Genomic DNA, 81,242 nt, shown 5'->3' with positions numbered 1-81,242 from the left:
ATCGTAGCCGATATTTTGCTCACCAATAATCGAAATAGCCGATTCACCCAGGCTGATATTGTGGCGTTCAAGTCCCTCTGACTCTTGCTCTAGCCGATGAATCACTCGGATTGCCCAGAGTCATAGCTCGCGAAGCGTGCTGGGAATAATCGCCGGGTCAATTCCCAACTGAACAGCACTTGCTCAAATTGAGCCGGATTCAGCCTTTTCAGGCGCTGTAGTAGTTCGCCTCGACTATCCATTCAACCCTATCCACCTGATACCAACTTGCCTTCTATCCTGTCATTCTGAGTGTTCTATCCTGTCATTCTGAGTGTTCTATCATGTTATTCTGAGTGTTCTATCCTGTCATTCTGAGCGTTCTAAGCTGTCATGCTGAGTGTTCTATCTTGTCATTCCGAGAGAAGCGTGAAGCGAAGCTAGAGCGAGGAACGAGATACGACAATCTGGACAAATGCTGCGCTAGAGTTCCTTACGCGAAACATGACAGATGCTGCCATAGACAGCACTAGCAAACTGTAAGTAGGGCTTGCTGCCCAACCTAGAAATCCTGAGCCATCAATACTTTGAGGCTTATGGGCAGTGGATAAAGTGCAAGGAAATGGGGGAGCAAGGGTACATTTTCCCTGAGCAAGGTGAGGCCATACTTATGAAGGATGCTACCGCATGTCCTAGCACTTTATCCACTGCCCATAAGCCTCAAAGTATTGATGGCTCAGGATTTCTAGGTTGTGCAGCAAGCCCTACTTACAGTTTGGTAGTGCTGTCTATGGCAGAATCTGTCATGATTCGCGTAAGGAACTCTAGCGCAGCATTTGTCCAGATTCTCGTATCTCGTTCCTCGCTATAGCTTCGCTTCACGCTTCGCTCAGAATGACAAGATAGAACACTCAGCATGACAGCTTAGAACGCTCAGAATGACAGGATAGAACACTCAGAATAACATGATAGAACACTCAGAATGACAGGATAGAAGGCAAGTTGGTATCAGGTGGATAGGGTTGAATGGATAGTCGAGGCGAACTACTACAGCGCCTGAAAAGGCTGAATCCGGCTCAATTTGAGCAAGTGCTGTTCCGGTTGGGAATTGACCCGGCGATTATTCCCAGCCCCTTTGCCGAGCAATCACTGCGGGCAATCCGAGTGATTCAACGGCTAGAGCAAGAGTCAGAGGGAGTTGAACGCCTCAATAACATCCTGGCTGAATCGGCTATTTCGATTATTGGTGAGCAATATATCGGCTACGAGATAGAAGCTCAAGTTAAGGGAATAGTTAATGAGTATATCCAGCAGCCCTTTGAAGGGCGGGAGGATGAGCAGTGTCAGCTTGATGAGTTTGTGCAGCACAGTTCTAGGGGAGTGCTGTTGGTAACGGGGGCGGCGGGTTTTGGCAAATCGGCTCTGTTGTCGCATTGGCAAGAAAGCCAGCAGGAAGATTGTTTCATCGCCTATCACTGCTTTAGTTATCGTTACCAGAAAACGCGCTTAGTCTCGGAAGCCTATCGCCATCTGCTCAAACAACTGTATCTGTATCACAACATTAGGAATGGGCAGTTTCCTACTGATCCAAATCAGATGCGGGATATCCTGGTAGGGATGCTGGAGAAACCTGTCTCGCCAGAGGGTAAGCGTCTGGTGATTGTGTTGGATGGGTTGGATGAGGCTTCAGAAACGTTGGAGCCGTTTTTTACCAGGCTCGCGGATGGGGTGTTTGTGATTGCTTCAGCACGGGCTGAGGTAGGGGATGAGCCGGAATACCTGCGGAATTGGACGGATAATGCTCAGAGATTGTATCTGAAGCGGCTACGCCGTGAGGCAATTCCTAAGTGGCTGGCGCAAATCAGCGAGTTAGTCACCTATAGCCAGAATCAGGATTTTGTTCAACGGCTGGATGAGATAACTGGGGGATTCCCGCTTTACCTGCGTTATCTGATTGATGACTTGAGACAGGCGGCAATAAAGTGTCAGGATGTGCAGGGGGTACTCCGGAATAGTCCCGGTGGGTTCAAAGCTTATGTCAAAGAACAGTTTCGCCAACTTGCCAAAGTTGAGGAGATTAAGCGACAAGGGGAAGTGCGGGAGTTGTTTGCCTTGCTGTCAGTGGCGTTGGGAGCGTTATCTGAGGATGATATTGAAGCGTTGACTGCGTTGAATGCCTGGGATTTAGCCGATTTACCCTGGCAGGCGACACGGTGGTTTAGTATTCAAACGGGTTGTTATAGTTCTGACTTTTCACGCCATCCAGAAAAATCGATATCAAACCTAACCCCCCAGCCCCCTTCCCACCCCTCTCGTTCTCCCCTACAAGGGGAGATGGCAAAGGATGCTTCGCTTTTTTTTGCACGGAAGGGGGAGAATTCAAAGCAAGGGAAGGGGGAGAATTCAAAGCCTCTCTCCTTGCAGGAGAGAGGTTTGGAGAGAGGTTTTCCAGATTCCGTCAAAAGTAAGAATTATAGTTTTGCTCACCCCTTACTCGCCCAGGAGTTTAAAGGAGCGCTGGGGCGTCAGGCGTCTTTGGCGGAAGATAAGTTAATTGACTATTGTGCCAAATGGCAGGACAACCATAGTTCTTATGGGTTGCGGCATTATGCCGAACACTTGGGAAAGGCGAAGCGGTGGGAGGAGTTGTATGCGATCGCACGCGACAAAAATTTTTCATCTGCCCAACAGCAACAGTTATCTGATGAACCTGATTTACCTCTGAAGACAGTGCAGGCTGCCTTGCTCGGTGCTGCTGAGGAAGACAAGGCAGAGAGAATGGCTGAGTTTGTGCTGGTACACGCACACAGATTGGGGCAGACAAATGCTCAAGAGTCACCACTAGATGCATTGCGATCAGGCAGTCTCAAAAGGGCATGGATACTGGCGGATCAGTATGAGATTGAGTGCTGTATTCTTTGGTATTTGCTACTGGCGTGGGAATTGAAAGACGAGGAAAAGCTGGATGAAGCACGCGAGACTTTAGATAAGTTGGAGAAGAAAGAATTACCTCATTTTCTAGTAAATTGGGATGCCCGTTGGCAAGGTGATTATGCTGCTTATTTCCTCGCATATATTTTTATCCAGAATAAGGATATCTGTAGCATTAAGGATATCTGTACTGTTATAGTTCAGCAGATTTTGGAGGAATATCACCGTATTACTCTATATAGAATTTTTAGCAACTATGGCAACTTGGATGCCATCAGAGAGATAGCAGTATCGCAAGCTGAAGCCAGTGAGTTTATTAAACATACGAATGCTCGTAAGACTACCGAAGAAATTGAGAATCGAGGAAGACAGTACAGTAATCTTTTAACACAAGCAGAAGAATACGCCAAGGCAGAGAATTTTACTGATCTGCGACAGATTGTTGAGGAGGTTGAAAAGATATACGGTTGGACACAACTAGAAGCCCTAGGTTTGATTGCAAAGAAACTAGCAGAAGACGGGCAACCTAGAGAAGCCAGATCTACCTTTGCCGCTGCTCTTAAATTGGCACAAGAAGCTGAAGCTGAGTTTTTAAAAGCTTTAGCACTAGCAGACGTAGCAGAGGTACAGGTAAAAATCGAGCAGCAGGAAGAAGGGATAGTTACCGCCAGCATTGCTCATCAGATTGCCCAAAGTATTAAAAACCATAGAAAAAAAGAAAGAGTAATTATCACAGCACAAATAGCAGAGGTACTGACAAAGGCGGGAAAGAGAGAAAATGCGAAAGCTATTTTTGATAGTGCTATCGAGATTGCCCAGTCAATTGAAACTCAAGATGGACGTGTAAATAGCTTCACAATAGTAGCTAAGGCACGAGTGAGGGCAAAGGAGTATCCTGATGCTCGTAAGACGGCACAGAGGATTGAATTCCTTTGGAGCAAAGCTGAAGTGTTTGGAATTATAGCCAAGGCAGAGGCAGAAGATGGAAAAGATGAGGCAAAGACAACCCTCTTGATGGCCTCTGAAATTGCCGAAGGACATTCCCTGGATTGGGTGAATGCTCTATGTACAATAGCATTAGCACAAGCAGTTATAGACGAAGAAGCTGCACTAGCTACTTTCAAGGAACTCCTTGTATCTGCCAAAAAACTTCTAAGGGAGCGAGACATTTACTTGTCGAAAATAGCAGCAGCACAGGCACAGGCAGGAGAAATTTCCCATGCTCTGGAAACTACAGACGAGATTGAGGATGAATCGGAACTGGTGAAAGCCCTTTCGTGGATTGCCTTGACTCAGTTTAAGAAAGGGAAAAAACAAGAACTCTTGAAAACTCTCACTGCTGCCCTTCAAGCTAAAGACAAGATAGAGGATAAACAAAAACTTATAAAAGCGCTCAAAGCGATTGCAGGGATACAGGTAATGGCAGGTAAGGGAGAGGAAGCAGTGAAGACAGCGGAGAAAATACTTACAGAGCGTAAATTGTATCTACCCGGAATTGCATCATGGCTGGTCGAAACAGGCGATCGGGAGAACTTCAAACGGTTGTTAATTCCTTGCGCTTACTACCTGCACACTGCTTATCAAATGTGTGGATGTCTAGCGAAACTGTATCCCGTTCAAGCAACAGATATCGCCAAGGTTGTCAAAGAGTTTACCGTCAGTCCAACTTAGAAACGAATGAATTCATCAAAGAAATAAACCAATGCCCAAACAAGACCCCGCCAAATTAAAAAAAGTCTCTGTCAGCCTCCCATTTGGCATCGGCGGTGCGGAATGGGAAGCCGATGAAACCGAACGCAAAGCCGCTTGGTCACTCTACGTTGAACTGGTCACTCGCATCACGGTACAATCCCTAGAAGCCGACCAAGGACTGCTGCGAGAAGCGCTCAATTCTCTCTATAGTATGTTTGCGATTACCCGGCAAATCCTCAGAGACGCGGGTCCCGATGTGGGCATCTCTTCTAAATCTGTTGGCGGAATTGCGATCGCGGTTCTCAATAAAGGATTGCGCCCCTTTCTATCAAAATGGCATCCGTTATTACAAACCTGGGAAGCCCAGAAACCTGACACAACGAGTCCCAAACAGCATGAGAAAAATTGGTCGTTAGAACCTCAGATGTATGAGGAGTTGCTAATACTGGGAAAGGAGTTACAGCAATATGCTGAGGCGTTGGCGGTGATTGTGGGAGTGGAGGAATGAGGGAGATAGGGGAGATGGGGGAGATAGGGATATCCTGACCCAGATCCTTGGAAAGGCGTAGCAATTTTAACCCAAAAAAATTATCTGGACTAACAATTATTGTATTCCTGTCAGTAGGGGTACAGCATTGCCCATTGGTGTCAACTTAAGTCTAAAACCCTTACTTAATATTAATAATAGATCCCCCCTAGCCCCCCTTAAAAAGGGGGGAACCAGAAATTACAGCGCTTTTCACGTTTATGGAATACAAAATTATATCGGCTTGCTTTTGGGCGCAGTCATTGTCTTTAGTCTACTAGCGTGAAGTACCCTAACTTCAGCGAAGCAAGTTAGGGCTTCTAACTTAGCTAAACAATGACGGTCTTATTCGTCTTCAGGGTTTCCCGTTTCATCCGCCAACGCCTCTAAAGGTTGCCCTCCATTGGTCTTACAAGGGCGTCAACAGGCAGCCGTCCGCCTTCCGCAGACAGTGATATTTTGTTAGTCCGCTTGATTTTCGCGGTTTGTGGTTGTAGAGACGCGCAAGTGCAAGCGTCTGTACTAACCGAGTAATGCCATTGGGCATCTTGCGCTATTCTTTTGGAGGACGCTAAAAAGCGAACGGTGGTCGAGTTCCGAGCCGCGCAAGGACTACATCTCTATCACACCTAGCCCAGCCATCTGTCTTCCCATGCATTAGAAGGTAGACCTAGGAGGGTTGCTGCCATTATAGCGCTAAAAGTATTTGGAAATCTTCATACTTCCGATTTCCCGCTGTCCATCCTCACCCTACTGACGTTGAGGGTGAGGACTTCCGCGCCTACGTTAAAAACTGCTGTAATCAAAGTCCCCCTTTTGAAGGGGGATTTAGGGGGATCTAAACTTTGAGCGCTAGTAATACAAAGTCTTAAGTTGACGCAGATGCACGTCTATGCGCCCCTACGTTAACGCCTGACTAGCTTCTTCGTCACCTTCCGCAACCGCACCGACTGCGGCGTGATTTCCACCAATTCTTCCGGTCCGATATATTCCAACGCCCGTTCCAAACTCATCTCGGCTGGCGCTTGCAACTGCACCAATTCATCCCCGGTGGCGGAACGATGGTTGGTTAACTGCTTAGTCTTACAAACATTCAAATCCAAATCTTGAGGACGGTTGTGTTCGCCAACAATCATCCCCTTATACACCCGCGTCCCCGGTGTAATAAAGAATACCCCTCGGTCTTCGCCATTTTTCAACGAATAGAAAGTCGCCACCCCTTCCTCAAAGGCAATAATCACCCCATTGCGGCGGGTTTCCACATCACCGGAAAGCGGACGATAATCCAAGAAACTGTGATTCATAATCCCATCCCCCCGCGTCAGGCGCATGAATTCACCCCGGAAGCCAATTAAACCCCGTGCGGGAACCACAAATTCCAATTGCGTGCGACCATTACCACTGACTAGCATATTCTGCATTTCGCCCTTGCGCTGACCCAAGCGTTCAATACAGCCACCCACAGCTTCTTCGGGAATGTCTAGCGCCAAGACTTCGTAAGGTTCGCAGGGTTGACCCTTGACTTCCCGATAAATCACTTGCGGCTGAGACACCTGAAACTCATACCCTTCCCGGCGCATGGTTTCAATCAGGATACCCAGGTGTAATTCCCCCCGCCCAGAGACTAAGAATTTATCCGGAGAATCAGTTTCATCGACACGCAGAGCCACATTCGTCTCTAATTCTCGCATCAAGCGATCGCGCAATTGCCGAGAGGTGACGTAATCCCCTTCCTGACCTGCAAATGGCGAATCGTTCACCGAGAACGTCATCTGCAATGTCGGTTCATCCACCTTAATTAACGGTAAGGCTTGGGGTTCATTAGGACAGGTAATCGTCTCACCGATATTGGCATTAGCAAACCCCGCCACCGCGACAATATTTCCGGCGAAGGCTTCCTCTAAATCAACCCGCTGGAGTCCTTCAAACCCCATAAGTTTGCTAATTTTAGTCTTGACAATTTCCCCGCTTTCTGTAACTAAAGCCGCTTGCTGACCCGCTTTAATTACGCCATTATGGATTTTGCCAATCACAATTCGACCCAGATAATCCGAATAATCCAGCGTCGTGACTTGCAATTGTAGAGGCTTGCTCACATCACCCACAGGCGGCGGAACATGGCGCAGGATGGATTCAAACAAGGGTTGCACATCCACCCCTTCGTCCTTTAAATCCGCTTTAGCGTACCCTTGTAACCCAGACGCAAACAGATAGGGAAACTCACACTGATCATCATCCGCCCCCAATTCAATAAACAAATCCAGGACTTTATCCACAGCACCGTAGGGATCAGCTTGAGGACGGTCAATTTTATTCACCACCACAATCGGGCGCAGTCCTTTTTCCAAGGCTTTCTTGAGGACGAACCGGGTTTGCGGCATCGGTCCTTCATTGGCATCCACAATCAGGATACAACCATCCACCATCCCCAATACCCGTTCCACTTCCCCACCAAAATCGGCGTGACCGGGAGTATCGACAATATTGATTAAGATATCTTTATAGTGAACTGCTGTATTTTTAGACAGAATCGTAATTCCCCGCTCTCGCTCCAAATCATTGGAGTCCATAACGCAATCAGGAACCTCTTCCCCTTCACGGAAGATACCGGATTGTTTGAGTAGGGCGTCAACCAAGGTGGTTTTGCCGTGATCGACGTGGGCAATAATGGCAACGTTGCGAATCGGAAGAGTCATAAAGGCGTTAGGGAGTGAGATGAGAGAGGTCGATCTTACTATAGATTTCTTAATAATTGTAGCTTACTCAAAGGGGGAGCGGGGGAGCAGAGGTACAGGGTGGTAGGGGCGGGTTTTACCAATACCGTTTTGCAGAAACCCCTAACTGAACTAAACCCGCCCTTTTTGGGGTGCGGAGGTGGGGAATTGTAGTTTTATTCACATCTTGCACCAGCCTCACCAATCGCCTTGGGTTTAAACCCAAGGCTGAAAGCTCAAGTCAGCTAAAGCTGACTGGATAAGAGTTTTATTCAGAAGTTGAATGATTCTCTCTCCTTTTTATATATGCTTCGCAGCCATTCTAGAGTTGCGCCCGACAGTCCAAATTGAATCCGGTTCACCAACTCCCCCCATTGATACAGTTCTGATAGAGACAGGGATTGCTGAAACTTGCGTTGATAAAATGTCGCCCAAAAGTCCGGCGCTTTGTACTTATGCTTGCGCCAGCGCCTGCGCCAACAGAGGGTATCTTTCAGCGTAGGCGAGTCTACACCTAAAATTGGCGGGATATCGGCATAACTGACAAACGTGCTGACTCCCTTGCCAACAACGTGAATCACATATCGCCAGCAGTCAATGCGATAAATCTCGTCAGGATGGAGATTGAGCAAAAGCGCAATGGCTTCTCGGGTGACAAATCGCTGTAACGGATGAGTGGCTCTTGATTTTACCTGAAGTGTTGATAACATAGGAGATGCACCCCAAACAATGGGGTTGTGTTTTGATATGATATGGCGATCGCAATCTGGCTACATACCTAATGGTGCGATCGCTTTTAATTTGCTTAGTGTAGACGAAATTTAAACTTTATGTCAAGAGGCGAACGAGTTCGGTTGCGGATTAGGGAACTAGCGGCTAGAGAAAACTGGACGTTGCTGGATGTCGCTGAACGGTCTGGGGTTCCCTATAGTACCATCAAAACCTACGCGCGATCGCCAGGAATGACGATGGTGGATATTGGGGCGCTGCTGAAGTTAGCACGGACATTTGATGTATTGATAGAGGATTTGTTTGAGATTGTGAAGGAGTAAGTCATTTGTCATTCGTCATTTGTCATTTGTTATACTCGCTTCCGAAAAGAAGCAAGCTACGTCTTATGTAATGTAAGGGTTTGAGGAATATTGATTTATGGATTAGTCCCACGCCCGGAAACCGTAGGGGCGCACCGACGTGCGCCCTTTCCACCGACGTGCTAGCGCGAGTTTGGCTGATTCTCTGGGGGTAAGCCCGGATTAAACATCACCACAAATTGGGCATTCGGCATCAGACGGCGGAGTATGCACAGATGACCATCCGCATCGGAACGGCTACGATACTGTGCTACAGTGACTCCTTGCATTTTGGGTAGCAGGCGAACCAGCACCCAAGGATAAAGGCGTTGTTTGTAAGGCATAATAAATGTGTCTCCATCTGAAATTGGAGCCAGAGCCAGTGCTAAGAGGTTGGTCGCCGGGATGCACTGGCTTTCTGACCATCTGAAGTTCTGCCTTTATATTACGGGCAAATTCTGGTTAAGTCAATTTAACCATGAGGATTCTGGAATAAAACAGTAATGACGAGTGTGGGGGAAAAGCTTAAACGCCAACGTGAATCACTGCATCTGACGCAGCAGCAAGTCGCTGATCAATTGGGTGTGACGGTAACTACTGTGAAAAATTGGGAAGCTGGCAGACATATACCAAAGCTTTACCCCATCCAGACGAAAGCATTGTGTGATTTGCTCGATTTAACCTTAGACGAGTTGGCAGAGTATAGTTAAGGCAATCAGGAGGCAATGAGTTCAGGTCGTAAGCTGATGCAGCTAAGGAAACGATTGGGGCTAACTCAGAAACAGGTAGCGGATGCGGTAGGCGTCACGGATCAAACTGTCAGCAACTGGGAAGCTGGCAGGCACATTCCTAAGCTATATCCTGCACAAATGAAAATGTTGTGTGATTTGCTAAACCTCACCTTGGAAGAGTTAGCCGAGTGGCATATTTAGTTGAGTTGTGGGTTATGAAAATTAACTAAGATTTAACCTTAGAAGTTACGCTCCGCTAACACACCACCACTAGCTTGGCACTGGACATTGCAGCCCCCTAGTCTTCAGTATCTCTATAATTGATAATAAACGCCATTTTGGAGTCTATCGCTAATGCCACTTGCGCCAGCCGAAAAAACAATGTGGGAAACTCCCCCAGAGAAAGATCCCAAGAAAATGTCTGATGATGAGATTAATGCCAAGTATGAGAAACGAGAAAAAAGAATACTCACAGAAATGAATCGTGAGAAGCTGCCCAGTTTTGCCGATGCGCTCAAAAAACCTGGCTATATGGAGATTAGACCATTTTTCCAACGTAGACCTCGTTGGAATAAAAAAATGCAATCGCGCCTAATTGAGTCATTTCTGATCAACATTCCTGTTCCGCCCATTATTCTGTATGAAAAGGAATATAACTCTTATGAAGTCATGGATGGTCAACAGAGAATCACTACCATTCAAGATTTTTACGACAACAAACTAGAATTGACAGATTTAGAACTTTGGCCCGAACTGGAAGGACGCACTTATAATCAACTTCCCAAAAAAATTAAGGCAGGGATTGATCGTCGCTCTATTTCTTCTATAGTGCTGATCACAGAGTCAGCACCTAATCAGGAAGAAGCACTTTATTTAAAACAGCTTGCCTTTGAACGCCTGAATACCGGAGGAGTAGATCTAAGTCGCCAAGAGGTGCGAAACTGCTTATATTACGGAGATTTTAACAAACTATTACTTGAACTAGCTCAAAATCCCATATTTGCAAAAGCTTGGGGAATCCCTATTAACGACCATGACGCAAAGTCGAAAAATAGTTTATATAAAAAAATGGAAGATGTGGAACTTGTTCTTCGTTTTTTTGCCCTGATACACGCTCATAAATTCCATGGAAAACTAGAAGAGTTTCTGGACAAATATATGATTAAAAGTTTGAGTTTTTCTGGAAAAGATATTGCTGTATTAAGTAAAATATTCTTGAAAACAATCAATATTGTCTATCGAATATATGGAGAAGATTTATTTAATCCTAAACCCTTTGAACCAAGAAACATTAATTTTAAAGATCAGGCATATAAAACTTATTACGAAGCAGTCATGGTAGGGTTTAGCAATCATTTAGATAGTGAGAATATTTTAATTGCTCGGAAACAAAAAGTAATTGAAGCAACCAAAAAACTCTTTGAAGAAGACAAAAATAGACTTTTAACAGGTGGAGGAAAAACGAAAGCGGATATTCAGAAACGACTCGGACTATTCGATGATATGCTTGCTCAAGTCATCAACGAGTAAGTCATGATTTTTCAGGAGCTTCTGAAGACAATACAGAGAAATATTTCTACTGTCCGTTCTATTATTAAAGTTAACGAAAAACTTATAAGAGCTGCTTTTGGAGATAAGAGTATAATCACACAAGAATGGGGAACGCAAGCAGACTCTATCATTGACCAACTAACACAGGATGCTCCCGAACCAAAGGATTGGCGAATTTACGATCACTGTGCTGTAGTAACACGGTTATACGCTATTTATGAACGTTTTGTTGAAGACTTAATTCGAGAATGGATACAACTTCTGCCAGATTTATTTCCAGTTTATGCAGATTTGGGAGATAGAATTTGTAATACACATCGAATAGGTGTAGCTCGGTTACTGTTGGATATAACAAAGAATAGATTTGGACATCTTTCTGTTGAAGAGGTTATTAGAGGATTATTTTATGGAGCTAGTGGTACTGGAGAAAAGTATGAACTCCTGCCGGATGCATTTCTACTGCATGAGCAGAACTTACGCAAAGACACCTTAGAAAAATTATTCGCTGATGCTGGTATTCTAAATGCTTGGGCTTGGGTTGAAAAACATAGAAAAATTAAATATTTTGTTGAAGAAGTTCGAGGAAGTGAAAATACAGCAGAGGGAGAACTCAATGAACTGATTGACTATAGAAATGATGCCGCATACGGTGCTTTTATAAATACTATATTAAGTGCAAATGAACTTTTAGAATTATGTGATTTTGTTGAAGCGTTGTGTCAAGCGCTAGCTGAGTTGGTGACTTATCAAATCATTAAGCAGCAAACATCAACAGGTCAGGCTCAAGAAATTGGTCAAATTACGGAGTGGTTTAAGAAATCAAAAGCGGCAGTCGCTAAGGTAGAGGAAACAACTTTATCAGTTGGAACAAGTGTTTTTCTGATGGGCGAAGCCTACTGTCAATTGGCAACGATTAAAAGTATTCAGGTTGATGATACTGATCAGGAGTCAGTACAGACAAGCAGTGACATGGAATTGGGATTAAAATTTGATGTCGAAGCCCGAAAAAAAATTGCGTTTATATGTGGTTAAATAAGCGAGGGTGAGTCGGTCAAACTAGGACGATTGGGACAAGAGCGATCGCGCTGCCAATCTCAAAACAAAATAGGGGGATTATTCTCCGAGTAATAAATTAATGAGTCATATTGCCGCCCGTCGATCCCCTCAGTTATTGTAAAATTTAGCGGATAGCACATTCTCTTCAGACTATGCCAAAATCAATGATATGTTTCACCAATTTTGAGCAATGACTTGGTCTTCTGGACAGAAGTTGCACGGCAACAACTATATTCTGGAAAAAGAATTAAAACGCGGACAATTTAGTGTCACCTATCTGGCGAGCGATCGCAAGAAAAATCAATGGGTGGTCAAAACCCTGAGTGATCAGCTAATCCACGACTTCAACCAACCGGAAGTCGATCAAATTCAGGAAACCTTTTTGTGCGAAGCGGTAAAGCTAGTAAAATGCCGACATCCTCATCTGGTGCAAGTTATAGAACCATTGGTGGAAGGACATCAGGTTGGCATTGTCATGGAGTATCTGGATGGTGTCGATTTAGCCAGCCACGCCCAAAAGGGTTTACCCGAGTCAGAAGCGCTGCTTTATATTCAACAAATTGGCGAAGCGCTGAAAGTGATTCACGAGGCGGGGTTAATCCATCGAGATGTCAAACCCAGTAATATTCGATTACGAACCGATAAACAAGAAGCCGTGTTAATTGATTTTGGGTTAGCGCGAGGATGTGAGGATGCGTCAACAACAGTTGATACCCTTACAGCCGATGGGTTTGATGCCCTAGAGCTTTATGATGTAGAGACTCCCCTAGGAGCTTATACGGATGTTTATTCATTAGCGGCAACGCTATACTTTTTAGTCACAGGAGAAATTCCGCCCAAGGCAATGGATCGCTGTATGTCGAAAGCGCGATTAATTCCACCAAAACAGATTAACGAACAAATTAGCGATCGCACTAATGAAGTGATTCTGATTGGGATGGCATTACAGGTTGATGAACGCCCTCAAACCATACAGGAATGGCTGGATTTACTGGGATTACAGCGCCAAATCACTGGATCAGGACGCCAGAAGTCACCCATGATTTTAATCGGTGCAATCATCGCCATCGTTGGTGTGTTAGGTTTAATTGCGGCTTGGTTCTTGTTCAAACCTACAGCCATCCCTCAAGAACCCACACCCGTGCAAACGCCAGTCTCGTTAATTTATACGCCTGTCAGTAGCGTTTCCCCAATTACCTTTTGGTCAAAGGTTTAACGGATATCCTCCGTCTTCGTCAGGGAGGATACCAAGTCCGCTTTTGTTACCCTCTTTATCCCTTGGGTACTTTTTCTGTGGAACCTTCTGCCCTCTGCCTTATTATATTTTTTTAACCAGGGTTTATTTTTTTTAAGAAATCTGGACATTGGCACCATAACTGTCAAACTGAATAATATCTCTATGTTGTAGGAGATTTGGCAGTGGACTATGAAATTCGCTACAAGCCAGCCTTTGCCGCTATTTTCCTGACACTCAATCCCGGTGACAGAATCACGGCAGAAGCAGGTGCGATGACCAGTATGGATGGTAAACTCACCGTGAAGACGGAGTTTTCGGGTGGCTTTATCCCAGGCTTACTCAAAAAGTTCTTTGGCGGAGAATCATTATTTGTTAATACATTTCATAATAAAACGCAACAACCCTTAACTCTGGTTCTTACCCAGTCCACCATTGGCGACATTGTTGGTGTGGACTTGCGCGAAAATTCCCTCTGTTTTCAACCCGGTGCTTATATTTGCCATACCCCTGGCGTCAAACTGGGGGTGCGGTGGGCGGGTGTGAAGAGTTGGTTTTCTGGAGAAGGATTGTTCAAACTCCAAGTTAGGGGTCAGGGTAAGGTATTTTTTGGTGCTTATGGTGGATTGACGAAAAAGCGGGTTAATGGTGACTTTGTTGTCGATACGGGTCATTTAGTCGCCTATGAACCGACGATTCAGATGAATGTTGGTTTAGCCGGGGGTTTATTGGGTTCAATGACTTCTGGTGAAGGATTCATTAATCGACTCACGGGTACAGGAGAAATTTACCTCCAGTCTCGCAGTATTAGTGGTTTAGTCAGCTATTTACAACCAAAATTGCGTTAATATAACACTCCAAATTTTTTCATAATGAATATTGAACTGTTGCATCAACCCGATAGTGCGATCGCGCGTGTTGTTCTGGACGCTAATGAAGAGTTAGTGGCGCAAGCTGGCTGTATGATTGCCATGAATGGTTCCATTAATGCCAGTACCACATTGCGCCAGGGGAAGGGTGGCGGTATTTTGGGCGGACTCAAACGGATGGTGGCGGGGGAATCGCTATTTTTAAGTGTGTTCCGTTCACCGATATCAGGGGGTGAAGTGTTTCTCGCGCCTAAACTTATGGGTGATCTCCTAACCTATGAAATGAAGGGTCAAGAGTTAGTAGTTCAGGCGACATCCTATCTAGCGAGTGAGTCAGGAGTTGATATTGATCTCGGCTTTCAAGGGTTTAAATCTCTGTTTTCGGGTGAATCCATTTTTTGGTTGAGTCTTAGCGGTTATGGGGTTGTCTTGTTAACCTCATTTGGCGGAATTTATAAAATACCTGTCAATGGGGAATATATTGTGGACACGGGTCATATTGTCGCCTTTGAAAAAAGTCTGAATTTTGATATTACCAAAGCCGGATCGAGTTGGCTAAGTGCCTTTTTGGGCGGAGAAGGGCTGGTTTGTCGATTTAAAGGACAAGGAAATGTCTATTGCCAAACTCACAATCCTGGTGCGTTTGGTTCTCAGGTTGGTTCTAAACTACCGCCGCAATGAGCGGCTTTAGGTTGAGTTTCGTCCCTTCCTAGGAAGTGGACTTAAATGGTGGGAAAAATAAATAAAGGATAAATCATCATGAGTCAGCGAATTTCTTATAAAATAGAGCATTCACCGTCTTATGCGTCTTTGGTGATTCACTTGAAAACTAATGAAACGGTTTTAGTTGAATCCGGTGCCATGGCGGCTATGGATACCTGTATTAAGATGAAGTCTAGGGCTAAGGGTGGCTTGATGAAAGGACTGGGGCGAATGGTAAGTGGTGAGTCCTTTTTCATCAGTGAGTTTACCGCTGAAGGCAAATCAGGAGAGTTGTATGTTTCGCCTGGAGTACCGGGAGATATTTGTCATTATTACTTGCAAGGGAATGCCTTAATGATTCAATCCTCTGGATTTGTCGCCGCTAGTCCTACGGTAGAAATAGATACTAAGTTTCAAGGGTTTAAAGGCTTCTTTAGTGGCGAGTCCTTGTTTTTAATTCGGGCAACTGGGATAGGGGATATTTGGTTTAGTTCTTATGGCGCAATTGTGGAAATTCCCGTGGCTGGGGATTATGTGGTGGATACCAGTTACATTGTGGCATTTGAAGATACGTTGAATTATAACGTAGAAATGCTGGGCGGTTTATCGTTTCGTGGATTAAGAACGGGAATTTTGGGAGGTGAAGGATTGGTTTGTCGGTTTAATGGAGAAGGGCGGTTATGGGTTCAGTCGAGAGAACTGTATAGTTTAATTAATTTCTTAAATCCCTTCCGCCCGACGAAGAGCAATTAGTATGTAGTAAGCGCTTTAGCGCTTTGAGGCACTAAAGTGCCAACTACGTACAAATAGCTTGTAGTAAGCGCTTTAGCGCTTTGAGGCACTAAAGTGCCAACTACGTACAAATAGCTTGTAGTAAGCGCTTTAGCGCTTTGAGGCACTAAAGTACCAACTACGTACAAATAGCTTGTAGTAAGCGCTTTAGCGCTTTGAGGCACTAAAGTACCAACTACGTACAAATAGCTTGTAGTAAGCGCTTTAGCGCTTTGAGGCACTAAAGTGCCGACTACGTACAAATAGCTTGTAGTGAGCGCTTTAGCGCTTCTAGGCACTAAAGTGCCAACTACGTACAAATAGCTTGTAGTGAGCGCTTTAGCGCTTCTAGGCACTAAAGTGCCAACTACGTACAAATAGCTTGTAGTGAGCGCTTTAGCGCTTCTAGGCACTAAAGTGCCGACTACGTACAAATAGCTTGTAGTGAGCGCTTTAGCGCTTCTAGGCACTAAAGTGCCAACTACGTACATACGAGTCTGACTATTATGTATGAATATCGCCGACTAAGTCCTGCACAACGAGCTGAATTGGTTCAGCAACGTTTGTCTCGTGGTTATCCATCTCACGCGCCTCCCCATGTTGTGACTGACAAGGAAGTTTATCTGTTAACAGCAGCTTGTTATGAACACAAGTGCCACGTTAAGGATGAATATCGCCGCCAACAGTTACTCAATTTGCTATTTGATGCGTTTGTAACTGCTGGGATGGAAATCCGCGCCTGGGTTGTTCTGCCAAATCACTATCATCTCCTGGTACATCTGACTAATTTTAATGAGTTGAGTCGCTTATTTCGCTTAGTACATGGTCGTACATCTTATCAATGGAATCGGGACGATAATATCACCAGTCGTAAGGTGTGGTATCGTTATAGCGATCGCGCTATTCGCTCAGAACGACATTATTTTGCTACTTTAAACTATATCCATTACAATCCAGTGAAACATGGCTGGAGCCAATCTCCTTATGATTGGTGTGAAAGTAGCGTTCATTGGTATCTGGCAAATTTCGGACGCCATTGGTTGAGAGATTCATGGATTGAATATCCCGTGCTTGACTACGGTAAGAATTGGGACGATTTCAAGAAAATTGATCATTGTTAGAGCGCTTTAGCGCTTACTACAGAACGGCGCTAAAGCGCTCACTACGAACGAATTTTCTATGTCCAATGCTCCAACAAATCGCAATCCGCCGCCGAGTAATCGCCAACTCCTAATTTTATTGGGGCTATTTATCGGCTTTATTGTGGCGGTTATCTGGCTGTTGAATCTGTTGGTGAATGGTTTAATTGGGATGATTCCGCCGAGTGTGGAGCAAAAATTGGGGGCGGTAATTGTGCCAGTTTATGAGAAACAAGCTAAACCTTCCCCAACTCAAGATACCCTGAACCAATTATTAGATCGTTTGGAAGAGGAACTTCCTCCTGAACAACAAAAAGCGCGGGATTATCAGGTGCTGTATTTGCCAGAGTCTACGGTGAATGCGATCGCGTTACCGGGAGATGCTATTGTTATTTATCAGGGTTTACTGCAACAAGCGGAGTCTGAGAATGAATTGATGATGGTTTTAGCCCATGAGTTGGGTCATTTTGCTCACCGAGATCACTTGCGGGGTTTGGGACGAGTGTTGGTGGTACGGGTAGCTTTAGCCTATTTTCTCGGAGATGCGGGAGCCTTACAATCAGCGGCTTCGGGGGCGGTGGAAGCCATTGCGCGATCGCAGTATTCTCAGTCTCAGGAAAAGGAAGCCGATGCCTTTGGCTTAATGTTATTATATGACACTTACGGTCATGTCGCCGGAGCTACAGACTTTTTTGAGCGAATGAGTGAGAAATCAGGAGCCAATTTTGCCTTCCTGTCAACCCATCCCGCACCTAAAAAACGGGTGGAAGAGTTGGAGCGTTTGATTGAAAAGCAAGGGTATGAAACCGGGACGCGATCGCCTTTACCAAAAACGTTGAAATAAAGAATAGATAAAGTATTACAAGCCGTGTTTGGCTTGGATCACGGAGGGACACCCCTACTATCTGATAGTATCGAATTAAATTAGAAACTACAAAAGTGACAACAGAAAAATATCCCCAACCTAATATTAAACGTCCAACCACAGCAGAAGTTGTTTGTTTTGGTTCGCTCATGGCGATGGAGTTACTCGTAATTGATGAGTGGCCCGAACGAAATTTTGGTGGTCTGTTTAAGGAACAACGAGACAGTGTGGGACAAGATGCCGCCATGATTGCCACTATGTTGCGCGGGTGGGATATTCGCAGTGGTTTGATTGGTTCAGCCTTGGGGGAAGACTATCGAGGACGATGGCTGGCAGAACACCTGAAGTCTAGTGGGGTTTTGGGTGAAGTGCGCTTCGATTCGCAACTGCCAACCACACTGGTGGTCTTAATTTCAGATGCTATGGGGGGTCGTACTTACTTTTGGCAACCAGATAAAAGAGTATTAGCGACGTTAGATACGGCTGATTTATCTCTGTTAAATGGAAGCCGTCTCCTGTATGTCGATTGGTATGACGAAGATCATATTCTCTGTCCTATGGATGAAGCCATTAAACTCAATATTCCTGTCTTTTTAAACCTGGAACATTTGCACGAAGATCCCGATATTTTAGCCCGATATGCGGGACGGGCGACGATGTGTCAAGCCATTACAGATTCTGCACAACGGGGTGATCAATCGCCTTTAGCGGCAGCCCAAACCTTGTTGGATGCGGGCGTAAAAACAGCGCTGATCACTTTAGCCGGAGAAGGATGCTTGGTTGTACAGGAGCAACAGGCGATTCGGGTTCATGCTCCCTCAATTCAGGCAATTGATTCATTTGGTGCAGGTGCTACGTTCTCAGCCGGTTTTATCTATGGCTATCTTAAGGGGTGGAATCTGGAGAGGATGGCACGGTTTGCGACAGCTACAGCCTCAATCAAATGTAGTCGTGTGGGACTTGAACCGCCTGATTTGATGGAAAGCCAAACCTTAGCTGAACAACTTCAAGTGGACTATCTTTAGTAAGAAGGGAATAGGCAATTCTTCTATTGCCCATTCCCTATTTTCTAATTAAAACTTATGGACTTTTTTAGTCATCAATTTTCCTTTGCTGGAAAATATCTCCACCGTCAATCCATCTAAATCAACGGTGACTCGTGTGAACAGATCAACGGAAACCACTGGACCAGCTTCGGCTAACTCGTAGCGGTTAGTTGAAAGCGTGACCAATTTACCCTCCATCTGGAAGTGCTTCGCCTTCCTGTGAATTAGGGGCCAAGCCAGACCTGAAGAAATAACCGAAATTATTTTAAAATCAGGCTTTTCCTGACACCGTAGTTCAGCACTCATGCCACAGGCGACATCTCCGGCTAAAAAGACGACCCGTTTGATATCATGGTCGAAAATTAAATCGAGCAGTTCTGTACGTTGCTTCAGGAAGCCACCCCATTTGTCTGAATCGAGTCCCTCTCCAGACAACTTATCTGGAAAAAAGGGAACGGACGTCATCACACATTTAACCCGACCTGAACCATCACATAACCAGGCTTTTAAAGCCTCCAGTTGTGTCTCGCCTAGCATGGCACGGGTTTCTTTCGTATCACCTAACTGCCGTTCTGTGCGACAGTCCAGGGCGAAAAAGTCACAGCAGCCATCCTGAAAGGTGTACCACAGGCGGCAATTCCCCCAGTAGCCACTATACCGTTCTCGTTCATCCTCCTCGAGTGCAGGGAATAAAGGACCATGGCTCATTTGGTAGGTTTCATAGGCTTGAAGCGCGGCTGGATAAACCAGTTGCCATTCTTTGTCCCCAGCATTACCGGGCCAATTGTCTAGGATATCATGGTCATCCAGGGTCATGTAGGTGGGGACTTGTGCCATCAGTTGGCGGACGTTGGGTTGTGAAAAGGTGGTTCGATAGCGGTCAAAATATCGCTCAACGGTTAAGTCAGCATCAGCAACTTCCTCGAAGTTATCGTCAGAATAAATTTGGTCCCCCACTAAAAGAAATGCATCCGTGGCAATTCCTTGCTCAATTTGTTGATTAATTGCCGCAAAGGTTTGCTCTCCGTCCTCAAGATATCGCCACACTCCGGGCGCTAGTCGCTGCATATAACGGCAGGCTCCATAGACAAAGGAACGAGGACGCTGGGAATCATTACTGCCGGATTTAAAGCGTTGTTGATTGGCTTTTGACCAGTCTATTTTTAGTTTGGAATCGGGTTCATCTTCACAGACAAACCAACCCATTTGATACTCATAGTCAGTTTCTGGTTTGAGTCCGGTAAACGTGATCACCCCAGACATATCAAAATTTGGATTCATTTTAAAGAATTGGGGCGGCTGAAACTCCGACTCTCCCACGGCACGGATACGAGCGACACCAAAACAGGGTTGAAACAGTTGATGGGTTTGTACACCCCACTCTGGGGGTAATGCATGAGGTGATGGCAGATATTCAGCCCGTCCAAATATACGGGCGCTTTGGTCCGTCACATGTCCGAGAATGGGTCCAACGGTTAGCGGTTTTAATTGAATCATGGTGTGTATTTGTAATGATGGTTGTTGATTCTGTTTTCAGATGGTAGCTAAAGTGTCAAGATATTTGATCGTAATGTTGATATTTTTATCGTAAATGGTTCGCGAGTTTTACTTCAATAAAATTTGTGCTAGGTTGTGGGATTAATACATTAGCATAATGGCAGATTAATTGCCAAGCCTGCTTAACATGATTGCGATCGGTTTGGGCTTGCCCAATTGACAAACGTAAGGTTAATTTATGATTGAGTCGGGTTGGGCTTAAGTAGAGTTTTCCGGACGCATCCAGATGTTGGATGAGTGCATTATTCACGGAGTCGCCACCCTTGAGTCGAAAGCAAACTAAATTCAGGGGAGGTTCGACGACTAACTCAAAGCGTGGATCAGAGTTAACCCATTGGGCAAATTCTTGAGCTAAAGCAACATGTTTGCGAATATAATGTTGTAAGCCTTCAATCCCATAATGGCGAATCACAAACCACAGCTTAAGGCTTTTGAAACGGCGAGCGAGGGGAATCTGCCAGTCTCGATAGTCAATCACCTGTCCAGATTCTGTGGCTTCATTTTTCAGGTAGTCTGGCATGATTGAGAGGGCATGAACTAATTTTTCTCGATGTTTGACATAGAAGCAATTACAGTCAAAGTTTGTCATCATCCATTTATGGGGATTGAAGCAATAGCTATCAGCTTGTTCTAATCCTTGGTGAATCCAGCGAAACTCTGGACATAAAGCAGCGGTACCACTCATGGCTGCATCTACATGGAACCAGAGGCGATACTCCTGGGCGATCGCTCCTAACTGTGCGATCGGGTCAATTCCGTTGGAGGAGGTGGTTCCCACGGTTGCGGCTAAGTAACAGGGAATCAAACCAGCTTGGATATCGGCTTCAATACACTGTTGGAGTGCTTCTGGACACATCGCATAATACTCATCCACCTCAATTAAACGCACGTTTTCTGGGCGCAATCCAACAATTTTTGCGGCTCTTTCAATGGAACAGTGCGCCTCTTTTGACGTGTATGCTACCAACCGATTAATATCAGCTTGAGCTTGTTCTCTGGCGGCGATCAGAGAAACCACAGCCGCACTACAGGCTGAGTCTTGCAGTACACCTCCTCCAGTTTCTGAGGATTTAAAGTGGGAGGGTAATCCCAACATATCAACCAGCCAGTCGAGTACATGGGTTTCTAGCTCCGTACAAGCGGGAGAGGTTGCCCACAAAAATCCTAACACCCCCATACCCGCACTCATTAATTCTCCTAAAATTGAGGGAGCAGAAGCACCTGCTGGAAAAAAGGCAAAAAAGTTAGGTGATTGCCAGTGCGTTAATCCCGGCACAATAATCCGATTAATATCGTTTAAAATCGCATCATAGGATTCACCGGTTTGGGGAGCCGCATCGGGCAAATTGCCTCTAATCTCTCCGGGTTTAACTTGAGACAGAACGGGTAAATCCTCTACAGTCTCCATGTAGTTAGCGATCCAATCAATTGTTTGATATCCCCGACGACGAAATTCTTCCGGGGACATGTGATAGTTAATTTCTTTCGTCATTTAAATCTCTTCTAAACGTGAATAGTGATAAATTTTTTAGATGACAATTACACGGGCGCTAATTCCATCCTGAGTTGTTTTTGATTCAACCGACTCTTGTACCTAGATTTAACTCCAAACCCTCATCCGGTTTTAGCGTTGACGGTACGTAGAGAGCCAATGTAATCGCTCTGATTACCATAAACACTAATAACCCCAACCACAATAGATGAACATTCTGGAACTGCCACGCTGCAATCACTAAAGGAACAAATCCGATAAAGAACGCGGCGAGGATTCCATTTCGCAGGACAAACATTTGAGTTAATCCCAAAAAATATCCCTCTAACATATACACGAATCCCACCATAACTAACACAGGCAATAGCCATAAAACATAGTCATTAATTTGGTCAATCACTTCTAAATGATCCGTTAATAAGCCGAACATTTTTTCGGGAAATGAAATAAACACCAATGCCAGAGCTAATCCTAAGCTTAGGCTCGTTCCTCCAGACAAGCGCAGTAGGGGAAGCAACTTCTCATGACACCCCTCACCGTGGAAATTTCCGGCTAAGGTTTCCGTCGCAAATGCTGAACCCTCAATTAAAAATACGGCGAGATTGACCACTTCCACCATTAAACTGTTGCCCGCTAAAACGACGGTTCCTAGGAAACCACTCAAGCTTGCAAAGATAGCAAAGGTTGTAATCGTTCCCAGGGAACGGATCAACACATCAAAATTCATCTGAAATGTGGCTTTTAGCGCCACGGGGTCAAGAATTTGTCCGGCTACGGCTGGTAGTTTTGGCAAATAACCGTCTCCAGCTATCATTATTAGCGCTAAAACCAACATCACATATTGACTAATTGCAGTTGCCGCACCCGCACCCGCACTATTCCATCCCCACTGGACAATAAATAAGTAATCTAAGACAATATTAGTGCCATTGCTAATGATGGATAGAGCTAACACTTTATTACTCTGAGATTGCCCTAAAAACCAACCCAATAGCACGAGATTAGATAACGCGGCGGGTGCTGCCCAAATTCGGGTATTGTAATAGTCTCTCGCAGCGGCTTTTACTTCTGGTGCAGCACTGAGTAGGGTAAAGCCGAGTTCTCTAATGGGGTAATGTAAGAGTAGAATAATTGCCGCAACTATGAGTGCGACTAAACCGTTTCGCAACAAGATTAATAACACAGCCTCGTTGTCTGAACGTCCCACAGCCTGAGCTGTTGAACCCGTCGTTGCCATGCGTAAAAACTTACAAGTGCGGTAAAGGTAATCGAAGAGAATGACCGCAATAGCGACTCCCGCTAGATAGCGAATATCGGTTAAATGCCCTAAGAACGCTAAATCAACTAACCCGACTAAAGGAACAATAATATTGGAGATAATATTAACAACTGTAAGTTTAGTAAAACGAGAGCCAATCTGAAAATCTGCTTCATTCATAGGATAATCATAATGGATATTACGGTTGTTGTCCTACTGTTAAAACATAAATTAAATCGAATTAAATAGTTAGAGTGCAATCAGCGAAAGAATACCTGATTATAAAAAAAATACTCCTATACCTACCTGAAAACAGGTAATTTATCAGACGTTTTTTCTTAGGCAATAGTAAAAAAAACGGCAAAAAATGTATATTTTACTTACCGTTAATAGATAGAATTACTGATTAAGCTACTCCTTAAGAAATCACGTTATATTAGTAATTTTTGTTCAAAAAGCTGATAGTAACTTATTTTTGTTACCAATCCTTAACCTTTGGTTAAGCTTAGCATTGCCAATTCACAACGTCTAGCATTTATATATTTTTTTCTCTTATATTAAAACTAATCTTATTAAGATATTTATATATAAAATAACGCAATTGATAGTGGAATACGTGATATAGTTATATGTTTATTCATCTGACTAATTTTGGTCGGTTAGAGCGTTTGGCACAACAGAGTGTAGAGAATGATTGCGGTCAGCAAAGCGTAGCAGGATGTTTGTATCTACAAGATATATCACAACTAGGGATGATCCTCATAAATACCTGCACGACTCACAGCATAATCAGATAGCATTGGTGTATCAGATCCGACACAAGCGGCAAATTCCTCCGCTTTTTCTAGATTAGGTGTTCCTAGCATATAAGCCAATAGTTGAGCCATTCCCGCTTCTAAACTAATTCCTGCCCGTTTCGTTTCAATTACCATTAACCAAAACTGCTCTTTTAAAACTAAAACATCAATGCGTCCTTCGATAATTAAGCCATCTTCATCGTTTAAAGCAATGGTGATTGATTTTTCCGGTTTGACGGTAAACGGTGATAGATAAAATCCAGCGATGAATAGCAAGGGATGAAGAACCGCCATCCTGATCGCATTTTCGGCGAATGGAGGTTTCTTGAGTAAATTCAGATACCCGGCTTTCAATCTATCTAATGATTCTTTTTTCCATGCGCCAATCTCTGGTAAGTTATCTTGCCATTCTCGAAAAAATTGATCATCGACGATTTCTTGTAAACCAAAACTCGATTCTAATTCATCGATTTGGATAGTGGAAGCCTGAACAGTTTGAGTCATTGGTGCCGCTCTTTACTTGTCCTAGCGGTTGCCTAAGATATAAGTAGAATAACTTAATTTGATGATTTTAGAGCAACGTATCGGGAAAAATTAGGCAAGATAAAAAGAGTAGCCGCTATCAGCAAGACTCTATGAAACCACTAACCGGTCCGCGCACACCACGATTTCTGAGAATTTTCCGGATCATCAAGCTGATTTTTCGCCCCTTGGACTACCTAGAGAATTATGCTCAACGGTATGGAGATATGATCAAAATTGGCGGGGATAACGCTCCTCCCTTTGTTTATGTGAGTAATCCCCAGGCGATTAAAGAGATTTTTACGGCTGATCCAGAGTTATTTGAATCGGGTCGAGGAAATGGGGTTTTGCGCTATTTACTAGGGGATAACTCACTGCTGATGTTAGATGGTGAACCCCATCAGCGCCAACGCCGCCTGCTGATGCCTCCCTTTCATGGCGATCGCTTGCGAGAGTATGGTCAGCTTATTTGTGATATTACGGAAACGGTAACAGCCGAATGGACAGTGGGTCAACCGTTGATCATCCGTACCTATACGCAAGAGATTACCCTGCGGGTGATTTTACAAGCCGTGTTTGGCTTGGATCACGGAGAACGTTACATCAAACTGAGACATCTGCTGAGTACCCTTCTGGCATCCTTTGACTCTCCCCTGAGTTCCACTCTGCTGTTTTTCCCTTGGTTGCGACAGGATTGGGGTGCGTGGAGTCCCTGGGGGCGTTTTTTGCAGTTAAAGCAGCAGATCAAACAGTTGATTTTTGATGAAATTCGCGAACGTCGGGAGCAAGGGGATGAGTCACGAACCGACATTTTAACCTTACTCCTATCGGCGCGAGATGAAGCAGGTGAGCCGATGACGGATGAGGAATTACATGATCAGTTAATGACACTTCTGATTGCCGGTCATGAAACTACGGCGTCTGCACTGGTTTGGGCGTTGTATTGGATTCATTATCTACCAGATGTGCGTCAAAAGCTGCTTGAGGAATTAGAAACCTTGGATGCAGAGGGCGATCCGATGGCAATTTCCCGGCTTCCTTACCTGACAGCCGTCTGTCAAGAAACCCTGCGAATTTATCCCATTGCTCCGAGTACCTTTATTCGGATTCCAAAATCACCCATAGAAATCATAGGGTATCAATTTGAAGCGGGTACAGCGTTGATGCCTTCTATTTATTTAGTTCATCATCGGGACGATCTCTATCCAGAACCAAAGCAGTTTAAACCGGAACGTTTTCTAGAACGGCAATATTCCCCTTACGAATATTTACCCTTTGGTGGCGGGAACCGTCGCTGTATTGGTTCAGCATTGGCACTGTTGGAAATGAAGCTGGTGCTGGCGACTATTTTGTCACAGTTTGAACTGGCATTAACTGATAATCGTCCGGTGAAGCCGATGCGTCGCGGTTTAACGATCGCGCCTCCTGGCAACCTGCGAATGGTTCCTAAGCAGCGTCGGCAACAGAAAGCCCCAGCGATGGTTTAGACCTGGCGGCAATATTCTCAGAATGTAGAGGGTAACTCTATTAAGTTTTGTCGCTAAATTGACAAAATTCGCCAAATCATGATGATAGGCGTTTGGGTCTTGCGCGATCGCACACGCTAGCTTTACCGTTGCACCACTATCTGTGACGCTACAGCCCTCACCCCCAGCCCCTCTCCCAAGCCAGCCCTCACCCCCAGCCCCTCTCCCAAGCCAGCCCTCACCCCCAGCCCCTCTCCCAAGCTTGGGAGAGGGGAGCAAGAGGGAAGCAAGAGAATCCGGGTCGCCCTCTCCTCAAACCTTTAGGTGATTAATTTTTTAGGAATTAAAGGTGCGTCTACAGATTAAAATCTGTAAATGAATAGGATCGAATAATCTCATGAAAATCGATAGACGTTTCTTCCTCGGTTGGGCAATATCGATGGTGTATGGATTTTGGGCTAAAGGACAAGCGCAAACGATAAACCCAGATAACCCAAGTAAACTTTTGATTAATCAAGTCGGATATTCACCAACCCGTCCTAAGTTAGCCTTTTTACTCAATTATAATTCTTCTACCACCAATCCCGTCCAATTAATTAACGTCCGAAATAACCGCCCGGTTTTCGAGACTGAGTTGTCAGCACCGATACAAGATACAGCCAGTCAAGATAGTATCCAATGGATTGATTTCACCCCATTCAACCGCCCCGGACGCTATTTTCTGAAAATTGGAGAAATTCAGTCCTATCCCTTTGAGATTGGTCAGGCTATTTATCAAGATGCTTTCAACAAAATGCTACGTTCCTACTATTTACAACGCTGCGGGGTAGCAATACGAGATTCTATTAATGGGATTGGTCATTCTCCTTGCCATTTAAATGATGGCACCTTTGCCCATACCGATGACATGCATCGGGCGGGTGAAATGAAACGTGCCCAAGGGGGTTGGCATGATGCGGGCGATTTTGGTAAATATGTGGGACCCACGGCGGTAACTGTGGGTCGTTTATTAAGTTTATATGAGCAATATCCGTCATTATTTTCTGACCGCCAATTGATGATTCCTGAAAGTGGAAATGGCAGACCCGATTTGCTGGATGAAATGAAGGTGGGATTGGATTGGATGCTGACGATGCAACGGCGCGATGGTGCGGTTTATCGTAAGCTTTCGGGGAAAGAATGGCCCCCCATGATTCTACCGAATGAGGATATCCAACCGCGTTATATTTATGGAATTTCCACACCAGAAACAGCGAAGTTTGCCGCAGCGTTAGCTATGGCGGCGCGAGTATATTCAGACTATGATGTGTTGTTGGCGAAGAATTATTTAAAAGCGGCGCGAAAAGCCTGGGAATTTTTGCAAAATGAACCCTCAATGCGTGTGGATTGGGTTGAGGGGGATGATAGTGGCTCGGGGAAATATCTGGCTGGGGAGTGGGATACGGAAGCGTCGTTAACAACGGATAAGGATGACCGTTTTTGGGCGGCGGCGGAATTGTTGATTACGACTGGGGATGCAAGTTTTGCGGAGTATTTAGAACAAGAGCTTCCTGACTTGTCTTATACTCTATTTGAATGGAAAGATCCCTCGGCTTTAGGGATGGCAGATTATCTGTTGCAACCGCGTCAGCAAGGTTCAGAAAATCTGAAGGCGCAAATGAAGCAGAAGTTATTAGAACGGGCAGATCGTTTACTGGATACGGTGAATCGCAGTGGCTATCGCTTGGCACTGGATAAGTTTATTTGGGCGTCGAATAAGATGGTAGCGGAGGAAGGAATTACCTTGTTTTATGCCTATAAACTAACCGGGGATAAAGCGTATTATCAGGCGGCGGTGGATCAGTTAGATTATTTGTTAGGACGCAATCATTTTAATCTATCCTTTGTTACGGCTGTGGGGTCAAATTCAGTCCGCAATGTGCATCACCGAGTCGCTGTCGCGAAAAAAACGGTAATTCCCGGGTTAATGGTAGGGGGGGCGAATACAGAAGCCCAGGATGGAATTGCCCCGAAAGGATTGGGTCCGCTAAGTTATGTGGATGATCAGCGATCTTATGCCACGAACGAATATGCGATTGATTATAATGCTCCTGCGATCGCACTGATAGGGATGGTGATGGCGGAAGGTTCGTAGTTGCGCTGTTTTCGTCGGCTAGATCGCACTGATACGAATGATCATGGCATAATTCATTATGTAGGGGCGCACGTCGGTGCGCCCTGACTTATATTTTTGAATCTGATAGACTTACAGATAACTTTAAAAGCCTATAGTGGGAGGACTATAATTGGCTACATCAGAACAATACGAAAGTATAATAGCATCGCTGCAATGGGATGGATTACGAGCGCTATGGGACAACATCGAGAAACGTAACACACCAGGATGGGAGCAGGGCAAAGCCTTTGAGTATCTGGTTATACGAGCCATTTGCAAACTATTAACACTGAAATATCGTGTTTGTGTAGAAAATGGATTTCCAGATTACGACATTAGAGAGAGAGACATCCCATGATTGGTTATATTTTGACTGAAGGATCGTTAGATAAACAATTACTGAAAACTGTGCTGCCAGAAAAATGTCTTAATAATGTGGAAGTTGTTGAGGCTGGTGGGCTATATGCTGTTAAGTCACTTGCTCGTTCTCTGCTCGTCCGTAGGCAAGTACCAGTCATTATTGTCGTTGATGCAAATTCAGTAGACCCTGAGTTTATTCAAGAGCGCATTGAAAATATTGAGCAAATAGTTAAACGTATAGCGGTAAATACACCTGTCAAAGTGATTACTGCTGTTCCGGAAATTGAAACTTTTTTTTTCAAGATGTTACTTTGCTTTCACGTTTACTCGGATACACTCCTCCTCAAGATGTACTGAATTTGGCAAGTTTTCAACCTAAAAGAGCTTTAGAGCAATTGCTTTCTCAGTCAAAAAAAGTTCAAAATCAGTTACAGATTATTGCACAATTGAAAGATGAAGGTGCTGAGATTTTACGCCAAGCGCCGTTTATTCAAGAGATCATTCATTTTATTGAGTCTGTACGTGAAACAGCAAAAGTAAGTTAGCGAAGGTTCGTAGTTGCGCTGTCTTCGCGATCGCATTCCGTTGATGAGGATTGTGATAATAAAAAATTCCCCACAACAATTTAGCTGGGCGGTTAGAAACCTCAGCTACACGAACAAAACCGTTCGTAGTAAGTGAGGATTTATTACCAGTGCTGCAAGATAGGAGTTTTATCCATATCATTGAATCAGAAAGGTTGTAGGTTGGGTTGATGAAAGCGAAACCTAACACCCTCTTCCCAAGCAGCAAATAGAAATATCATGACTCAAGGCGATCGCAAGCAGAATAAAAACTGGTTGCAGGATGCGCGTCTTGGTTTACAGGATTATCATCTTGAGGGCGATGATCTGAAATGGAGAGATCCTTAAGTGGTACTGAAACTGATTATTGATCAAAGGAAAGAGAGAAAAACTAGGGTGCGTAAACCCGCGCAGGCGGGTTTCGTTTGTGTAGCTGTGGTTTCAACCGCCCAGTTAACTTCATTCATTTAGATTCATCATGTCTCAAACCCCAATCATCACCCTATTAAGCGACTTTGGAATTAACGATGTCTACGTGGGAGTCATGAAAGGCGTCATCGCCCAAATTAACCCCGCCCTCACCATCATCGATCTTACCCACGAGATTCCTCGGCAAAACATCGCCGCCGCCCGATTTAACCTGATGAACGCCTATCCCTATTTTCCCGATCGCACCATCCATATCGCTGTGGTTGATCCCGGTGTCGGTAGTCAGCGCCGTGCGATCGCGCTACAAGCGGATGACGGTTTCTTGGTTGGACCCGATAATGGATTGTTTAGCGGTATTTTAACCCAAAGTACGATTGTTTTTGCCGTTGAACTCACTAACCCAGAATTCTGGCGCACCCCCACCCCTAGTCAAACATTCCATGGTCGAGATATATTTGCCCCCGTCGGCGCACATCTTGCCAGTGGTGTTCCCTTAGCAGAGTTGGGATCGGTGATCGAACCCAGCACTCTGGTACAATTGCCGATTCCAGAATTGACCAAAACCGCGACGGGGATCACGGGTTCTATCCAGTATATTGACCATTTCGGTAACCTAATCACCAACATTCCCGCCTCTGACGTGACGGGAAAAACTTGGTCAGTCACGATAAATCAGCGCCAGATCCCCACGAATCAAACCTATAGCGATCGCCCTTTAGGAGAACTCATCGCCTTAATTGGGAGTCACGGTTGGGTTGAAATTGCGGTGAATTGCGGTAGCGCTCAATCTGAGTTGCAGTTAGAGTTAGGAAATAGGGTAGACGTGGCTGTCACCACTGAAATGAAAGGCTAAATTATATAAAGACAGAGGGCATTGGCTGGGAGACTGTAGAGACGTTGCATGCAACGTCTCTACAGTCAGGGCTTTCCCAGTTACCTCGTGGTATTGAGAGGAGATGAGATAAACATGGTATTACAGCAACAATGGGACTCTGAGGTGTACCAGGGTCAATTTGGCGAATTTACGATTACCGACAGCGATCGCGTCGGGGTTATTGTATACCGCAGTAGCCTGATAATTGCGGCATTGAGTTTTGCGATCGCTAGTGGGTTGGTCTTGTGGCAACCGGATAATCCCACCATTTTAACCGCCCTCACGCCCCTATATGGCTTGTTCTGTATAGCGTTAGGCGTGAGTTTGGCAACGATTCATATCTATTTAGCCCCCCTACACCGTCTCCTACAACTGTTTTGGGGAATTGGCACGATTGCGGCTGGTGTGTTCGCCATCCAGACTAGCGAACCCCTCGCCCTTTTCGTGTATAACCAACCCGTTACCCTGTTCGGGATTGGCTTTGTGTTTGTGGCGTTAACCGGGATTTACTTTAAAGAAGCCTTTTGTTTTAACCGCTTTGAAACTAAACTTCTGACTCCCCTAGTACCCGTCTTATTACTGGGACATTTAGTTAATATGTTACCCGCAACGGGGGAACAGGTGCTTTTAGGACTTTGGACAGTTCTATTTTTAGTCTTTGCTGTGCGTAAGGCAATGCAGCCGATTCCCCCTGACATTGGCGATAAGTCAGTGTTTGCCTATCTTAAACAACAACGGGCGGCTCAATCCTAACGATTAGGGGATAATAACCGATGAGCTGGCACAGGAAAGTCGCCATTGTTACCGGAGGCGGACAAGGGATTGGCTTTCGCGATCGCGAAAGCCTTCCTAGAACAGGGAATGAACGTCGCGATCGCAGAAATTGATCCAGAAGCCGGAACAGCTACAGCCGCCGAGTTTCAACCCCTTGGTTCAATTCAATTTATTCAAAAACTCATGCCCTTGCCATTAGCCTCAGTCCAGATATTTGTGACGGGTGCGAATTTTATCATTGATGGCGGGATGACCAGAAAAATGATTTACTCGTAAAAAACGAGCGACAGTTTTCTAACCGAATTATTTAAGGCGTAATGTTTTGATAGTCCTAAAAATTGCGTCATTTTTGAGTATAAATCTAATCCTATTAAAACGTTTTAATTACCCTAAATTAGGTAGCATAAACAGATTATCTCCGGTGCTATACATACCTCTATAAATCTTAAGAAAATAGTCATGGGAATAGTCATCATTACAAATTTTCTGATAGCCGAGATTTTTTCCATCGTGCTATCCGCTCAATTTTTCTCACCACTGACGCGGTTACAACTGAGTTTACTACTTGCCTCAAAACCCTCTACATTCCCCTTAGAATCCATCAACGTCTTTCCACCTCCTCTAGGGGACATGATTGAAAATCGATGTCGAGAAGTCCCGACAGGCGTTGGCATTCCCGCCTTTCAGCCAGGAATTACCAAAGAAGATGTGATGCGTTTATTAGGCGCTCCCACCGGAACCGCACGCGGTTATTGGCCCAATACTCGTGCTGTATTCTATGAATTAATACCGGATCAGATTAGCTTAGGTTTTCTGTTTGACCGAAATTCTCTACGAATTCGACAAACCGAAGCCTCCTTTACGGCTGAAGTTGATTCCCAGACAGCACTGTTGACATTGAATGGAATGTTAGGGTGCAAGCTGAACCAGCAAATCCAACAGGGATTAGAACAAGTGTGGCAACGTCAATCTCGGCAGTTTTCCTTTCAGCTAGACTATCTCGAAGGCGTGATTGAACGCCAACAAGAGGGACGAATCTATATCGGGATTTGGGAGGAAGATTTACATTGAAACCAGGAATAGGCGTGTAGGGGCGGGTTTTACAGATAACATTTTGCCACAAACCAATAACTTAACTAAACCCGCCCTCATCTTCCCCATCTCCTATATAGCAATTTCCGGTTTGATGCGATACATCGTTAAGGGCGCAAGCTTTGCGCCCCTACATTGCCCCCTACATTTAGGTGTACCTCACAGGCTGGGAAAGCGCTATATCCCTCATCCAAGCGTGTAGGGGCGGGTTTTACAGATAACATTTTGCCACAAACCAATAACTTGACTAAACCCGCCCTCATCTTCCCCATCTCCTATATCCCTGAGCCGTGCTAGCTGAGAAATTGTCCACTCCCCAAGGCGAACCGTTCCCCAATCTTGGTTAAGTGAAACCCTTATCCCCTAGTCAATTCAGCAACTTGCCCTTTGTATTTTCTCCGGATAGAGTCAGCCGTCTATTGTTGAAGGTATCAGCAATGAAGGCATACTACCATGGAAAAAAATGATATTAGCGTCATTCTCCTCGGACTCGCGATGATTACCGCGACTATCGTCTATTTCGACAGAGCCTCAAATTTAGAGGTGAGAATTGGCAGCCACTCTTATCTAGGAATTCATACCAAATTAATTGTTGATCGTTAATCACTGATAAGAACAGAGATCCCCGACTTCGTAGGAGTTGTCGGGGATCTGGCTTGGATATACCTTAGCCGAGAACCTGATGAATTTGTTCTAACAATTGACTCATGGAATAGGAACGACCGGACAAAACTTTAGTAGCAACGCTTTGCAATTGCGACTCTAATTCCGTCGTTATTTTATCAGACTCAGAGAGTCTAACATTGAGGGAGGAATCGGGCAATCGATGATCCAGCAAAAGAATCGGGGGTCGATTCGGGAGCTGATTCAACTCTTTTAATCCTTGAACCATGCCCAAATCATTTTCAATATCCTTGATCCGAATCAGCAGTACATCAACCATTTGTGCTTGAAGTTGATGGTAGACATCTGACCAACACTGGGAGAATAGACTTCTAAATCCAGCCGCTTGTAGATATTGAATCAATGCCCGTAGCCAAGGGGTGTAAGGTGTAACGGGATTTGTGTTGAAAGCGTGATCTTTGGGACTAACTCCTTGAGTGTCGCCCAGATCAAAGATCAGAATACTCGACTTGCGACTCACGCCAGCCGCAATTTGAATCACTTGCAGCAGTGTGGTAATTTTCTGGGGGTTATCTGGGGCTAAACAGGGATAGACAGAAAGACCGATCGCTTGATTAGCGGCTTGTGTGGTTTGATGATCTAGGGTAATCAGGGGTAGCTCCGCTAATGCGGGATATAACGAATAGGTTTTAAAGTAACTTGGGGGATCGTTGATCCCAGCCCCGTCGAGCAAAACAATATCCGGATGCCAAACCCGCGCCAATAATTCTGCCTGTTCTATATCATCGGCTTCCAGTACCCGGTATTTTAGATCTGAATGTTGGCAACTGAGTATATCAGTTAACTGATAAATTAGTCTTGACGATTCCGGGGGAACCTCGACTAACCCCGCACTCAGATAAAGCAGGGTTAGAACCTGATTGGCGGGAGGCTGATGTTTACCCAAGCGAGTCAGGTTTTTGGCTAATGCTTCCTCTTGAACCGGTAAACTTAAGAAGCCATCGGCATTATTTTGATCAGCCTGTTCTTTTTCAGCTTGAGTCGCTGTAACTAAGATGGAAATGTGACGGGTTTGCAGATCAGACTTAAGTAATGTCAGTACATCCCAACCCGAAACTTGTGGGAGAAGAGGATTGAGTAAAATGATGCTCGGTTGTAAGCTACGAGCTTTGGAGAGTGCTTCTGAACCAGAACGAGCATTGATCACCCAGTAGCCTAACTGTTTTAGCTGCACCGTCAGGCTTTCTAGATACCGGGGTACAGTTTCGACAATTAACACCAAGCGGTTACGATTGGGGGATGGGACGTTGGTGTTTGCCTGTCCCCAGTCCTGAGTCTCTGCCAAATCCCTGCCAGAAGGTGGACAGGGGGGAAGGAGCAGGGTAAACTCGCTACCGTTGCCGTTTTTAGAGATAAACGAGATATCTCCTCCATGCAAGCGAGCCAAGCGTTGGGTTAAGACTAATCCTAACCCTGTCCCCTCAAACTGACGAGTGAGCGGTTCTTCCAACTGCTGGAATTTCTGGAAAATCAAGTGCTGCTTGTCTTCGGGAATGCCAATCCCTGTGTCCCAGATGGTAAAGGCTATCCAGCCATCTTTATTGTTAACCTTTAAACCAATGGTGTTCTCAGTCTCGGTAAATTTGAGTGCATTGGATAGCAGATGTGCCAGCATTTGCCGCAGCCGTAGTTCGTCGGCAATCATGGTGTCTAGACCGGGTTCGATGTCTAAGACAAAGGAGATGTCGGGGGTTGCGCCTTCGTGGTTAGGATTGTTGTCTGAGTAGACTTGCAGGGCTTGTTGATAAGCGCGATCGCACAGGCTTTGAATCTGCACTGGTTCTAACGTCAGTTCAAGCTGACCCGTTTCCATGCGCGTTAGATCCAGAATATCATTGACCACTGCCATCAGTTGACGCCCATTTTGGTAAATCAACCGAGCATAACGCGCTTGACGCTCATTGAGTTCGCCTAATAACTGGTCTTTGAGCAGGGTTGATAATCCTAAAACGGCGGTGAGTGGCGTCTTCAGTTCGTGGCTAATACAGGCTAAAAACTCGTCTTTCAGGCGGTTGAGTTGGACTAAATCCGCATTTTTGGCAGTCAGTTCTTGAGCGACTTGCTGTTGAGCCGTCGTGTCTTGCGCCATGACTAACCAAAGCTGTGAATTAGGGGGATTGAGTGTATTTTTGTGCCATGGTGCGTCTTTCCATGGTATGTCTTTCCAATCCTCAGTTGTCAATTCGGGGAACAACCAGGGAGGTAGAGGCATTTTGGTCAACACAAACTGGCGATCCTGGATTTTTTTCGTCATTTCTAGGGTTTCCCCATCCCTGCGTAAGTCTTGAGGATACTGAGATGTCGCTGTAGACTCAAGTTCTGGATGTTGAGCATCTGTTGCCATGAGGTGGGTGCGATCGCCTGCACAGTCATAACCCATCGCTCTAGGGGACGTGAATGTTGGCTGAGTTTGATCACCAACCCCCCAAGTTACTGGCTTCTCCCTACTGTTGAGCGGCTTATGGGTGGGGTTCGGTTCAGCTACCGCTAATGGTTCTGCTACCTGAGAATTTGTCTGCCCATTTGCACAGTAGCGGGTTGAGTCGGGCTGAGTGTTATGGCTGAGGATACCTACATTGGATGGTGATTCAACCGAGGTTGACTCTATCCCAGTTGGATGCTCCCAGGATAACCCTATCTGCTGACGCCAAGCCCGATTTTCGGACAAGACTTGCCCGGTTGCGGTTTGTAAACTCAGGGGTAGGGGTAGTTGTTCGAGGAGTTGGATTAAGGGTGATTGGGGATTGGGGAACCCTTCGCGACTCTCGAGGGAATGGTTTGTCGGGGCGGGTAATGAAACTTGCTTTTGGCTATTGAGGGTAACGTTTGGACAAAACCCGCCCTGACGTAGAGACGTTCCATGTGACGTCTCTACATCCTCAGTCTGGGGTAATGGTGCTAAGAATTTCAATAATTGCCAGCTATTGAGCAATCCCAAAAATTTACCATTGGGTTCGACTAATGCCCATTGTCTGGAACCTTCCGGGTAGGGAATGTTGGATGTATCGAAGGGTGTGTCTGGTTTTCCCCTACCTAAGTCGGTTAAGATAGTCCAGAACTGGCTGATTGTCAACGATGCTGGTAGAATCTCTAGGGGTTCAATTACAGAGGGTTCCAATTCCGAGAGCCGTTGAGAGAAATCTCTAGTTGCGGTTGTTCCTAGAGTTGCTGCTGACGTCGCCCCGGTCAGGAGATGGGGCATAACCTGTCGCAGATTCACGACTCCCAGAGGATAGTGCTGCTCACTAACCACAACAATCGAGTCACTCCCTGATCCGTGAAAAATCTCCAGTAGGGTAGTTAGATCAGTGGTTTGGGAACAAATCGGAACAGGAGCAGCACATTCTCTTAAACTGGGAGTTGACATGGATATGACCAATTAGCTCAAATCAGGGGAAGCGGCTAGGTCGCAGGCTATAAAGTATTAAGTTGCCCATAAGCCGAATAGCGCCAGGGACTTGCTCTGCTGACCAGCACAACCACCGCTCTAGATCAATTATTGCTCTCGATTGGGGGGGTAAAGGGCAAAATGCTTACAATTACTTACAATTCTTAGAGTACTTAACGTAATGTTAATTAACTTTAGAAAAATTTTGTTAAAATACGTTACAGTCGAGAACTTCAACTCGGCAATTGGTAAGGTTGTTTTTCAACATTAAAGTTCTATCGTTTTGCATCCTCAACTGTCAATTGGTATTTTTGTTCATTCCCCAGCCCTGGCGCAGTCACTGAGCCAGGTTTTAAGTGGCGATCGCTATCTGTTATCGATCGCGAACTCAGCCTCTGAGTTTCTGGAGTTTGTGGAACAAAAACAGCAGCATATCGATTGTTTAGTGCTGCAAGATGACGACTCCTTACCACCCGTTATTAATCAGTTGTATGAACAAGGAACCCTGCTTCCTCTACTTGTTTTTCCCAAAGAATCAAAAAACAATGATTCTGTTGTTGTCACAAATACTCAGTCAAACCAAATTCAGACAACCGTTCGTTGTACACCAGGGGAGGTGCATTACTTGTGTCACGCCGCTGAAGTTCGACTCGATAGTAGCCAAGTCTCTGACATAGAACATTCCCTAGAACAGGCAATTACCCAGTTCCTTTCCCTTTCTCCGAACTGCAACTTGCCCACTCTTCTGGCTAATGCGGATAAGAAAACCGAGGAAATTCATCGGGGTTCTTTAATGAAGCAGCAGTATCGGTTATCTGAAAAACTCAAAGAGCGACTGGGATATCTCGGTGTTTACTATAAACGAAATCCTCAGTTTTTCTTTCGCTATTTACCTCAAAATGAAAAAAGTAAACTGATCGAACAGCTTAAGAGTGATTATCGTGACATTGTTTTAATGTACTTCAGTCAAGAAACCGCGATTAACCAGTTAATTGATAATTTAGTAAATGAAGCATTTTTTGCCGATATATCCGTTTCTAAGATTGTAGAAATTCACATGGATTTGATGGATGATTTTGCACAACAACTCAAGCTAGAGGGTCGCAATGAAGATATTCTCACAGACTATCGCCTAACACTGATCGATGTAATTGCTCATTTAGGTGAAATGTATCGTCGCTCGATTCCCAGAGAGTTATAATTATAATTGTGGTATTAGCAATTCGCTCCCGACCCATCAACGTCAACGGTGAACGAATTTCTTCCGGGTTACTTTTAAATTGGCAACTATCCTTCGCTTATTAGTAATGGCTAACCCTATGAGTCCCCTAAAAAAAACTTATGTCCTCAAGCTTTATGTGGCTGGGAATACTCCCCACTCAGTTACAGCATTGAAAACCCTCAAAAATATCCTGGAACAGGAATTTCAAGGGGTTTACGCCCTGAAAGTGATTGATGTTCTCAAAAGTCCTCAACTTGCCGAGGAAGATAAAATTTTGGCAACGCCAACTCTAGCGAAAGTTTTACCGCCTCCAGTGCGAAAAATTATTGGGGATCTGTCTGATCGCGAAAAAGTCTTAATCGGATTGGATCTGCTGTATGAAGAACTTCGGGATGGAGAGATAGATTTTTAGAGCATGTTCAAATTTTATGAGATAATAGCAGATTCGAGATCTATTCTCAGATGACGGCGATTTCAGTTATATCTTTAAATTTGACGAAGAAATATGAGTCCATTTAATCTAGATGAGCAAAAACCCAATGAATTTACCACCCCAGGAGTCCATAAAATTCGGACGATGATTGAAGGGTTCGATGAGATCAGCCATGGGGGGTTACCTGTGGCTCGAACCACATTGGTGAGTGGCACCTCTGGTACGGGGAAAACATTGTTTACGGTTCAGTTTCTTTATAATGGGATCACTCAATTTGATGATCCGGGTGTCTTCGTTACCTTTGAAGAATCTCCCAACGATATTATTAAAAATTCCCATAGCTTAGGCTGGGATCTGCAAAAGTTAATTGATGACGGCAAACTTTTTATTCTGGATGCTTCTCCTGATCCCGAAGGACAAGAAGTTGTCGGCAACTTTGATCTGTCTGCTTTAATTGAGCGGATTCAATACGCTATTCGGAAGTACAAAGCCAAACGGGTTTCGGTTGATTCCATCACCGCCATATTTCAACAATACGATGCGGCTTCAGTGGTGCGGCGAGAAATTTTTCGCTTAGTCGCTCGTCTCAAGCAAATTGGCGTGACTACTGTGATGACAACGGAGCGCGTTGAAGAGTATGGACCCGTAGCCCGGTTTGGTGTGGAAGAGTTTGTCTCCGATAATGTGGTAATTATTCGCAATGTTTTGGAAGGAGAACGGCGACGCCGCACCATTGAAATTCTCAAGCTACGGGGTACAACCCACATGAAAGGGGAATACCCGTTTACCCTAAGCAATCAAGGTTTTAATATCTTCCCCTTAGGTGCCATGCAATTAACTCAGCGTTCGTCTAATGTTCGGGTATCCTCTGGAATTCCAACCCTGGATGAAATGTGTGGCGGTGGCTTCTTTAAAGATTCCATTATTCTAGCAACGGGAGCTACGGGAACCGGAAAAACCTTATTAGTCAGTAAGTTTATTCATGATGCTTGTTTAAATGAAGAACGGGCGATTCTCTTTGCTTACGAAGAATCTAGAGCGCAGCTCACGCGAAACGGTTTATCCTGGGGAATCAATTTCGAGGAAATGGAGGAAAAAGGATTATTGAAAATTCTTTGTTCTTACCCAGAATCAGCAGGAGTAGAAGACCACTTACAAATTATTCAAACCCAAATTCAGGAGTTCAAACCCTCTCGGATTGCCATTGATTCTCTTTCGGCGTTAGCGCGGGGAGTGAGCAATAATGCATTCCGTCAGTTCGTGATTGGTGTGACGGGTTACGCGAAGCAAGAAGAAATTACCGGGTTTTTTACCAATACAACGGATCAATTTATGGGATCGAATTCAATTACAGATTCCCATATTTCTACGATTACTGATACAATTTTAATGTTGCAATACGTAGAAATTCGCGGGCAAATGTCCCGGGCACTTAATGTATTTAAAATGCGGGGGTCTTGGCACGATACCGGAATTCGAGAGTATCTAATTAGCAAAGATGGGGCAGAAATTAAAGATTCATTCCGCAATTACGAGCGGATTATCAGTGGTTCTCCCAGTCGGATTACGGTTGACGAAAAGAGTGAACTCTCGCGGATTGTGCAAGGTGTGCGGCAAAAGTCAACGGAATAGTTATTTGTCTTATGTCTTATGTCTTATGTCTTATGTCTTATGTCAGGATTTGGTGTTAGAGCGGGTTTTGTTGAGATGTTATCACTGAGATTCTAATTAAATAAGGGCGGGTTTTGTTGTTCCGTTATTGGTGAGGAGGGCGGGTTTTGTTGTTCCGTTATTGGTGAGGAGGGCGGGTTTTGTTGTTCCGTTATTGGTAAGGAGGGCGGGTTTTGTTGTTCCGTTATTGGTGGATATTTGAATTGAGTCCCTAAACCCGCCCCTACACCGCCCCTACATCCGCCCCTACACCGCCCCTACAGCCGCCTCTACAATTGATTCGCGATCGCGTCTACTAATCGATCGATTTCCTCATAGTCTGTAAAGTAATGAACGCAGGCGCGAATGCAGTCGGGATCGCGAAGAGTGCGAAGCTGAAACCCCTTCTCTTCCAAGGCTTTAACCAGTTGGGAGGAGGGGGTATTATTAGTTAAAACAAAGGAGACTAAACCTGCTTGGGGGGGAGAGGTTAATAAGCAACGCACCGAGTTTAACTCAGATAGGCGTTGCCAAAGATACTGACTGCGCTGACAAATTTCTGTGTAGCGACTTTGATCCGTTCCCCATTGCTGATGAGTCGCGATCGCCTCTCGCAATCCAACATAGAGAGGATAGGCGGATGTCGCGACTTCAAAGCGTTCTCCATCGGGTTTCCAGCCAATGGGTTTACCTCTGTTGTCCATCGTAATACCACGCCAACCAATAAATGTAGGATGCAGGTGTTCTAATACCTCAGGTTTCACGTATAAACCGCCAACCCCAGCCGGTCCACACCACCATTTATGACCTGTAAAGGCATAAAAGTCTACCCCAAGTTCGCTTAAATTTAAGGGTAAAGAACCAACAGATTGAGCCGCATCGACTAAAATTCGGATCGGGGTACTTTCTGTCGCCGTATTACGACAGGTTTCCACAATTTCTTTTAAGGGCAAAACTTGACCCGTATTCCAGAGGATATGACTGAGAACGACTAACCGGGTACGCGGTGTCAGGTGTTGTTTGATTACGGCGGTAGGATCACCCTGGTTCAGCGTCGCCATAATTGGACAGGTGGACACCTCTACACCAAATCGCCGTCCAATCTCTTCTGCTGTCGCCACAATACCCGGATGTTCACAATCCGTCAGCAGGATGCGATCGCCCACTTGCCAGTCTATTCCCCAGAAGGCAATATTACAGCCAACGGTCACGTTTTCAGTGAGAGTAATGGTTTCTGGCGGCGTTCTCAATTCAGAGGCGATCGCGTATCGGGTGTGCTGGGTTTGTTCCATCACCCATCCATAGACCTTACTGGAGAAGGGTCCATGCTCCTGAGTATACTCATAAGCCTGTTGAATCGCCATTAACGACCTTGAGGGGAGAGTCCCTTGACCACCAAAGTTGAAATAGGCTTTGTTGGCTAAAGCCGGAAACTGCTGTCGATGGTGTTGCAGATGAGTTGATGCACCAGAGATGTCTGTCATGGAAAAGTCAGTGATGGGCTATGGTCTTGCTATTATCCTCCCTTCTGGGAACTCCCTTGGCAAGTTTATTGAACCCCCATTTTATCCTGATTTTTCACGGTATATGGCGCAACGTGAGTTCCAGACGTTGCATTCAACATCTGGAACAACTATCTCAGGTTTCTAGACTTCCCATAAAAAGTCAACAATTTTGTCAACCCGATAAGCATATCTACCGATGTCGTTTCCGGGAAATCAGCCATTCTGCGTAGGATGATTCAGTAAATTAACGGAGTTTTTATTAGCAGAAGTAAAAGTATCCTAGAAATTGGCATAGATCTAATAAAGATTCCTATTTTTATTGATTTACCGCCCCTTTAGTGTTTCCGCCAAATATCCCCATGAGTAAGATCTTATTGATTGAAGATAGTATCAGCCAGTTAGCATTGATGAATCTTTACCTGCGCGATAGCGGTCATCGGATCATCAATCTAACCAATCCGAAAGAAGCGCTGAACAAGGCTATACTGTATCAACCCCATGTCATTGTCACTGACTTAATGATGCCAGAAATGAATGGGTTTGAGGTGTGTCGTCTGCTCAAAAAACATCCAGAGACTCAGAACATTCCCATTGTTATATGTTCGGCTAAAAATCATAAAATCGACCAAATTTGGGGTATGAAACAGGGGGCTATTGCCCACTTAAGCAAACCGTTTTCTCGCGACCAACTGGTTCAAATCATTAATAAAGCTCGTCTCAGTTCGCCGAAAAATTATCAACAGTATAGACTGCGCGAATTAGTTGAACTCTATCCCCTGGAATGGGGAACCCTGGCAAATGTTGGTTAATCGGATTTACTGGACTTTGGACAAACAAAGTGCGATCGCTGTTGGGAATTTGGTGTTTTTTGATCGGGTTTCCGGTTAATATTAAAATATGATATCGGGACATAAAACCCAATGTAGGGGCGGGTTTAGGGACAAAATTAATGGAGCCACCAATCACCTTTCTACAAAACCCGCCCTGCTCCAATCTTTACTTAAGCTCGCAGCCTGAATTGGGCAATAATAATACCGATGACGGCTAAAATGGCGGTGGGATAGAAAGCATAAGTATAGCTACCAAATAGATCCCGGATTTGTCCGATGGCTAGAGTTCCTAAAAAGGCTCCTGCTCCATAGGCGGTGAAGACAATCCCATAGTTCTTAGCATAGTCCTCTGGAGGAAACAGAATCAGGGTTGCTGTCGGTGCGATCGCTAACCATCCTCCTAAGCAAAGCCAGAACAAAGAAAAGCCAACCAGATAGGTCAAGGCTTGCCCCTCTCCGGCGTTGAGCATCAAAATCGAAGCTATCAGAATTAACACATAGGAAATAATAGCCGCTCCCTTTGGTTGTAGGCGATCAGTCAACCAACCAAATAAAGGACGCCCGATGCCATTAAAGATAGCAAAGATAGAAACTGTAATCGCGGCGGTAGTCGCATCGAGTTGAATAATTTCCTGTGCCACTGGGCTAGAAATACCGATCGCCGAGAGTCCGACAAATGTGCCGATGGTATAGCAAAACCAGAGCGCATAAAAAGATGGCGATTGCAAGAGTTGTCGCCGCTGATTTTTGGTAGTATCGATCGGTTTTGGCGTCCAGGTTTGGGGTTTCCATCCGACTGGGGGTAATCTTAAGGTGATGGAGATAACCAGAATAATTGCCGTCAAGCTAATCCCCAGAATTGCAAAGCTAGGAAGAACCCCAAACGCTGCAATTAAGCCCTTGGCTAGCGGTGCTGTCACCAAAGGAGAAAGTCCAAACCCGATCGCGGTCAATCCTACTGCCAAGCCTTTGCGATCGGGAAACCATTTAGCGGAAACGGCTAGGGGAACACCATAGGCAATGCCAACTCCCGCACCAGCGATTACACCATAGGTAATCGTTAAGACGATGATATTCGTGGCGAAACTGGAAAGGATATAACCAATTCCAGTCACCACGCCACCAATAGCTGTAATTTTGCTCACACCAATCTTATCAATGTAAAATCCCGTAATCGGCATCAACAGGGCATAGAGGACTAATAAAACTGTGAACGGTAATAAACTTTGGGTGGCGCTGATGCCGAATAAGTCCTCTAGCGGTTTACGGAAGATACTCCAAGAATAGACTGTGCCTAGGCACAGTAGGACAAGCGAGCCTAACGGGATTAAAAACCATCTGCCTTTCTCTGCTGGCAAGCCAAAAACGCGAACAGATTGCCAGTTATCCATAGCATCTCCTGCACATAGCTGATCATCCAAGAGGATACCACCTGAATAGAATCTGATCAGCTAACTGGATCAAGCTAATTTTCGGCTCTATGATCCCCTTTGTCGATTGGGTTGAGGTACGTAGGTAGAGCCTTCTCGAAGAATAAGCCAACTTAGCAGGTAGCTTAAAGATTGTCGGCTTTCTCTGACATTCTCCCCTCATTTTCAATGGGGCTAGCAAGATTTTCTAAGTTGGCTTGTTGCGGGTTGGAATCCGATATTAATAGTAACGTCTGTGCGAAACCCGCCCCAACCGAGTTTTGAATTAACGCCCTCATCTCCCTAATTCCTCATCGGTAACTAGGTATAAACGATTTGGATTTGTTGCTGGTTATGTCTTCAATGTCCTCACGGGTATCGCCATTTTTCCCGGTGCGAGTCGCCTACTCAATCACATTATCGCGGGAATTCTCGGCGCTATTGCTGGAGCGCTGGGCGCTCTTTTGGTTGGCGGTGGCGTAGGTATCGCCATTGGTGGGGGTGATGCTTTGACGTATCGCAATCGCCTGAATGCGGGTAAATATTTGATTGCGGTAAAAGCATCGGAGGATTTAATCCGCCAAGCCACTGGTGTGTTGCGCCAATTTGAACCCGAAGCAATTCAGGGGTATCAAGAGCCGACTTCCGCCTAAGTCGAAATAGTTCGGAAGTTAGAAATCATAGTTCTCTCCTGCGACAGAAGCACCTTTTCGGCTCTTTGTTTAAAGTTAAGTTCAGTAATAAAGATTTGGGTTACTCAATTAACGTCGAGAGCCAACGACTTATCGTTGGTGCATCGGTGAGTATCCCTGAATTGATAATGAGAAGGATGAACACGTATGACAGCCACACAAACAAAAAATCAACTTTATGATATTGATAAGATCCGTCAGCAGGCGCGTCAATCTATTGAAGAGGGAGCCGTTACTGAAGATTATCCCCTAGATCGCGAACAAGCTTGTCAGTACCTCAACGAAGCGCTAGCCACGGAAATTCTATGTGTAATGCGCTACCGTCACCATCAGGTTATTGCTAAGGGAATTAATTATCCTCAAGTTGCGGCGGAGTTTGCGGAACACGCCGAGCAAGAACAAGAACATACGATGATGCTCGCCGAGCGGATTGATCAGCTTGGGGGTGATCCTGATTTTAATCCGGCAACAATTATGGAGCGCTCGTCTACGGAGTATGGTAGCACAGGTGCGAATGTTGAGTTGACTCAATTGATCAAAGAAGATTTAGTCGCCGAGCGGATTGCTATTGAAGTTTACCGCAAGTTAGTTGGCTTTTTTGGTCATGCTGATCCCACAACTCGTCATATCGTCGAAAGCATTCTCGAAGATGAAGAAGATCATGCTAGTGAACTTGCTGATCTGTTAGCGGCTATCGATCCCAGAAATAAACCCAGCTAATTGATTGGTTCTATTAGGCGTGCGATCGCGCAATTGCAGGTAAAAGGTATCCCGTGCTACCAGCATCACTGACTGGGGGCGGGATTTTTACTTGATAAATATGGATGTTCATCGTTATCAAAATAACAATAAACATCTCGTCCCTCTTTTCTTTACCGGACATATTGGCTGTGGCAAATCCACAGAATTACTGCGCCTGAAAACTGAACTCGAACAGCAAGGCTTTCATGTCGTTTACTTTGAGTCCTCCCAGGACTTGGATATGGCAGATGTAGATATTAGCGATATTCTACTCGCGATCGCATCGAGTTGTTCTAATTCTAATAGACGTTCAATCTGTGTCAATCTGTGTCATGAATCCTACCATCAGGCATTGTCGCCCCCTGCAAATTTGCCCCCATTAAATTCGTGGTACTCAATTCTGCCCGTGTCAGATTAGCATTGCTCAAATTCGCCCCCATCAGGTTTGTTCGTGCCAAATATGCCTCAATTAAATCCGACTCACTCAAATTCGCTTCCCGTAAATTTGTCCGACTCAAATCTGCCCGATTCAATCGCGCAAAACTCAGATTTCCCCGACTTACTTGGGCTTTACTTAACCTGACATCTGGCATTACAGCCCCCTGTAAATTCACGCCCGTTAAATCTGCCTCACTTAAAATTGCCCGTTCCAATTTGACATTCTTCAGAATAGCGCCACGCAAATTCGCCCCCATCAAATTCACTTCGGTCAAAAATGCCGAACTCAAATTGGCGTCACTCAAATTTGCCCCCCGTAAATCCGCTTCCCGCAAATTCGTTTCCCTTAAATTAGCACCCCTTAAGTTCACTTTCAATAAATCAGCCCCCCGCAAATCTGCCCCTTGTAAATCTACCTTCTGCAAGATAGCACCCCGCAGCTTGGCAGTATACATCCGCTTTTCTTCTCGCAAATTCGCCCCGCGCAAACACGCCCCAGTTAAATCAGCCCCACTTAAATTTGCCCCCCGCAAATCAGCATCCATTAAGTTAGCATCGAGCAAACTAGCTAATGTCAAATTGGCGCTTCTTAAGTCAGCACTTTGCAAACTTGCCCCATGTAAATCGGCATTACTTAAATTAACCCCACTCAGCCACGCCTGATTTAAATTCGCGCCACTTAACCGTGTCCCCACTAAATTCGCTTTCCGGAAGTTAGCGCGACTCAGGTAGGCAAAAATTAGCGTAGCGCCATGCAAATCAGCACCACTGAAAACAATACCAATTAAGTCCGCCCCAAACAAATTGACACCGCTGAGACTGATGCCAGTAAACTTGGTTTCTCCCGCTTCATAGCGCTGTAGGAGTTCCTTAACGTTCATAAAGTCGTTTCATTGATTGTGCGATCGCGCCAGCGGCTTGAGTGTTTTCATCGGCGTCTTCTAGGGCTTGTGCTGTCTGGTAAAGCTTGGCTTCGAGTTCCTCAAGCGTGGCACAAGTTGAGAACAGTTCAAATAACAAATCGTCTAGGGGCTTGGCTTTCATCAATAACCAATCATGTTGCGTTTTTTTAATTGGATGGTCGAGTACAGAAAAAATTAATAATTTTGCCCGCAATGGAGTTGTATATTTCATTACATTTAAACGCAACTCAAACGGGTCATACGGGCATGAGTTTGACGTTGAATCCTGAGTTGCACTTTGTCGAATTTCCTGACCTTGAACAAGTGGTGATTGATGATTGGGGAATTTTTCCTGGTTGTCTTTATCTGCCTGTTTTCGCGTATTCCTATTTCCTGTATTTGCCTGTGGGGGGAACCTTGTCGGTGGTGGTGCTGGCGGCTGCGATCGCGCGGCTTTTACGGCTTTGACACTGGTAATTTCTGAATCATCAGTATAGAGTTTTTGCAACGCCTTGAGAATCGTTTTTGCCACAACAATATAGTCTGCCTGTCGGTTAAGGGTTTGCACTTGTTGCTTGAGTGCTGCACTGAGTTTCTTGATGCTAGGGTAAGATTCTCTTAAATCTTGAATTAAATCCGCCAAATTTAATTGTTCGAGAATCTGCGAGTCGGTTTCCCAGTGATTTTTACTGACATAAAGCATCAGTTTTTTGATTCGCAGAATATTACTATCTGCTTCCAGTTCACTGGCGGTTTCTAAGACAATCCATGGGGGTTGAGTTGAAGCTTTAGGCGGGGATTTAACCGCGACGACTTGAGTGGATTCTTCGGGTTCGCTATAGAGGGGTTCTAATTGATGAATAATCGTATCCGCCACGACTAAATATTCAGCTTGGCGGTTCAAGGTTTCCGCAAAGCTATAAAGCCTTGAACGAAGCTGCTCCAGACTGAAATGGGAGGCGCGAAGTTGTTGGATTAAATCAGAGAACTTATACTGATTTAGAATTGACAACTCGTTTTCCCACTGACTCTGGCAGGTATAAACCATTAACTTTTTTATCCGCGTTGAATTGTCGTGGGTTTCTAAATTTTTAACAATTCTATCTAAACTCAATAACCCTGGCATTAATCTAAATGATGAATTGTGAAATTATCGCTTTTATAAGGAAATAATCCGCCGCATTTTGTTTTTGAGCAGGATGCCTTGAACTGATGTACCTGCTTAGAGGCATTAGCACACATTGTTTATTTTGTCAATGTTTTAGATTAAACCGATTTCCAACTCTATGATATCAAGACTGCCGGATGTCGAGACGTAGCATGCTACGTCTCTACATGGGTTCCAGAGGTAGCATGCTAGATCTGGAACAGGTTCCCCCAGCTTATCCAGAAATTATCCTGATCGGTTGGCACAGGCTAAGAAAATCATAAATACTGACCCTATTTTAGTGGCAGTTGAATCCCTTATCGGTAGTCGATTACGACTCCTTCTAAATCACTATGTTACTTACTCGTCAACAACTCAAAGCCAAAAAACGCAATGCCAAACGGCTCAGTCAATTACTCCAAGATGCTAGAAGAGAACTTGAACACAACATTATCATGTTGGAGGATACGGTTCTCGATCAAGGCATTTGGCAAATGTCTGATATTTTGCCCTCCCAAAATACCCATTCCGTAATTGGCGAAATTCTGGCGATCGCGGATGCCTGGGAACAACTCAACCATTTTGAAATTGAGGAAAAGTTAGATAATATCGAGGGTAAATTCTATCAAAACTAAACCATTCTGTTTTAATGAACTACACAGACTTACTTCATTGAAGTCTGTGTTTCTGACGCTTCCTCGCCCCTAGTTGCTTCATGCTTGGAGCAATCAGTAGAGCTAGGCGGCTCTGCGTCTGAAGAGGTTCGTTCCAAACCCCTTGCCCAAGTCTCATTAACTTGAGCGGCATTAACATCTCTATCTTCGACGTGCTTACAGTCAGGATTAGAGCAAATGTGAACTCTATCGCTCAAAGTCTTAGGCGTTAATTCCCAACATTTAGCGCACCGTTGAGTTGGCTTAAGCGTCCTAGTTGGTGACTCGACATAGAACCCACCTGCCTCAGCCGATTTGTAGGTTAATAAATCACCGACTCTACTAAACCCAACGTCAAGAATAGACCGATTTAACCCGGCTTTTTGTTTCTTACGCTTACCCTTTTTGGCTTTACGAGTCATACCCTTAACGTTTAACTGCTCTCCACCGATTAGACTATTACCGCTCACTATATCGCTGGTTACTTTGTGCAGCCAATCTTCCCGTTGTCGGGCTATCTTGCTCTGAAGTTTAGAGATACGCTTGCGTTCCTTTTTCCATCGTCTCGAACCCAAAACTTTTTTATTCCTATTAGGTGGTCTTTTGCGTCTTAACCGCTTTGAGGCGGCTTTAACCTTCTTATGTCCCTCCTTTATAAAGTCTGGTTTAGCGATTTTTTCACCTGTTGAAAGCGTCACCGCGTCTTTACAGCCAAGGTCGATTCCGATTGAACCCGTACCTGTTTGACGGATTGGGTTGCACTGCACAGTGATTGACGCATACCACAAACCATTTCTGAAAAAGATTGTGCAGGTTGTTGGAGTTCCCCAAGTCCTAGCTTGCCCCCGCATTTGAATCTTTAAACCAAGGTCTCTTAGTTCCAAGTAACCGTTTTTACCGTTAGATAAAGCCTTCCAACCTGCTTTGTCTGGATATGTCCAGCCACTATACCGCCGCTTGGCTTTGAACTTTGGATACTTGGCTAATCCTTTAAAAAATCGCTTATAGGCAAAATCAACCCGCTTTAATGTAGCTTGTAACGTATGAGAACCTAATTCGGCATACTCAATCCAAACTTTCTTAAACTCAGGCAAACAGTTTTGCTGCTCAAGATAATTAACGGGATGACCAAAGCGCTTGTACTGCGTCCTTCGGTTAGCAATTGCCGCGTTATAGAGCTCGCAGTGCATTTTTCTCGCCCAATGAAGCTGGTCACATTGAGCCTTATTTGGGTAAATTCTATAGGTCACTCTACGTGTTTTCATGACTATATTTTACCATAGAAATTTGACAAACTGCGGAATATTTAATTCCTAGTTTGTCTGCTATCCTTCCCCGACTTACTGTCGTTAAAGTCGGGGAATGCCGCAATTACGTTCATAAAATTCGTAAAAATCTGATTCAGTTGTCCTGTGCAGCAATCGGTTTGGGTGAGAACCTGGGGAGAATTGGCAAAGGGTGAAAAAATCTTCCCGATCGCACCGTGATTGAGGGTAGGGAAACGGATGGCAATCTTCTGGTTACTCACACTTAACACTTGGAACCAAGTGGTTAAGCTAGGGGGGAGTTGAGTACTCAGGCGTAAGGATAAGCTGGGAGTGGAAAGTGATTGGGCGTAAGCTGGTGTCAAAAAGGGTTTATAACGTTGGGCTTCAGGCGTTAGCTGTTTAATGAAGGCTAAACTCACGCCTCGAAACAGCCGACGCAGGGGTTCTGCATCTTTATCCGTTAGTTCCGGCACCAAGGTACTGCTGGTTACAGCTTCATTGAGAGTCGCGCGATCGGTGACACTCAAATGAGTCCCCCCCAGCGCCACCAGTAGATACTTGAGTCCACTTAACTGATCAAAGGCGCGAAGTTGGTGTTCCAGAGAGGGGGTAATCGCGTCATTGGTTCCCGTTAACAGCAAGGTGGGAATTTTTACCTCCGCTAGACCCGAACTGCCAAATAAATGTCCAGTAACGGCGTTGAGAGCCATTACCTGAACCACCCGTCGATCGCGTAACTGTACATCGTCTTCCTGTAAGTCTGTGGCAGAACATTGAAACCAGTCAGCGGGTGAGCGTTCTAGAGGACTACGCTTTTGACAAAACTCTCGCAATTCCTCTAGGTCAAGTTGTCCTCCGGCTAAGGCTAAAGCGGTGTAGCCGCCTAGGGAATGACCGATAACGGTAACTTGCTCCGTATTCAATTTGCCCCGTAATGATCCATAGCTTCGATTAATTTTCGCCAGCCGATCCAAGACAAAGCTAACATCCTGAGGACGGTCGATAAACTCCGATGGGGGTAACACCTCTCCAATGTTACTCCTGAGAGAAACCCCACTGAGCCAGCTAAAATTACTGCCGGGATGTTCTATCGCCACAACGGTTAAACCATTAGACGCCAGATGACGCGCTAGGTAGGTTAAAAATTTGCGGTCAGACCCAAAGCCGTGGGAGAGAACAACCAAAGGTCCGGAAGTATTCCTCACCCAGTACACATCCACGGGAATAGCCCGATCGCGATCGCGATCACGTAGCCTCAGGGTACGTTCCCGGACATATTGATAACCGGTCACCGTTGGGTCAAAGTCAGCCGCAAACTCTGGGGTATCCGCCATGGTGAGTTCCTGTTCCAGGATCGGATTAACCACTTGAGATTGTAAGTAAGGCAGATTCATTTGCAGCACAATCGCGATCGCGGATGAAGCATTGATCGTGACCGTCTCTTCGGGGTAAGCTCTTAAAAAACTTAGCACCGACAATCCATTCCCTTGGCGTGCTGCTAAAAATAGAGCCGCTTTTAACTGATCAAGACTGCTATCGGGGAGTACTCTACCAATTTGATCCAGTAAGCGGACGCCATCGGTGGACAGCAGCAAATCATTGATAAATTTCTCCGCCAGATTCGGGTCAAGTTGCAGGCGTCTGTTGAGTACCTGCTGGACTTGGGGAGTGAGTAAGGAACGGTAGGGTGTGAGAGTTGGCGGTAACTCACCCGTCTGCGCCCATTCTTCTAGATCCGCGATTTCCACCGATTGCCGAAACGGTCCTAATTGCAGGGTGACTCGTTCAGCCGCATTCAGCGGAGTGGCAATTCCCCAAGAAATGGCTACGCCGAATAAAAAAATGTGGTGTTTAAGGTTCTGGATTAGCCCTCTGGACTTCACTCCTTTTCTAGGTTGAGGATGCCGAGAGTCCTTACTATCAAACTGATTCACTTGAAACGTCATAATGCACTGATTTAACTGGGGTGTATGAAAAAAGATCTAGAGTTCCCATTAAAGCGACCCAACACCGTCTATATACAGCAGTTTGCTCTGCTATGCGGTACATTGTCGATCCCCCTAAATCCCCCTTAAAAAGGGGGACTTTGATCTACTTCCTGTACTTCATGACAGCGCGAAGCGCTGTAAGTTTCCCTGACCTAGTTATTGCTACCGCAAATAAATACATACAGGGTACGGGTTGAGCAATCATATTTTTATTCATTGTGAACGAATAGCATCCGTCTTCTAGTTTATCTAAAGATAGAATTTGGCGTAATCTTGACTTAATTTATTTTTAGAATTTGGGAAGAATACTTATCCTTAGACGTAAGAAATTGATATCATCCCCCATAAGATAGAAACTCTATTTTGGGAATCAAAGGGTCTTGTACAATCCCTACCCCCTGAAATCCCCAGCGTTGGAGTAATCCTTTTAACTGGGTTCCGGAAACCGACTCAACGGCAAAGCGATCGCTCAGATCGGCGGCGTGGGTATTTAGATAGCTGAGGGCTTCAAACCGTTCGCGAAACATCAATAAGTAACCTGCCCCCATCTCCCTATCTCTAGCGGTAGGCTGGGCAGCCAGATAGCGACCATCAACTCTAGAAAGAATTAAGTAATAGATTTGGCTAAACATTTTGATTAGTCATTCGTCAAAACACTGATTTCACGGATTTATTGGAGAGATTAGGGTAGGGGAGTGAGGGGTTAGTCACACTGATTACACTGAAAGTTAGTTCCCTATATTTGTCATTCGTCGTTCGACTTCCAATTATTTGAGATTTTCGAGGCGAATGCGCGGGTCAACGAATTTGAGCAGCAAATCAGCAAGTAAGTTACCGACAATTAGCATCACCGCCGCCATCATCAAGGCTGCCATCACCAGATAGGTATCTTTAGCTGTGACCGCTTGTAATGTCAATCGCCCTAAACCGGGCCAATTAAAGAAAAATTCAGCAATAAACGCACCACTTAACAAGCTAGCAAATTCAAAACCCAGGATGGTGATTAGGGGATTAATGGCATTCCGTAAGGCATGGACATAGATGACTCGATTTTCTGGAAGTCCCTTGGCACGGGCTGTTTGGATATAATCTTGCCGCAAAATATCCAACATTGCCCCGCGTGTAATCCGTTGAAGTCCGGCAAAACTGGTGATGGAGAGGGCAAGGGTGGGTAGAATCATGTGCCATCCAATATCCAGGACTTTACCAATGGGTGACAAATCGGCATGATTAATACTGGTCATACCACCCACTGGAAACAGCGGTGAGGTGTATTGGGCGATAATTAGCAGCACTAAGGCAGTGATAAAGCTAGGAAAGCCTTGACCAGTATAGCTAATCACCTGTAAAGCGCGATCGGTAAAGCGGCTTTGTTTAACAGCCGCAATAATCCCCAACGGAATCGCGATCGCCCAAGTAACGATAATCGAGGAAATGGCAAGCAGTAAGGTGGCTGGGATGCGTTCCCAGAGTAGAGACGATACAGAACGAAAATAAACAAAACTCTCACCAAAATCGCCCTGAGTCACCACTCGCACCAGCCAGCGCCAATATTGCTTGTAGGCAGGTTGATCCAAGCCAAATTGCTGTCGGAGTTCCTCAATCCGTTCCGGGGAAATCTTGGGATTTTGCCGCAGGGTGTCCAAGTAATTGCCTGGTGACAATTGAATGATGGCAAAACTGAGGGCAGATGCCAGAAATAAGGTTAATAAGGCTTGCAGGAGACGTTTGACGATGTAGAGAAACGTCTCACTGGTGACAATCCGTATAAACCCCGTCCACGCTGCTTCTAAGCCATGGCGAGTTGAAGAATCCTGTGTTGAAGAAGTCATTCGTCCTTATTGCTTTACTGAAGAAAATGCCTAATACTCAACCAAGGTAACAATCGGCGCATCAGGCAGCTTCTGACGCCCCTGTAAATCCCTTAGTTCGATGATAAAACTAAAGCCCACCAGTTCACAGCCAATTTTTTGCACCAGCTTGGCAGTAGCGGCGGCGGTACCTCCGGTGGCGATTAAATCATCGGCAATCAGAATACGACAACCGCAATCAAAGGCATCTTGATGAACTTCTAAGCGATCCATACCATATTCGAGTTCATACTCAATGGTATGCACGGCGGATGGGAGTTTACCCGGTTTACGCACAGGGATAAACCCAGCGCCGAGTTGATAGGCGAGGGGAGGACCAAAAATAAAGCCACGGGATTCGATACCGACAACATAATCTGGTGTGAGTCCCGCCTGTTTACAGGTTTGAGCTAGGAGGTCAATCGTGTACCGTAGTCCATCTGGGTGGCGCAGCAGGGGGGTGATATCCCGAAATACGATTCCAGGTTTGGGAAAATCAGGGATATCCCGAATCAGCGACTTTAAATCCATAGGTAGATAAGGTTCTTGAGCAAAGGGTTTAACAATTTAATCAAGGAAGCAGACTGATTGTGAGTTATTGTGCCATGATCGCATCGGAAAGGGTGGGTCAGTGACTTGTCATTGGCTACCAGCCAAATCGTACACTAGAAATCTAGAGGCTTGAACCATGAGACGGGTTATTCCGGCAAGTGCCTAGCCAATCACCGTACTGGGTGGCGGCGATTCTAGAAGAGCCGCAATTAAGGATGACAATCGCTCAAATTTTTGGTAAATGGCACATAAGCGAAGCTATAAAAGTCAGTTATCCCAGAAATCTCTAATTTAATTGGAAATTCTTTCTGTATAGAAGACGAGTTCACCTACAATCGCTACTTAGATTCAATGATTCTTTCTGTAAGCGTAATGCCGACAAACAGTCCTGATGCCCCATCCCATCCCGTCATTTTAGATAATTTACCCGATCCTGGTATTTCAGATCGGGGATGTCCGTCGCGAAGTCGGCAGCAGATTGACCTGATTTTACTTGCCATTGAAGCGCTGGAACTGGGCGGTTCTGAAGCGATGCTGCTAGTCGCTAAACAGCTAGAACTACAGGATATTATAAATAATCGTGTGGTTCTTTGGCGTCTACGCTGCACCAATCCCTTACGACGCTCTCACACGCGCCGCCCGCTGAACCTAGAAGAAGCGAAAGCCTTAGTGATTATAGCCAGTTATCTGGCTCGCCGGATGACAGTTGTGATCCGACAACTGCTTCTGGCTTATGAACAACTGAGTCAAAAGCAGGTTCCCATCGAACAACATTTTCGCTTGTCCTCTTATCTAGAGCGATTCCGGGCGCATTTCCGCAGCCGGATGAACCCACGACGGGCAAAGGTTTCTGTCTACAATACTGATGAAAAGTTAAATGAGCTAGCCTTGTCGCTGTTAGCGCAGTTGCTGTTTTGTACAGGAACCTCTGGTATGCAGCGATTTTGGATCAGTTTGTTTGATGGAGAAGTCGGATGAACGATCCGATGAAATGGTCGCTCCGCAGATGTCAACTATCGGCATTGGCTATAATATTGGGTTCCATAAGGAAAAAACGATGACAATTCGACGCCAGTACAGTTTGCCCAACTGTACGCTGATCCTAGAGGGATTAAGTGATACAACCGCAGGGGGAGATCAGCTCGATGCTCGTCCCCTGATGACGATTCTGGTTAACGCAGAATGCCGTTTTATGGGTCAGCCGCAACCCATTAGCGGCGGACGAGATTTTTTTGAGAGCTTAGTTCAGTCGGTTAGTCGCTATGCTCAAGAATTTTTGAGTCATATCCCTCACCCCCAACTTGATGGCGCTAAACCGCCTTTAGTGCATTTACAATCACTTCCGGATAAAAACTTGCACCGTTTAAGGGTGGGGCAAACCGCAGAGCCTCTTTCGACTGTTCCGGCTGATTCCCATAGCGCATCCGGGACTTCTGCGGGAGGGATAGATGGCAAAAATCCTGTACAGCTTGATTTAACAACAGTACAGCTATTTGATTTAGTTGAGGCGATCGATCAGTTCCAGGCGGATCAGCGCACGTTGCCCGATCTAAGTGTACCCTTACAAGCGATTTCCCGACGGTATCGCAAAGCCGACCAATCTGTCGCCCAGAGAAGCGCACCTGCTGCGATCGGGGTGACGAGTTTAGCTGTCGCAGCGTTGGCGTTATTTTTGGTACCTGTCCCAGAAGTGCGTCCGCCCAAGCCAGCCTCTGAGTCTGAGGTCACGGAAACAACCTCCCCAACTCCAGATAGCCCAAGTCAGGTAACGCCAACTCCCACCTCAAGTCCCCCGTCAGCGGCTGAACTGGAAAACGAATTAACCTCCAGTCGAGAGATTATCAATCCCACAGAGTTAAGTTATTTGAAGCGTTATCTGCACAGAGAACTTGATCAAGAATGGGATAACCGGGAAGGGTTAAGTCAGAATTTAGAGTATCAGGTTACGGTTGGCGGAGACGGAGATATTTTGGGTTATAAGCCGATTGAGGATACGCCTATTGATAGTGCAGAAAACACGCCTTTACCGGAGTTGAGCTATATTCCTACAGAAGGCGGTACAGCAACTCGCGAAACCTTTGCTTTATTCCGGGTGGTATTTACCCCAGGTGGTGTGTTGCAAATCAGTCCTTGGCAAGGCTATCAGGAAGAACCTGGTTTAGGACCAGAAATCACGGATCGGACGTTACTGAGACGATTAAATAACCAACTCTACGCCACGTTAAATGAACGTTGGCAAGGAACATCGCTATCACGAAGACCATTAAATTACCGAGTGGCTATCACTGAAGATGGCGCGATCGCGGACTACGAACCGACCAATCAACCCGCTTGGGATTATGTAGCGGAAACACCGTTGGCAGAATTAGCTGACCCAGAAGCGGCTGGTATTGGCAATGGGGAAACTGGATTTGTTCCTGACCAACCCTTAGCTCAGTTTCAGGTGGTGTTTAAGCCGAATGGTGTGCTGGAAGTTAGTCCCTTACGGGGATTCTGATGAGATGAGGGAGTTATCAGTTATCAGTAGGGTGGGCAATGCCCACCAGCCTTAAATCAAGCTGGGCGGTTTAAACCGCAGCTACACAGACCAAACCCGCCTTCGCGGGTTATATAGCGCTACGCGCTAGGCAATGGGCAATAGTGAAGAAAAACACTTACCTGACAAGGGATTGAGCGATTTAATTTTTTTTTATTTTGTCCTAACATGTATGCGTAGCGCTACAACAATTATAATTTTCTACTATCTCCCAAAATTTTTATCAAAAAATAGCAGTATTTTTTAAGTATAGTGAGGTACACAGACAGATCCCCGACTTCGTAGGAGTTGTCGGGGATCTTGCTTAAGTAAGTAGGGCTTGCTGCACAACTCCAAAACCCTTATCTATCAAGGCTTTGAGTAGCATGGACATTGACTCATCTTCAAGAACATAAGGTAAAACCCTTTCATATCCTTGCACCGCTATCAGGGAAAATGTATCATTGCTTCCCCTGCTCCCCCGGCTTCCCCGGCTTCCCCGGCTTCCCCTGCTCCCTACCCCACTACAAGACTTATTCAGCAACCCCTAAGTAGGTCGGGCTGAAATCTGCTGTAATCACATTGCCATAGGAAAAGTAAATAAAGCGAATGGCTATGGCAGCCGCTAAGATGGAAATTTATTATATGTACAATACAGTAGAAAACTACCGACAATTGGCAGAGGTTCCAGCGGAACGTCTCTACTTCTGGCTCTACACTGATGCTCTAGTCTTATCCCGGTTTTCTGTTCCCTGGTTCTTTTTCCCTGTTCTTACCCTGGCTCCTTTTTTACGATTCTTATCCCCAAAAGTATCATGAAGCAACGTATAGAAACAGGGAATAATAAATAACGTCAATCCCGTTGCTAGTGATAATCCCGAAAACACAACCACCCCTAACGGTTGTAAAAACTCTGACCCTTGCCCAATCCCTAATGCTAGGGGGAACAAGCCTAACACTGTAGTAATTGTAGTCATCAAAATCGGTCGTAAACGTTGTGGTGCGGCTTGCAAAATGGCGGTTTGGCGGTCAACCTTTTCCCGGTAATAAATTTGATTGGCAAACTCCACCATCACGATCGCGTTATTCACCACAATCCCCACCAGCAGTACCGCCCCCACCAGAACCGTTGCACCCATGGCGGTTTGGGTGACATAGAGTCCCAAAATTCCCCCGGCTAACGCCAAGGGTACAGTCAGCATAATCACTAAGGGGTCAATTAGGGAATTATACTGTACCGCCATCACCACAAACACCATAAATGCCGCTAATCCTCCCAGTATCTTCAGGGAATTTTGCAGTTGCTGATTCGTTTCACTGGCGGAACTGGGTAAGATAGAAACCCCCTCCGGTAAGTCTAATTCTGCTAACACTGCATTGGTTTCCGCTAACGCCTCACTCAGCGTTGCACCTTCATTTAGTGTCCCTGCAATTAAGAACACTTGGCGCTGATTAATTCGCTGAATTTCACCCGGCGCTTGTCCTTGATCAATTGCGGCGACATCACCCAATTTTATTTGGCGATTATTATTGGTAAATAGGGGTAACTCTTTAATCTGAGACACGCGCTGAATCGCCGCTTGATCAAGCTGTACCCGCACATCCACTAAGCGATCACCCCGTTGTAACTGAGTCGATACCGAACCTGCGATCGCGGTTTGAATCGTATCACCAATTTCCTGTGCCGTTAACCCCAATTGGGCGACTCGTTCCCAGTCGGGACGAATTTGAATTTCGGGTTGGCGATTATCTGCATCCGGGCGAAATCGGGCTAAGGTTGCGCGTTCATCTAACGCTTTTAAGACTTGACGCCCTGCGGCTTCTAATTGCTGCGTATTGGTTCCCTGTAAGCCAATATCTAAATCCGCCCCGCGAACCGGGGAATTACTTAAAATAATCCCCCGTACTTCACCGGGACTCAGGCGCAGACGAGTTTGGACTAAATTTAATGTCTGCAATTCTTGATTGACTTGTCCAATAAATGTCTCGACATTACTATCCGATTTCAGCGCAATTGTACTCGTCCCCCGTAACAGGTTTTCTGAGGTATTCCCACCAAACAGAAACCCGCCAGATGTGGTAAAGGCATAGTCGGTTTCCGGTTGCGCCAAGAGAATATCATCCACCGCCATCATCACTTGGCGATTTTGTTCTAGAGTAGTTCCTGGTGGAAATTGGGCAAACATTCTCGCTTGTCCGGTATCAATTCGGGGCAGAATTTCTTGGGGAATTTGACGGGCTAAGGCTAAACTTCCTCCGCCTAAAATTAAAATAGCGAGGGCGATGACTAAAATACGATACCGCAGCACCCGTGCTAGAAACCCTTGGTAACTTCGAGTTGCGGCTTCAAAGCGACGATTAAAAGCTTGTAATAGCCAAAATCGATTTAAACCACTGGATCGAGGAATTGCTAATAGGCGAGACGACAGCATGGGTACTACCGTCAACGCCACCACTAACGACGCGGCGACAGCAAAGCTAATCGTTAAAATTAATTCACTAAACAGGAGGGAGAAAAAGCCACCAATGAGTAAAAAAGGGAGGACAGCAACTAAGTTAGTACTGGTAGACGCAATCAGTGCTGATTCTACCTCTTGGGAACACCGTTCGGCTTGGGAAATGATGGATTGAGGCGGGGCGGGTTTTGTTAAGTTATTGGTTTTTTCCCCATTTTTATCGGTTACATCTGTCCCTACAACCGGATTATCAGACACACCCGCCGCGATGGTTTCTAGCATAACAATCGCATTATCCACGACAATCCCCACACCTAACGCTAATCCGCCTAAACTAAACACATTTAGGGATAAGCCAAATAATTTCATTAAAATCACAGCGGCTAGGGTGGCGAGAGGAATGGCGATGACAATAATTAAAGTTTGCCGCAATGAACCTAAAAACAACAAAACTGCAAACGCGGCTAATGTTGCTCCCACTAACCCCGCACTGGTTACATTGGCAATCGAATTTTGGATGAAAACTGATTCATCCAATGTCGCCACTAATTCAATATCCTCTGTAATTAAACCGGATTGCTTTAGCTGTTCAATGCGTTTTTTCACTCCATTGACAACTTCAATCGTATTCGCATCCGGTTGCTTCTGAATACTAACTTTAACCGCTGGTTCTCCATTCAGAAAGACAAATACCCGTCTATCTTCAGTCCCATCAATTACCTCAGCAAAATCGCGCAGATAGACCCGAAGAGACAGATTGGTGGCGTCGGTATCTGCTATTTCAAAGGACAAATTCCGCAGTTCTGCCGCCTCCTGAAACCGTCCCATGGTTCGCGTCAAAGGTTCCGAATCTTCCCCCCGTAGTCGTCCCCCCGCCACATCTTGATTGCGCTCATCTAGGGCATCTAGGACATCGGTTAAGCCTAATCCTAATCGCTGCAAACGAGTCGGATCAATCAACACCCGAACCTCTTCTGTTACCCCGCCAGACACATCCACTGAGGCGACGCCAGGAACTACACTCAGTTCGCGGCTAAGTTCTTCATCGGCAAAGACGCGCAAATCTACATCGTTTAGGGATGAAGATTTTAGGGCTAATTCATAAACCGGTAATTGAGAGGGGTCAAACTTAAATAAACGCGGTTCTTCGATAATTTCGGGTAAATTTGATTGAGCGCGGTTATACGCCGCTGTTGCATCATTTAGCGCCTGGTCAATATCACCTCCGGGTCGAAAAAACAGGTCTAAACTAATTCGTCCCTCACGAGTTTGGGAGAAGACTTGGATAACGCCCTCAGTCGCGCTTAATCCTTGTTCCAAGGGTTTAGTAATTTCCTCAACCGCTACCTCTGGCGAGATACCGGGCGCTCCCAAGCGTAAGCCAATCCGGGGATAGGTAATCGAGGGTAATAAATCGACCTGAATCTGGAGAATAAAGAATATCCCCAGCACAATTACGGCTAGGGTTAAGACTAGAGTACCGATATGGCGGCGAATCGCGATCGCACTAATACTGAGTTTGTCATTTGTCATTTGTCAAAACACTGATTTCACGGATTTTTTTGAGAGATTGGGGTGGAGAGGTGAGAGGGGAATGACACTGATTTCACGGATTTTTTTGAGAGGTTGGGATAGGGAGGTGAGAGGGTAAGCTGTCATGCATTTAAATTGGGTATTAGTAGCGAGCAAGATGCAAAGCCTGCGGCATGGCTTCGCTAAACGCACTACAATGATTTCGTCATTATAGTGGTTTCGCGAATCGTCATCAGAATTCCCTCTCCAAAATTTCTTCGTGCTAGTCTTTGACCATTATAGGAGTAGCAACCGTTATTCTGGAGGCGTCAAGCAGCAGCCGTCGGTCAGAATTGGAGGACTTATGGCAGGATTTCAAGGAAATGGGCGAGAGGTTGCCTAGGGTCATCCTACCCCTACTGCTACAATCAAAGCACCCCGGAAACGGGAGGGGCATAAGCCCAATCAAGCAACCCTTATGCGTACAGATTAAAAGCACGAGTCTGTAATTGCCCAGACTTTCATGTGAACGCAATACATCGAACGTCAGCAAGTCAATCCAAGGCGGTAGGGGTTTCCATTCAAATATGCAGTCGTGTACACAAGGGAAATGGATACCAACAGCTTCTCAAAGGAAGTCCTGTCGGACTGCTGTTTATGTAAAAGGGCGAATTCCTCCCCATACATAAATGACAGGGGTTTCCATTCGCCCCCTTGCCAACCCTAATTTCCGATGATAGCCACTCCCCAACAATTGCCCAAAATGAGCTTTGAGGACTATCTCGAATGGGAATCTCAGCAAGAGATTCGCTATGAATATGTCAAGGGTGAAGTCTTTGCTATGACAGGCGGTACGATTCCTCATAACGATATTGCTCTCAATCTCTACAGAGCCTTGTATCCTCATCTGCGTTCCAGAAGTTGTCGGGTCAATGTCTCAGATGTGAAGGTGCAAGTGAGTCCGAAGAGCATTTACTACTATCCTGATGTTATCGTCAGTTGCGACCCTGAAGACCTTAACGCTCGCAAGTTTATTCAAAACCCTAAACTTATTGTAGAAGTTCTCTCGCCTGGTACAAGTGCTAAGGATAGAGGGGAAAAATTCACTTACTATTTGAAAATTCCCAGTTTGCAAGAGTATATCTTGATTGACTCGGAAACAATCTCTGTCGAACGTTACTCTCGCGGAGAGGGAAGAATGTGGCTTTACTATCCTTATCAGGCGGGAGATACCATCACTCTATCCAGCATTGAATTTGAATTTCCGATTGAATTGCTCTATGAAGGTATCGTCTTGGAAATAGACGAATAAACGCACAGTTTACAGTTTAAATTGACGGTTAAATTAGACTCGAACACGATCAATGAATTAGTTGAACTGCTCAAACCCTTGATGGAAGATGAGCGCAGCCGTCGCTCGATCCTAATCCTAGCGCTGGATAATGGTGCATCGGTGTTACAACGCATCACTTGGAATGGTGCTGTTGCAACGTTCATCCCGGAGATGGTGGAAAAGCTAGCGGACTATGGCGAAATTGCACCGGGTAAACAAGCACTTTGGGTATTGTTGGAGTGTGTGCGATCGCATTCTGGTATCGATAGTCAACAACGTATCGCTAAACTGCGTCCTCGGATTGATTTAGGATGGCATTCTGAGCGAGTAATGGATACCTCTGATATTGACGCTCTTGTGGAAAACGTGCGATCGCGTCTCCATGATGACATCCAATCCTTACATGGCACAATGGCGCTTTGGGGCGTAGATCATTGGGTACCGTTGGGTGATTTGTTTGTGGATGTGAATATTCTGAAGGAGTTGAGCAAACGATCACATACCCCAACAAATAATCTCCAGATTACTATGGATGGGATAATCTAGAGTTTTACTGTATCAAGTTTAGGAAATGAAATGGATTAGCGCGATCGCCCTCTTCTTAAGTCTATGGGGATGGGGATGGGGGGCTACAATAGCCGCCTCACCCAGTCTACGGAGTTCTTTTAGAGAATGGTGTCTCCAAAGAACCAGTTTATCAGCCTCTTCTCAAAAAACAGTCGAGGTACTGTTGGAACAAACAGGCACAAGTGATTGCTCTCAAGCTGATGAAATTCTGTCAAGTCGCACTGCGCTTGACCTTTTCTCTAAGGAAATAAAAGATGTTCGTCCTCTCTCTGGACTTACCAATCTGACTTGGCTTAACCTCAGCTACAACCAAATAACAGATATCAGTTCTCTTTCTGGACTTACCAATCTGAATTGGCTTTACCTCAACAATAACCGAATAACAGATACCAGTTCTCTTTCTAGACTTACCAATCTGACTTGGCTTGACCTCAGCTACAACCAAATAACAGATATCAGTCCTCTCTCTGGACTTACCAATCTGACTTGGCTTTCCCTCTTCTCTAACCAAATAACAGATATCAGTCCTCTCTCTGGACTTACCAATCTGGACTCGCTTTACCTCAGCTACAACCAAATAACAGATATCAGTCCTCTCTCTGGACTTACCAATCTGAATTGGCTTAACCTCAACAATAACCGAATTAAAAATATCAGTTTCCCGTCTGGACTTACCAATCTAAATCGGCTTAACCTCAACAATAACCGAATCAAAAATATCAGTTCCTTATCTGGACTTACCAATCTGAAGAGGCTTTACCTTAGCGACAACGAAATAACAGATATCAGTTCCCTATCTGTACTTGTCAGTCTGAGGAGGCTTTACCTCAACAATAACCGAATAAAAAATATCAGTTTTCCGTCTGGACTTACCAATCTAACTCAGCTTAATCTCAGCGACAACGAAATAACAGATATTAGTCCTATCTCTGGACTTACAAATCTAACTTAACTTCACCTCAACGATAACCAAATAAAAGATATCAGTTCCCTATCTGAGCTTACCAATCTGACTGAGCTTTACCTCAACAATAACCAAATAAAAGATATAAGTCCTTTCTCTGGACTGACTAATCTGACTGGACTTTTCCTTAGAGACAATCCCATAGCACAGCCAACTTGCCCAATCACTTCTCCAGGTGTTTGCCGTTTCTAAACATAACCTATCATCATTGGAGTATTATAACTGAACAATAGCAATGTTCGAGAAACCTACAAATTTAGAAGAATTTTATCAGGCCCAACAGGTGTGACAATTTTGTCCTGGGTAGAGCTTCTACTTTTAATCCTGTTGGGAGTCGAGATGTTTATTTATGCTGACTTGGCAGAGGGGGGTTAACCTTGAATCTGGGTGTACCATACAGCAACGAAGGAAGTTAGGCTATGGCGAGAGTGGAACGGGATGCAGAGCGAGAAGAGCGGATCACGATGGAAATTGTGGTGGATGCATACAGCCCAGAAGAGCAGGCAATGGGCTGGTACTGCTATTTACAGGACACAATGCAGTTTCCCTTCACAGCCGTCTGCATCAGTAAGCGACGCATTTCCCCCGTGAAAGAAAAGGCAACCGTAGAAGTGGTGGGAATGGCACCAGAGGAGGAGTGTGAACAGGAAATGTTTGTGGAGATTGCCTGGGATGATGATACGCTGGCAGTGCCGTTGATTCAGCTAGAGGCTCCAGAGGCAGATGCAGAAACCCAACAGGCGATCGCAGATTGGCATTACTGGGTGAATTAAGGCTATGAGTTTGGGTAAATTACCCAATTTATGAAGATACTCCAACAAGCAAGGTACAAAATATCAAGACTCCCGCTAGCCGTGTAGACGCGATGCCCCATAGCGCGATCGCTACAATAAAAGTAATTTGCAATTATCCCTGTACTCTATGACTCGTCAGGAACTGGAACATCAGCTTCTTCGCCTATCCCCTGCTGACAAAGCAGACATCATTCAGAGTCTGACCAAAACCCTGAGAACGGGCGGCAAAGGAATCAGCAACACTCCTGGTATTTGTGGTGGAGAAGCCTGTATTGCCGGAACCCGAATTGCCGTTTGGTTATTAGTTGAAGCCCAACAGCTTGGCATCAGTGAAGCCCAACTCCTGCAAGACTATCCTCACATCAGTGCAGCTGATCTGGTCAATGCTTGGGCGTATGCTGATGGTCATCCCGAAGAAATTGCAGCAGCGATTCGCGCCAATAATGAGGTTGTCTAGCCAATGGCACGTTTGTATGCTGATGAGCAGTTTCCACGGGACGTTAGTGAACGGCTTCGGACAATGGGACATGATGTCTTGACCGTGCAGGAAGCTGGAAATGCTAACCTAGGAATTCCTGATGAAGATGTATTAGCATTTGCTATCAGCAATAATCGGATAGTTATCACCCTCAATCGCCAGGATTTTATCCGATTACACAGAATTAATACTGATCATTCAGGGATTATTGTTTGTACAAATGATCCGAATCGACCTCGTATGGCAACTCGTATCAACGAAGCAATCACAGCAGAAGAATCCTTGGCAGGTAAATTAATTCGTGTGATACGCCCTAGCCGTTAAAACTTGGTTACAGAAGCGTTGGCAGATACCTGTTTCATCTAATTAACAATATTAATCCATTTAAATTGGGTCGGGTCGCCCTTTACTCAATCGACAAACTGCGTCCTCTGATTGATGTGTTATCGGTTAGGCTAAGGCACTCAAATTTGAGAGCGATCGCCTGCTTCAATCCATACCTATTCCGCTTCCGGATTCAGTCGAATCATCGCCCAAGTCGTGTAGGTTCCAATCGGACTCCAAATAATATAAGGCAACAGCAAAACCGATGCCCAAACTGAGATAGGATAAACTAAAAGTGCCAAAATAATACTCAATATAGCCCCCGTACCCCCAATCATCGTACCCACCTTGAGACTGCGAAGTCGGCACATTACTGGCGTATAGGCAATTGTTACTATTTCCAACAGCAAATATAATCCCAAAACCAGCCACGTTTGAGGACGCCCTGGATTACTTTCCCATACCATATAAGCTGACCATCCTCCACAAATAAAAACCACTGTCCAGATGAAAGGAATCGCCGGCTCAAATGTCAACCATCGGGGGCGGCGCAGGCGGTTGAACCATCGGACATCATCGGACGTTAACCAGTTACCAGCAAACGCCACTAGCAAGGTTACAGTCCCAATTACTATCCAGGATTTAATCATGTTCTCCCCTGTGAAAATCCCACGACATTGGGTGATTATGCCTAGTTTGATAGATTGAGCTAATCATCCCTATAAAACCAGCTTATCCTTTTGGTACAGGTTTTGTGGTCAGGAAGAAATCACGCCACTGAGGGAAAAGCGAAAAAGGGTAGTCCTTGCCGAACCGACATGGTAAAGTATTAATCTCGGTCGGTTCTAATGGGGAGCAGCCATTAGAGGTAACGGGGAAAGTTCGGTGTAAATCCGGCGCTGTCCCGCAACTGTGACGAAATGAGTCCTTGTTTCTAAGTCAGAATGCCCACCGACAGATAACTTTTCGATGATTCATCTGCGAGGTACGGATGGGAGTTCAAACATTATTGCCAAAATTCAGACGGTTAAAGCAAATATTAGAGAAATTGCGGTATCAGTCTAGGTAAAGATTACTAATCCATACAGGTACAGGTTCACTGACTATTCAAACTAGCCAAACCCCTGATCAAGACGTTTGATTATTGAATTCTGCTGAATTCTGCCTAGCGTTACTAGCCATTCTCTCTAATTTGAGAATGCTGCTATTGAGTTGAAATAGCAGATAGTGAACTGTCTTTAGAAACGGCTGGCAAGCAACAAGCGATCGCGTAAAGCCACAACCATCTAAAATCCCTAGAGCTGATACGGTTTTAGCGCTTCATGACCCCAGAACAATTCTGTAATTAAACACAATGACTCATCAACATACCCTATTTGTTTGTACAACCTGCGCCAGCACTTGGCAAGATGGCAAGCGTGTTGGTCAAAGTGGTGGAGAAAAACTGCTAGAACCCTTGCAGGAACTCCACGAAAACTGGTCACTCCGGGATAAATTTCCGATTCAACCGGTTGAATGTATGAGTGCTTGTAGTCGCCCTTGTGCGGTTTCCTTAGCCGGGTTGGGTAAACACACGTACCTATTTGGGGATTTACCTATAGATGTAGAGACATTACCCAAAACAGCAGCGGCTATCCTAGACTGTGCCAGTTTGTACCATAGTCAACCCGATGGTTTATTGCCTTGGTCAAAACGACCTGAACCCTTAAAAAAAGGCATCTTAGCACGAATTCCACCCCTATCTTGAGGTTAAATAATCATGCATAAAATTCCCGTAACGGTGATTACTGGCTTTCTCGGTTCTGGCAAAACCACATTAATGCGCCATTTACTGCAAAATAACCAAGGACGTAAAATAGCGGTTCTGGTGAATGAGTTTGGTGAAGTGGGTATTGATGGCGAGTTATTGCGTTCCTGCCAAATTTGTGATGAAGAGGACAATCCCAACGATAATATTGTAGAACTGACCAATGGCTGCCTGTGCTGCACGGTTCAGGAAGAATTCTTCCCGACAATGCAGCAACTTTTGCAACGACGCGATCGCATCGATTGTATGCTAATTGAAACCTCTGGATTAGCGTTACCAAAACCCCTAGTTCAAGCCTTCCGTTGGACTCCCATTCGCAACGGTGCTACGGTTGATGGAGTAATCACGGTGGTCGATTGTCAAGCGTTAGCCGCCGGAACCTTAGTCGGTGACATCAATGCTGTAGAAGCCCAACGCCAAGCTGACCCCAATTTAGACCATGAAACCCCAATTGAGGAACTCTTTGAAGATCAATTAGCTTGTGCGGATTTAGTCTTACTCACCAAGGTAGATTTAGTCGATGAGGCGACGCTGACTCGGATCAAAGACTGGTTACAGGATCAATTACCCACGGGAGTTAAGGTTATCCCTTGTGATCAGGGACAAATTCAGCCTGAACTCTTACTCGGGTTCAACGCCGCCGTCGAGGATAATTTAGACAATCGTCCCAGTCATCATGATACCGAGGACGACCACGACCATGACGACGAGATTAATTCCATCCAATTTATATCCGATCAAGCCTTTGAACCCAAAACCCTAATCGCCAAACTGCAACAACTCGTGCAACAGCAGGAGATTTACCGGATCAAAGGCTTTGTGTCTGTACCCAATAAACCCATGCGTCTAGTCTTGCAGGGAGTCGGCAATCGCTTCGATTCATTCTATGATCGACTGTGGCACAACGGCGAATCTCGCCAAACTCGGTTAGTGTTAATTGGACGTAAACTAGACCAGGCTGACATTGAGCAAGCAATTGGCAGTTAGACGATTAATCGTGAGGGTAGGGGAATGAGGAAAATTCAGTGGCTACTGCTACTTATTAGCTTCTGGAGTACGTTTCTGGTTTCATTACCCGCAGAAGCGGCTAGACTTCTGCTGTGGCGATTTGATACGAGTCAAAATCAACTGGAATTTACCACAGATGGTAGCGTTCAACCCACCGCCCAACTGATTCCCAATCCCCTGCGCCTGGTTATCGATTTACCCGGTACGACATTGGGACGCCCCAGCGTCAGCCAGCCTGTAGGGGGAGGAATTCGCGAAATTCGGGTGGGACAGTTTGACCGCCAGACGACGCGGATTGTGGTAGAAATTGCACCGGGCTATACTATAGACCCGCAACAGATTCAATTTCGTGGGGCGTCGCCGAGACAGTGGTTTGTGCAACTTCCTGAACCGCAGCGGATCACCACACCCGCACCTCGTCCCCTACCGCCCACAACTCCTCCTCCCCAACCCACACCTCGTCCCACACCACCAGAATCCTCTGGTGAGACAACAGAGTCAAGGGTGCAACGTGATCCGATTCAGGTGACACGGGATGGGTTTTTCATTCGCACCAATGATGGGGAAGCCAAAGAGATTCAGGTGCAACGGAGTCGCGATCGCGGGACAATTGAGTTTGAGGTGGACGGAATTACCCTACCCCCAGACTTACTGAATCAAACGGTGTCGGTGAATCGCTATGGGGTCAACCAAATTCAATTATCTCAACAGTCGGGTTCATCCCCAACCCGCATCACGTTAAACGTGAATCGCGAGAGTCCCGACTGGCAGATGAATTATAGCTCCGTTGGTGGTTTGGTATTATTACCCAGGGGAGTTTCAGCGTCCCAGCTTGATGGCTTATCGCCGCGATCCGATAGAGAACCCACAACGGCTACCTCTCTCGCCACCATTGAATCGGTGGACATCGCCCAAAATGGCACTCAATTATTAATCCGGGCGAATGGACGGATTCGGGCGAGTGGGAATTGGAATCCCAGCGCCAACCAGTTCCAAATTACCATCCCTGATGCCCAACTTTCGCCGGGAGTTCAAGGACCTCAGTTAGGCGTAAATAGTCCATTATCCCAGGTGAGACTACGCCAGCCTGATTCGCGTACCGTGGTGATTGTCGTTCAACCGGATCGAAATACCCAGATTGGCGAACTCAATCAACCCAGCGATCAACTCTTAGCCCTATCCCTGCGACAGAGGAGAGTCGTTTCACCGCCAACGGGTGCGCTTCCCGTACCGCCACCGGAACGATTACCGCCAGAGATTTCACCACCTCCGACTGTATTTCCTGGGGTTCGTAATAGTCGCGTTGTGGTGATGCTTGATCCGGGACATGGGGGTAAAGATCCTGGCGCTGTGGGGATTGGTGGCTTGCAGGAGAAAAACGTGATTTTGCCAATTTCTCTCCAGGTTGCAGCACTTTTAGAACAACAGGGTGTACAAACGATATTAACGCGATCGGATGACCGATTTATTAGCCTCAGAGGGCGAGTTCAACTGGCGGAACAAACGAATGTTGACCTATTTGTCAGTATCCACGCCAATGCGATTAGCATGAGTCGTCCCGATGTGAATGGCGTGGAAACCTATTACTATGCCAATGGGCGAGGGCTAGCTGAAGCGATTCAAAATAGTCTATTACAGAGTACCGGAATGCGGAATCGCGGCGTGAAACGAGGCAGATTTTTTGTCATTCGACGCACCTCTATGCCTTCTGCGTTAGTGGAAGTAGGGTTTGTCACCGGGGCTGAGGATGCGCCGAGACTTGCCACACCAGAATTTCGCAGCCAAATCGCCCAGGCGATCGCACGGGGTATTTTACTCTACATTCAGCAAACTCGGTAGGGTGTCGGGTGAGAAGCAGGGGAAGCAGAGGGAGCAGAGGGAGCAGGGGAAGCAGGGGGAGCAGGGGAAGCGGGGGAAGCCATGTAGAGACGTGCCATGGCACGTCTGTGTGTAGGGGCGGGTTTAGGGACTAATATTGATTGTTATCCTTAGCTTGGCTGCAAAACCCGCCCCGACCAAATGACGAATGACGAATGACAAATGACAAATGACAAATGACGAAAATAGGAGGATGTCACGGGAATGGGCGTCAATCGCATCCGAATTGCCAAGGATCAAGCCGATTTAGTCAAAGCGTTAACCGCATCAGCCGAGACAACCGGACCCTTTCAAACGTATGCTGACGTTATCGCATTTGCAGCGGCGTTGGGTGTCAAGCGCAGGAAGCGATCGCCTCTGGGAACAATTGCTAAGAAAGAACCCGCACCGATTGGCTTAGAGATATTTGTGTCGAGGGGATATGACGCGCTGATTAAGCTTTTGGCGCTTATCGAAACCAAAGATGCTAAAATTCTCTCCTCCTTTGATGCCAAAGCCGAGGAGGAACGGATTCATATTTTTGAAGAGTATGCTAATGGCGGCTTACAGATATTACGAGACGAGTTGCGGGGGGCGGTGGATTATTCGGAGCGATTATTATTAGTTTTGAATGCACAACGGTTTAAACAAGAGGTTCCTGACGACGATTTTGATTTGAGCCGATTTCTATAGGTACTGGAGTTTAGACTACGATGGTGATAAGAGGGCACGGCAATGTTCCCTACCCTAGATTAGGGATAATTGAATTCGGTAGGGACAAGATACTAAGCTGTTCGGCATTTAAACCTTAATATCAATAATGGCGCAATCCTTGTAGTGCGTTAAGCGAAGCCATGCCGCAGGCTTTGCATCTTGCTCGCTACTAATACCCAATTTAAATGCATGACAGCTTATCGTGCCTTGATCAGTTGATAGTAATAACCCGCACCTACTAATCAAATAAAATTTAGCGGAGTACCGCCAAAACCGTAGTTCTAAACTGCTCAACATTTTCCGCTTTATTATAAAATACGACTAAATTAACACTTTTAGCATAAATTACTATCCAGCGTTGCTTGATGAATAAGAATAGAACAATGAAAATTATACCGATTAAATAAACACCAATTGTAGCTAGTCCTAGCCATAATAGCCACCAAAGGCGACCTTCAACAATTTCGATTGAGCCAATATCATCAAGACGGGTATGAATTTCTTTATTCTCTAATTCTCAAAGGACATCAAGCAACAGTTACCGCGATCGCGATTAGTTCCGATGGACAAACGTTGGCAAGTGGAAGTGAAGATAAAACCGTTAGTCTATGGAACTTGAAAACCGGAAAACATAATTTTACCGTCTTTGGACAAGCTAGAGAAGTTTTTGCTGTGGCGATTAGCCCCCAGGGAAAAATGTTGGTTGCTGGTGGATTTGACAATAAAATCAGCAGTTGGCAGGTAGATAGAAAAGCCCTGCTAAGTCCCTTCTTTTATCCAAATTCTACTTACAGTCATTTAGGTTTTATTTCCTGCCTTACGTTTAGCCCGGATCAAAAGATTCTGGCTAGTGCAAGTGGTGATAAAACGATCCGATTGTGGGGTAGATACACTGGAGAGCTTAAACGCACTCTCAATGGTCATTCAGACACAGTTTGGTCGGTGGCTATTAGTCCAGATGGTCAAATGCTGGTTAGTGGTAGTGCGGATAAAACGATTCGGGTTTGGTCTTTAAGCAGTTATAAACAACCTCAGATTATTACCGGACATTCTAACTGGGTGACATCGGTGGCTATAAGTCCCGACGGCAAGATTATGGCAAGTGGTAGCGCCGATGGTACGGTTAAATTATGGAACATCAATACAGGAGAATTACGCAAAACTCTGGATAAACAATTAAAGGGAATCGTTTCCGTTTCCATCAGTCCGAATGGACAACTCTTGGCGAGTGCTGACCCGAATGCTGTCCATCTTTGGAATTTACACACAGGTCAATTACTTGGCACACTTGCTGGATGTAGTCCTGTGGTTTTCAGTCCGAATGGACAAATCTTAGTCAGTGGTGGTAAAGCAGGGACGATTAAGATTTGGCGTAACCAGTTTGGTGTTAAAACTACCCCCTTTGAGTCGGGATTATCGGGTGAATGGTGGGAAATTTTAGGCGTGGAAATAGACGCCAATATCAACAGAGTTAAGTTCGCATACCGTCAATTAGCTCGGCAATATCACCCGGATATCAATTCCTCGGCTACGGCTATAGCCAAAATGCAAGCAATTAATCAGGCGTATGAAGCCTTTTTGCAGAAATTCAGTCAGGGTTTAAATTAATGGAGTGTGGCATATCTTATTTTTTAGGAATTAGGATTCCGTCCAGAAATCGTAGGGGCGCATGGCGTGCGCCCATAAAATCGGCAAATCTAATCCATCATTGTAGCTGTGTAAATCCAGTAAATGAATTGAACCGTGATCAATTATAGAAGTAGACACATCGATTAGGACTTTCCACACTCTTTGGAGACGTTCCACCGCACTCTTTGGAGACGTTCCACCGGAACGTCTCTACGAATCCGATGTGTCCTAACTGTCTTGGCAGTTGCTATAATTAGTCTTGAAGAAGAGTAGATTCTGGAAACACTTTCATGACAGCATCCATTTATAGCTTGCCCATTGAATCAACGTTGGGGATTGCTCGGCATTACTTTATTTCATCAGATGGAACCTTCAATAATTCTATTGGCTGGGGTGCAAACGGTATTTAATACAATGGAAACGGTGCAAAATTAACTCCTGAGCAAGAGAAACGAGTTAAGGAATATCCGGAGAAGTTCGGTGGCTACAATATTCACAGTAATAATTGTGAAATGTTTGCCTGGTATATCATGAATGGAAGGCGTTATTCCGGTCAAACTCAAGTCAATTCCCATAAAAAAATCGGAGCCAGTGTTATTTCTCTAGTCCAACCTGTCTTAACGGTTCGTGGGATGAAGTACGTTCAACTAGAACAAGCGATTGTCAAAAAAATAAATGAAGACTTAGAATCAGCTCGTAAATCAAAATTAGAGGCAGAACAAGCCATGCGAGATGAGTTCTGGAAAAAGCGCGATGTCGAAAACATAAAAAGGTCTACATAGGTACTTTTTTGAGGGTGTGATTGCTCAAATACTTATGAAATAATACTGTCTAATTATGTAGAGTCTATCTGTACTTAATCTTCCCTGTTCCCTTTGTCTATACCCGTGGGTTTCACATCTCAAAGGGAATTGCTATATATAAAGATATGAATAATGTCTAGATTCAGAGGCTCTAATATTGGGGTTAAGCGATTTATCGATTCAGGACGAATACCGTAGCGATCGCGTTGATATTATTCGCGATTTCTATCTCCCCTGTCTGGAACAGGCTACCGTTTACAAACGAGCCGTTGGCTTTTTCTCCAGTACCTCAATGGCGGCGGCGGCGAGAGGAATCACGGCGCTGATTCGTTCCGGTGGAAAGATGCAGTTGGTGGCTTCTCCTTATTTGTCGCCAGAGGATGCTGAGGCGATCGCGACAGGATTGAAGCAACGTCAGGATGTGATTACTGATACGCTTTTGCGTGAGTTAGACCAAGAGTTTGAGCAAGTTGTGCGCGATCGATTAGCCTGTTTAGCTTGGTTATTGGGACAAGGGATATTAGAAATTAAGTTAGCGGTAGCCAGTAATCTTGATCAACCGGGAATTTATCATGAAAAGTTAGGTATTTTTGTCGATAACCAGGATAATATTGTCGCCTTTACCGGTTCAGCGAATGAGAGTTCATCGGCGTTAATTGATAACTTTGAATGTATTGATGTCTTCTGTTCCTGGCATTTGGGTGTCAAAGAACGGGTATTAAGAAAAGCCGAAAACTTTCAGCGGTTGTGGGATAACCAGACGCCCAAGGTAGAGGTGATTGAGTTTCCCGAAGCCGCCGCGCGATCGCTCTTACGATTACGCCCAGAATATCCCCCGCCACTGGAAGAACTTCCGGAACAATCCAGGATTGTCTCTGAACTTCGAGGAACCTACCAAATGGATGATTTAGATCCGTGGCGACACCAAACTCAGGCAATGACAGCCTTTTTACAGAAACGTTGTGGCATTCTGGAGATGGCAACAGGTACAGGCAAAACCCGCACATCTTTGAATATTATCAGGGAATTAGTCGCCCAGCAAGCCATTAACTCAGTCATAATTACAGCCATCGGAACAGATTTGCTCGATCAGTGGTCAAATCAGTTGTACGCTGTTGCCAGTCAATTAAATCCTCGGTTTCGTGTACTGAAGCATTATGCCACTTATTATGACAAAGATGAGTATGAGTTAGACCCAGAAAACAGCCTATTAATCCTATCACGAAATGCCCTGCGTAACGTCTTGCGATCGCTAACTCGCCCGACGCGAAGCCGTTTATTACTGATTCACGACGAGGTACATGGATTGGGAAGTCCGGCAAATATTGAAGAATTAGACGGGTTATCTGAGCATATTTCCTATCGATTGGGATTAAGTGCAACGCCAGAGCGAGAGTATGATCAAGAAGGAACGGCTTTTATTGAAAGGAATGTCGGTTCAATTATTTATCGTTTCAGTCTTGAAGATGCAATTCGTCGCGGAATTCTCTGTGAGTTTGATTACTATCCCATTGAATATCATCTCTCGGATCAAGATCGACAACGTATCCGCAATGTCTACAGCCAGAAAGCCGCCCGAAACGCTGAAGGGAATCCCATGTCAGATGAGCAGTTTTGGACAGCATTAGCGCGAGTCTATAAAACCTCTCGTGCCAAACTTCCCTATTTTGAGATGTTTCTCTCAGAGCGTTCAGATATTCTGGATCGCTGCATTATCTTTGTGGAAAATCGTGACTATGGTGAAGAGGTGATTAATATTGTCCATCGTTATCGCTATGACTTCCATACCTATTATGCCGAAGATGACCGACAACATTTGATTGATTTTGTCAACAACCGGATTACTTGTTTAATCACCTGTCATCGCATTTCTCAAGGTATTGATATACCCTCTCTCCGTTCCGTAATTTTGTTCTCATCAGCACGGGCAAAATTGGAGACGATTCAGAGGATGGGGCGCTGTTTGCGGAAAGATCCAGCCAATCCTGATAAGCGGGCGATCGTTGTTGATTTTGTGCGCGTCCAAGATGAAAACGCTGAGGAACTTAATAGTGATCAGCTTCGTAAAGACTGGTTAATGAGTTTGTCTAAAATTCGTTGTGAGGAAACTTAACGATGGCGATAGATGTCAAAGTAGATGAAGCTGTTTTTGCCGCAGTATTCCATCATAATCAACCCGATAAAGTGGCTAAACGAATAATGAAGTTGTTAGAAGAGTTATCCGATGGCAGATCGAAAACTGATGATATTGGGTCTTTCATAGAAACCATATTAGATGCCATTGAAACTGATACTTCTGAGGAATTAGAATGAGTCTACAACTTACTCTCTTAGGTTGGTCTGCTTCGGGTTTACGATGTCCTGATCATCAAGTGCATCTGTGTCCAGAGAATAGCACGACGCCTTATCCAGTGACATTAGTACAGATGCCTAACGGGACTGGAAAAACGACTACACTGAATATGTTACGGGCTACACTGTCAGGGGCTGCACGAGAGTGGAATAGCCAAAAGATTCGCGAATTTCAGCGTAGTAGTGACTCCACTCAATCGGGTCAATTTGTCGTCAGATTAGGGATGGATGACAACTTACTTACATTTGAGTTAAATCTTGACTTCATTCAAGGAAAAGTTGCCTATCGCACCAGTTCTAGTCATAGTTATGGTATTCGAGATGGCTTTTTACCGCCCCGAGACATTAAAAAGTTTCTCAATCCAGAGTTTGTCAATTTGTTTGTCTTTGATGGGGAACTTGCCAACACGTTACTTGATCCGAAACAGACTCGCGCCCGGGATGCCATAGATTCTCTATTTCAGTTATCCTTGTTGGAAAAAGCCGCCAATTACTTTCAGGATAATTGGGAACGTCATGCTCAGAATTCTAGCTCGAAATCGACTCAAGGATTAACTCGGCGTCGAAATAACTTAAATCGGCTGAAAACTAAGCGAGATAAAATTAAAAGAGAACGAGACGCTTTACAGATACAACAGTCTCAACTGAAATTAGGTATACAGGATGCGGAGAGAGACTATGACCAAGCCTTGGGCAAAGATCAGAATATAGGTACTCGTTTAAAAACGATAAAAGTTCAGCTTGATCAGGCGGAAAAAGTTGTCGAGAGGGAAGTAGAAAAGACAACGGAGAAAATGCGAGATCCGCAAAGGATTATCCCGGGCTTAGCCGCCTCTTTAATTAACCTGAAAGCTAATTTAGACCGTCTCAAATTACCCACCTCCACATCCAAAGAGTTTTTTGAAGAACTGGCTGAGGCGCAAGAATGTGTTTGTGGACGCCAGATGGTGTGGACGCCAGATGGATGATGTGACTCGTCAAGCCGTTCGCGATCGCGCTATGCAATATCTGGGAGAGGATGAAGTTGGGGTACTCAATCGGATTAAATCGGATATCGCGGATTATTGTGGTGGAAATCCAGAACAGTACCACCAAGACTTTCAGGAACAGGTGCAAGGGTTACAAAAAGTAATTAGAACGCGAGATGAATTTAAAACAGAATTGCGTTCTTTGGAAGAGGAACGTCTCAAACAAGGAGACTCTGAATTAGAAGCCAAAAAGCAGCATCTGGATCAGCTACGAGAACAATTGGATCAGTGTAACCAACGCCTAGAAGAAATTGAGCGATCGCCTCACAGTAAACCGAGTGAAGATACGGACTGTTTAAAGGAGTTGGAGTTCCTGATTACCAAAGCTGAAGACGATGTAGCGGAAGTCACCCATACCTTAACTTTGAAGCGCAAAACCGAAATAGTCCGCCGCATTCTGAATCAAGCGCATCAGCACGCCAGGGAGGAACTACGGAAAATTATAATTGAAGAAACCAATCAGCGAATTACCCAGTTATTATCCAGAGATCCAGTACGGTTAGAAGATATCCCAGATTCACTGAAATTACAAGGTCGAGCGGGTGCAAGCGTGGGTCAAACTCTATCCGTTAGCTATGCGTTTCTCGCCACTTTATTTAACCGTAGTAACCACCAATTACCCTTTATTGTCGATAGTCCAGCGGGGGCGCTGGATTTAAATGTGCGTCCAGAAGTAGCGCGTCTGGTTCCTCAATTGGGTAACCAGTTTGTCGCCTTTACTATCTCCAGTGAACGGCAAAGCTTTGTTGATAGTTTACATCAAGCTGCACAGGAAAACGTACAGTATTTAACCTTGTTTCGGAAAACGTCTCGGATGGATGCACTTTGGCAGAATGTTGATTCAAATCAACTCACAGAAACTGTTGATGGGGTAATGGTAACAGGAAAAGAATTTTTTGAACGTTTTGATCTGGATGAGGAACTATAGGGAAAGATGGATTTTCAACTGCGTAAGGATGCTCGGAGATGGTTTAAGGATATTTCTCACCATTACCCGACTCTCTTTGATTTATACTATTTTTGTTTGATGGCAGGTTTTGCCGCTGGACGCCCGAATACAGAAATTAAGGCGGATCATGTAGATGATTTAATTGGCTACTTTCCGAGAGAATTCCAATCTCGTGGGCGTCTTTTGGTTGGAGTGTTAATTCAGGTGCATTTATCCCGTTTAGGAATAGATTTAGATGAGCGGGATGATGTTTACCGTCAAGTCGCCAAACTGGTTGATCCTAACTCTCCCTCGTATCTGTCAAATGAAGGGGTTCGGCTGATGAATCAATACGCCCATGGTGGGTTTGATGTCCTCTGTGAATATTTTAGCGATCGCCCCCGCTCAATTGAAACGTTTCTGAGGAAATATTCTCGTTGTATTAGCGATTTAAACAATAGGAATTAAATCATTGTCTGATTCTTAAGCGACATGGGTACAGTTGACTTTAGCCCTTTCCTTAAAACTGGCAAAATCTACGATGGGTGATGTTGCTGCGGCTTTCCATATCTCATTCACAATTTCCGACAAAGTAGGGATAACTAATAAAATGTATTGACCCACATCTTTACCATTATTTCCCGCTACTTTAATCGCCGATGGCATTTTTTCCGGAAAGTCTTGCCAATCCTGCTGCACCCAGAAAACCTGATCATCAATGACAATTAGCTTTTTGTCCCTCAAACTATCGTCGAATCCACTTTCATCCAAGAAATTGATAATCTTTCTCACAGTCTGAAGCGAGATTTCCTTTCTCAGATGTTTGATTGCCCGAATCTCTAAAACCTGTTCCCAAGTATAAATGACAGTAGGTTTTCGAGACTTACCGATTCTGGTGGGGATTACCAGCCCAGACCTTTCCAGGTATTGCAGGCGATTAGAGGTCGTACCTGTCAATTCTAGCGTTTCGCGTCTTGTGAACCCTTGGATAACACTCATTCCATCCACATCACCCTAAATGTATGACTTTAACTTAAAATTAAAATACGTTTAATTTTCATTTGCTGCTATTGTAAGTCTATTAAGGAGGATAATGTAGCTGAGTAGCAGATCACAAGCCTTTGGGCGGCAAACATTGCTTCAAAGGTTAAACCGTTCGCAGCGTAACCTGTAGTATGTCGCAGTCTGGACTCCTAGAACTGGCTCACGAAAAGCTTTACTGGACTCATCCCAGCCAAATTTGGCAACCCACGGGAGCTGGAGCCAGCGTCTATGCACGGCTGGCTCAGGAAAAACTGGGTAGGACAATCAGGAATCTTCCAGATGGGGCGAATGTACAAGTAGGAGTATTGGCGGCAAATCCTCATGGAGACGACACGGAAGCCCCCATTGCCATTGTCTGTAATTTCCCCGAACCCATATCAGAATCGACGCTTCGGGAAACCTACAAACTGGCATGGAGTTTCTCTCGCTCTCCATCTTTAATTACTACAGAACCTGACCGTTTACGAGTTTGGACCTGTTACGAAGAACCCCCAACTGAGTCTGAACTCTTGACTCCAGTTGATGAAATTTCTAGGAGAGAGTTGGAAGCCTCTCTCTCACAACAAGCGGCTGACACTCTACGTCTCCATTGGGCTGAGTTGGTTTCGGGTCAGTTTTTCCAAGACCATCAAAAGCGATTTCAACGCAGCAAATCCGCTGACCAGATGCTACTGAACAATCTCAAAAGTGTTCGTCAGCAACTCAAAAAACTGCGACTTGATTACAATACGATTCATGATTTACTAGGTCGGATTATTTTTATTCAGTTCCTTTTTGACCGGAAAGATTCCCAAGGACATCCGGCTCTGACTCCAGAATTTCTAGATTATTTGCATGAAATTGGGGAGTTGTCATCTCGATATAGTGGTTTACCTGAACTATTAGGCAACCATAGAGACACTTACAGGTTTTTCCGCTGGCTTAACGATAGATTTAATGGAGATTTATTTCCGGGGAAAGGAGCCACAGAAGCAGAACGGGAAGCAGAATGGCGCACAGAGGAACAAAAGGTTACTCAGCGACACCTTAATCTTCTCGCGGAGTTTGTTAGTGGTGAGCTAGAAATGGAAACTGGACAGAGGTGTCTCTGGAAGCAGTATTCCTTTGATGCCATACCCCTAGAGTTTATCAGCAGTATCTATGAAGAATTTATTCGAGAAAATACGACTGATAAAGGGGTTCATTACACGCCAGGACACATCGTTGATTTTATTCTGGATGGTGTTCTGCCTTGGGATAGTGAAGTTTGGGATATCAAGATTCTTGATCCGGCTTGTGGCTCAGGGATTTTTCTGGTCAAAGCATTTCAGCGACTCATTCACCGATGGAAGAAAGCGAATGGGGGTGCGGAAATAACATCGAACATCTTGAAATTTCTACTTGAGCGTAATTTATTTGGTATTGATATTAATCCTCAAGCTGTAAGAGTTGCCTCGTTCAGTCTCTACTTAACGATGTGTGACGAGATTGATCCTCGACGTTATTGGCAAGAGGTACGCTTTCCCCGATTGAGAGATAGACAATTAATCTGTGCAGATTTCTTCCGAGAAGATAGAGAAGGGTTTCGCACACAATTAGATTCGGATCAGTATGATTTAGTTATAGGTAATGCTCCTTGGGGAAAGAATAGTATGACCCCACTGGCAAAGTCTTGGGCAGGAGATCAGTGGAAAATTACTTACGGTAATATTGGGCCACTTTTCTTACCGAAAGCTGTAGCCTTGACCAAACCAGGTGGGCAGATTAGCATGATGCAGCCTGCTGGAGTACTAATTTTTAATCAAATTAGTACAGCCAAAGAGTTTCGTCAGAAGCTTTTCTCAGAATTAAAACTAGAAGAGATAGTTAATCTATCTGCCTTGCGTTTTGGATTATTCAAAAAAGCTGTTTCACTATCTTGCATTGTCACAATGAGTAAGAGCGTCCCTAATAGTGATCCTTTTTACTATATCTGTCCTAAGCCAGTTCGTAGTAACGAAGATGACTATCGCCTGTTCATAGAACCACAAGACATTAATATAATTTATCAAAAGGAAGCAATTATAGATCCTTTGGTTTGGACAGCATTAATGTGGGGGGGGAGACGAGATCTAACTTTAGTTCGGAGATTAAGTCGGGAACAGAATCTGGAAAGGCTTGAAAGTGAAGGTATTGTCAAAAAGCGCCAAGGAGTTATTCGAGGTGACAGAAAAAATTCTCAGAAAACTATTGTCGGGAAACGGATATTAAAATCAACCAAATTTCCTGATGACACATTGCTATTTCTTGAGGTTAAAAAACTAGATAAAAATTATGATCCAACTACGGATTCACGAGCTTCAACAGATTTTGGTGCTTTTGAAATGCCACAAATGATTCTTAAACAAGGTTGGCAGACGAGTAATAAACGATTTCAAGCGGCTATTATAGCTGATAATGATAATCAAGGAATTATTTGTTCAAAAAGTTATATAAGTGTACATATTGATCAACAATATCGTTCTATTTTAGAGTCTGCTTGCCTTAGTTACAACAGCAAGTTAGCTGTCTACTATTTATTTCTATCAAGTGGTCGGTTTGCTTCTTGCCGACCTGAACCGAATGTAGAAGATTTACTGCGAGTACCAATTCCAGAACCTCGAACCGGATTGTTGCAAAATGTTGAAAACCTTGAAGATATCGATCGACTGGTTTGTGATGCATTCTCTTTCAAAGATAGTGAGTGGGTATTAATTGAAGATCTGTTTAATTACACGCTACCCGACTTTAAAGGAGATAATTATTCACCGGGGCGTCAAACAACCCGCCGTGACGATAATCAAGACTCTCAAAACAAGTCAGAGTCAGTTTTGACGGAGTATTGCGAGTATTTTTTGCGAGTCTTACAAGCCGGATTTGGTCAAGATAAAAATGTCTATGCTACTATTTTTCAGGAGCATAACACAGCTCACTTACCTATTCGTTTAGTTGCCATTCATCTTAAAGGAGTGGGTGGTGAAGGGGTACAGATAGAACCTATCAACTCTCCTACTCTTCTGGAACAACTGAAGAGGTTGGATAAGTTATTCTTGGATACAGCAAATCAAGACGACGGTGGAATCTTCTATCAACGTATTGCCCGGATATATGATTCCGTTCAATTGAATGGTAAAACCGTTCCCACCATTTATTTAATCAAACCTGATAAAATTCGCTACTGGACTCGCTCTATGGCATTACGAGATGCTGATGAAGTCGCCGCCGATATTATGATGTGGCGTTCAGAATTAGACAAAAAATTGGAAGTCATGGAGGAATCATCCCATGGCTAAGAGAGGTCTAACGATTCCAGAGTTGAGGTGGCGAGATACTCCTGATTTTGTTGCAGTTGCTAATAGTTGGGGTGAAGATGCTATGACGAATCTGGTAGGACTTATCTGGCAAGAATACGATTTACTTTAAACTGAAGTTCCCCTTTGACAAATCGCTACACCGTATGCATATCTTGGCTTAGGACGATTTGACTTTTGGCTTCACTGGGTACATATCAGGCTTACGCCCAATAAATCTAAAGCCTTTCTTTGTACCGGAGTCGGTTCTGTTA

Annotated in this window: 70 protein-coding genes, 4 pseudogenes and 1 riboswitch; of the genes and pseudogenes, 53 read left to right on the top strand and 21 right to left on the bottom strand. The window is 45.0% G+C overall.

Going from position 1 to position 81,242, the window contains the following annotated elements; genetic code table 11:
• The first annotated feature begins 1,005 nt into the window (after positions 1-1,005).
• Positions 1,006-4,581 carry an AAA family ATPase gene (locus RIB93_RS09095; RefSeq protein WP_446372395.1) on the top strand — a complete coding sequence of 1,192 codons (3,576 nt, stop codon included), beginning with the start codon at positions 1,006-1,008 and terminating at the stop codon, positions 4,579-4,581.
• A 31-nt stretch (positions 4,582-4,612) separates the two neighbouring features.
• Positions 4,613-5,110, top strand: coding sequence for a hypothetical protein (locus RIB93_RS09090; RefSeq protein WP_446372393.1), 498 nt, complete (start codon positions 4,613-4,615; stop codon positions 5,108-5,110).
• A gap of 923 nt (positions 5,111-6,033) precedes the next feature.
• Here the strand turns inward: RIB93_RS09090 and typA are convergent.
• Together typA and RIB93_RS09080 are read right to left on the bottom strand one after the other, a co-directional pair.
• Positions 6,034-7,824 carry a translational GTPase TypA gene (gene typA, locus RIB93_RS09085; RefSeq protein WP_446372391.1) on the bottom strand — a complete coding sequence of 597 codons (1,791 nt, stop codon included), beginning with the start codon at positions 7,822-7,824 and terminating at the stop codon, positions 6,034-6,036.
• A 290-nt stretch (positions 7,825-8,114) separates the two neighbouring features.
• Positions 8,115-8,552, bottom strand: a complete 438-nt coding sequence (locus tag RIB93_RS09080; RefSeq protein WP_446372389.1) for a hypothetical protein — start codon at positions 8,550-8,552, stop codon at positions 8,115-8,117.
• A 120-nt stretch (positions 8,553-8,672) separates the two neighbouring features.
• Between RIB93_RS09080 and RIB93_RS09075 the strand changes: the two genes are divergently transcribed.
• Complete coding sequence (locus RIB93_RS09075; protein WP_044210723.1) at positions 8,673-8,894, top strand: helix-turn-helix domain-containing protein; 222 nt, start codon at positions 8,673-8,675, stop codon at positions 8,892-8,894.
• A gap of 161 nt (positions 8,895-9,055) precedes the next feature.
• Here the strand turns inward: RIB93_RS09075 and RIB93_RS09070 are convergent, their stop codons facing one another.
• Positions 9,056-9,256: a hypothetical protein gene (locus tag RIB93_RS09070; protein WP_446372387.1), complete on the bottom strand. Its 201-nt coding sequence runs from the start codon at positions 9,254-9,256 to the stop codon at positions 9,056-9,058.
• 159 nt (positions 9,257-9,415) lie between these two features.
• On the opposite strand from RIB93_RS09070, the gene RIB93_RS09065 reads away from it, so the two are divergent.
• The 11 genes from RIB93_RS09065 (at position 9,416) to RIB93_RS09015 (ending at position 18,855) form a co-directional block, all read left to right on the top strand.
• On the top strand, positions 9,416-9,622 hold the full coding sequence (locus RIB93_RS09065) for a helix-turn-helix transcriptional regulator (RefSeq protein ID WP_006105643.1): 207 nt from the start codon (positions 9,416-9,418) through the stop codon (positions 9,620-9,622).
• A 15-nt stretch (positions 9,623-9,637) separates the two neighbouring features.
• The gene (locus tag RIB93_RS09060; protein ID WP_446372385.1) at positions 9,638-9,844 is read left to right on the top strand and encodes a helix-turn-helix transcriptional regulator; all 207 of its coding nucleotides are present in this window, start codon (positions 9,638-9,640) and stop codon (positions 9,842-9,844) included.
• A gap of 153 nt (positions 9,845-9,997) precedes the next feature.
• Positions 9,998-11,173 carry a DUF262 domain-containing protein gene (locus tag RIB93_RS09055; protein WP_446372383.1) on the top strand — a complete coding sequence of 392 codons (1,176 nt, stop codon included), beginning with the start codon at positions 9,998-10,000 and terminating at the stop codon, positions 11,171-11,173.
• Positions 11,174-11,176: 3 nt separating this feature from the next.
• Positions 11,177-12,226: an MAE_28990/MAE_18760 family HEPN-like nuclease gene (locus RIB93_RS09050; protein WP_446372381.1), complete on the top strand. Its 1,050-nt coding sequence runs from the start codon at positions 11,177-11,179 to the stop codon at positions 12,224-12,226.
• 214 nt (positions 12,227-12,440) lie between these two features.
• A complete protein-coding gene (locus tag RIB93_RS09045) occupies positions 12,441-13,466 on the top strand; it encodes a serine/threonine protein kinase (RefSeq protein WP_446372379.1) in 1,026 nt (341 codons plus the stop codon).
• Between the two features lie 203 nt (positions 13,467-13,669).
• Positions 13,670-14,332 (top strand): TIGR00266 family protein, encoded by a 663-nt coding sequence (locus tag RIB93_RS09040; RefSeq protein ID WP_446372377.1) that lies wholly within the window; start codon positions 13,670-13,672, stop codon positions 14,330-14,332.
• Between the two features lie 24 nt (positions 14,333-14,356).
• Positions 14,357-15,034, top strand: a complete 678-nt coding sequence (locus tag RIB93_RS09035) for a TIGR00266 family protein (protein WP_446372375.1) — start codon at positions 14,357-14,359, stop codon at positions 15,032-15,034.
• Between the two features lie 78 nt (positions 15,035-15,112).
• Positions 15,113-15,808, top strand: coding sequence for a TIGR00266 family protein (locus tag RIB93_RS09030; RefSeq protein ID WP_446372373.1), 696 nt, complete (start codon positions 15,113-15,115; stop codon positions 15,806-15,808).
• Between the two features lie 524 nt (positions 15,809-16,332).
• The gene (locus tag RIB93_RS09025) at positions 16,333-16,947 is read left to right on the top strand and encodes an REP-associated tyrosine transposase (RefSeq protein ID WP_446372371.1); all 615 of its coding nucleotides are present in this window, start codon (positions 16,333-16,335) and stop codon (positions 16,945-16,947) included.
• 58 nt (positions 16,948-17,005) lie between these two features.
• Positions 17,006-17,809 carry a M48 family metallopeptidase gene (locus tag RIB93_RS09020; RefSeq protein WP_446372369.1) on the top strand — a complete coding sequence of 268 codons (804 nt, stop codon included), beginning with the start codon at positions 17,006-17,008 and terminating at the stop codon, positions 17,807-17,809.
• Positions 17,810-17,904: 95 nt separating this feature from the next.
• The gene (locus RIB93_RS09015) at positions 17,905-18,855 is read left to right on the top strand and encodes a carbohydrate kinase family protein (protein ID WP_446372367.1); all 951 of its coding nucleotides are present in this window, start codon (positions 17,905-17,907) and stop codon (positions 18,853-18,855) included.
• Between the two features lie 48 nt (positions 18,856-18,903).
• Here RIB93_RS09015 and RIB93_RS09010 read toward each other — a convergent pair whose 3' ends face one another.
• From RIB93_RS09010 to RIB93_RS08995, 4 genes are all read right to left on the bottom strand, one after another.
• Positions 18,904-20,373, bottom strand: a complete 1,470-nt coding sequence (locus RIB93_RS09010) for an alkaline phosphatase D family protein (protein WP_446372365.1) — start codon at positions 20,371-20,373, stop codon at positions 18,904-18,906.
• An 85-nt stretch (positions 20,374-20,458) separates the two neighbouring features.
• Positions 20,459-21,925, bottom strand: a complete 1,467-nt coding sequence (locus tag RIB93_RS09005; protein ID WP_446372363.1) for a pyridoxal-dependent decarboxylase — start codon at positions 21,923-21,925, stop codon at positions 20,459-20,461.
• Positions 21,926-22,010: 85 nt separating this feature from the next.
• Entirely contained in the window at positions 22,011-23,363 is a 1,353-nt protein-coding gene (gntT, locus tag RIB93_RS09000) for a guanitoxin biosynthesis MATE family efflux transporter GntT (protein ID WP_446372361.1), read from the bottom strand.
• Positions 23,364-23,929: 566 nt separating this feature from the next.
• Positions 23,930-24,484: a restriction endonuclease subunit R gene (locus RIB93_RS08995; protein ID WP_446372359.1), complete on the bottom strand. Its 555-nt coding sequence runs from the start codon at positions 24,482-24,484 to the stop codon at positions 23,930-23,932.
• Between the two features lie 131 nt (positions 24,485-24,615).
• Between RIB93_RS08995 and RIB93_RS08990 the strand changes: the two genes are divergently transcribed.
• From RIB93_RS08990 to RIB93_RS08950, 9 genes are all read left to right on the top strand, one after another.
• On the top strand, positions 24,616-25,989 hold the full coding sequence (locus tag RIB93_RS08990; protein WP_446372357.1) for a cytochrome P450: 1,374 nt from the start codon (positions 24,616-24,618) through the stop codon (positions 25,987-25,989).
• Positions 25,990-26,365: 376 nt separating this feature from the next.
• Positions 26,366-28,102: a glycoside hydrolase family 9 protein gene (locus RIB93_RS08985; RefSeq protein WP_446372355.1), complete on the top strand. Its 1,737-nt coding sequence runs from the start codon at positions 26,366-26,368 to the stop codon at positions 28,100-28,102.
• A 375-nt stretch (positions 28,103-28,477) separates the two neighbouring features.
• Positions 28,478-28,840 carry a hypothetical protein gene (locus RIB93_RS08980; RefSeq protein WP_446372353.1) on the top strand — a complete coding sequence of 121 codons (363 nt, stop codon included), beginning with the start codon at positions 28,478-28,480 and terminating at the stop codon, positions 28,838-28,840.
• Positions 28,841-28,842: 2 nt separating this feature from the next.
• The gene (locus RIB93_RS08975; RefSeq protein WP_446372351.1) at positions 28,843-29,028 is read left to right on the top strand and encodes a hypothetical protein; all 186 of its coding nucleotides are present in this window, start codon (positions 28,843-28,845) and stop codon (positions 29,026-29,028) included.
• Between the two features lie 496 nt (positions 29,029-29,524).
• Positions 29,525-30,328: an SAM hydrolase/SAM-dependent halogenase family protein gene (locus RIB93_RS08970; protein WP_446372349.1), complete on the top strand. Its 804-nt coding sequence runs from the start codon at positions 29,525-29,527 to the stop codon at positions 30,326-30,328.
• A gap of 114 nt (positions 30,329-30,442) precedes the next feature.
• Entirely contained in the window at positions 30,443-31,102 is a 660-nt protein-coding gene (locus RIB93_RS08965; protein WP_446372399.1) for a DUF2301 domain-containing membrane protein, read from the top strand.
• 108 nt (positions 31,103-31,210) lie between these two features.
• On the top strand, positions 31,211-31,399 hold the full coding sequence (locus RIB93_RS08960) for a hypothetical protein (protein ID WP_446372347.1): 189 nt from the start codon (positions 31,211-31,213) through the stop codon (positions 31,397-31,399).
• 183 nt (positions 31,400-31,582) lie between these two features.
• Complete coding sequence (locus RIB93_RS08955; RefSeq protein WP_446372345.1) at positions 31,583-32,194, top strand: hypothetical protein; 612 nt, start codon at positions 31,583-31,585, stop codon at positions 32,192-32,194.
• Between the two features lie 474 nt (positions 32,195-32,668).
• Complete coding sequence (locus tag RIB93_RS08950; protein WP_446372343.1) at positions 32,669-32,818, top strand: hypothetical protein; 150 nt, start codon at positions 32,669-32,671, stop codon at positions 32,816-32,818.
• 64 nt (positions 32,819-32,882) lie between these two features.
• Here the strand turns inward: RIB93_RS08950 and RIB93_RS08945 are convergent, their stop codons facing one another.
• Entirely contained in the window at positions 32,883-36,266 is a 3,384-nt protein-coding gene (locus tag RIB93_RS08945; RefSeq protein ID WP_446372341.1) for an ATP-binding protein, read from the bottom strand.
• 304 nt (positions 36,267-36,570) lie between these two features.
• On the opposite strand from RIB93_RS08945, the gene RIB93_RS08940 reads away from it, so the two are divergent.
• The 3 genes from RIB93_RS08940 (at position 36,571) to kaiC (ending at position 39,574) form a co-directional block, all read left to right on the top strand.
• On the top strand, positions 36,571-37,488 hold the full coding sequence (locus RIB93_RS08940) for a circadian clock protein KaiA (RefSeq protein ID WP_446372339.1): 918 nt from the start codon (positions 36,571-36,573) through the stop codon (positions 37,486-37,488).
• A 118-nt stretch (positions 37,489-37,606) separates the two neighbouring features.
• A complete protein-coding gene (gene kaiB, locus RIB93_RS08935) occupies positions 37,607-37,921 on the top strand; it encodes a circadian clock protein KaiB (RefSeq protein WP_446372337.1) in 315 nt (104 codons plus the stop codon).
• A gap of 93 nt (positions 37,922-38,014) precedes the next feature.
• A complete protein-coding gene (gene kaiC / locus RIB93_RS08930; protein WP_446372335.1) occupies positions 38,015-39,574 on the top strand; it encodes a circadian clock protein KaiC in 1,560 nt (519 codons plus the stop codon).
• A gap of 308 nt (positions 39,575-39,882) precedes the next feature.
• On the opposite strand, the gene RIB93_RS08925 is transcribed toward kaiC, so the two are convergent.
• On the bottom strand, positions 39,883-41,076 hold the full coding sequence (locus RIB93_RS08925) for an aminotransferase class V-fold PLP-dependent enzyme (RefSeq protein ID WP_446372333.1): 1,194 nt from the start codon (positions 41,074-41,076) through the stop codon (positions 39,883-39,885).
• Positions 41,077-41,456: 380 nt separating this feature from the next.
• Here RIB93_RS08925 and RIB93_RS08920 point away from each other — a divergent pair, with 380 nt between their 5' ends.
• Entirely contained in the window at positions 41,457-41,906 is a 450-nt protein-coding gene (locus RIB93_RS08920; RefSeq protein WP_446372331.1) for a response regulator, read from the top strand.
• 191 nt (positions 41,907-42,097) lie between these two features.
• Here the strand turns inward: RIB93_RS08920 and RIB93_RS08915 are convergent, their stop codons facing one another.
• Complete coding sequence (locus RIB93_RS08915; RefSeq protein ID WP_446372397.1) at positions 42,098-43,318, bottom strand: L-lactate MFS transporter; 1,221 nt, start codon at positions 43,316-43,318, stop codon at positions 42,098-42,100.
• A gap of 353 nt (positions 43,319-43,671) precedes the next feature.
• Between RIB93_RS08915 and RIB93_RS08910 the strand changes: the two are divergent.
• The 3 genes and pseudogenes from RIB93_RS08910 to RIB93_RS08900 form a co-directional block, all read left to right on the top strand.
• Positions 43,672-43,989, top strand: a pseudogene (locus tag RIB93_RS08910) (hypothetical protein); the annotation flags it as partial.
• 186 nt (positions 43,990-44,175) lie between these two features.
• Complete coding sequence (locus tag RIB93_RS08905) at positions 44,176-44,748, top strand: ferritin-like domain-containing protein (protein ID WP_446372329.1); 573 nt, start codon at positions 44,176-44,178, stop codon at positions 44,746-44,748.
• 151 nt (positions 44,749-44,899) lie between these two features.
• Positions 44,900-45,070: pseudogene (locus RIB93_RS08900) on the top strand (ATP-binding protein); the annotation flags it as partial.
• A 19-nt stretch (positions 45,071-45,089) separates the two neighbouring features.
• On the opposite strand, the gene RIB93_RS08895 reads toward RIB93_RS08900, so the two are convergent.
• Positions 45,090-46,088: a pentapeptide repeat-containing protein gene (locus tag RIB93_RS08895; RefSeq protein WP_446372327.1), complete on the bottom strand. Its 999-nt coding sequence runs from the start codon at positions 46,086-46,088 to the stop codon at positions 45,090-45,092.
• Positions 46,078-47,121, bottom strand: coding sequence for a hypothetical protein (locus RIB93_RS08890; protein WP_446372325.1), 1,044 nt, complete (start codon positions 47,119-47,121; stop codon positions 46,078-46,080). The genes RIB93_RS08895 and RIB93_RS08890 overlap by 11 nt, the downstream gene beginning before the upstream one ends.
• A 488-nt stretch (positions 47,122-47,609) precedes the next feature.
• Here RIB93_RS08890 and RIB93_RS08885 point away from each other — a divergent pair, with 488 nt between their 5' ends.
• Complete coding sequence (locus RIB93_RS08885) at positions 47,610-47,891, top strand: hypothetical protein (RefSeq protein WP_446372323.1); 282 nt, start codon at positions 47,610-47,612, stop codon at positions 47,889-47,891.
• 34 nt (positions 47,892-47,925) lie between these two features.
• Here the strand turns inward: RIB93_RS08885 and RIB93_RS08880 are convergent.
• The 5 genes and pseudogenes from RIB93_RS08880 to RIB93_RS08860 form a co-directional block, all read right to left on the bottom strand.
• Positions 47,926-49,174: pseudogene (locus RIB93_RS08880) on the bottom strand (RNA-guided endonuclease InsQ/TnpB family protein).
• A 41-nt stretch (positions 49,175-49,215) separates the two neighbouring features.
• On the bottom strand, positions 49,216-51,123 hold the full coding sequence (locus RIB93_RS08875; RefSeq protein ID WP_446372321.1) for an alpha/beta hydrolase: 1,908 nt from the start codon (positions 51,121-51,123) through the stop codon (positions 49,216-49,218).
• Between the two features lie 377 nt (positions 51,124-51,500).
• A complete protein-coding gene (locus RIB93_RS08870; protein ID WP_446372319.1) occupies positions 51,501-51,797 on the bottom strand; it encodes a hypothetical protein in 297 nt (98 codons plus the stop codon).
• Positions 51,798-51,932: 135 nt separating this feature from the next.
• Positions 51,933-52,997 carry an ABC transporter permease gene (locus tag RIB93_RS08865; protein WP_446372317.1) on the bottom strand — a complete coding sequence of 355 codons (1,065 nt, stop codon included), beginning with the start codon at positions 52,995-52,997 and terminating at the stop codon, positions 51,933-51,935.
• 30 nt (positions 52,998-53,027) lie between these two features.
• On the bottom strand, positions 53,028-53,546 hold the full coding sequence (locus RIB93_RS08860) for an adenine phosphoribosyltransferase (RefSeq protein WP_446372315.1): 519 nt from the start codon (positions 53,544-53,546) through the stop codon (positions 53,028-53,030).
• A gap of 372 nt (positions 53,547-53,918) precedes the next feature.
• Between RIB93_RS08860 and RIB93_RS08855 the strand changes: the two genes are divergently transcribed.
• Both RIB93_RS08855 and RIB93_RS08850 read left to right on the top strand, forming a co-directional pair.
• The gene (locus tag RIB93_RS08855) at positions 53,919-54,545 is read left to right on the top strand and encodes a DUF3038 domain-containing protein (protein ID WP_446372313.1); all 627 of its coding nucleotides are present in this window, start codon (positions 53,919-53,921) and stop codon (positions 54,543-54,545) included.
• A gap of 79 nt (positions 54,546-54,624) precedes the next feature.
• Positions 54,625-56,064 carry a DUF4335 domain-containing protein gene (locus RIB93_RS08850; protein ID WP_446372311.1) on the top strand — a complete coding sequence of 480 codons (1,440 nt, stop codon included), beginning with the start codon at positions 54,625-54,627 and terminating at the stop codon, positions 56,062-56,064.
• A gap of 731 nt (positions 56,065-56,795) precedes the next feature.
• On the opposite strand, the gene RIB93_RS08845 is transcribed toward RIB93_RS08850, so the two are convergent.
• Entirely contained in the window at positions 56,796-60,071 is a 3,276-nt protein-coding gene (locus RIB93_RS08845) for an efflux RND transporter permease subunit (protein WP_446372309.1), read from the bottom strand.
• A 712-nt stretch (positions 60,072-60,783) separates the two neighbouring features.
• Between RIB93_RS08845 and RIB93_RS08840 the strand changes: the two genes are divergently transcribed.
• From RIB93_RS08840 to RIB93_RS08810, 7 genes and pseudogenes are all read left to right on the top strand, one after another.
• Positions 60,784-61,362, top strand: coding sequence for a Uma2 family endonuclease (locus tag RIB93_RS08840; protein ID WP_446372307.1), 579 nt, complete (start codon positions 60,784-60,786; stop codon positions 61,360-61,362).
• Between the two features lie 21 nt (positions 61,363-61,383).
• Positions 61,384-61,929: a hypothetical protein gene (locus RIB93_RS08835; RefSeq protein ID WP_446343069.1), complete on the top strand. Its 546-nt coding sequence runs from the start codon at positions 61,384-61,386 to the stop codon at positions 61,927-61,929.
• A gap of 25 nt (positions 61,930-61,954) precedes the next feature.
• On the top strand, positions 61,955-62,902 hold the full coding sequence (locus RIB93_RS08830; protein ID WP_446372305.1) for a leucine-rich repeat domain-containing protein: 948 nt from the start codon (positions 61,955-61,957) through the stop codon (positions 62,900-62,902).
• A 12-nt stretch (positions 62,903-62,914) separates the two neighbouring features.
• A pseudogene (locus RIB93_RS08825) lies at positions 62,915-63,106 on the top strand (leucine-rich repeat domain-containing protein); the annotation flags it as partial.
• A gap of 227 nt (positions 63,107-63,333) precedes the next feature.
• Positions 63,334-63,687, top strand: coding sequence for a calcium-binding protein (locus RIB93_RS08820; RefSeq protein ID WP_446372303.1), 354 nt, complete (start codon positions 63,334-63,336; stop codon positions 63,685-63,687).
• Positions 63,688-63,835: 148 nt separating this feature from the next.
• Entirely contained in the window at positions 63,836-64,165 is a 330-nt protein-coding gene (locus RIB93_RS08815) for a DUF433 domain-containing protein (protein ID WP_446343075.1), read from the top strand.
• Between the two features lie 3 nt (positions 64,166-64,168).
• Positions 64,169-64,510 carry a DUF5615 family PIN-like protein gene (locus RIB93_RS08810; protein ID WP_446343077.1) on the top strand — a complete coding sequence of 114 codons (342 nt, stop codon included), beginning with the start codon at positions 64,169-64,171 and terminating at the stop codon, positions 64,508-64,510.
• 176 nt (positions 64,511-64,686) lie between these two features.
• Here RIB93_RS08810 and RIB93_RS08805 read toward each other — a convergent pair whose 3' ends face one another.
• Positions 64,687-65,160, bottom strand: a complete 474-nt coding sequence (locus tag RIB93_RS08805) for a TspO/MBR family protein (RefSeq protein WP_446372301.1) — start codon at positions 65,158-65,160, stop codon at positions 64,687-64,689.
• A gap of 173 nt (positions 65,161-65,333) precedes the next feature.
• Positions 65,334-65,480, top strand: a riboswitch (cobalamin riboswitch).
• A gap of 384 nt (positions 65,481-65,864) precedes the next feature.
• Here RIB93_RS08805 and RIB93_RS08800 point away from each other — a divergent pair.
• From RIB93_RS08800 to RIB93_RS08780, 5 genes are all read left to right on the top strand, one after another.
• Entirely contained in the window at positions 65,865-66,257 is a 393-nt protein-coding gene (locus RIB93_RS08800) for a DUF1636 domain-containing protein (protein WP_446372299.1), read from the top strand.
• 12 nt (positions 66,258-66,269) lie between these two features.
• A complete protein-coding gene (gene cobW, locus RIB93_RS08795; RefSeq protein WP_446372297.1) occupies positions 66,270-67,304 on the top strand; it encodes a cobalamin biosynthesis protein CobW in 1,035 nt (344 codons plus the stop codon).
• Positions 67,305-67,328: 24 nt separating this feature from the next.
• Positions 67,329-69,164, top strand: coding sequence for an N-acetylmuramoyl-L-alanine amidase (locus RIB93_RS08790; RefSeq protein ID WP_446372295.1), 1,836 nt, complete (start codon positions 67,329-67,331; stop codon positions 69,162-69,164).
• Positions 69,165-69,407: 243 nt separating this feature from the next.
• A complete protein-coding gene (locus RIB93_RS08785; protein WP_446372293.1) occupies positions 69,408-69,875 on the top strand; it encodes a DNA phosphorothioation-associated protein 4 in 468 nt (155 codons plus the stop codon).
• A 489-nt stretch (positions 69,876-70,364) separates the two neighbouring features.
• Complete coding sequence (locus RIB93_RS08780; protein WP_446372291.1) at positions 70,365-71,504, top strand: WD40 domain-containing protein; 1,140 nt, start codon at positions 70,365-70,367, stop codon at positions 71,502-71,504.
• Positions 71,505-71,534: 30 nt separating this feature from the next.
• Here RIB93_RS08780 and RIB93_RS08775 read toward each other — a convergent pair whose 3' ends face one another.
• Positions 71,535-71,702 carry a hypothetical protein gene (locus RIB93_RS08775; protein WP_446372289.1) on the bottom strand — a complete coding sequence of 56 codons (168 nt, stop codon included), beginning with the start codon at positions 71,700-71,702 and terminating at the stop codon, positions 71,535-71,537.
• A gap of 335 nt (positions 71,703-72,037) precedes the next feature.
• Between RIB93_RS08775 and RIB93_RS08770 the strand changes: the two genes are divergently transcribed.
• The 6 genes from RIB93_RS08770 (at position 72,038) to RIB93_RS08745 (ending at position 77,104) form a co-directional block, all read left to right on the top strand.
• A complete protein-coding gene (locus RIB93_RS08770; RefSeq protein WP_446372287.1) occupies positions 72,038-72,307 on the top strand; it encodes a hypothetical protein in 270 nt (89 codons plus the stop codon).
• Positions 72,308-72,485: 178 nt separating this feature from the next.
• Entirely contained in the window at positions 72,486-74,441 is a 1,956-nt protein-coding gene (locus RIB93_RS08765; protein WP_446372285.1) for a DEAD/DEAH box helicase family protein, read from the top strand.
• Positions 74,442-74,443: 2 nt separating this feature from the next.
• Complete coding sequence (locus tag RIB93_RS08760) at positions 74,444-74,641, top strand: hypothetical protein (protein ID WP_446372283.1); 198 nt, start codon at positions 74,444-74,446, stop codon at positions 74,639-74,641.
• Positions 74,638-75,648, top strand: coding sequence for a hypothetical protein (locus RIB93_RS08755; protein WP_446372281.1), 1,011 nt, complete (start codon positions 74,638-74,640; stop codon positions 75,646-75,648). Before RIB93_RS08760 ends, RIB93_RS08755 begins: the two co-directional genes overlap by 4 nt.
• Positions 75,614-76,636 (top strand): hypothetical protein, encoded by a 1,023-nt coding sequence (locus RIB93_RS08750; protein WP_446372279.1) that lies wholly within the window; start codon positions 75,614-75,616, stop codon positions 76,634-76,636. The genes RIB93_RS08755 and RIB93_RS08750 overlap by 35 nt, the downstream gene beginning before the upstream one ends.
• Positions 76,637-76,642: 6 nt before the next feature.
• Positions 76,643-77,104 (top strand): hypothetical protein, encoded by a 462-nt coding sequence (locus RIB93_RS08745; RefSeq protein WP_446372277.1) that lies wholly within the window; start codon positions 76,643-76,645, stop codon positions 77,102-77,104.
• Positions 77,105-77,119: 15 nt separating this feature from the next.
• On the opposite strand, the gene RIB93_RS08740 is transcribed toward RIB93_RS08745, so the two are convergent.
• On the bottom strand, positions 77,120-77,635 hold the full coding sequence (locus tag RIB93_RS08740) for a MerR family transcriptional regulator (protein WP_446372275.1): 516 nt from the start codon (positions 77,633-77,635) through the stop codon (positions 77,120-77,122).
• A 176-nt stretch (positions 77,636-77,811) separates the two neighbouring features.
• Between RIB93_RS08740 and RIB93_RS08735 the strand changes: the two genes are divergently transcribed.
• A complete protein-coding gene (locus RIB93_RS08735; RefSeq protein WP_446372273.1) occupies positions 77,812-80,970 on the top strand; it encodes an HsdM family class I SAM-dependent methyltransferase in 3,159 nt (1,052 codons plus the stop codon).
• Positions 80,963-81,100, top strand: coding sequence for a hypothetical protein (locus RIB93_RS08730; protein WP_446372271.1), 138 nt, complete (start codon positions 80,963-80,965; stop codon positions 81,098-81,100). The genes RIB93_RS08735 and RIB93_RS08730 overlap by 8 nt, the downstream gene beginning before the upstream one ends.
• Positions 81,101-81,242 lie beyond the last annotated feature (142 nt).

The organism is Coleofasciculus sp. D1-CHI-01, from assembly GCF_040218875.1.
Classification (GTDB): domain Bacteria; phylum Cyanobacteriota; class Cyanobacteriia; order Cyanobacteriales; family Coleofasciculaceae; genus Coleofasciculus.
Note: the sequence above shows the minus strand (reverse complement) of the source record. Positions and strands in the feature narration are given on the sequence as shown.

What these genes read in the sequence shown, in the direction of transcription:
- RIB93_RS09070 (WP_446372387.1), bottom strand. Translation starts at nt 9,256, where the DNA reads ATGCCTTACAAACAACGCCTTTATCCTTGGGTGCTGGTTCGCCTGCTA.
- RIB93_RS08850 (WP_446372311.1), top strand. Translation starts at nt 54,625, where the DNA reads ATGACAATTCGACGCCAGTACAGTTTGCCCAACTGTACGCTGATCCTA.
- RIB93_RS08815 (WP_446343075.1), top strand. Translation starts at nt 63,836, where the DNA reads ATGACTCGTCAGGAACTGGAACATCAGCTTCTTCGCCTATCCCCTGCT.
- RIB93_RS08875 (WP_446372321.1), bottom strand. Translation starts at nt 51,123, where the DNA reads ATGACGTTTCAAGTGAATCAGTTTGATAGTAAGGACTCTCGGCATCCT.
- RIB93_RS08950 (WP_446372343.1), top strand. Translation starts at nt 32,669, where the DNA reads ATGGAAAAAAATGATATTAGCGTCATTCTCCTCGGACTCGCGATGATT.
- RIB93_RS08855 (WP_446372313.1), top strand. Translation starts at nt 53,919, where the DNA reads ATGATTCTTTCTGTAAGCGTAATGCCGACAAACAGTCCTGATGCCCCA.
- RIB93_RS08760 (WP_446372283.1), top strand. Translation starts at nt 74,444, where the DNA reads ATGGCGATAGATGTCAAAGTAGATGAAGCTGTTTTTGCCGCAGTATTC.
- RIB93_RS08885 (WP_446372323.1), top strand. Translation starts at nt 47,610, where the DNA reads ATGTTACTTACTCGTCAACAACTCAAAGCCAAAAAACGCAATGCCAAA.
- RIB93_RS08965 (WP_446372399.1), top strand. Translation starts at nt 30,443, where the DNA reads ATGGTATTACAGCAACAATGGGACTCTGAGGTGTACCAGGGTCAATTT.
- RIB93_RS08745 (WP_446372277.1), top strand. Translation starts at nt 76,643, where the DNA reads ATGGATTTTCAACTGCGTAAGGATGCTCGGAGATGGTTTAAGGATATT.
- RIB93_RS08735 (WP_446372273.1), top strand. Translation starts at nt 77,812, where the DNA reads ATGTCGCAGTCTGGACTCCTAGAACTGGCTCACGAAAAGCTTTACTGG.
- RIB93_RS09010 (WP_446372365.1), bottom strand. Translation starts at nt 20,373, where the DNA reads ATGATTCAATTAAAACCGCTAACCGTTGGACCCATTCTCGGACATGTG.
- RIB93_RS09095 (WP_446372395.1), top strand. Translation starts at nt 1,006, where the DNA reads ATGGATAGTCGAGGCGAACTACTACAGCGCCTGAAAAGGCTGAATCCG.
- RIB93_RS09075 (WP_044210723.1), top strand. Translation starts at nt 8,673, where the DNA reads ATGTCAAGAGGCGAACGAGTTCGGTTGCGGATTAGGGAACTAGCGGCT.
- RIB93_RS08830 (WP_446372305.1), top strand. Translation starts at nt 61,955, where the DNA reads ATGAAATGGATTAGCGCGATCGCCCTCTTCTTAAGTCTATGGGGATGG.
- RIB93_RS09080 (WP_446372389.1), bottom strand. Translation starts at nt 8,552, where the DNA reads ATGTTATCAACACTTCAGGTAAAATCAAGAGCCACTCATCCGTTACAG.
- RIB93_RS08820 (WP_446372303.1), top strand. Translation starts at nt 63,334, where the DNA reads ATGGCGAGAGTGGAACGGGATGCAGAGCGAGAAGAGCGGATCACGATG.
- kaiB (WP_446372337.1), top strand. Translation starts at nt 37,607, where the DNA reads ATGAGTCCCCTAAAAAAAACTTATGTCCTCAAGCTTTATGTGGCTGGG.
- RIB93_RS08755 (WP_446372281.1), top strand. Translation starts at nt 74,638, where the DNA reads ATGAGTCTACAACTTACTCTCTTAGGTTGGTCTGCTTCGGGTTTACGA.
- RIB93_RS09035 (WP_446372375.1), top strand. Translation starts at nt 14,357, where the DNA reads ATGAATATTGAACTGTTGCATCAACCCGATAGTGCGATCGCGCGTGTT.
- RIB93_RS08860 (WP_446372315.1), bottom strand. Translation starts at nt 53,546, where the DNA reads ATGGATTTAAAGTCGCTGATTCGGGATATCCCTGATTTTCCCAAACCT.
- RIB93_RS09050 (WP_446372381.1), top strand. Translation starts at nt 11,177, where the DNA reads ATGATTTTTCAGGAGCTTCTGAAGACAATACAGAGAAATATTTCTACT.
- RIB93_RS09055 (WP_446372383.1), top strand. Translation starts at nt 9,998, where the DNA reads ATGCCACTTGCGCCAGCCGAAAAAACAATGTGGGAAACTCCCCCAGAG.
- RIB93_RS09060 (WP_446372385.1), top strand. Translation starts at nt 9,638, where the DNA reads ATGAGTTCAGGTCGTAAGCTGATGCAGCTAAGGAAACGATTGGGGCTA.
- RIB93_RS08985 (WP_446372355.1), top strand. Translation starts at nt 26,366, where the DNA reads ATGAAAATCGATAGACGTTTCTTCCTCGGTTGGGCAATATCGATGGTG.
- RIB93_RS09065 (WP_006105643.1), top strand. Translation starts at nt 9,416, where the DNA reads ATGACGAGTGTGGGGGAAAAGCTTAAACGCCAACGTGAATCACTGCAT.
- RIB93_RS08915 (WP_446372397.1), bottom strand. Translation starts at nt 43,318, where the DNA reads ATGGATAACTGGCAATCTGTTCGCGTTTTTGGCTTGCCAGCAGAGAAA.
- RIB93_RS09045 (WP_446372379.1), top strand. Translation starts at nt 12,441, where the DNA reads ATGACTTGGTCTTCTGGACAGAAGTTGCACGGCAACAACTATATTCTG.
- RIB93_RS08790 (WP_446372295.1), top strand. Translation starts at nt 67,329, where the DNA reads ATGAGGAAAATTCAGTGGCTACTGCTACTTATTAGCTTCTGGAGTACG.
- gntT (WP_446372361.1), bottom strand. Translation starts at nt 23,363, where the DNA reads ATGAATGAAGCAGATTTTCAGATTGGCTCTCGTTTTACTAAACTTACA.
- RIB93_RS08740 (WP_446372275.1), bottom strand. Translation starts at nt 77,635, where the DNA reads ATGAGTGTTATCCAAGGGTTCACAAGACGCGAAACGCTAGAATTGACA.
- RIB93_RS09025 (WP_446372371.1), top strand. Translation starts at nt 16,333, where the DNA reads ATGTATGAATATCGCCGACTAAGTCCTGCACAACGAGCTGAATTGGTT.
- cobW (WP_446372297.1), top strand. Translation starts at nt 66,270, where the DNA reads ATGCATAAAATTCCCGTAACGGTGATTACTGGCTTTCTCGGTTCTGGC.
- RIB93_RS09030 (WP_446372373.1), top strand. Translation starts at nt 15,113, where the DNA reads ATGAGTCAGCGAATTTCTTATAAAATAGAGCATTCACCGTCTTATGCG.
- RIB93_RS08945 (WP_446372341.1), bottom strand. Translation starts at nt 36,266, where the DNA reads ATGTCAACTCCCAGTTTAAGAGAATGTGCTGCTCCTGTTCCGATTTGT.
- typA (WP_446372391.1), bottom strand. Translation starts at nt 7,824, where the DNA reads ATGACTCTTCCGATTCGCAACGTTGCCATTATTGCCCACGTCGATCAC.
- RIB93_RS08925 (WP_446372333.1), bottom strand. Translation starts at nt 41,076, where the DNA reads ATGACAGACATCTCTGGTGCATCAACTCATCTGCAACACCATCGACAG.
- RIB93_RS08785 (WP_446372293.1), top strand. Translation starts at nt 69,408, where the DNA reads ATGGGCGTCAATCGCATCCGAATTGCCAAGGATCAAGCCGATTTAGTC.
- RIB93_RS08730 (WP_446372271.1), top strand. Translation starts at nt 80,963, where the DNA reads ATGGCTAAGAGAGGTCTAACGATTCCAGAGTTGAGGTGGCGAGATACT.
- RIB93_RS08905 (WP_446372329.1), top strand. Translation starts at nt 44,176, where the DNA reads ATGACAGCCACACAAACAAAAAATCAACTTTATGATATTGATAAGATC.
- RIB93_RS08845 (WP_446372309.1), bottom strand. Translation starts at nt 60,071, where the DNA reads ATGACAAATGACAAACTCAGTATTAGTGCGATCGCGATTCGCCGCCAT.
- RIB93_RS08920 (WP_446372331.1), top strand. Translation starts at nt 41,457, where the DNA reads ATGAGTAAGATCTTATTGATTGAAGATAGTATCAGCCAGTTAGCATTG.
- RIB93_RS09020 (WP_446372369.1), top strand. Translation starts at nt 17,006, where the DNA reads ATGTCCAATGCTCCAACAAATCGCAATCCGCCGCCGAGTAATCGCCAA.
- RIB93_RS08810 (WP_446343077.1), top strand. Translation starts at nt 64,169, where the DNA reads ATGGCACGTTTGTATGCTGATGAGCAGTTTCCACGGGACGTTAGTGAA.
- RIB93_RS09005 (WP_446372363.1), bottom strand. Translation starts at nt 21,925, where the DNA reads ATGACGAAAGAAATTAACTATCACATGTCCCCGGAAGAATTTCGTCGT.
- RIB93_RS08970 (WP_446372349.1), top strand. Translation starts at nt 29,525, where the DNA reads ATGTCTCAAACCCCAATCATCACCCTATTAAGCGACTTTGGAATTAAC.
- RIB93_RS08800 (WP_446372299.1), top strand. Translation starts at nt 65,865, where the DNA reads ATGACTCATCAACATACCCTATTTGTTTGTACAACCTGCGCCAGCACT.
- RIB93_RS08980 (WP_446372353.1), top strand. Translation starts at nt 28,478, where the DNA reads ATGATTGGTTATATTTTGACTGAAGGATCGTTAGATAAACAATTACTG.
- RIB93_RS08770 (WP_446372287.1), top strand. Translation starts at nt 72,038, where the DNA reads ATGTTTGCCTGGTATATCATGAATGGAAGGCGTTATTCCGGTCAAACT.
- kaiC (WP_446372335.1), top strand. Translation starts at nt 38,015, where the DNA reads ATGAGTCCATTTAATCTAGATGAGCAAAAACCCAATGAATTTACCACC.
- RIB93_RS08870 (WP_446372319.1), bottom strand. Translation starts at nt 51,797, where the DNA reads ATGTTTAGCCAAATCTATTACTTAATTCTTTCTAGAGTTGATGGTCGC.
- RIB93_RS08895 (WP_446372327.1), bottom strand. Translation starts at nt 46,088, where the DNA reads ATGAACGTTAAGGAACTCCTACAGCGCTATGAAGCGGGAGAAACCAAG.
- RIB93_RS08805 (WP_446372301.1), bottom strand. Translation starts at nt 65,160, where the DNA reads ATGATTAAATCCTGGATAGTAATTGGGACTGTAACCTTGCTAGTGGCG.
- RIB93_RS08865 (WP_446372317.1), bottom strand. Translation starts at nt 52,997, where the DNA reads ATGACTTCTTCAACACAGGATTCTTCAACTCGCCATGGCTTAGAAGCA.
- RIB93_RS08990 (WP_446372357.1), top strand. Translation starts at nt 24,616, where the DNA reads ATGAAACCACTAACCGGTCCGCGCACACCACGATTTCTGAGAATTTTC.
- RIB93_RS08960 (WP_446372347.1), top strand. Translation starts at nt 31,211, where the DNA reads ATGAACGTCGCGATCGCAGAAATTGATCCAGAAGCCGGAACAGCTACA.
- RIB93_RS08840 (WP_446372307.1), top strand. Translation starts at nt 60,784, where the DNA reads ATGATAGCCACTCCCCAACAATTGCCCAAAATGAGCTTTGAGGACTAT.
- RIB93_RS08955 (WP_446372345.1), top strand. Translation starts at nt 31,583, where the DNA reads ATGGGAATAGTCATCATTACAAATTTTCTGATAGCCGAGATTTTTTCC.
- RIB93_RS09090 (WP_446372393.1), top strand. Translation starts at nt 4,613, where the DNA reads ATGCCCAAACAAGACCCCGCCAAATTAAAAAAAGTCTCTGTCAGCCTC.
- RIB93_RS08995 (WP_446372359.1), bottom strand. Translation starts at nt 24,484, where the DNA reads ATGACTCAAACTGTTCAGGCTTCCACTATCCAAATCGATGAATTAGAA.